Below are 115,343 nucleotides of genomic sequence, written 5' to 3'. Positions count from 1 at the left end.
TTATCTAGCACTAAGGCATTTCTAAATAATTTTTTCTCTTGTTCAAAGCGAATAAACGGGTTGGTTCGACTTGATACTTTCACTTCTTCTAATTGAATTTTGTCAATTTGCTTAGCGCGTGAAGTGGCTTGTTTTGCCTTTGATGCATTAGCAGAGAATCGAGCAACGAAAGCTTGTAATTCACCAATTTGTGCTTTTTTCTTGGCGTTATCTGCCAATAAACGCGCACGAGCTTGTGTAGCCGCTAGCATATATTCGTCGTAATTACCCGGGTATACACGTAATTCACCGTAGTCTAAATCTGCCATGTGAGTACAAACACTGTTTAAAAAGTGTCTATCATGAGAAATAATAATCATGGTTGAATCACGTTCATTCAATGTCTCTTCAAGCCATTGAATCGTATGAATATCCAAGTTGTTGGTCGGCTCATCGAGTAATAATATATCGGGATCAGAAAATAAGGCTTGAGCTAAAAGAATACGCAGCTTAAAACCAGGTGCGATTTCACTCATTAAACCGTAGTGTTGTTCTACTGGAATACCAACACCAATCAATAATTCACCCGCGCGACTTTCGGCAGAGTATCCATCCATTTCGGCATACTCTGATTCTAAATCACCCACTTTCATGCCGTCTGCTTCACTCATTTCAGGTAAAGCATAAATGCGATCACGTTCTTCTTTTACGGCCCATAATTCGGTATGACCCATAATGACGGTATCAATAACACTGTATTCTTCAAAAGCAAATTGGTCTTGGCGTAATTTACCTAAACGTTCTCCAGTATCTAAATTAACGTTTCCTGATGTTTGCTCTAAGTCACCACCAAGAATTTTCATAAAGGTTGATTTACCACAACCATTAGCACCGATTAAACCGTAACGGTTACCGCCACCAAATTTTTGTGAGATGTTTTCAAACAGCGGTTTTGCACCGAATTGTTGCGTTATATTGTTACAAGCAAGGATAGTTAATTCCTTAATGATATTTTAATGCCAAATTTAATGGCGCAAATTATACATGCTTCACGGGTAATTCGCCTTAAAAATTACGGTATAAATAGTGATTTAATTGTTATTTGCATTTACTGCATTGCTGCGTTTGCTTAAGTATCATGATGTGCTACTTTAAATTTACGCAAAATAAACAACAGCTTGATAGGTAAGTAATGAAAAAAATAAATCTATGGTTATACGCACCTTTAATCTTATTACCATTAAGTGCACCCAGTGGTGCGAGCTCATTAAAGGTGTCTGTTACTCAGTCAATGCCACAATTAGAGCAATTATATTTACAGCTTCATCAAGCGCCAGAGCTGTCGCTAAAAGAAGAAAAAACAGGGCAAGTGTTAGCCAAAGAGTTAATGCAACTAGGTTTTGAAGTTACCTCTGACGTGGGTGGTTATGGTGTTGTTGGTCTCTTTAAAAATGGTAAAGGCCCAACGGTGATGATTCGCACTGATACCGATGGCCTACCTATTACTGAACAAACAGGTAAATCATATGCATCAAAAGTTACTACCCTTGATCAACACAATAATACCGTTGGGGTAATGCATGGCTGTGGTCATGATATTCATATGGCTAGCTTTATAGGCACAGCGAAACAGTTAGTTGAGGCAAAAGATTCATGGCAGGGAACACTGATGATGGTAGCCCAACCTGCTGAAGAGGTGGGGGCTGGCGCTAAAGCAATGCTAAAAGAAGGGCTATATTCTCAATTTGCAAAACCTGATCATGTTTTGGGGTTACACGTTAGTGCATCGGTTGAGGCAGGAAAAGTGGCTATTGCACCTGGCTATGCTTTGGCTAATGTTGATTCTGTTGATATTTTAGTGAAAGGCAAAGGAGGGCATGGTGCTTATCCTCATAAAACCATTGATCCGATAGTGTTAGCATCACGTTTGGTTTTGGCGCTTCAAACCATTAACAGTAGAGAAATATCGCCGTTAAAACCTTCGGTTATTACGGTAGGTTCAATGCATGGCGGTTCTAAACATAATATTATTTCGAATGAAGTGAAACTACAGTTAACGCTACGCTCTTATGATCGCGCAGTAAGAAATCAACAAATTGCTGCCATTAAACGCCTTAGTCAAGGTATCGCTGTCAGTGCAGGGTTACCTGAAAGTTTATATCCTGTTGTGCATGTACACGAACAAGAGTCGATACCGTCAACTTATAATAACCCTGCTTTGGCAGTTAATGTGCAAAAATTTATCGAGCAAGAGTTAGGAAAAGCACAAGTTGAGAAGAGTGACCCCGTAATGGCGGGTGAAGATTTTGGCCTGTATGGTAGAACAGATGAAGCTGTACCTATTACCATTTTTTGGTTAGGCGGCGTAAACCCAGCACAACTCAAACACAGCAAAGAAACGGGTCAAAGTTTACCTTCATTACACTCTAGTCAGTTTGCGCCAGATTATCCATTGGCACTAGCAACGGGTGTTAGAACCATGACAGCAAGTGCGCTAGGGTTATTTAATAAAGAAAACACGCTCTAACTTAAAGTGGTCATAACTAAAAAACGCTTAATTTGAGTATGTTATCCCTCAAGTTCAGCGTTTTTTATGAACTAACCTCGATTCAGACTACCTTTTATTAAATAGCCACTTATTGCTGACGTGAAGGTTTACGCTTTTTATTTGCGTTATTACGCTTACTTTGTGGCTGGTTTTGACCATCGTCTTTTGAAAACTGATTATCGCTAAAACGTGTTAAACCTTGTTTGCCTTGTCCTTGCTTTTTATTGAAGCTATTTCTACTTTGATTACCTTTCGTTTGGCGCTGCTGACCCGGCGATGTTTTAAAGCCTTGCGAATTGTTTTTGCCTTTATTATGTTGCATGTTTTTTTCTGCACGCGTTTCATGAGGTACTAAACACGTAGGTTTTGAACCGATGAGTTTATTTGCAAGCCCCATTTTTTTAAAGGTAGCACGTAATAATGGCCAGTTTGCAGGATCGTGATAGCGCAAAATAGCTTTATGTAAACGGCGCTGAATAGTGCCTTTGGGTACAGGTACGTTTGCGTCATCTTTAGCTAAGTTCTTACTGGTTATATTTCGTAAAGAGTTTAACTCGGTATGATATAGCGTAGTTGCATTAGCAAGTGGCGACGGGTAAAAGTTTTGCACTTGATCTAACTTAAAGTCATTCTCTTTTAACCATAAAGCTAAATTGATCATATCTCTGTCTGTTGTACCTGGGTGAGCAGAAATAAAATAAGGAATTAAATACTGTTTTTTGCCTGCAAGTTTAGAGTAATGATCAAACAATTCTTTAAATTTATGATAACTGCCCATTCCCGGCTTCATCATGTTGTTTAACGGACCTTCCTCTGTATGCTCTGGGGCAATTTTTAAGTAACCGCCTACATGGTGACTGGCTAACTCTTTAACATAATCAGGATCTTGAATAGCTAAATCGTAACGAACACCTGAAGCAATCAATACCTTTTTAATACCTTTTACTTTTCTCGCTTTTCGATACAGTTCAATGGTCGGCGTATGATCCGTATCTAAATGACCACAAATAGTGGGCCAAACACATGATGGCTTACGACAAGTGGCTTCGGCTTTTTCGCTTTTACAGTTTAATTGATACATGTTGGCCGTGGGACCTCCAAGATCGCTTATCACACCGGTAAAGCCGGGTACTTTATCTCTAATATCTTCAATTTCGTTGATAATGGATTCATGTGAGCGACTTTGAATAATGCGACCTTCATGCTCAGTAATGGAGCAAAAAGTACAGCCACCAAAACATCCACGCATAATGTTGATTGAGGTTTTTATCATGTCATACGCTGGAATCTTGGCATTACCGTAGCTTGGGTGAGGTCTGCGTTGATAAGGTAAACCAAACACACCATCCATTTCTTGTTCTGTTAATGGCTCTGCCGGCGGGTTTAACCAAATTAATCGTTCACCATGTCGTTGAACCAAAGGTTTCGCTGAAGTAGGGTTGACCTCTTGATGAAAAATACGTGAAGCATGTGCATAGAGAGTTTTGTTCTCTTTTACTTGCTCAAAGGTAGGTAAATTAATGTAAGTGGTTTGCCATGGCTTATCTTTTTCTCGCCAAGATTTATTTTTATAAACCGAAATATCAATGACTTGAGGAGTTTTAGTAATATCTTTTTCGACCAAGGCTTCTTGTATCGATACTGCATTTGCGTCATTGTCATCACTAGACTGTTTGCTATCACATGTGTTTGGCGTTATTTCTTCATACGGGCTTGGAATAGGATCTATTTTACCGGGGCGATCAATACTGCGCGAGTCTATACCTTTCCAGCCTGGTAAAGCTTGTTTAGTTAAAAAAGCACTACCGCGTACATCAGTGATGGTATTAACATCTTCCCCACGAGCAATTCGGTGAGCAATATCAATCAACGGACGTTCGGCATTGCCGTATACTAAAAGATCAGCTTTTGAATCAAACAGTACAGAACGGCGTACCTTGTCTGACCAATAATCATAATGAGCGATGCGTCGTAAACTGGCTTCAATGCCGCCAATAATGACAGGTACGCCTTTGTAGGCTTCTTTACAACGTTGTGTATAAACGGTAACGGCTCGGTCTGGGCGTTTACCACCTTCGTCATTGGGGGTATAAGCATCATCATGACGAATGCGTCTTTCAGCGGTATAGCGATTAATCATCGAATCCATGTTGCCCGCCGTTACGCCAAAAAAGAGGTTCGGTTGGCCTAGTTGCATGAAAGCATCTTTTGAGTGCCAATCAGGTTGAGCGATAATACCGACTCTAAACCCCTGCGACTCTAACATTCTACCAATAATGGCCATACCAAAACTTGGGTGATCAACATAAGCATCACCGGTAACTAAGATGATATCGCAACTGTCCCAGCCTAATTCGTCCATCTCTTGTCTAGACATAGGTAAAAATGGGGCGGTGCCGTAGCATTCTGCCCAGTATTTAGGGTAATCGAATAAGGCATGTTGCGTTGATGCTGTCATATATATTGCTCTGAATCTGTTTCATTAATCCACCAACGCACAGTGTTTAACAGGCGGTTAAGTAGAAAATTGATGAACTAGAAATAAATTTTAGCGCGCGATTATAGCAGAAATATCATCATCTGTGTATTTAGGTTTACTTTATCGTGGGGCTTTGCTCTAATTTAAAACCATTGCTGGCGCCCATTCAAAATGGAAGACGCTCTTTTTATAAAAATAATCAGGTAGTTACTAATTTAAATAGGTTAACTACCTCATAATGGAACATTGAGATGAAATATACTGTGATTGCGAGTGGCGTTCTAGCAGCTTTATTGTTAAGTGGCTGTAATGAACAACAAACAAAAAATACACCGAGTCAAAGTGAAAAACAAACGGCTTCAATAGCGGCACCGGTTGATGATAAAGCGGATGTGGCAGTAAATAACGTTGCTACGTTAGACGCGTTATATCAAGAAGCCAGTAAAGCTATTTTTAAAGAAAGAGCTTTGTCTGCCACCATGTATGGCCTTGGTGAAGCTGAAATTGGTTATTATCCCAATGATAAAATAGAAACATTTAGTCCTGAAATTGAAGCGAAATTGCGAGAAAATTTGTACGCTATTGCTCAAAAAATTGAGCAGACAACATTAGCTGACACAACATCTACTGCCGCGATTAACCAACAAGTTATGTTAAGTATTACTAAATATTTTGCTGGTGATCCTAACTTTTCCATTGGTTTTATTGACACTTGGATGGGCTTATCACCATTTATTATTAATCAAATTAATGGCCCTTTAATCGATATTCCTAGAACAATGCAAAATGATCACGCTATCACTAACGAGCAACAGGCGCTTGATTATATAGCACGCTTAAAACAATTTGATGTGTTGGTTGACAGTGTGGTGAGTAAGCAAGCTTTTGATGCCAAACAAAATTGGTTACCACCTAAAGTAACCCTTGAAGGTGCTCTTAATTATTTGACTAACTATATCAACGTACCAGCGCAAGAACATGTGTTTGTTAAAGTATTCTCAGAAAAACTACAAAAGCTTTCTGAGTTATCTGAAACAAAAAAAACTGAGTTAATAACTAAAGCGACTACCGCTGTTGCTGATGTGGTCTATCCAGCATTTGAGCGAGCGAGCAAAGCAACACAAGCGTTATTAGCAAAAGGGCGAATAGAGTCAGGCATATGGGCTCAACCTAACGGCGCAGCATACTATAAAGATGCGATTAAAAAATTAGGTGATAGTGAATTGACAGCGAGTGATATTCATCAAATTGGTGTCGATGAAGTTAATCGTATCTCAAAAGAAATGGATGCTATTTTAATCGCTCAAGGTTATAGCAAAGGTACTGTTGGCGAGCGTATGGTGGCTCTTAATGAAGAAGCTCGCTTTCTTTATGAAGACTCTGATGCTGGACGAGCAGAGCTACTCAATGATTTAAATGGGTATATTGCAGAAATAACGCAAAAAATGTCGCCATTGTTCACTACGGTTCCTAAGTACGATGTTGAAGTTAAGGCGTTTCCTGTTGAAGTGCAAGATGGCGCATCAGGAGGACAATATACCACACCAGCTATTGACGGAAGTAAACCCGGCGTTTATTGGATTAACCTACGTGACATGAAAGCAAACCCTAAGTTTGCATTAAAAACCTTAACTTATCATGAAGCTAATCCAGGTCATCATTGGCAAATTGCGTTAAACATGGAACAAGCAGACATGCCATTTTTACGCAGAATTGCTCCATACAATACTTATATTGAAGGATGGGCGCTTTACTCTGAGCAAGTAGCATATGAGCTAGGAATGTATGAGAACGACCCTTTTGGTAACTTAGGTCGTCTGCAAGCAGAATTATTTAGAGCAGTACGTTTAGTCGTTGATACGGGTTTGCACGACAAACGCTGGACGCGCGAACAAGCAATAAGTTATATGAGTGAAAAAACAGGCTCTGCTGAATCAGATGTAACGTCAGAAATTGAACGTTATATGGTTTGGCCAGGACAAGCGCTTGGCTACAAGTTAGGTATGCTTAAAATATTAAGCTTACGTGATAAAGCGCAAAAGGCTCTAGGTGAAGCGTTTAAATTAAATGAATTTCACGATGTTGTTTTGTTGGGTGGAGCAGTACCTATGGATGTGCTTGATAGAAATGTTAACGCTTGGATTAATGCGTCCATTAAAAAATAGCGGTTCGCTCTAGATGAGCGTAATGCACTAGTGTTTTATAAGAAAGCCAGTTGTCTAAAGACAGCTGTGCTTTTTTTTGTTTTTGTTGTATATTGCATGCGATTTTAAAAATAAGTAAAAGGTATTTACGTGAGTCAAAATAATAAATATGCAGATAATGACTTAAAAGATGTTAAACAGCTCGGATTGTGGGCTTCTATTTTAAGCTTAGGCTATATCTTCTGGCTAGTTGGTGGTATGGAGATTGTAGAGCGTATTGCTTATTACGGTGTCAAAGCCAGTGCCAGTCTATATGCAACCGACGCTGTTTCAAAAGGTGGCTTAGGTTTAACCATGAGCGATTATGGTACCATCATGTTTATCTTTGCATTAACACAAACCTTCATTCCTATCTTACTTGGCGGTACAGCAGACCGCATTGGGTATAAAGAAACTATTGCTATTTCTACGGTGATTAAAATAGCCGCATATTTAACAATGGCAATGTTTCCTAGCTTTTTAGGCTTTACTTTGGGGGCTATGCTACTGGCCTTTGGTACAGGTATTTTTAAGCCGGGTATTCAAGGCACCATGGTTAAATCGGTAAAACGTGAAACCAGTACCATGGCGTGGGGTATTTTTTATCAGTTAGTAAACATTGGTGGTTGGTTAGGTCCGTTAATTGCGGTGCAACTGCGCCAATTAAGTTGGAACTATTTGTTTTATACCTGTGCGGTGATTATCTCGTTAAATTTCATTTTATTATTAATGTACAAAGAGCCGGGCAGAGAAGAGCGTTTAGCGCAAAAAGCAAAAATTAAGTCAGGTGAAATTAAACAAAATGCGTTATGGAAAGAAGCGTTTAGAGAAGTAAGAAAACCATTAGTACTCGGTTATATGTTTGCGTTCTCAGGCTTTTGGTTCATGTTTAATGCCATGTTTGATGTTTTGCCAAAACACATTGAAGATTGGGTAAATACCAGCACTATTGTTACTGATTTGTTTGGTGCTGGCGGTACGCAAAACCCTATTTGGATAGGTCTACTGGGTTTAAACCACGCAGGTACAAAAATGATGCCTGAATATATGATGAGTGTTAACTTCATCATGATTGCCACAACGTGCTTTATTGTGGCAGGGATGACGGCAAAATTTAGAATTTTAAGTAGTATGTTAGTGGGTTGTGTACTTTGTTGTATTGCTATGTTTTTAGTTGGCTTTACGCCAATGGCTTGGGCAATGCTTGTCGCTATTGCCGTCTTTAGTTTAGGTGAAATGCTATTAAGCCCGAAAAAGGGTGAGTTTATGGGCAACATTGCCCCTGCTGATAAAAAAGCGATGTACCTAGGTTTTGTAATGCTTCCCCAAGGTATTGGCTGGACATTAGAAGGTAAGTTAGGCCCGTGGTTATATGATGTGTATGCCTCGAAAGATTTAATTTCTAGAGACTATCTTTTAGAGCTAGGTATGGCTGCAGATAAAGTGGCTGCAATAAAAAATGGTGAAGCATTTGATACCTTAGTTGAATTTACAGGTAAGTCAGCTCAAGTGATGACAGATACGCTGTACCAAGCAAACAATATAGGAATGGCTTGGTATATAATCGCAACAGTTGGTGCTATCTCTGGAGTGGGTATCTATTTATATTCTAAGTGGGTTTATCGACTGCAAAAAGAAGTATCAGGTGATGCAAATGCCGCTTAAGTAACAAATTAATGATGTAATAAACTAAACAAAGGCCTGATTTATATCAGGCCTTTGTTTAAAAAATTATTTTAAACTATTGGTATTATTTCAATACGTTTCAGATATATTTCAAATAACTTTTATTCTTGGATCTTTTCTCATGAACCAATTTGATTTCACTCATGACTATCACTCTTATGCAAATACAGATGAAGTTAAAGTCACCCATTTCGATTTAGCCCTTGCAATAAGCTTTGATAAGCAAGAATTATCAGGCTATGTAAACTTAGCAATAGCGCACCAAACGGATCAATTAGCGACACAACTCATACTTGATACGCGTGATTTAATTATTGATCGCATTGAAAACAGTAAAGGTGAAGCACTTAATTTTATCTTAGATCAAGCAGACGATATTTTAGGTAGTCGTTTAGTTATTGATTTAATTGCTGATGACATATGGGTAAAAATTTATTATAAAACAACGCCTCAAGCAGAAGGGTTACAATGGTTAACCCCTGCGCAAACATCAGGTAAAAAATCACCCTATTTATTCAGTCAATCTCAGCCAATAAACGCGCGCAGCTGGATCCCATTGCAAGATAGCCCAAAAGCACGAGTCACATTTAACGCTAAGGTGATGGCACCACAAAATATGACTGTGGTTATGTGTGCAGAAAGTAATGATGAAATTGAATATCCTGGTGTCTTTATGTTTAGAATGCCAGAGCCCATTCCAACGCATTTAATGGCGATTGCTTGTGGTGATTTAGCTTTTAAAGCTATTGGTGAGCGCAGTGGTGTTTATACTGAACCAAGCATGTTAGCAGCTTGTGCTAAAGAGTTTGAAGATACAGAGCAGATGATCAACATTGCTGAAAGCTTGCTTGGCCCATATCGTTGGGGTCGTTATGACATGATAGTTTTACCACCGAGTTTCCCTTTTGGTGGCATGGAAAACCCTCGTTTAGCCTTTATGACCCCAACATTAATTGCCGGTGATAAAAGCTTAGTCTCAACAGTGGCTCATGAGTTAGCGCATTCATGGACAGGTAACTTAGTCAGCAATGCCACATGGCGTGATTTATGGCTTAATGAAGGTTTCACAACCTACTTTACTAACCGTATTGTTGAAGCGGTTTATGGTAAAGAAATGGCGGAGCTTGAAGTGGTGCTTGAATATGGCCGTTTGTTAGAAGAGTTCAAAACCATGCCTGTAGAGAAACAAACCGTTACGGCGAATGTGCAAACAGAAGATCCAAATAATGCCTTTGATCGTTTTACTTATGATAAAGCATCAATGTTTGTCCATGATTTAGAAAGAAGGTTAGGACGTGTAGCGTTTGACAAGTTCTTGTTAACTTATGTAGAACACTTTGCCTTTACTGCTATCACCACAGAAGATTTTATTGCTTATGCTCAGCAAACATTGTTAGTTGAGCATAGTGATAAAATATCAGAAACTGAATTATTAGAGTGGATCCATGGAACAGGCATGCCAGAATGGTTTGTTGCACCGACCTCAAATAGTTTAGATAAAGTGATCGCTCAGCAAAATGCTTGGTTAGCTGGAACACATGCCGATGCATTAACGGTAGATGGTTGGTCAGTACATCATTGGCAATATTTCTTAACAACCTTACCTGAGCAACTTTCAGTACCTCAATTGCTTGAATTAGATAACTGTTTCTCATTAACTGCTTCAACCAATGCTGAGATAGCTTTTGCTTGGTTTACGGTCGCCATTAGAAATAATGCTGAGCATGTACTACAAGCTGTTGCCACCTATTTGAAAGCGATTGGTAGAGGAAAGTTTGTAAAACCGTTATATAAAAGTTTACTTGATGCAGGTTATATCACACTGGCTAATGAGATTTATCAAGAAGCGCGAGCGGGTTATCATCCTTCTATTGTTGGTATGATCGACGATATTGTAAAAAGCTAAGATTACATGAATAAATAATGAAGGCCTGAATTGACTGATTGATTTAGGCTTTTTTGTCTCAAACATTTAATTTGTATGCCTTGTGTTTTTTACTTTTTAATCCATTACTGCTTGTGCAATAAGTCAGTTGTTTTTTCTGTGTTGTGAAAAGATACTCGCTTCTAGTAAATATAACTTTTTAAAAAGATGCATGTAGTATACATTACTGTTGGTTTATCAACACGCCCTAGAGGGCGTTATACCGATATTAAAACAAAGGAGAATATCTTGAAGGACATTATCGAAACAGAAAGGTTAATCATCAGGGAGTTTAATTTATTCGACGCAAAGTTTATTGTTACTCTACTTAATGAGCCATCTTTCATTGAAAATATTGGCGATAAAAAAGTTAGGACTGTGTTAGATGCAGAGCAGTATTTGCAGCAAGGCCCTATTGCCAGTTATAAGGAAAATGGCTTCGGTTTATATCACGTTGCACTTAAAGAAAATCTTGAGCCCATCGGTATGTGTGGCATACTTAAAAGAGATGAACTTGAATTTCCAGACATAGGTTATAGTCTTCTGCCAAAATACTGGCGACAAGGTTATGCAAAAGAGGCTTGTATATCAGTACTTGCTCATGGACAACATAACTTTGCTATTAAAAAAGTTTTAGCAATTACCTCTCCACATAATATCGCATCCCATAATTTATTAATGCAATTAGCATTTCAGCAATTGTGTAATATAGATTTTAATGGCGATTCAACGAATTACTATGAAAAAGAACTTGCTTAGTTTGTGAGTTTAATGTGAATTATCAGCATTAAATATTTAGGTAAAATTGTGCTTTTAATAAAGTAAATTTTTGTTACACTGAAAATATATAATTCATTTGTACCTACATTTGAATTAAAAAAAACAACAAATAATAATAATAAAATTGGCGAAATAAACCCCTAAACTTGCTTTCATATCAAACTGTTAGTGCAGGTGTTTAGTTTGCCTCAACCTAATAGGCTTAACCAGTCAATGTTAAGAAGTGCTCTTCCATTTTATAAAACAGGGTGGTTTTATTTACTGTTCTGCTTTTGGCTGGTTAGTTTATGGATGATAACAACAGGCTATTTCTCTGATATTAATCATGCAAACCTTGCATGGTTGCTAAAACAACATAGTGTTGATTTGACAGCCAATCCCTCAATTAATAATGTTGATATATTTCAAGCGACACAGCCTACTATTGCTATTTTTATTGTTTCTCTAGGGCTTTTTTTTATTGGTATTTACGCGTTATGGCGCAGTAGAGCGAGTAAAATTACTCAGCAAGCACTAGTAATACTTTGTTTTATTGCTACGTTGTTTATCATGCAATACAGCTTAGCTATATATCAGCAGTATTTTATCGTTATTCCAATAACCGTAGTTGTTTTGCTTTCTTGGCCGTTCTTAATAGCGTTTCGTCATGAAGAATTAATATTTACTCAATTGCAGCAAGATTACGAGCAATTATTATTAGAAAATATTGAAGAATGTGCGTTATCTAATCAAATAGATAAACTGGAAAAAGTATTATCTAAATTAAAAGTAAATCAATCGCTTCAAGAAAAATTGCATCAAATTGGATTGCAAGCCGAAGTAAAAGAGCTACCAGATATAGCACTTTGTTTATTTCGCTGGAATGAACAGAGCGCCCTTAAATACTCTCCAAGCCATGAAAAGATTGTAGCGCATCAAAAAGCCTTATTGCATGCCAAAACCGCGAAAAATATTAATGAACGTGAAAACCGAACCATTATAAAAAATGTTAACTATGATGATAACGTTAACGAGTACGTTAAAGGTGCTACGATAATTGAAGACAGTAATGTTATTGCTCAAAATTATACGGCACCCAAACGCACTGAAGATAATCCTCATAAACTAAACTGGCAAAGCTCACCAATTTCTAGTGAAGTGGCAGCTAAACTTGATAATACTTTTGAACTTGTCGACTCTAATGACGCTCAGTTAAATGGTGAACAAGTGAATGCTGATAACGAAGAGGATTTGGCTGCAACCTTGGTTATTAATAAGCAACAACAGCTGAATAATGATGACAGTTTAGAGAGTACAATTGTTATCTCAGCTGAAGATGATTTATCACAAACTCAAGCCAAACTCTCTGTAACGCAAGCATTTAAAGGGCAAAATTTTGGCCGTTATCAAGTTGAAGGGCTGTTAGGTAAAGGTGCAATGGGCATTGTATATCGCGGTGTTGACCCAAAAATTAATCGTCATGTAGCGATTAAATCATTACAGTTAAGTGATAGCGTTGACAAGGAAGAAATCAGCCAAGCCAAGCAACGCTTTTTTAGAGAAGCAGAAACCGCAGGTGGCTTAAGCCACGCGAATATAGTGACTATTTATGATGTTGGGGATGAAGGAAGTCTTGGTTATATCGCAATGGATTTATTGACGGGAGCGCCACTTTCTCACTTCATTCATGCAGACAAGCTTTTGCCTACGCCTTTAGTTTATCAACTGATGATTCAAATAACAGATGCGTTAGATTATGCGCATCGCCAACACGTGGTTCATCGTGATATTAAACCCGGTAATATTATTTACGATGATGATTTACAAAAAGCGACCATTACTGATTTTGGTATTGCTTATGTAACAGACAACAGTCGAACAAGTACTGGAGTTGTCATGGGAAGTCCATATTATATGTCGCCTGAACAAATAACAGGCAGCGCTGTTGATGGACGAAGTGATATTTTTAGCTTAGGGGCAACTTTTTATCAGCTTTTGAGTGGTAAATTACCCTTTGAAGGTGACTCTGTGGTTAGTGTTGCTTATCAAATTAGCAATGCTAAGCACACTAAAATTACTGAACATAGAGACTCTTTGCCGCCTAGCGCTGCACGTATAACCAATAAGGCATTACAGAAAGATACTACAAAACGTTATCAAACCATGCAAGAGTTTAAGCAAGCGCTTATCAATGCATTAAAACGAGACTTTAAGCAGGCGCCAATTGTATGATGAAGTGTATAAATACATTAACTGAGCAAGGGCCTCACCGAAAGAAAAATGAAGATGCTATTCGTCATGGGGTTAATGACAAATTACCTATTCATTGGATGATTGTTGCAGATGGAATGGGCGGGCATAAAGCAGGGGAGGTAGCTAGTTCACTTTTAACAGATTTTGTTGCTGAACAATTAAACACCTTATCTGAGGTGCCTAAACAAGGCTGGAAAAGTTATGCCTGTGAGATTCTTAAGCAAGCAAATAGTAATATTTATGAAAAATCTCAGAAATTTAGTCACTATAAAGGCATGGGGACAACAGGTGTATTACTCATACTTGAGCAAAATTGCTGCTATATCGCATGGGTTGGTGACTCTCGCGCTTACATATACCATAAAGGTCAGTTAATTCAATTAACTGAAGATCATACCATGATTCAGTTTTTGTTAAATAAAGGGGCAATTAGCGCTGCAACAGCAGCAAACTCTAATACCAAAAATTTACTCTCTCGTGCTTTAGGCAGTAAAGTTGATGTTGAGGTTGATATTGTCTCGAGAAAATTATATCCAGGTGATAGATTAATGTTGTCAACCGATGGCTTACATGATTTTTTATCAGAAGATGAAATAAAACATTATTTGGGTAAATACATTAAGTTAGATGAAAAAAATGCACTGTGTAAAAAAATGGTGGAACACGCTGTGTTACAATCAAGCAAAGATAATTTAACCCTTGGGTTAATTTGCTTATAATTGATAAAAATTATATGTACAACGACTTTATAAGCGTTAATACATGAAAGGGGAAGGGGTGAACTATGGCTTATTTAGCCTTAATTGTCGAAGATGTAGTAATTAATAAATGGGAGCTTAATCAAGATGAGCTTTTAATTGGCCGCGTAAAATTTTGTGATATTCATATTGAAGATCGAGCGGTAAGTTCAAAACATGCCCGCTTGACGGTTAAACAAGTTCCTTATGAGCAAGGCGGAAGTGTTGTTGTGCTAGAAGATTTAAATAGTACCAATGGCACAGAACTCAATGGACGATTAGTTTCAAGGCAACTGCTAAAGAATGGTGACATGATAAAAATTGGCTTTAATCAATTTAAATTTGTTGATGGCTCAGCCTTAAACCTTGATGAAACAGCTGTTATCGTTGATTAATTCCTCGTTTACTATGATATTTTAAAGACATTAGCCTCTTGTTATTGTCTTTAAAAACCTTAATATCCTATATTTAAATATTGAAAAAGAGAATAGTATAAACTTAATATATTAACGTTGATTATTTTTAACACATTTCGCAGTTAAAATAAGGGACATTGTGGTAGAAGAAAAAGTAAAATCGATAATAGATTACCTTTCTCATTCAGTTGCCGATAATTTCACTGACAGCATTTGTCTTTCTTTAGCTAAAGCTATTCAAGCCGATATTGTTTTTATTGCTTCTTTAGATGAAGGCGCGAATATAGCCTCTACTATCTCTGTTGCATCAGAAGGTAACATTGAAAATAATTTTAGTTATGAATTGAAACATACACCCTGTGAGAATGTCTCTTTAGGTGATGTATGCACTCATAAAACTAGCTGTCAACAAACTTACCCTAAAGATCAATTATTAACCGATATGAATATCGAAGGTTATGTAGGGGTGCCATTAAAAACGGATAATGGTAATACGGATGCAATATTAGTCGCGCTTTACCATGAAGATATTGAAAATGTAAAAGAAACGACTTCTTTATTTTTACTATTTAGTGGCATGATTAAAAAGGAGATGGAAAAACAAGCTATTTTTAATGAACTGACAATCCGTAATAAGATCATTGAGGTCAGCAAAGAAGCTATCGTTATCTGTGATCAAAATGAAAAAATCATCAGTGTAAACAAAGCATTTACTGATATTTTAGGTTACAGCTTTCGAGAAGTAGAAGGGAAGAATCCAAAAATATTTGCTTCAGGTGAGCATTCAAAAGTATTTTATCAAACCATGTGGAAAGAGATTAATGAAACAGGTGCTTGGTCTGGAGAAATACTGAATAAGAAAAAATCAGGGGAAGTGTTTCCTGAATGGTTGTCCATTAATACTATATGTGATGCTGATAATAAGGTCACTAACTACGTCGCTTATTTTTTTGATATTAGTCAAAGTAAAGCGGCAGAAAGTAAAATCTATCAACAAGCAAACTATGACTTGTTAACGGGTATTGCAAATCGCTTTCTATTTCTAGAAACATTATCTAAATCGTTACATTTAATTAAGTCGCGCCAGACAAGTTTAGCTGTATTGCACATGGATTTAGATTTATTTAAAGAAATAAATGATATCTATGGTCATGACTTAGGCGATAAATTGTTAATTGAGAGTGCGAATCGATTAAAGAATCACATCAAGGAAACCGATTGTATTGCACGTATATCAGGCGATAGTTTCGCCATTTTACTGAATGATTTAACAGATACCGATAATGTTAAACTCATTGTTGAGCGTATTTTATTAACTTTCAGTGATCCTTTTGTATTTGATGATGTGAGTCTTACTTGTACATTAAGTATTGGAATAACGGTATGTTCTGGTGAAAGTGAAAGTGAAAATGAAAGTAGTATTTTAAAGAATGCTGAATCTGCTATGTATCATGCTAAAGATAGTGGGAGAAATTCATATAGTTTTTTCTCACAAGAGTTGCAAAGTATTGCTCAGCGAAAGTTATTGCTTAAAAGCCAGTTGGGTAATGCAATAGAACAAAATGAACTCAGTGTTGTTTATCAACCTATAGTTTCGATAGGAGAACAAAAAGTGCGTAAATTTGAAGCGCTGGTTCGTTGGAATAACTCTGGAGAATGGGTTTCTCCTGATGAGTTTGTTGCTATTGCAGAAGAGTTTTCACTTATTAAACCATTAGGCAACTTTGTATTAATTCAAGCTTGCATTGAATTGAAAAAATTAAGAGCACAAGGTTTTAATGACATCATTATCAATGTTAATCGCTCAGTTTTTGAGATCCCGCTAAATAAAACAGAGAATGATCAATGGTTAAAAACCATAGTCGAATATGGATTACAGCCAAATGATATTTGTTTTGAATTAACTGAGAGTGCATTAGCCCCTGATAAACGTAATAATGAAGTGTTATTTAATCAGTTAAGAAATGCAGGTTGCACTATTGCGCTTGATGATTTTGGTACCGGTTATTCTTCGTTAAGCTATATACGCAGGATCCCAATTGATTTTATTAAAATTGATAGGGCGTTCATTTCAGATATGAGTAAAAATAAAAGTGACAATATTTTAGTTTCAACAATTATTGTTATGTCTAAAGCTCTTGGTAAAAAAGTGGTCGCTGAAGGTGTTGAAACACAGGAGCAGTTACAGTTATTAACTGACTTACAATGTGATTTTATACAAGGATATTTCTTTTCTAAGCCACTTCCTCCAACACAGTTAGTTGATTACTTAAATAATTTCACTTATTGCAAATAGCGTTTCAAGTTTCAACGTTATGTCTTTACTTGAGTTATGCTTATCACTGTTAAAAATGCACTAACTTGTTTTTTGCTTGATGAACACTTATCCAGAACGTTCATTATTTTTTGTATAACACGGCTTTATAAATCAAATACATTGCTCTTTAATGGGTAATGTTACTATTTGAAAGAATATAACCATTAGCTTCGCTGTGAATAAATTCAACTGATAATTCCTTTTCGTCGAATTTTGCACACAATGAGTCAGGCAGTACTACCGCCGAACAATTATTGGCTGAAAGTGTTGTCTTAAATAGTGATAATACTTGTGTATTACTCAATTTATCTGCTGCTATATTTACACATAAAACATTTTTGTGAGTAATTCCATCAAAACTCGCTAACTGAGATATTGCTGATTCTTCTGGGTTAATAAACATAACCCATTTGTCTTTTTCCATATTGTTAATACAGATTTCTGCATACTTATTGGCAAGCTCTAGCGTATTTTCTACTTTTTTAACCGTTAGCCTACTTTCGGTATTAATGATGTTTTCTAGTCTAATGCATTGATTATGTTTATTATTTGTATTTAATTCAAACATTGCTAAGCCTCATGGGTTTTAGTTTACTATATTACGCAGAACTGTTTTTATGTACAGTTACTGTATAAATTAACAGTACAGTGGTTTTGTTTGAATTTCAAGAAAACTTTTAAATTTTTTTCTTGTTGTTTGTTCTTGATTATTGGTTTTAATATTAGCTTGTGCTAATGTAGTGATTGTTAATTTAAGGAGAGTAAGATGAGAATTGAAGTTAACCTATTATCAGGGCAGCAGCTTAAAGCGACTTTTGCAGGCCATGAAATAATTAGTGATCAAAGTATTGATGCTGGTGGTGGTGCTGAACACCCAGAACCTTTTGATTATTTTTTATCGAGTATGCCATTGTGCGCGGCTTTTTATATGAGAAAGTTCTGTCAGCAACGTGATATTGACACAACAGGTTTAACTCTTTCTCAAGAGGTTATAACACCAGATGAGCAGAATCCTTATAAGAAGAAGATTTTAATGAATGTGTCTCTGCCAAATAATTTTCCCAAGAAATATGAAAAAGCTATTTTAGCATCAGCTAATACGTGTACCGTTAAGAAAGTTATTCAAGCGATGCCTGAGTTTGAGATCCAAGTAGTAAAATAAGTTATTTAATTTCTTCTACTAGTATTTTTACTGTGACCAGTATGGTAAGTTTTTAGTATTGGTTACAGAATGTTTACAAAGGCTTTAGTTTACATGTCAAATGCGCTAAAAATAATAATTGCAGATGATCATCCGCTATTTAGACAAGCGTTGACTCTTACGTTGAGTTCTCACTTTAAAGATGTTGTGTTATTTGAAGCGCAAACTATCAGCGAATTAGATAATGCTTTACATCAACAAGCGCAAAATAACAGTCAAGCGTTCGATTTACTACTTCTTGATCTTGATATACCCGGAGCTCAGGGGTTTAATAGCTTAATTAATGTAAGAAATACTTACCCTGAATTAGGCGTTATTGTCATTTCTGGTTTTGAAGATTCTGATACTATCTCTAAAGCAATGAGCTATGGCGCTGCCGGTTTTATTCCTAAGTCAACTGCCGTACCTGAAATGGTTGTAGCTATAGAAGCCGTGCTTTCAGGTGAGTTGTGGACACCTTCTGGCTATTATAATTCCCAAGTAGGGAATGAACCTCAAGAAAGTAAAATTGCCTCATTAACACCGAAACAGCATAAAATACTGATGATGTTCGCTGATGGTTTGTTAAATAAACAAATAGCTTACGAGTTAGGGTTATCTGAATCGACAATTAAAAGTCATGCGAGTACTATTTTTCTTAAACTTGGCGTAAAAAATAGAACACAAGCGGTTATCTTGCTTAATGAGTTGCAAATCAATCAATCCAGTTTTAGCTATTAAAAGTTTTGGTTATTAAAGCATTTCATAAAATAATTGAATTGTTAAAAATTAGATGAATAATTTTTAGTTAACCTTTTGGTTAGCAAGGCACTCATTAATGAGCGTAGTGCTAGCGGTTTTACTATCTTTCTTAAATAACCTATATCATTTTCTTTAGTTTCTATCACAACTTCCTCATCGGTTGTTGCACTAATCAGTATCGCAGGCAAAGGGTATCGACTTAGTTTTCGTATCTCTTTAATTAATTCAATACCATTTTTTTGTTGAGGTTGCTCAAGCTCATTGATAATACTTTCACTTAATTGGTAATCTACTAATAGAATGTCTATTTGATCTTCGTAGCGTTGGTACATCGAAATAGCTTCTTCGGCTGATTCTGCAGTAAACACTTCACAATGCCACGCAGATAAGACTTTCGACATGCCCGTTAAAATATCATATTCATTGTCAATACAAAGTACGCCAACACCTTGTAAAGAGTCTCTGCTTGAGTGATTGATTTGCTTAGCTTGAATGGGGGCTTTGCATATAGGGACATTCACACTGAATAAACAGCCGTGCTTGGGTTTAGATACTAAGTTTATTTTATGATTGAGCAAGCTAGCTAAGCTCTGCGCAATATTTAAACCCAAGCCTAAACCTTTATGACCAATAGAGTTGTTGGTTTGTAATTGTGTAAATTGTTCAAAAACTTGTTTCTGTTTATCTTCTGGAATACCTGGGCCATTATCAAGTACTTGAATAGATAAATAATGACCTTGACGTCGACAACCGAGTAGTACTTTTCCTTGATGGGCATAACGAAAAGCATTCGATAAAAAATTTTGAATGATCCTAAGCAGTAAGTTGGTATCGCTTTGGATAAACAATTGGCTCGATTTTAAATGAAAATCAATATGATACTCTTCTGTTAAGGCACTGAATTCGGTATTTAACATTGAGAATAATTGTTCTACTGAAACGGCTTCTATTGTCGGAGTAATATTACCGCTCTCAATGCGAGCGACTTCATTAAGGTCTAATAATAAACTATTTGCTATATCTAAAGAGGTTTCTATTTGCTTAACATGTTGCTTTTCTTCAATAGATATTTTCGGGTTTAATGTTAACGCTGATGAAAAAAGTCTTGCAGCAGAAAGCGGTTGTAATAAATCATGACTACAGGCTTTTAGGTATTGGCTTTTCTTGAGATGAGCTTGTTCTGCTTTTAATTGCGCTAAAGCCAGCTCTTGGTTGGCTTTTTCAAGCTCTTTATTGGCTTGCTCTAATTGACTGGTTCTTGCTTCAACTCGCGATTCTAAGTCAATGTTCTCATCTTTTAAATGTTGCTCTGTTTGCTTGTATGATGTGATATCTGAAAAAATCATGACAAAGCCACCGCCAGGAATAGGATTACCTTCTATATTAATCGTTCTCCCGTTTTTCAATCGTCTCTCAGAGCTATGTCGTGAGCCATCTTTAATGTATTGAATTCGCTTAGCAACTTGCTGATCAATATCGGTATTGAGAGACTCTTGCTGTGATAAATTAAAGCGAATTAATTGACTAATGGGACAGCCAATGTAGATAAAGTTATCAGGGTAATTAAAAATAGTTAAGTATTGTTTATTCCACGCTACCAAGTTAAGTTCGCTATCGATAACCGAAATGCCTTCACTGGCATTTTCGATAGCACTTTGTAAGACACTACGGCTAAACTCAAGCTGTTGGTTTGAATTGTCTTCAACTATTTTTGCCACTTGATCAAAGGCAATTTCTCGACCACTCATGGCAAATGAGATAACCAGTTTAGCTGAAGCTGAGCCAATGACACTGGCAAGAGTATCTTCGGCATGCAGAATAAGTGCTTCGTTAAAATCTTTGTTCTTTGAGTAACGGTTTGATTGATTATGATGTTGTTTATAAAACTGCTTTAAGCAATCATTAGTTTTATCTGCACCAATGAAGCGATTTAATAAAAACTCTAACTCGTGTAAATCAACTTTAGGCTGTATCGGTAAACTCCATTGCATTTTCTTTCTTGCTTTATAAAAATGCTTACTTTGCATTTGTTCACGAATACTTTGTTGGGTAAATAGTGAAACTAACCAAAGCATTAATATATTCACTCCTAGTCCGATTAAGGTAACTACAGTGGTTGCAGGTACGTCAGACTCAACAAAAGGATGCGGATAAAGCCCAAGTTGAGGAAATAAATTTAAATACGTCCAAATAATAAAACCAGCACTGATACCCGATATCACACCGTATAATGTGGCTTGTCGCCAAAAAAAGCTCGCTAACAATGCAGGACCTATTTGAGCTATTGCACCAAAGGCAACTTCACCTAACGATGATAACGTATCAGGAGGTGACAGAAGTAACATGCCATAACTGAGAAAAACGACTAATAACACTAAGCCTTTTCTAATAAACAGCAGCTGGGCTTGAAAATGATTAAAATCATGATCTTGCTGTCTCGAGTACTTAAACATTAACGGAAAAACAATTTCGTTACTTAACATGGTGCTCAAGGCTATTGTTGAAACGATAACCATAGAGCTTGCTGCAGATACCGCACCTAAAAAGGCAAACAAAGAAAGCCACATTTCACCATTTAAAGCTGGTAAAAATAGTACATAGGCATCGGCAGATAATGAGTTTCCGTAATTTAAATTACCTGCTAGTCCCAGAGGAGCAGCAAAAAAAGCAAAAATAAGGACATACAATGGAAATAACCAGCGCGCAACTTGAGAGGTTCTTTGTTCTTTAATTTCAACAAACATTACTTGGAATTGTCTGGGTAAACAAAGAAAAGCTGACATAACAATAATAAGCATACCCAAAAGGCCTACAATATTGGGCAACTCAAACTGTTGTTTTATATTGATTTGATCTTTAGCTTGATGCCAGATCTCCATCGGCGAGTCATAAATAATAAAGCAAACAAACAAGCCTACTAGCATAAAAGCAATAAGCTTAACTAATGATTCAAAGGCTATGGCTATCATAACACCGGGATGTCTTTCTGTGACATCTATGGTTCTAATGCCAAATATTATGGTAAAAACTGCCAAGAGAATACTGACAATTAAGCCAAGCTGCCATACGGGCATAACTTGAGTTTCTTGTAATATTTTAAAAGAATAGACAATCGCTTTTAATTGTAAAGCGATATAGGGCATGGTGCCAATTAAAGCCACAAGGGTAATTAGTATCGCTAAATGTTGTGACTTGCCAAAACGAGAAGAAAGTAGATCTGCGATAGAGGTTATTTTTAGCGTTAAACTGGTTTTAATGACTCGCTGTATAAACGGCCAAGCAAAAACAAAGAGCAGTATCGGTGCTATGTACACAGGTATATAACTAAAAGAGTTATTAGCTGCCTGAGCTGTTGTGCCTAAAAACCCCCATGAAGTACAGTAAACTCCTAGAGAAAGCGCATAAATAATACGGTGTTGATAAGCACTTAATTTATGACGATATTTACCACCTAAATAGGCAATAATAAAAAGTAAGCTGATATAACCAAAACTGACGCTTATTAATAACCAATTCGAAAACATACTTTATTTTAGCCAGTTGCACTTCATTTCTAATTATTAATTTATCACAACTACTTAGCGGATAGTTTTTCATTTTCTAATACTTAAGTACTAGTCCTTTGGTGCTCGTTCTTTTGGGCTAGGTGTTAGGGACTAAGTCTTATTGCCGATTGTGGCTTTTTCATACTTATTTAAGATGTTTCTCAGCATCGTAGTAACACTGAATAAAGCACATTGGCTTTTTAGCTTAATAGTCCTTGATGTTTTTTAAAGTAAGCATGTCATCGCAGTAAACAAAAAAGTTAAAGCAGAAAAATATAAATAGAAATTATTAACTATGGGAATAAAGCAATGATCACATCTAAGTATAAAAAACTATTACTAGCCTCTTCGCTATTTATTGCAGCAGGCTCAGCGAATGCAGGTTATGAAATTAAACTTTCTGATGAAGATAAGATTTCTTTTGGTGGCTATATCAAAGTTGATGCGCGCTATGTTGATGGTGATGTAGGGTATCGTGATTTTTGGATTGGCTCAGGCACACCGTTAGAAAAGAGTGCATCTCAATTTAGGTTGTTTGCTAATGAAACGCGCTTTAATACTAAATATGTACATGGCGATGTAACTGGCTTTATTGAAATGGACTTTTGGGGCGGTGGTGGTAATGAAATCATTTCTAACTCTGTACACCCTAGACTTCGCCATGCCTTCATTAAGTATAAAGATGTCTTAGCAGGTCAAACATGGTCAACGTTTATGAATACCAGTGCTATTCCTGAGTCAGCAGATTTTGCCGGGGCAACGGTTGGCTTAGTGTTTATTCGTCAAGGGCAAGTCCGTTATACCATGGGTAACTTTCAAGTATCACTAGAAAACCCTGAATCTTGGGGTGGCGATACCGCGAATGACAGCATGCCTGATGTAGTTGCGCGTTATAACTTAAAAGGTGACTGGGGTAGCGTATCGTTTTCTGCTTTAGGCCGCCAATTAAACACCAATTTAGGTAATTCAGAAACGGCTATTGGTGCTTCAATTGCGGGACGAATCACAACATTCGGCAAAGATGATTTTAGATTTCAACTACACCAAGGTGAGTTAGGTCGTTACGTTGGTGTTGCCTTTACTAAAGATCTTGTCGGTGAAAAAGTTGAAGACTTAACGGCTTACCTTGCGGCTTATCGTCATTACTGGACAGATACACTGCGCTCTACCGTATTGTATGGTCGCGCAGAGGCGGATGAATCTGGTGCTGATAGAAGTCAGTGGAGTGTTAACTTATTTCAAAACTTAACTAAGCAGCTCGCTGTAGGTGTTGAAGTCGGTAATTTTGAAATGGCAGATCAAAATGTTGATTCAAATTACGCACAGCTTTCACTTAAATACGTCCTTTAAGCTTGTCGTTGCAACCTTTCCCATTTGGGTTGCGCTTTTAGGAGGGGAGTTTCTCCCCTCCATTTTTCAAATTTCATTATCAATTTTCATCACGTTAGGAGTATGAATATGGCTGAATCAATACTCAAAGTTGAGAACATTTCACTAGCATTTGGCGGCGTTAAGGCCTTGACCGATGTTAGCTTTTGTGTGGAGCGCGGCTCAGTTTTTTCAATTATAGGCCCCAATGGCGCGGGTAAAACCTCCATGCTTAACTGTATTTCAGGTCGTTATCGCCCTAACTCAGGCAACATTATCTTTAACAAACAAGATGTGACTAAGCTCAGACCAAATGATAGAGCAGATTTAGGCATGGGGAGAACTTTTCAAAACTTGGCCTTGTTTGGTCATATGACTGTACTCGATAACATTATGGTGGGTAGACACCATCTATTAAAAAACAACTGGATTACAGGTCCTTTATATTGGGCTTCAAAGGCACAAAAAGAAGAGCTTGCTCATCGACGTTATGTTGAGGAAGTCATCGACTTTCTAGAAATTTCACATATTCGTAAATCAGTTGCCGGTACGCTTTCTTATGGCTTAAGAAAGCGCGTTGAGCTAGCTAGAGCCATGGCATTAAAGCCTGACTTAATTTTACTTGATGAACCCATGGCAGGTATGAATTTAGAAGAAAAAGAAGACATGGCACGTTACATCCTCGATTTAAATGAAGAGTTTGGTATTACCGTGGTCATGATTGAACATGATATGGGCGTGGTGATGGATATTTCTCATCAAGTCATGGTATTGGATTTTGGTAAAAAGCTGATTTCAGGCTTACCTGATGAAGTCATGACAGACCCACATGTTAAGCGTGCTTATTTGGGTATTGAAGATGAAGACACTGATGCATTACAGGAGGCTGGATAATGTCTGGTGCTAATCAAACATTGCCAATGAGCAATGAGCTGGTGAAAGATTTTGAAATGGGTGAGTTAGATACCTTTCCAAAAATATTACGTCATAACGCAACCCATTGGCCCAATGATATTGCCATGCGTGAGAAAGAGTTTGGTATATGGAATGAGTTTACTTTCCAAGATTACCAAAATCGCGTTAAGTGGTTGTCATTAGCGTTAGTAAAGCAAGGTATAACGGCTGGTGATGCAATTGCCTTACTTGGTGACAACCGGCCAGAATGGGTTTGGGGTGAACTTGCTGCTCATGCTATGCGTTGCTATTCAATTGGCATTTTTCAAGATTCTTTGCATGAAGAAGTGGTTTATTTATTAAATAAAAGCAATGCCACCGTTGTTATTGCTGAAGATGAAGAACAGTGTGACAAACTTTTAGAATTAGGTGATGAAATACCTGATGTTAAAATTATTGTGTATTGTGATCCTCGCGGTATGCGTAAATATAATGATAAACGCCTTGTTAGTATTGAAGAACTGTATGAACAAGGTCGGGCTATCGATGAGTCATCACCTGAACTTTATAATCATTATGTTGACTCAACCTCTCCAGAAGAAACTGCAATTTACTGTACTACCTCTGGCACAACATCAAAGCCTAAAATTGCGTTTTTATCGGGTGGAAACTTTGTTAAACATTGCAGTTCTTATCTTAGAGCCGATCCGCGTCAACCCGGTGATAACTATGTTTCTGTACTGCCTTTACCTTGGATTATGGAGCAAGTTTACGCCGTAGGCCAAGCGTTAATTGCACGTCAAATTGTTAATTTTGTTGAAGAGCAAGAAACCTTAATGGCTGATTTACGTGAAATTGGCCCAAGCTTTGTTTTACTGGCACCACGGGTGTGGGAAGGTATTTTGGCTGATGTGAAAGCACGGATGATGGATTCAACGCCATTAAAACAAAAGCTGTTTAATTTTGCATATGATTTAGCTGAGAAAAAACAAGCTCAAGGACAACGTTCTTGGTTAGCTGACTTGTTATTAATGAACGCATTAAAAGATAGATTAGGCTTTAGCTTCTTAAAATCTGCGGCAACGGGTGGTGCAGCCATGGGCCCTGATACCTTTAGGTTTTTTCAAACGATTGGCGTGCCTCTTCGACAGCTATATGGCCAAACAGAATTATGTGGTGCTTATACCGTTCATCAAGCTGATGATGTTGATTATGACAGTGTTGGTGTCGCTTTTGATACGGCACAAGTGAAAGTAATCAACACTGATAAAGAAGGTGTTGGTGAAGTGATTGCTAAAACGGTTGGTATGTTTACCGGCTATTTAGATAACCAAAAAGCCTATGACGAAGATGTGATTGACGGTTGGATGCATACTGGTGATGCCGGTTACTTTAAGCCTTCTGGCCATTTAGTCATTATTGATCGTATTAAAGATTTAGCTAAAACCAGTTTTGGCGTTCAGTACTCGCCACAATATATTGAGAACAAGCTGAAGTTTTCATCTTTCATTGGTGAAGCCGTAATTTTAGGTAAAGACAAACCCTATCTTAGTGCAATTGTTTGTATTCGTTTTTCTATTGTAGCTAAGTGGGCAGAGCAACAGGGTTATTCATTTACGAATTACACTAATCTATCAACATTACCTGAAGTTTACCAAAAGCTTACTGAAGAAATTCAAAAGGTTAATGATACGCTGCCTGATGCACAAAAAATTAATAAATTCACCTTATTGTATAAAGAACTTGATGCTGATGACGGTGAATTAACGCGTACTCGTAAAGTAAGAAGAACCGTTATTGCTGATAAATACGGTGACATTATTGAAGCCATTTATGATGGGCAAGAAGCGGTAGATATAGATACCGTTATTACTTTCCAAGATGGCAGTAACTCACGCATTCAAACACAGCTTAATATTGCTACCTTGATTGACAGTCACGCAATAAACAAGGCTACCTCAAGCGATTCAGAACAAAGGAGAGCATCATGAACTTTGAATTATTAATCCAGCTCATTGTAAACGGTCTAATTGTTGGCTTGCTTTATGGTGTGATTGGTATGTGCTTTGTGTTGGTTTATAAATCAACGCAAATTGTTAATTTTGCTCAAGGTGAGTTTTTATTGATTGGTGCTTGGGTTTGTTGGGCTTCGCTAATTTATTTAGAGCTACCATTTTTCTTAGGCTTTATTTTATCACTGTGTTTTATGGCTGCCTTTGGTGTTCTTCTGCAAATGATAGTCCTTAGACCTATGATTGGTGAGCCGATTATTTCAGTGATTATGGTCACCATTGGTTTGTCTATTTTCTTTCAAGCGTTAATGAAATGGATTTTTGGTGTATCACCACAAAGTTATCCGCAAGTATTTGATACTCAATCTATAAATATTTTTGGATTAAATATCGAAATGGCCTATTTGATGAGTACGGTTATCGCCTTAATCATAATGGTGGCGTTCTATTTATTCTTTAAACATTCAAAACATGGTTTGGCCATGCGAGCGACAGCGTTTGATCAACAAGTGGCGCAAAGTTTGGGGATATCTGTTAAACAAGTTTTTGCCATGAGCTGGGGTATTGCCGCGACAGTTTCTGCTACCGCTGGCGTGGTTATCGGCATGGTTAATGGTGTTTCCGATTCTTTGTCAATTATGGGTATTAAAGTATTCCCTGCGGTTATTTTAGGTGGTCTTGATTCAATTGTTGGCGCCATTGTTGGAGGTATTACCATCGGGGTATTAGAAAATTTAGCCGAGTTCATCGATAGCCAATATCTACACATTGGCAATATGTACGATATAGCACCATTTTATGTGCTGTTGATTATTCTATGGTTCAAGCCTTATGGCTTGTTTGGCACAAAAGATATTGAGCGCATTTAGCTTAACAATACACATTTTTAGGAGTTTATTATGTCGAGTTTAACCATGCGCCCGTGCGGAGATTTTCGTACCAGCTATAAACAAGATAATACTATTTTTGAGACCAAAACCATTCGTTACGCTGCCATATTAAGCATCATCGCTTTATGTTTCGCACCGCTTTTGGTTGATAGCTACTTCATTACCTTGCTCATTCAAATTTCATATTTAGGCATTGCAGCACTTGGTTTAAATATTTTAGTGGGCTATACCGGACAAATATCCTTAGGACATGGTGCTTTCTTTGGTTTTGGTGCGTTTGCATCGGCTTGGTTAAATACCAGTTTTAGTATACCTGTCTTTCTTTGTATTCCATTAGCAGGCTTTTTGACTATGGGGGTAGGGATGATGTTTGGTGCCCCTGCAGCCAGAATAAAAGGCTTATATCTAGCGATAGCGACACTCGCATCACAATTTATTATTGAAGACTTTTTTGCTCGCGCTGATTGGTTTTCAGGTGGTTCTGCTGGGTCAATGGCTGAACCGATAAACTTGTTTGGTTTTGTCTTTGATACCGACCAAAGCTTTTATTACATCGCATTGTTCGCTTTAGTCTTCATGTACATATGGGGCTGTAATTTAATGAGAAGTAGAGACGGGCGTGCTTTTGTTGCCGTTCGCGATCATTATTTATCAGCAGAAATAATGGGCGTTAAATTGAATAAGTATCGCCTACTTTCATTTGGTGTTTCATCTTTCTATGCAGGTATTGGCGGCGCACTTTATGCCCATTACTTAGGTTATGTGTCTGCAGAAGGCTTTACAATTTTTATGTCAGTTCAATTTCTCGCGATGATTATTATTGGTGGTTTAGGTTCTATTAAAGGCACTTTAATGGGCGTTATTTTTATGGTGTTTCTACCAGAAGCGCTGGAAGGGGGCGTTGGCTTAATGAAAATGACAGAGTGGGGCAATATTCCTATGGTGGTTGATGGCCTAGCGTATATCAAAGAAATGGCGATTGGTCTTGTCATTATTGGCTTCTTAATTTTCGAACCTGAAGGGCTGGCTCATCGATGGACGCAAATTAAGAACTATTGGAAATTCTATCCATTTGCCTACTAATTGCTCTTGAGGAGTTGATTCGCAAATGAGGAATATGGCGTTGGCTATGGGGAAGTTGCAAGCCGACAAATATAAAATGAAATAATAAATAACAAAAGCAATAACTTGAAGGAAGATTCAAATGAGTAAAAGCACAAATAAAAAATTATTATTAAGCAGCTTATCGGCTTGTGTTGCCTTATCAGTTTCAGCGAATGCGACAGCACAAGACAGTGTTTTTGTCGGGCACCTAGCAGATATGTCAGGTCCTACCGCCTTTGTTGGTAAAGTTTACGCTGATGGTGTTAGAGATTCCCTAGCCTATATTAACGCCAATGGTGGTATTAGTGGCACAAAGCTAGAGTATGAAACAATTGATTATGCTTACAAAGTACCTCAAGCCATTGCCGCCTATAAAAAATGGAAGTCACGTAAAAATATGGTGGTAATGCAAGGTTGGGGGACGGCTGATACTGAAGCGTTAATTTCATTTGTTGCACGTGATAAAACCCCTGTGTTTTCTGCCTCTTATTCAGGTCATTTAACAGACCCTACAGGTAAAAATCCACACACTAAAAAACCTGCACCTTATAACTTTTTCTACGGTGCGTCATATTCAGATGCTTGTCGTGGCTTAGTGCAATGGGCTGCGAAAGACTGGCAGAGTAAAGGCAATAAAGGAAAACCAAAGTTTACCCATATAGGGGCGAACCATCCATTCCCGAATGCACCTAAGGCAGCGTGTGCTGAATATGCACAAGAGCTTGGTTTTGAAGTAATGCCGCCTGTTGTTATTTCAATGAAACCGGGTGACTTTAAAGCTCAATGTTTAAGTATTAAAAGCTCTGGCTCAAATTATGGTTACATTGGAAACCTTGGCGGCTCAGTACTATCACTTGTTAAGTCGTGTAATACCGTAGGTACCGATATTCAATTTATGTCAAATATTTGGGGGGGCGATAAGAAGGTCTTTGAGGCGGCAGGTGAAGGCATTAAAAATTACATTTTCCCAACCATGACGCCATTTTGGACAGATAATGTTCCGGGTATGAAACTTGTGAAAGAAATTTCAAAAATGTCTGATAAGTCAGGTGAAGAGTCAAGGCTTCACCATTATATGCGAGGCGTTTGCTCTACTTACTTTATGAAAGAAGCAATGGAGTGGGCTAAAGAAAATGGTGGTATTACGGGTGAGAATGTTAAAAAGGGCATGTATGTTCATAAAAACTGGGTACCTAAAGGTCTTGAAGGCGTTTGTTTAGCAGCGAACTGGACGGTTGAAGATCATCGAGGTGTGAATCAAGTCAATATTTATCAAGGCAACTTTAATGGCGGTAATGTACAAATAGAGCAAGTATCGCAAGTAACATTGGATCGTCGTGACGACTGGTTAGGTTACTAATCATGATAGAGCCTAGTTATAACTAGGCTCTACTTCTTGAACGTTTGAAATGAAAAAGTTTTACGGAGTTAATATGTCTCAAGCCGCAGTTAAAATTCAACAAGCATCACCTTTGCTATCAGTAAATAATATCGAAGTCGTTTATGACGAAGTTATACAAGTATTACGAGGGGTTTCACTTGACGTGCCTGAGGGTGAAGTCGTGACATTATTGGGGCCTAATGGGGCTGGTAAATCAACAACGCTAAAAGCCATTTCTGGCTTATTAAAAACAGAAGATGGTGAAGTCACCCGAGGTGATATTACCTTTATGGGTGAGCGAATAGATAAGAAGAATGCAGAAGATGTAGTGCGAAGTGGTATTTTCCAAGTGATGGAAGGTCGCAGGATTATTGAAGACATGACCTCGATTGAAAACTTAAAGTTAGGTGCCTATACACGTAATGATACGCAAATAAGCCAAGATATTGAAATGGTTTTTCATTATTTTCCTCGCTTAAAAGAGCGTACGGGTTTAGCAGGATACTTATCTGGAGGAGAGCAGCAAATGCTTGCCATTGGTAGAGCGTTGATGGCTAGACCGAAAATGATTTGCCTAGATGAGCCGTCAATGGGGTTGTCACCGTTATTAGTGAAAGAAGTTTTTGGAATTATTGAAAAGATAAATAAAGATCAAGGTATCACTATGTTGTTGGTTGAGCAAAATGCCAATTATGCGCTTAAAGCAGCTGACTATGGTTATATTATGGAGTCAGGGAAAATTGTGCTTGATGGTACTCGAGAACAACTACTAAGTAATGAAGATGTTAAAGAGTTTTACTTGGGTGGCGGCAATGAAGAGCGCAAAAGTTTTAAAAATTTAAAATCATATAAACGCCGTAAGCGTTGGTTATAAACATTAACATAAGTATGTTAACCACAAGTTTTTATATGTCTTAGGGCGTGTTTATTATTGCTAAAATTATCAATAAAGGTCAACACACCCCAGTGCGTAAATAATCCTAAACAATGTTCAAATAAACTGAAATAATCGTAAAGTGAAGAATGTCTATGAATTCGTATTTCCACGAAAATGAACAAATGAACCCTGTTGAAAGAGAGCATAGGTTATTAAGCCGTTTACCTGCATTTATTCAATATGTTAAACAAGAAAGCCCATATTATGCCAAGTTATTAGCAGATGTTATCGCATCAGACATTAGTACTCGGGCATTGTTGGCACAGTTACCAATAACGCGAAAATCTGATTTAAAAGCGTTACAAAAGTGTGATGCTATCTTTGCAGGTATTGTTTCTGAAAAGGCCACCATTGCACGAGTATTCCAATCTCCTGGGCCAATTAATGAGCCGGAAAATTGTATGGATGATTGGTGGCGTATGGGACAAGCCTTCTATGCTGCAGGCTTTAGGAAAAATGATCTTGTCCAAAATTGTTTGTCTTATCATTTAACACCGGGTGGTTTTATATTAGATTCGGGAGCAAGGGCTTGTGGATGCACAGTGATACCTGCAGGGCCAGGGCAAACAGAACAGCAGCTTGAGGTGATTGAGAGCCTTAAACCTTCAGGGTATTGCGGTACTCCTTCTTTTTTAAATATTTTATTGGAAAAAGCAACAGTTAACGAAAAAGATGTATCAAGTATTACTAAAGCATTAGTAACTGGGGAAGCATTACCCGAGTCGTTAAGAGCTTCATTTAAGTCAAAGGGAATTGATGTACTGCAAGCGTATGCTAGTGCAGATATTGGGTTAATTGGTTATGAAAGTATTGCAGGTGAAGGTTTCATTATCGCAGAAGAGCTCATTATAGAAATAGTCAGACCGGGAACTTTAGAGCCTGTTGAACATGGCGAAGTAGGTGAAGTCGTGGTGACCAGTTTTAATGCAGATTACCCGCTAATACGTTTTGCAACGGGAGACTTATCATCAATTGCTGAAGGTAAAAGTCGTTGTGGTAGAACAAATAAGCGATTAAAAGGCTGGTTAGGAAGAGCAGATCAAACAACAAAAGTGAAGGGCATGTTTGTTCATCCTGAGCAAATTGAAAAAATACGAAAAGCGTTTCCTCAAATTAATAAAATGCGATTAACTGTCGATCATATGGAGCATAATGACATGATGACGTTAGCATGTGAGCTGGATTCATTTGCTAAATTAGCAATAGAAACTAAAGCATTTAGTGAGCAAGTTGCATTAGCGCTACAAAAAGCCACGAACTTATCAGGGCAAGTCTCATTAGTGCCGCTGGGCTCGCTGCCTAATGATGGTAAAGTGATTGATGATGTTAGGGTACTCAGATAAGGAGAAGGAGAATGTCGATTAAATCTTTTCAAGATTATTACCCTGATGAATTAAGTCATTGTTATGGTTGCGGGACAAGTAATGATCAAGGTCATCAGCTTAAAAGCTTCTGGTTAAATGAATTTTTAGAGACATCAGAGCATGAAACTAAAGACGCTATTTACGCATTGCTAAATAATAAACAAACTCATAATAATAGTCTTGAACAAACTATTTCGGTATTTGAACCATCAGCAAAGCACACTGCTATTCCTGGATTTGTTTATGGTGGTTTATTAGCGTCGTTAATTGATTGTCATGGCACGGGCAGTGCCTCGGCAATGTCCTATCGGTATGCTAATAGGGAGATAGGATCAAAACCGGTGATGCGATTTGTGACTGCAGGATTAAATATCCGCTATTTAGCACCAACACCTCAAGGTGTGCCACTGATATTAATGGGTAATTATGTTGAAGTAAAAGAGCGTAAAATAGTTGTCGATATATTAGTTTATGCTAACAATACATTGTGCGTTAGTGGGCAAGTTGTTGCTGTTTTAATGCCAGATACCATGATGAATACCACAAAAGCAGAGTAATATTTTTACACGCTATTAAAACGAACAGTTTGGTTATTTATCAATAGATGATAATTGAGCTTCAAATTGTTCAGCACCCGCTTTTACTTGGTATAACTTAACTAAAAGGTAGTTCAACTCAGGCGCAAACCAAGCATAAGTAACGCGTTTTTTGGCTGTTACCTCACGCTTTAATCGTATGGTTTTAACTAAGCCATACGGAAGCATGAGTTCTTCTTCGCCGTCATATTGATAGACATAATCTTTAATTGAACCTGACGTACTAATAACAGGGTAACTAAAACGTTTTTGTTTAGGGTTTTCAATTAGGCTTAATCGATGTTGTAAATGGTAGCTTAGTTTATCTTGTAAACCTTCAGCGATATTAAGCGTTATCTGGCGATCTTTTTTAATGTCTTGGGCTTTTTTATTTGCAATGTCATAACGCCACTCATAATTTTTATCTCTACCAGTGCCTTCTCTAGAGTAGACATAGTGCTGAGGAATCACTTGATTATTTTGTACAATAATTTTAGAGGTTTCAGAGCGTTTATCAGAAAAAATTAGCCATTTAAGATCTGTATGATAATGGTAAGTTGCTTTTCCTTGTTCTTGATAACTAAGCTCTCGAACAGCCTTACCAACAGGATCACCTTTATGAAGTAAGGTGTAATGTGCTTTGAATGCAGGAACTATTTTACGTGACTCTTCATTCACTTCTTGCGTAGCAAGGGCATTTGTAGATAAAAACAGAGGTGAGCAAAGTAATAAAAAGGTTGAACGAGAAAAATAAGCTAGCATCAAGTTTCCTGTTTAATAAAAAAAGCAATTAGTCACTTTTCAATGAATCATAAGTTGATATTTACTATGAATATCATATATCACCGATACTAATGCTTTTTCTTATTAAAAGCTATATTTAGTCGTTGGCATAGCCAGAAGGGGCGAGAACATTACCATCGAGTATAGCGGTTTCTTTTTGCTGACCGTCTTCAATGTGTTGTTGCATTGATAAACGATTTTGCGCAAACCATTTTACAACTAAGGGGTAAATCCTATGTTCTTGCTCATGAACGCGTGCGGCTAGATCATCACTGCTATCACCGTCAAATACTGGCACTTTAGCTTGTAATATAACTGGGCCACCATCTAGTTCTTCTGTTACAAAGTGCACACTAACACCATGTTCTTTATCACCAGCATCAATTGCGCGTTGATGTGTATTTAAACCTTGATACTTAGGTAATAAAGAAGGGTGTATATTAAGTAACTTCCCTTGATAATGTTGAACAAAATCTGCGGTTAGAATGCGCATAAAGCCAGCGAGTACAATTACATCAGGTTTGAAGTTGTCGATTTTCGCCATTAAAGCAACATCGTACTCTTCACGAGAATCGAAGTCTTTATGAGAAAGAGCCAGTGTTTCAATACCTGCATTCTCTGCACGCGTTAAACCATAAGCATCGGCTTTATTTGAGATAACGCCCACAACTTTACCTGGGTAATCATTGTCTTGAGAGGCATCGATAATAGCTTGTAAATTTGAACCACTACCAGAGATTAATACTACAATTCTACTAGACATTTTTTTTCCTAACGTAACTTATGAAAAAGGGCTACAAAATAGCCCTTTATAAAAACAAGTTTTTCATTAACTTAAGTAATACTTAAGCAAAAACAACTTGCTCTGCACCTTCAGCTTTATTAGCGATAGCACCTATGTGCCATGCTTTTTCACCGTGTGCTGTTAAAACTTCAATACTTTGTTCTACTTTATCAGCAGGTACTGCGATGATCATACCAACACCACAGTTAAAGGTACGGTACATTTCATGACTAGTAATATTACCTTTCTCTTGTAACCAATTGAAGATTACCGGCCACTCCCAGCTATCACCATTAATTACTGCTTGTGCTGATTCAGGTAATACACGTGGGATGTTTTCCCAGAAACCACCACCAGTAATGTGTGATAGTGCGTGTACATCGATATCTTTTAGCAGTGCTAGTACCGATTTAACATAAATTTTAGTCGGCTCTAATAAATGTTCGCTAATGGCTTTGCCGTCAAGAAGTTCGCTAGTATCAGTATTATTTACTTCTAATACTTTACGGATTAATGAAAAACCATTTGAGTGAGGACCAGAAGCTCCTAATGCGATAAGTTGGTCACCTTCAGCAACTGAAGTACCATCTAATAGACGTGATTTTTCAGCAACACCAACACAAAAACCAGCGATGTCATAATCACCTTGGTGATACATACCTGGCATTTCAGCTGTTTCGCCACCCACTAAAGCACAGCCCGATTGTACACAACCTTCAGCAATGCCTTCAACGACTGAAGATGCGATATCAACGTCAAGTTTAGCCGTTGCGTAGTAATCTAAAAAGAATAATGGCTCAGCACCTTGTACGATAAGATCGTTCACACACATAGCAACTAAATCAATACCTACAGTGTCGTGTTTTGCTAAATCAATAGCTAAACGAAGTTTAGTACCAACACCATCTGTACCCGCTACAAGTACAGGTTCTTTATAGCCTGTTGGCAATTGGCATACAGAGCCAAAACCACCTAAACCGCCCATAACTTCAGGGCGTGTTGTGCGCTTTACAGCACCTTTAATGTTCTCAACAAGGGCATTACCAGCATCAATATCAACACCAGCATCTTTATAGCTTAACGACTGTTTTTGTTCGCTCACGGGAAACCTCAGAAATTACCGACAGTATGTAAAGGGGCGTATTCTATCAGCGCGCCCACTCATACTCAAGGAAGAGAGTACGCAATATTACGATTGTTTTTATGTGAAGGATTCATTGGGATAATGTTTGATTATTATGATAATATCTTTTTTATTATGATTGCTCGGTAATTTATTTTATTTTATGCTCAAATACTTGTTTTCTATTTCTATTCTTGTCACGCTGCTATTGCCTTTCAACGCTTTTTCACTGGAAGTAAATGATTTATATCAGGCTCGAGTGAGTGTAGATTCACAAGCATCTCATCATCGTAAAAACGCGATTAAAAATGCTTTACGTGCAGTAATGGTAAAAGTTGGTGGGGAAAATACTGTTTTAGAGGATAAAATACTAAAAACAGCGATTAAGAACTCAAATAACTATATTACAAAATACCGTTACACACGTAAAAACGATCAGCTTTATTTAGTTGCTAGTTTTAATGAAGATAAAATCAATCAATTATTTCAACAAGCAAATTTAGCCATATGGGGTAGCCTTAGACCCCAAGTGTTACTTTGGTTCATTGATGAACGAGGCTTGACACGCACTATTATGTCAAATTCCACCTCATCAAATTTACCCAGTTTAGTCAATGCCTTTTCAGCTCAGCGCGGTTTGCCAATGCTATTGCCATTGATGGACTTAACTGATGCAACCCAAGTGAATATTAGTGACTTATGGGGGCGATTTGAACAACCAATCTATCAAGCATCAGAAAGATATTTCGCAGAAGCTATTGTGGTGATGAGACTTTCTGACTCTAGTTTACTAACGGTTGATGAGTTAGCTGAGCCGAATGTTCAGCAAGATAACAAAGAAGCTATGCAAGATGCATTACAAGCTACCAAACAAGAGACAATCGATAACTGTGGTTTGCTATGTGTTGATGAAGCAAAAAAATCGCATTTTGCACTTGATTGGGTCTTATTTAGTCAAAACCAACGCTTTACACAAGTGTACGAAGGAACCAACAAAGAAGCGTTAACAAAGCAAGCGCTATCAGACATTACCGAGCTTATTTACCAAAATTATGCATTATCGACCACCGGTGATAACGATTATCTTATCGAAGTGGCTAATGTTGATTCTTTAAAAGCTTATACTGAGTTATTTGAATTCTTATCTAATTTATCTGCGGTAAAGTCTGTAACGTTGATAAATGCTAAAGGTGCGACGCGACAGTTTAAGTTGAAACTGCTTGGCTCTGAATCTGCTTTATTAGCTTCATTAAAATTGAATAAACAACTTAAACAATATATTGATCCGTTAGCCGTTGTTGATCCTTTGGCCATTCCTGTGTTTCATTGGGAGCCATAATGACGCAACTTTCACAACTTGCGCTATCTGTACAGCTACCTGACGATGAAACATTTGACAGTTTTATTGGGCAGCCAAATCATAGTGTTTTAGTACAACTTACTAGCTTCATTCGCCAAAATAAAGTTGAAACTGAGCAGCATGAGAATCACTCTTTAGCACTTTTTAATCAACTACCTCATAGTTTTTATTTATTCGGCTTGCCGGGGGTTGGTAAATCACACTTGCTGCATGCATGTAATAATTTAGCGGCTCAATTGAAAAAAACATCGGTATGTCTTTCTTGCTCTGAACTAAAACAGTTACCTGTTGAAGTACTGGATGGTTTGGAGCAAATAGATTTTATTTGTTTAGATGATATTGAATTAATTGCTGGCGATGTTAAATGGCAACAAGCCATTTTTGATTTGTATAATCGAGCCATTGAAAATGAAAGTTGCCTAATTATTACGGGTAGTGAAGCAATTAATAAGTTAGGTATTACCTTACCTGATTTAGTTTCACGCATAGGTTGGGGTTATATTGAACAAGTTAAACCATTAGAAGATGATGATAAAACCTTAGCGATACAACATAGAGCACGGCAACGAGGTTTAATGATTTCTGACGAAGCAACACGCTTTTTATTGAATAGATCAAGTCGCGATATGACAAGCTTAATTCAAACGTTAGATATACTCGATAAAGCTTCAATTAGGGAGCAACGCAAAGTGACAATTCCTTTTATCAAAGAAATATTAGATATTAGTTAACCTCATATCGGGGTAATAAATAGCTCCCTAGCTGCTATTTTTCCTTATTGTTGTGTTAAATTGATAAACAATCGCATAACTATGTCGGCATAAATTAAAGCATAACTATGTCGGCACAAATTAAAGCATAAAGCTAAAAGGCAATCTTGAAAGATTGCCTTTTAAGTATTTACTTAGAGATCAGTGTTTAGGTAAATCTTTGTGATAATAGCGCCGTGTATCCTCAATAGGGTTAATACTGTCAATAGGTAGGTTTAATTGCTTATTCTGAGCACTGCTTGTTTGAATAAGCATATTTACGAAGTTAGTATTTTGTGAACTAATGGTTAGGTTTTCTAACCAATTATCCCCAACGATCATTGGTATTGGCGCTGAAGCATTCTCTAACGCGGTATTACTATCAAATTCTGGTAATACACGAGAAGCACTAAAGTATACTCGTTGCTTAAGTTTTGGCTCTGCAAACCTGCCTCGTTGACCCCATTCAACGATGTAGTCAGCGCCACTAATGTCTGAGCCTGTTGGCTGGTTAGTAATAGCAACATCCCTTTTTACCTCATAACGAGAATACATCATCAATTCTTCAAACAACATTGCGTAATCTTCACGAAGACTTGAATAGGCATAAAAATCTGTTGCTGAATCGGGTTCAAAGAAAGACTCTATGTCAGTAGGTAAATAAGCTTTTTGATTTGCACTTGCCGTTTCACCTTTAAATCTTACCTGCGCGAGATTTCGCATTTCTTGGCTATTTAATGGATGGGTTATTGATAGCTTATCGGATTCAAAATTACTGTTTGTTGCTGCATCAAGTACACGGCTGCCATTACTATGAATGAACCATTCATTACTGGGGAAAAAGTCATTTGCGTGTGCTAACTCATGATACATTAATGAGGTTAATCGGTATAAGCCATCTTGCTCTGTACGAGTAACTCTATTATTTTTACTGAAATAGCGACTAGCATAATCATTATCTTTTACGTAGCGCCATGGCATTTCAAATTGCAAGTCTTTACCAAAACCAGCACGATAATCAGGCGCTTCGTTAATTGTGTCTCTTTCTTGTGGTGATAACCAAAAATTCTCAGGGTCAAGGTAAATTGCGCCAGTTGCTGCCCAATAGAATGAAGGTCTGACATCATACGAGATAACAATTGCCGTTGTGGCTCTTAATAAATGTTTAAAATCATTGTGGTTATCATAGTGGGTGATGAAATTTTTAAAACGATCGCCCATCCATTGGTGTGAAACTACCACTCTGTTCATGATATCTTCAATGCTTGGCGTTTGCGAACCACCGAGTGTTTCTTGAGCGATTAAAGGCAATGTTGCTAAAGTGCATGAACTAGTAAGTTTATTTGAATAGACACAATCGACTATATCATTGGCATAAGGGCTGTTTTCTCTGTAAGGGAATACGTGCGCTACACGTGTATCAAAATATGAACTCTCTGTTATTGCATATGCAGGCTCAACTAAAACGGCAACTTTATCAATAAAATCACCCTCAGCATTTGACGCGCTTGCTTCAAAGGTTATTAATGTGTCTTGGTTTACAACAGGGGCATCAAAAAAAATCGCATAATTACCAGTATTATCATCGTAATTAACACTTACCGTTGGTCCCGATGTTTGTTGCCAAGAAATTGTATTCTGATTGATGTTATCGTTTGTCGTTACCCGAAATGAAACTTTATTTTCCATTGCTACAGAATGTGCAAGGCGAGCGGTAATATTTGAACTGTCTTCAAGTACCGTTATAGATTTCTCAATAGTTTGGCTTATACCATTAACTAAAAAGCTAACACTAAACTGATAATCACCTGCTTCTTTGGGAGTGAAACTAATGACTTTACTCGTTTTGGCTAGCAGATTGATTGGGCTTCCTGCTGTTTGTTGCCAATTAATATTGGTTATTTCATGATTTGGATAAAACAGGAATAATTCAGCACTTTGATTGACTCTAAAAGTCTCTTCAATCTGTAAAACTGTGTTTTTGTCTACCGATTGAACAGGAGGGGTAGTATTGTCGGGGTCAGAGCTGTCACCACAACCGATAAGTGATAATGCCATAATCGTCGATAAAAGCGGATATTTATAGCGCATAAGAAATCCTTGGTTATAGTTTCTCGATTACTTTGTATTGACATATAATCCTTAATATCAATACAAAGTTTTCTCTATTCAGTGATTCGATTTATTCTTTCGCATCTGTCTTCTTGGTTCTAATACTCAAACCAAGCTCTTGTCCTCTATATTTAGCATAATATGTTGCTCCCAAAAACATAGTGGTAGCAAAAACTAGTTCTATACTTGCCCATATACGGTCTTCAGGGATCACCCAGAACGTGGTCAAACCATGTAGAAAGTAGATTAATACAATAAAATTAGACCAAGCATAGGTGTAAGGTTTGCCTTGTAGTAAGCCTTTAAGGGGGAATAATAAAGGTAGTGTAAACATGACTAACGTTGTTGCTGTTGATAAGCTTTCACTCGGGCTGAGTACTAATAACCATAAAGGCATATAGAAAAGTAAAGAAAAATAGCCAACGAGCGCTATTTTTTTTAAATTATCTGTTGAAATACGTTGATTGCTCATAAGTAATTATTACAACTAAGCGAAAAACGACAATACGTTTTCTGGTGGGCGGCCAATAATTGCTTTAGAGCCATTGGAGACAATAGGGCGCTCAATGAGTTTTGGTGTGTTAGCCATCGCTTTAATTAAGGTAGCATCGTCTGCACCTTTTAAATTTTGTGCTTTAAATTCATCTTCTTTTGTTCTCATCATCTCAATTGGAGTACATCCTAGTTGTGATAATAAACCCGTAATATCTTTTTCTGACAATGGCGTTTTTAAATACTCGACAATGGTAATTTCTTGTTTGCTTTCCTGAGCCTTAGGCTCGAGTAAAGCAAAGGTTTGACGACTTTTAGAGCATCTAGGGTTGTGGTAAATTGTATACATTGAGATTCCTTTATAAAGTGTTAAGAGTAAAGCTTTTGCTTTAACATGAGTTTGTTTAGAGTTTATAGCATGTGTTATTACCGTTTATTACAAACGTTTTAAACGATTCTCTTGTTCTTGAAATTGTAATATTCTGGCTTTAATTCGCTTTTGAAGTAGCGGCTTAGACTCTAAGAAGCTATAACTGGTTTGTAATTCATCAACAGCCTTTGAATACCCTCCTAAAAGAGCCAACACTTCAGCTTTATGCATGTGCATTAACCCCATTTTACCTTGTTTACGATAAATAGAGGTTAATAAATCGTAGGCGATAAAGTTATTGGGTTGTACTAACAAAAAGTCTTGTAATACCTGTACGGCTTCATCGTATTTATCAGCGGTAAATAAAGCATTACCATAGTTTAAACTTACGACCTGGTTGTTAGGCATTAATAAATTCAACTCAGCTAACATGGTTAATGCAGCATCAAACTCTTTAGCAGACAAATACACATCGGTTAACGCATCAACATAAAATAGGTTATGTTTATCATTTTGTAATAATTGTATCAGTACCTTTTTAGCTGGCTGATACTTTTTTTCTTCAAAATATGAGAGCGCTAAGCCATATAAAGCGGCTTCTTTGAGAATATAAGTTTTCTTGTCTAATTGACGTTGATAAAAATTAATATTTGCTTCGCCATCACCTTGATATCTAGATTTAATTCGTGCTTTAGCTAGTTCAAATTCTAATTTGGGGGCTAAAGGTCGAACAGGGTAGTTATGTGCTCTTTGGCGTGCATCAGCTATACGTGATTCAGGTAAGGGGTGAGTCAGTAACATGGCTGGTGGTTTACTGGCATAGCGATACTTTTCAGACATTTTAGCAAAAAAGCTGGGTGCACCTTGTGGGTCAAAGTTACTACTGGCCAATAAGGCTATGCCAACACGATCCGCTTCTTTCTCATTACCTCGGGTGTAATTAATACTGGCTTGTTGTGAAGCTGCCATACTTGCACTTAACGCTGCCATACCCATTGTAGGGTTAACTAAACTAAGCAAAACACCTGATATCATACCTGCCATCGTTAATGCTTGTGTTTGGCTTTGTGATTCAAGGCGGCGAGCTAAATGGCGTTGAGTAACGTGTGATATTTCATGGGCAATAACTGAGGCAAGTTCACTTTCTGTATCTGCCGTTGTGATTAAACCACTATGAATACCAACATGACCACCAAAAAAAGCGAATGCATTTAATTCATCATTATTGATAATAAAAAACTCGAACGCGTAGTGAACATCTTGTGCATTTTTAACTAATTGATTGCCGAGGTCATTAATATATTCAATCAAGACTGGGTCTTGAATGAGGGGTGAACTAGCGCGCAATTGACGCATCATCGCCTGGCCAATTTGTCGCTCTTTATCTAACGATAAAACACTGAAAGCTGACGTGCCAATTTCGGGTAATTTATTTTTATCATTTTGACCAATGAAGGCATTAGCATCAAAACTTGTTGCAATAGCAATGGATAAAGTAAAAGAACTCGCTTGTAAAAAGGTTTTTAAATTAAACAATAGTGGATCCTGTTGAAACTCAATAAAGATGAAATGATTTATTGGCTGTTCAGTTAATTATTTATGTTTTTCAATTTGTTTCTGGGTTAAGGATATTACCATCTCTTTTAGCAATTTCCTGATAAAATTGTGCAATAGTGTAACCTTTGACTTCTGTTATATTAAAAAATTCGCTTAAATTGTTAATTAATTTCTCAACGGTTAAGTGTGCAAACCTAATGAGAGCGAGATCTGCTTCATCGCCACTTTGATAACTAAAGACAGAAAAAGCAACTAAGCTATTAATACGAAAAAGCATTTGAGTAGTTTCTGGTGTCCAGCTCAAAAAGGGGCAATCAGGATGTTTAATCATTGGCTCATGGATTATTCGTCCATTGACTATCAAGAAGAAATGTAATTCATAGCCCATGTCATTAAATTCATGTCGTAAATACACTTCAGGCTTATGACGAACTGTTAAGTGGCCGCTTTCATCTTTGTATGAATCAAAAACTGAGTGATTCCATGTGCTTGGATTTAATATTCTTTTATAAGCGCTATCAAAACCATGAGATAAAATATTATCGAGATCACCAACAGATGAAGACACTAGGTGATAAATAGCAGGAATATCGCCCCAATTTATTTTTTTCTTGAGTGCGTTTATCTCTTTTAAACTTGATTGAGCAGATAGAGAAGTCATTGAGTTATATTTCCTTACAACATTAATGCTTTAACTCAGGATTCGGTCATGGGTATAATTGTCGCAAAATACCCCTGTAAACTAAAGACCAGTTCGCATTTTATTATGATACATAAATATGATGGTACTCAAGAAAAATGTCCTGTTCCGTTAGTGAATATGCGATTGATTTTAAAAAAAATGGCTGTTGATGATCAGTGTGTTATTCGCATTAATGATCTAGCTTCTGTCAGTGATATCCCAAAGTTTTTGATAAAACAGGGATATTGCTATAGCCAACAGACAATCGCTAATGGCATTATAGAAATTACTATTGAAAATAAGAAGATAGATTCAAGAGATTAACCAATTATGATTAAATTATTTACTGCTTGGTATATGCGTAAGTTTTCAGATCCAAACGCTGTTACCTTAGTTGTAATATTGTTATGTTTATTTTTATTCATTGCAATGTTTAGCAGTTTACTGATGCCTGTATTCGTTGCAGTTGCCATTGCCTTTTTATTAGACTTACCTGTCAACAAGCTTACACGCCTGAACGCTATCGCGAGAACGCCAGCAACAATAGCGGTTGTTACGGCATTTATTGGCTTTGCATTGGTTGGCTTATTTGGACTTATGCCAATAATTTGGAAGCAAAGTAGTAACTTGTTGCAAGAAGTACCGAATATGATTACACAAGGGAAAGGTTTTTTATTAACCTTACCTGAAAAGTATCCAGAGGTCATCCAAGCATCACAAATTGAAACCTTTATTAATTTAGTCAATGACAAATTACTTGAGTGGGGAGAGGTTGCTTTAAAAGCTTCTTTAAATTCTATTTCAGATATCGTTGCGTTAATGGTTTACTTGATTTTAGTACCGTTAATGGTGTTTTTCTTTTTAAAAGACAAACAGGAACTTGTCGAATACTTTACTAGTTTTTTACCAAAAGAACGCAGAATGGCAACACAGGTTGGTCGAGAAATGTATCAACAAATTCTTAATTATATTCGCGGTAAAGTTATTGAGATATTTATTGTTGGTGTTGCATCAACGGTTGCTTTTATTTTCTTAGGATTAAATTATGCGGTACTGCTTGGGGTGTTAGTTGGTTTGTCGGTGTTGGTACCTTATGTAGGAGCCACCGTTGTTACAATACCCGTATGTTTAGTCGCACTTTTCCAATTTGGTTTTACCAGTGAATTTGGCTACGTCATGCTTGCTTATGGCATTATTCAAACAATAGATGGTAATGTGATAGTGCCATTGTTATTTTCTGAGGCGGTAAATTTGCATCCTGTCACTATTATTATCGCCGTGATATTTTTTGGTGGATTATGGGGCTTTTGGGGAGTATTTTTTGCGATACCTTTAGCAACGTTAGTTAAAGCGGTTGTTAGTGCCTGGCCTTCTTCAAATGAAGATGAACATAAGCCCATCGAAGAGGCATAAATATCTCAATGCTTGAGCTTTGATAAACAAAATTAGAGGTGTTACTAGATGAATACAATGGGGTATATCAAGCGCACGCTGCCTAAACAAAAACGTATGGCGTTAGTCGCTCATGATAACATGAAAGCAGATTTATTAGCGTGGGCAACACAGAAATCAGAGCAACTTGCACAGCATCAGCTTTATGCAACAGGTACTACGGGAACGTTATTATCAAAGCATATTAATCAACCAGTGAATTGTTTGTATTCAGGCCCAATGGGGGGAGACCAACAATTAGGGGCATTAATTACGGAAGGTAAAATTGATGTGATGATATTTTTTTGGGATCCACTTGATGCGGTACCTCATGATCCTGATGTTAAGGCGCTTTTAAGACTAGCTGCTGTATGGAATATTCCATGTGCAACCAATAAGTCTAGCGCTAACTTTTTAATGGAGTCGGCGAGTATGAGCCAGGCATGTGAAATTGAAATACCTGATTATCAAAGTTATATGAAAAAACGCACTCAATAAAAAAACGGTCGTATTTTACAATGCGACCGTTATTTATTTTTGATGAGCTGGTATTTTAGACTTTAAGTTCTGCAAGCACATCTAAAACCACTTGGTGGTGGTCTTTGGTTTTGAATTTATTAAAAACATGGGCAATTTTACCATCAGTTCCCACTAAGAAGCTTAAACGATGGATACCATCGTACTCTCTCCCCATAAATTTTTTCAAACCCCAAACACCAAAATCATCGGCGACTTTATGATCTATATCTGATAATAAAGTGAAGTTTAATTCATCGCGTAGGCAAAATTTATCTAAACGTTTTACTTCATCTGGACTAATACCAAATACAGAAACATTTAACGCGTCTAGTTCACTTTTAGCATCACGTAAATTTTGCGCTTGTACGGTGCATCCAGGTGTCATTGCTTTAGGATAAAAGTAAACGAGGGCTTGTTTATTCTCTTTGAGGGTATCGGCAAGCTTAACTAGGTTGCCGTGTTGGTCTGCTAATTCAAAAAGTGGCGCGTTATCGCCAACCGTTAAAGTATTCATTAATATATTATCCTAATGTGATTAATTATCTAAATGAGTCACTATAAAAGATTTGTGGTTGCTTTTTTGATGCAACCTTGAACGTCAGTTTGCTGGCATAATTCGAGAAAATCTACTTCAAGATCTTCAAAACTGATTTTTTCAGTCAAAGCAAACAGCATACTTGCGCTCATATGATTAGTTTCTGGGTCAATTTCAGATTTCAAAGACGATATATCAATTTTACGGGTAGCAAAAAAAGCGGTCATCGCTTTTAAAATACCCGGTTGATCGATACCTGCATAATCTGCTTGATAATGATGAACCAAATCAAAAGTACGGTGCCCTGAGGTACGTTTCATCATGGTAATTAAATCTAAACTATGAGCAATGGCTGGTATTCTGGCTTCTATCTTGTTAATGGCACGTGATTCGCCATTAAGTAGCATAATAAAAGTAAACTCAGAACCAAAAATAGCCATTCTACTATCTAATATATTACATTCGCATTCACTTGCTAATTTAGTTAATTCGCTAACACAACCTGTACGGTCTGCTCCCATTGCTGTTAGCACTAAATACTGTGACATTCATTACGCCTAAATTGCTTTTTAAAGGGGCATTGTAACTTATTGCAGAATAAGTTGGAATCATCTTAAAGTTTATTGGTCATATGCCTTGTGTTTGCAAAAACAGGCAAGTACCATGGGCGCAATATTTATTTAGTGATAATTTTGCAAATTATTTTTTATTTGGTATGGGTTTAAATCGCATGCCGCAGGAGTTTTAATGAATCGTCAAGTATTCTTTTTATCATTGCTAACCTTATCAATAACAGCTTGTAGTTCTATGAATAGTAAACAGGCAATGGGTGACTTTGACTATGCTGAGAAGCCAGAAGCTAAACCGCTAGTTATACCTGAAGGTTTAGATAAACCAGCTGAGCAAAAAGAATTTTATGTCACGAATAAAGTAAACCATGACGGGCCTGTAGGTAAGAACATGGATATTAGGGCACCATCTTTGGTGCTACCTATAGCTGCTTCTTCACGAGTTGTTGAAGAATCAAGTATTTCTACTATTTGGTTTGATAAAGTGCTCGAAGACAGAGAATTATTAGCATTTATTGAAAAAGTAGTACTGGAAAAACTTGATCAAGACGCTATAGGGTACACTAAGGTCGAAGAAGATATTGAAATCACCTTAAGTAAAGTGCTTGAAGGTGCAACAAGCTTAAAAGAAACCAGTATAGCGAGAGAAGGTGTAAAAACCTCTATTATAGAATCTGACTGGTATCATGATGAGGTTGAGTCAGGATGGTTATTCACAGAAATTGAATCTGCGACCAGCTTACGATTTAGGTATCAGCTTGTTGCTAAACCCCATGGTAGAAGCGTATCGTTAACTGTGTCAATGGTTGACTATATGCGTACCGATAAGCGTGGTGGCAATAAAACGATGGATCCTATTGATAAGCAACGTGCTGAAAAAGCAATGCTGAACTCAATAATCTCTTTAGTTGATTACAACTATCGTGTTCAACAACGTGAAAACCGTTTAATGCGTTCAAATCAAAAGTTAGTTTCTTTTGGCAAAAATCCTGAAGATGAACATGCATACGTGGTTGAGATGGAATCTGATAAATTGTGGGAAAACATGCCGGTTTTCTTTGAAAAGCACGGTTTTACTATCTCAGACTTAAACGAAGAAAAGCGCATTTATTTTGTTGACTTTGTGAAACCTGAATCTAGTGTTTGGGATGCTATATGGGGCGATGACGTTCCTGTAATTGATGTGAATGATGCCCATTATCAATTTGTATTAGCCCCATTAGATGAAAAAGGTGAGCAAACATCAGTGACTATTTATAATGCTGATGGAGAGCCTTTAACATTAGAAACGTTAGAGAGAATTTTCCCAGTGATGGAAGCAGGGTTATCTTTTAGAAATGTTTTCTAGCTAAATTTTGTTAAAGCAAGGCTTTTAAAATACCCAACATAAAAAAACGCCTTAAAGGCGTTTTTTTATGTTTACTTGTAGTAGCTCATATCTGATCCGACACTTTTAGATTTTGGATTTGACTTAATTGTACAGTTGATTAGGTCAGTAAAGTACGAAAGCGAACATAAATATCAAAAGCTCTTAAAGCTATATTTAGTGTTCATAAGGCGTTGAGCTATCCCCATATTGATAGCCACCAAAACGGCCATAGATATTCTAAATCAAATCACTAATCCTTCCGGAAAATCAGCCATACTTTCCATGAAGTCACATCTTAAATTTATCTATTATCTTTCATAATAAACAAAAACCGATTGCCAATCGGTTTTTGTTGTGCCACCATATTGCTATCCATATTTAGAGTGAAATTTATGCAGCTAGGTGAATTAGAAAAGATAGTTCTTCAGTATTTGTGGAACAAAAAAGAAGCTGATGCAAAACAAGTCCATAGTGTACTTGCCGTGACTCGTGGAAATTCGCTAAATACCATTCAAAGCACGTTAGATAGGCTATTCAAGAAAGAGCTTCTTAGTCGCAGTAAGCAAGGTCATGCTTATTGTTATCGCGCTAAAGTAGATCGTGAAAGTTTAATCGCGCAATTAATTGCAAATGTTACTAGTGATTTTGTTGAAGATGGTGAGAATAGTTTAATCGCTGCCTTTAGTTCAGCGTCCTCACAATTAGATGATGCTCAACTCGATACGCTTGAAAGCCTCATCGAAGAGCAGCGTAAACTCAGAAAAGGGCAACAATAACAATGATCGTTGGGAACTTAGCAATTGCTTTAAACTTAATGAGTGTCGCTGTGTTGGCATTTATTATTTGTATTGTATTTATAAGTGCTATTGCTAAATTATTTATTCCAAAACTAAACAACACCACCTTTACGGTGCGTAAATTTTCTTTATGGCTTTTAATTACTGCCCCGTGGTGGGTTGCTACGTTATGCATAGCCCTATTCTGGCCTCGCCAAAGTAATGGCGTTTATTTATCATGGTTCGAAGAGCTTGCCCATTGGCATCATATCGATATTTTTAATTTTTTCAGTTGGCATGCAATCACGTTAATGCTTGCATCTTTATTTGTCGTAGGGGTATGTATTTCGGTTATTTATCGAAAAAGAAAACAGTCTGCCTCTTTGTCTAATCTTCTCGACTTTGCACAAGATAAAAAAATTCAAGGGCTAGATAATAGCGACTATTTAACATTGTCAGTACCAACGCCTATCGCATTTACTACAGGTCTTTTATCCCCAAAAATCTACATCTCAACGGGCTTGCAAGAACAAGTTAGCGAACAAGAGTTAGCAATTATCTTAAAGCATGAGGCTGCTCATGTAGAAGCTAGAGACCCTCTTTTCAAGGTGCTTTTTTCTGTGTTTGCTGGTTTCTTTCCTTCAAGCATAAAGTTACAACTACTAGATAAATATACCTTATTAACGGAACAGCTAGCCGATAGTAAAGTCGCTAGTAAATATGATAATTTGGATGTTGCGCAAACCTTAATAAACGTTGCTCGAATGCAGCGAAATATATCAAACCATCACGTAGGAACGAGCATAAGCCATTTTGGATACGATCAGACTAACACTCGTATACAAAGCCTTATTAAACCAATAACTTCGACTCCACGCACTCTTCTACTGACAGCAGCAGTGCTTACTATAGTTATGCCATTGCTTACCGCTTCAACCGTCGATAGCTTCCATCATTTTATTGAAACTATTTTCACTCACTAATTAAGGATTAGGAATGAAATTTATACCTAAATATGGCACGAACAAAAAACCGATACCCAATCGGTTTTTTATGGCGTTTTTAGTATTTAACTCAGTGTTTCCAGTTTTTGCACAAGAGTCACACGAGCCAACTGTCAGCATGGAAGATGCCGTATCAATGACACTTGAAAATCACCCTGAATTGAAATCGCTGGTTCTGCAAAAGCGAGTTTGGGAAGGACGCATTCAGCAATCTTCAATAGGCCAGCGCCCACAAATATCTTTTATGGTTGAAGATGCACTAGGCACTGGTGATCATAGTAGTTTTGACAGCATGCAGTCTACCCTAACTTTTTCATGGTTATTGCAACAAGAGCAAGTTGAAAGTCGAACAACGAATACAAAAAATGAAGCAAGTCACGTTGAAATAGAACGTCAAGTTAAAGCACTGGATCTATCCGCATATACTGCCAAGCAATTCATAGAAATATTGGTAAAGAAGGAACGACTTAGATTAAATAAAAGAGCAATTTTACAAGCACAAGAGGTTGTGCAACTTACGGCTGATAGAGCAGATATCGGAAAAGGCTCAATTGTTGAATTAAAATTAGCGCAAACAGAATTAGTGCGAAGAGAGTTAGTTGAAGAAGACCTAAAACATGAGTTAATGGCTGATTATTATAAATTATCTTCTCTTTGGGGCAATCCATCAAAAAGCCTCAGTTTAAGTGGTAATTTATTGTCTGTACCAGCTATTCCGTCAGTAGCCTCTCAACTTGATTTATTAAAGCAAAACCCTCTATTACAAAAGTATGCGAGCGAACAGCGGATCGCCCAATCGCAAATGGAATTAGCACGTATTGAAGCCAAACCTCAGTGGCAATTTACCGCAGGCGTTCGCCGATATGAGTCAACAGATGACTTTGGCTTAGTTGCAGGTATTTCGATTCCTTGGGGAGACGGTAGTCGCAACGCTGGAACAATAACGGCATTACAAGCTAAACAAGATGTATTAGCCAGCGATCAAAATGCCATGATGTTAAAGCTTGATGCTCAACTATTTGTGTTACTGCAAGAAATGGATCATTCACACCATGTTATTGAAACGATACAAACAAAGATCATCCCTAATTTAGAAATCGCATTATCTGAAGCAAGCAATGCTTACGATAAAGGACAACTTAGCTACAGCCAGTGGAGCGAAGTTAGACGTGAGTTACTTAACGCCCAATCTCGATTAATTGATGGCTATCAGAGCTTACACTTACAACATATCGAAATACAGCGCCTAACAGGTCAATCCATATCTCAGTGAGAACATTTATGAAAAACAATAAAATTCTGTCGTCATTGAGTTTGGCGATTTTATTATCCTTTGGCAACATTAGTTCCAACATAGCTATTGCAGCAAGTACACCTGCTGTTGAAGAAGCCGAACCAGAAAAAGGCCCTAATCGTGGCAGAATGCTTAGAGATGGAAAGTTCGCACTAGAACTCGCTATTTTTGAAACAGGGGTGCCGCCTGAATTTAGAGTATGGGTTACTAATGATGGTAAAGCGGTTGCGCCTACTTCTGTCGATTTAAACATTAAATTAACCCGTCTTGGTGATGGTATTGATGACATTAACTTTGTTGCTCAAGGAGACATTCTTAAAGGTGATATGGTTATTTATGAGCCTCATTCGTTTGTGGTAAACATCAATGCAACATATCAAGGGAAAACACATCAATGGCAATACGATAATCTAGAAGGTCGCACAACCATTGAACAGGCTGTCGCTGATGCAATGGAAATTCAAACAGAGATAGCTGGAGCGGCAACGTTACATCAAACTATTCCAGCGTTTGGTTCATTATCGTTGCCTGTAGGTTCCCAGCGTAATATTGCTGCTAGGTTTGAAGGGGAAATCACTAAATTACACGTTGGCTTTGGCGATAAAGTCAAAAAAGGTCAAACACTGCTTACCGTTGAAAGTAATGAAAGTCTTAAACCTTATGCCGTTAAATCACCAACCAGTGGAGTTATCACTCAGCAGTTAGCAAATAGCGGTGAGCAAACCAATGGTCGCAACTTACTAACGATAACCAATAACAACCTTTATATTGCAAAGCTTGCGATTTACCCAACTGATTATCAAAAAGTAAAAATAGGTAGTCCCGTAACGCTTGAAATAGACGGTGTTGATGCACAAGTTTCAGGCGTTATTTCTTTTACAGAGCCAAAGGTGAGAGATGACCAAGCCAGAATCGTTTGGGTGGAAGTGCCAAATGAAGAGAAAACTATGTTTGAAGGCAGTTTTGTAAAAGCGCAAATAGAGGTCGCAACGTTTGATGTGCCGTTAGCGGTTAAACGCGTTGGTCTTCAAGCTTTTAGAGACTTTACAGTCGTTTACGCTAAAGTTGGCGAGCAATATGAAGTTCGCATGCTGGAATTAGGTAGAAAAGATGGTCAGTGGATTGAAGTGCTCGGCGGCTTAAAGGCTGGTACAGAGTACGTAACCGATAATAGTTATATTTTAAAAGCCGACATTGAAAAGTCTGGCGCATCACACGACCACTAGGAGCGTATCAATGTTAGAGTCCATTTTACGCTTTTCAATAAAGCGGAAGTTCCTCGTTATGGTGATGGTACTTGCTGTTTCTGGTTTAGGCATCTGGAATTTTACTAAACTACCAATAGATGCAGTACCTGATATTACTAATGTACAGGTGATGATCAATACTGAAGCCGCAGGATATACCCCACTTGAGGTTGAACAAAGAGTAACATTTCCCCTTGAAACTGCGTTATCAGGTCTACCAGGCTTAACCTATACGCGCTCTGTTTCACGTTATGGTTTATCTCAAGTTGTGGCGATTTTTAATGATGATACTGACATTTATTTTGCGCGTCAGTTAGTCAATGAGCGTTTATCGGCAGCACGCTCTGAATTACCTCTTGGTTTAGAACCTGAGTTAGGGCCAATCGCGACAGGTCTAGGTGAAATATTTATGTTCACCGTTGATGCAAAAGAAGGCGCTACTCACCCCGATGGCTACGCAATCACTCCTATGGACTTACGTACTGTTCATGACTGGACTATTAGGCCGCAATTAATGCGTGTACCTGGTGTTGTGGAAGTAAACCCTATCGGTGGCTTTGAGCGTGAGATCTTAGTTGCATTTAATCCAGAAAAACTAATGGCATTTGGCTTAACGCAAGCAGATGTTGTTAATGCAATAGCCAGCAATAACCAAAATCAAGGTGCGGGTTTCATTGAGCAAAAAGGTGCCCAATGGTTGCTAAGAGTTCCAGGACAAGTTACCAGCATGCAAGCCGTTGGCGATATTGTGCTACAAACACACAAAGGCTCTGCGATTTATGTCAAAGACGTAGCTGACATTGAAAATGGCAAAGGGTTGAGAACAGGAGCTGCAACTCAAAATGGCCGTGAAGTGGTCATGAGTACGGTATTTATGCTTATCGGCGAAAATAGTCGTACCGTTGCGCACGGTGTAGGTGAAAAGCTAAAAGAAATTAATGCGACTCTACCAGAAGGCATCGTTGCTACTGCTGTTTACGATAGAACAAAATTAGTGGATAAAACCTTAACAACCGTGCAAACCAACTTAGCGGAAGGTGCAATTCTAGTAATCGTGGTGCTGTTTGTTTTATTGGGTAATTTCCGCGCCGCATTCTTAACGGCGTTAGTGATCCCATTTGCCATGTTAATGACCGTAACAGGGATGGTGCAAACGCGAGTTAGTGCCAATTTAATGAGCCTAGGCGCTTTAGATTTTGGCTTACTCGTTGATGGAGCCATTATTATTGTTGAGAATTGTTTACGCCGTTTAAGCCAAGCAGGGCCAAATCCGTTGCCTTTAAAAGAGCGAATGGAATTAGTGTTTGAAGCCACGCGTGAAGTTATTCGCCCTGCGTTGTTTGGTGTATTTATTATTACTGCTGTTTATTTGCCGATATTTGCTTTAGAAGGCGTTGAAGGCAAGATGTTTCACCCAATGGCAATTACAGTAGTTATCGCATTGCTGAGTGCGATGTTACTTTCAGTAACCTTTGTACCCGCAATGATCGCGTTATTGTTTAAAAAACCAGTTAAAGAAAAACATAGCCCATTAATGCGAGGGGCAGAAGTCTTATATCGTCCAGCTTTAAACTGGGTGATTAAAGCTCGATGGTTTGTCGTGTTTTCAGCCTCGGCGTTAGTGATTTGGTTTGGTATTCAAGCGACTAATTTAGGCAGTGAATTTGCGCCTAATTTAGATGAAGGAGATATTGCCATGCACGCTTTGCGTATTCCAGGTACGTCTTTGAGTCAAGCTATTGCACTGCAATCGACGTTAGAAGAAAAAATTAAACAAATGCCTGAGGTTGAGCGAGTCTTCGCAAAAATTGGCACCGCTGATGTAGCAACTGATGCAGTACCTCCAAGTGTTGCCGATAACTTTATTATTCTTAAGCCTAGAAACGAGTGGCCTGATCCAAATAAAAGCAAAGCACAAGTTGTCGAAGAGTTAGCAGCACTGGTTGAGCCAATTCCGGGAAACCGTTATGAATTCCTACAGCCTATTCAAATGCGATTTAACGAGCTACTTGCTGGTGTTAGGGCAGAACTGGCAATAAAAGTATTCGGTGATGATTTTGATTCATTAGCAGCACTTGGCGCTGAAATTGAGTCTGCAATTGCTCAAGTCGATGGTATTGCCGATATTCAGGTAGAGCAGATAACAGGTTTACCTATGTTGAGCTTAGTGCCTAAACGTCAGAAACTTATGCAACATGGAATTAGCATTGCCCAAGTGCAATCTCAAGTAGCAACTGCAATGGGTGGCACCATTGCAGGGAAGTTTTATCAAGGTGACATACGCTCGGATATTGTTGTTCGCTTAAGTGAGACAAGACGTAATAATATTGATGAACTATCGTACTTACCGATTCATTTACCTGATGGTCATGCTATCCCTCTACAAGAATTAGTAACGCTAGAGCTTATTTCAGCTGCAAATCAAATCAACCGTGAAAACGGAAAGCGCCGTGTGGTAGTCACCGCTAATATAAGGGGTCGAGATTTAGGCAGTTTTGTTGCAGATATTCAAGCCGCTATTGGTGACAGTGTTGAAGTGCCTGCTGGATATTGGGTTGAATATGGCGGTACATATCAAAAGCTACAATCAGCATCAAAACGCTTGAGTGTTGTTGTACCTGTCACTTTGTTAATGATCATTGGCTTATTAATTTTGGCATTAAATTCAGTTAAAGATGCGATGATTATCTTTACTGGAGTGCCTTTAGCGTTGACTGGTGGTATTGCAGCACTGCTTCTTAGAGATATTCCATTTTCAATATCCGCTGCTGTTGGTTTTATTGCGCTATCAGGTATTGCGATTTTGAATGGCTTAGTCATGGTGTCGTTTATTCGAGAGCTTCGAAAAGACGGCGTTTCGCTTAATCAGGCAATATTTGACGGGGCTTTAACACGATTACGACCAGTGCTAACAACCGCACTCGTTGCATCCTTAGGTTTTATTCCTATGGCATTAAATACGGGGATAGGCTCAGAAGTGCAGCGTCCACTCGCAACGGTAGTTATTGGCGGGATCATTTCATCCACCTTACTGACCTTGTTTGTTATCCCTGCGTTATATCGAATTTTACATAGAGAAAAGGAGTCACTTTTGACTGAAGTTGAAGTATTGGAGTCATCTGATGCCAAATAATCTAACAATTAATACTATTGGCGTTAAGAATGTTATCAAGTATAGCCTGTACTTACTTATCGTTGCTTTTGCATTAATCAGTGTTGATGTTTTAGCACATGGTGTTGATGATAAGACGCGAGCTTTTTTAGAACAAAATACTGGAGTTCAATTCATTCCGTTTTTATACATCGGCGCTAAGCATATGATCACTGGTTATGATCACATTCTGTTTTTAGTCGGTGTAATTTTTTTCCTATATCACAGCAGAGATGTATTACTTTATGTAACCATGTTTACCATTGGGCATAGCGTCACTTTACTGTTTGGTGTTTTAAGCGATATTCAAGTCAACGCATACTTAATTGATGCCATTATAGGATTTTCAGTGGTGTATAAGGGTTTTGATAATTTAGGTGGCTTTAAACGTTGCTTTAACTGGCAACCAAATACGCAATGGGCAGTGCTAATATTTGGCCTATTTCATGGTTTTGGTCTGGCGACTAAATTACAAGAATTCCAATTACCAGAAGATGGGCTAATCACTAACTTAATAGCCTTTAATTTAGGTGTTGAGCTTGGTCAGTTTGCTGCTCTTGCAATCATTCTGATAGTGATAAATGCATGGCGTAAACTCCCATCATTTCAACGATTTTCAACATTAACTAACACTGCATTGATGAGTGCAGGTGTTATGTTGATGGGTCTGCAATTAACGGGTTATTTCACCATTTAATAAATCAAAAAAGATAAGAGAAAGTTATGCAACATACAGTAAGTAGTAAAACATTAATCAAAGCGAGCGTGTCAGCAATCGTTATTGCGGCCATCGCGATAGTCACACTGATATTACCAGCAGAATATAATATTGATCCTACGGGAATTGGCAAAAAACTAGGCTTAACTGTCTTAGCAACAGCAGGAGAAGAACAGCAACCAGCAACTAGTTTAGCTACCAGCAAAGGTACTGATGAATTTCAAACGATTGAAGTTACTGTACCAGCAGGGCGAGGTATAGAGTATAAGTTTTATATGAAGCAGTATGAGAAAATGACATATGAATGGTTAACAGATGGTGAATCACTCTACTTTGATTTACATGGTGAACCGGAGGGGGACACTACGGGATACTTTGAAAGTTTTGCAATTGCTACCACTAACGAAATGAAAGGTAGCTTTACTACTCCATTTGCTGGTTCTCATGGCTGGTATTGGAAAAATAAGACCGATAAAGCTATCGCTATACAGCTTATGGTCAAAGGCCAGTATGAAGTGATTGGTCTGAAACAATAATTATTACGATATAAACTCTGGAGAATACAATGAACAAAATACTATCAATTATTGCATTATGCACCGCTTTACTAAGCATTAATGTATATGCTCACGGTGATCATGATGTTATCAGCGGTCAAAAAGCACTTAGCATTGCTGCAAAAGCGATAAAAAAAATGACTTTCAAAGACGTTGGTTTTGCCGTAGGTAAGCTTGATGATACTTGGAAGAGCCTAGACAAATCTCAGTTTGCAATTTCGAGTGTTGAAGATAGCTATTATGTGGTTAGTGCTAGTAATCCAAAAAGTGATAAAAAAGTCTATTTTAAAATTGCCAAGAATGGTGAAGTCTTGGCGGCAAAAGATAAAAAGACATTTTAATTATAGTAATGAAGCACTGATAATAGTTATCAGTGCTTCAGGCTATATATCTTCAGCAAAAAAGCCTTAACGAATGCTTATATATTCTAAATAATAGTTTAATTTTAACGACTGATTTGAGCTTAAACCAACCTCACAAACAAGTATAAGCTTTTGATAATATTACCCTAGATATCTTTGGTTTTTTACAAAGGCTAATGTCCGTAATTGGCTAGCTGAAGAAATCACAAGGTCAATGTTAACAAAGATACGAAAGCTGAAGATAAATAGAAACTGTGATTTTTGCATGCCCTAAGTTAAAAGCATATCCACCCTCGAATATCTGAACCTTTTATTAATCCCATACGTATCCTAAAGTTAATAAGTATATTTCTGCACTAATTCAGGGTAACTCTATGAAAAATATAATAAGCCGACTTTTAATTCCTTCGATACTACTATTCTCAATCAATACTGTTATTGCACAAGACAACAAAACTGTTTTAGTGCCATTACCATCAGTTGATGATTTTACAAAAGGTGAAAATGGATGGGCGTTTGGGCTTGGGTTAGGTGTTGAATATGAGTCAGCATACGAAGGTTCAGATGAATTTGGTTTTGAACCTCAACCTGCTGGTGCAGTGCAATGGCGAGATGGAAACAATATCTATTATTTTGCAGGAGAAGCTTTTGGGTGGCGAAGTCTTGTTTCTGATGAGTGGCTTTTGGATGCTCTTGTAGGGTTTGATGAAGGCAGAGAAGAAGGTGATTCAGATGATGGGAGACTTGATGGGTTAGGTGATCAAGAGGAGGGTTTTGAACTAGTGCTTCAAGCACGCCGTTCTTTTACTCCTGATTGGCGCTACTGGCTAGTGGGGCGTTTAGTCGCTGGAGATGAGGGTAATTTAGGTTTGTTTGGTATTGGACGACGCTTTGGAGACCAATCCGATGGCACTGGTTCAGAAGTTAACTTGGTTGCAGTTTTTCATGATAGCGAATATGCCAATAAAGGGTTTGGAGTAAATGACGAACAATCTGCCGCATCAGGTTTAGATAAGATAAAAATTAGCGGAGGAATTCGCTCGATTGGTGTTGATTATAATTATCGACATAATATTAATGAAAGCTGGCAACTCTATGGCGAAGCACTTTTTGAATACTATAGCAGTGAAGTGCGAGACAGCCCTATTGCTCGAAGTGATTATGAAGCTGAAGTGGGTATTAGTGCTATATATGTATTTTAGACAGATCTAAAAATTAGTCATGACATTAGCAACAGTGAATATTTGTTTTGTTGCCAATGTCAGCTTTTGGCTAAGATACCGACTTTGTTGATTGTACGATGAGGTCAAAACCTATATTCAAAATTTTCAGATCAGATATGAGCTACTACAGTTTACTCAACGTTGTTTATCTCTGATTTAGAGCAAATACCGTTGTTTTAACGTAAAAGCTACTCTTTATCTTTATTGATAGTATCCATCTTGTGTGATGTTTTCTGCGTTCTAGGTAAAGTCTCTTTTAAATCATTTAACCCTTTTTTTCTTAGCTTTTGTTTAGCGCTTTTTTGAAACGAACTAAAATTGCCAATGAGTATTACTACGGCAATGCCAATTACGATAAATGTTAACCAATCTTCCAATGCATTATCCTCTTTTTTATTGATGAGAAAAGGAAAGTACGTGACTGTTTAAAGGCAAGTGAATTCTCCTTCGTTGACGTTGCTAATATACGTTTTAACGATAAAATCAAGATTGTTTATTATCATCTGCCCCCCCTCTATATTTGAGTGATTAATGCAATCTATTAAGATGTCGAGTTGAAAAGCTTGCTCATAAGCATGTGAAAGGGGGGCAAAGGATAAATGCCAAGGCTCTGCTGCAATGCCACCGCGATATTTATCGTAGGGAAAATAAAAATCAAATGCACGAGCGTGTTCCTTGAGCCATGCTGTTAATGGTGCGAAAGGGCCAGTACTTTCATATTCCCAAGGCTCTAACTGAAGTGTTTGCTGTTCAGGCAATAGTTTTTGCGAATAAATATCTATATCACAACCCCAATGATGTCGACTAGCACCAGGTAGCGCTGAAAATAATAGTATGGCATTGGCTTTATCTATGTCAGAAAGTGAGGATAAATTAACACTTTTTCCTACTTCATTTTTAACAGGGCTTCTACCTGAAAACTTATTATTCCATATCATTTTTTGGCGTTCAAACGAGCGAAAACCACTGGCAATATCTATTTTTATATCATCCGCTAAAGCAGCTTTTTGTAGGCTAGTAAAAGCACTGTGCATGTCTTGGTGAATAGCAACTCGCTCATCAATAAGTCTAATATGTTGCTCAGTTGTACCGAGTAACTGTGCTGCAGTAATAGGTGTAGTTAAAAACATAGTTAATAATGCGTTTAGTCAGTTAACATGCGTTTTAAGCACTCGTAATAAATATCAACTAATTGTTCCAAGTCTTTACAAACAACAGCTTCATTTACTTGATGAATGGTCGAATTACAAGGGCCAAGTTCTATTACTTGAGCGCCTGTTGGAGCGATAAAACGCCCATCAGATGTTCCGCCAGATGTCGATAGTTCAGGTGCTAAGCCTGTTACAACTTCTACAGATTTACTTACGCTTGCCAAGAAGCAGTGCTTACTGTCGGTCATTTCTGTGACAAAAGGTTTGCCATTAAAAGTCCATTTTATATCGTAATTTAATTCATGCTTTGTTAAGACAGACTCTATCGTATCGACGATCAATTGATCATTAAGTTCGGTGCTGTAACGTAAATTAAATAACGCTGTTAAGTGCCCAGGCACAACGTTAGTTGCGCCAGTACCTGAATTAATATTAGAAAGTTGAAAGCTAGTCGCTGGAAAGTAATCATTGCCATGATCCCAATGATATTGACTAAGCTCTGTTAGGGCTGGCATCGCACTATGAATTGGATTTTTAACATGTTCAGGGTAAGCAACATGGCCTTGTTTACCATGAATATCTACCTCGGCTGAGATTGAGCCTCTACGGCCATTTTTTATAACATCACCAATACGGTGAGTACTTGATGGTTCACCGACAATACAGTAATTTATTTTTTCATTGCGCGCTTCTAAAGTATCAATAACACGTGTTGTACCATTGATAAAAGGACCTTCTTCATCACTGGTTATGAGAAAGGCTATAGCGCCATTATGATCAGGATAATCAGCAACAAACTTTTCTGTTGCAATAATCATAGCAGCTAAACTGCCTTTCATATCGGCACTACCTCTACCATAAAGTACACCGTCGATAATGGTTGGCTCAAAGGGTGGGGTTTTCCATAATTCTAAGTTACCAGGAGGCACAACATCAGTATGCCCAGCAAAACAAAAAACTTTATCATTGAGAGTAGACTGCTGCCCATTTCGTCGAGACCATAAGTTGGTTGTATCTTCAAAAACCATGGTTTCATTGATAAAACCAATGTTTTTTAATCTTTCACTCATCAGTTGCTGGCAACCCGCATCTTCTGGCGTTACTGAAGGCCTAGAAATTAGCGCTTTAGCTAATTCAATTACGTTACTTTCATTAGGGATCACATTCTGTCCTTTATGTCACAGTTATGTAGAGTCTTAATTGCTATTAAAGCTTAAGATTTGGTATGAAATATTTCTTGGTACAACTCTGGTTTAAACCCAAGAGTTAATTGTCCATCATGAAGTAATAATGGTCTTTTTAATAATGTAGGTTGTTCAAGAACACAGGTAAAGAGTGCTTCATTTGTCAGGTTGTTTTTAATGTCTTCAGGTAAGTTTCTAAACGTAGTACTTCGTTTATTTAATAAGGCTGACCAATCACTTTTTTCGACGAAGCCAGTTAATAACTCAGGGGTGAGTTCTTGCTTTTTGAAATCAAAAAATTCATGGTTAATATTTTCTTGCTTAAGCCATTTTATCGCTTTTTTAACGGTATCGCAGTTATTTATGCCATATAAGGTGATCATTTTTTACTCGTAATATAATTTCTGGTGATTAACGTACCACCTTGATAGAAGATGGCGTCATTAGTGCGTTGTTATTGCTGTGTACTGGGAATTAGTACTTGGTATTGATTCGCTCTCAATGCTTCAATGGCGGCTTTGATTTTAGCTTCTTTAACAAGAATATAATCAGTATCAAAAGTCGACATAGCGAATATACTAATTTTCTCATTAGCTAACACAGTGGAAATATTTGACAGAATACCCGTGAGCGTAAAGTCTAATGGACCAACCACTTCAAGTGCTTGCCAATCTCTTTCGACATCATCGCTATTTAATTGAATATTTTGCGGTAGAACTATTGATATTTCATCAAACGTTTTTGCAATGAAATATATGTCAGATTTGAAAACTTGTGCTGGTATGTCAGAGTTTTTAGCTAAACTATGAATGGCGAAAGCTTCGTTGATGAGCCTAAGAGTTAACTGAGACATCTAAGTCCTTATTTTACGTGTGTATCTAAGATAATAATATAACATTTCTGTCAATTTACACTAGCGCCCTTTCACTTTTCTAGGCAGTTTTACTGTAATCGATTAGATATTTAGGCAGGGCAGAAGCTATAAAATGAGGTTATTTAACCTACACAGTTGAAAAGAATGATTAACGGTTAACAATTTAATGATGATTAACCTAGTGTTAATTCTGATGGTTCTGCATGAAAATATAATCAAAAGGAAGTGAAAAATATACTTTTCTTTGGTAATGAAAGATTTATATGAGTGAAATAAATATTGCTTTATATCTATAATGTGTTGTTTTTAGGGTCTTTCAATTAATTGTAAAGGTAATAGCTATAAACCTTTGCTTATATTTTGATCTATAGACTCTAAGCAAGCTTTACTTTTGTTAAGTCTATCCACAAAACCTGTGGATATCTTTGTTAGTAATGATTGGGTTATTTGGTATCTTTATGTTTTTATTGGTTTATTTTTGCAGGTTGTTTTTTGGCTAGTTAAAATTCATACACACTATATAGTTAAGTGTTAAATATTAAGCTTTATGATGTAAATACTTCTAAGTCTTATGTTTGTAGCGGTTAATCCATTAAATTAACCGCTCAATTTGTACTTTAAGTTATTGTTTTGCTTGGATGGCCGTTAGGGCAATGGTATAAACTATATCATCAACAAGAGCGCCTCGAGATAAATCATTTACCGGCTTGTTCATGCCTTGAAGCATAGGACCAATACTGACCAAATCAGCAGATCGTTGTACCGCTTTATAGGTTGTATTGCCGGTATTCAAATCTGGAAATATAAAGACCGTTGCTTTACCTGCAACAGGGCTGTTTGGTGCTTTTTTCTTTGCTACATTTTCCATAATCGCAGCATCGTATTGTAGTGGACCATCAATAATTAGATCTGGACGTTTTTGTTTGGCTAACTCGGTTGCCTTCGCAACTTTTTCTACATCAGCACCATGACCAGAGCTACCAGTACTATAACTGATCATCGCAACACGTGGCTCAATACCAAATGAAGCGGCAGAATCTGCAGATTGAATGGCAATGTCTGCAAGTTGTTCAGCATTTGGCTCAGGATTGATTGCACAGTCACCATACACAAGTACTTGATCTGGCAATAGCATAAAGAATACTGAAGATACCAGTGAACTATCAGGAGCTGTTTTAATTAACTGTAAGGCAGGCCTAATAGTATTCGCTGTAGTATTAACAGCACCCGAGACTAAACCATCAACTTGGCCTAGTTGTAGCATCATTGTTGCTAAGACAACATTGTCATTTAGGTTTTCTTTGGCTATTACTTCAGTTAGCCCTTTGTCTTTTCTCAGTTCAACCATCGGGCCAACATAGTTATCACGAATCGTATCAGGATCAGTAATAAGTAAACTGTCAGGTAGGTGAATACCTTGCTGCTCGGCAATTTGTAATATTTCTTCTTTATTACCAATTAACTGACAACGAGCAATGTTTCTCTCACAGCATATTGCTGCCGCCTTTATTGTTCTTATATCCGTACCTTCAGGTAAAACTATTAGTTTATTACCCTGTCTAGCTAATTCAGTCAATTTATGTCTAAAAGCTGGCGGTGACAATAAGCTCTTGTTGTCATTTTTGTTAGTTAACTTATCAAGCCAAGCAGGATTTAAACTATCAGCAACATGTTGTTTTACTTTTTCATGGCGCTGTATATCATCTTGAGGTATTTCGGGGTTAAAACTCATAATATGTCTTGATGTCTGCCATGTATCCCATGGTACAGATAATACCGGTAACCCTGCTTCTAACGCTTGTTTACATAATTCCCACACTTGCTCAGATGGCTCAAAACCATTTGTTAAGATTAACGCGCCTAATTTTGTACCGTTAAGTGCTGACAAGCAAGTTGCAATGATAATGTCAGTGCGATCACCTGGGGTGACTATTAAGCGACCAGGTACCAAATAACTGACCAAGTTACTTACTGTTCTTGCGCAAAAAGCAACACTTCTAAAACGTCTGTGCTGCATATCACCTACATTGATAACTTTTGCTTCAAGATAGTTTGCAATATCCACAACTCTTGGGGCGATAAGATCGAGCTCCCATTGAATAGAGCCGAGTAAATCAAAATGTTTGTCTTTGAAGAGGGTTAGGTTTTGCCATGGCGCTAGATTAAACTCACTACTAATCTCTTCTTCGCGAGGTAATAAGCCAAACTCATCTTGATCAGGACTATTTAGTTTATTAATAATACAGCCAATTAGGTGCTTGTTTTTGATGCCACCAAAGGTTTCTGCACTGACTTCAATTCTATCTTCAAACTCTTCTGTACTGTCATTACCAGGCGCGGCAACTAAAACAATGTCAGCACATAATGCTTGTGCAACATCACGATTAATTCTTCCTGCATAAGGTTGTCTAGTTGTGGGTACAAGCCCTTCAATAATGACAACATCTTGGTTTTGCTCAAAGGCATCGAAATTGGCTACAATCTCTTCAAGTACCACATCGTGAAGACCATCACCCATTTTTTCTTCGACATAACTTAATGAAATACTGGTGTTGTTTTGCGATAGGCTTATCGCTTCTATAGTTTTATTTTTCTTCGCTAAACTATTTCTAGATGGTTGGCTAATGGGTTTGAAATGACCAACTTGTATACCTTTTTGTTCACAGGCATGTAATAACCCAAGCGATACACTGGTAAGCCCGACACCTGAACCAACAGGGATAAGCATAATTCGATGTGACATAGTGTTAAGCCTTAATATTTTTTTGTTGATTGTTTTGTAAGCTACTTTCTAATAGGTTATTTGTCTGTTCAGCAATAACCCACTCTTCATTGGTTGCAATAACCCAACAGTTTCTTGCGTTATCAGCCGCTATATTACCTGATTTGCCAAAGCGGGCTTTTTGGTTTTTTTCATCTGATACGTTAAAGTTTAATAAGCTCAGTTGTTCAATAACTTTTTCTCTAACCCAAGAAGAGTTTTCACCAATGCCGCCGGTGAAAATAAGCCCGTCTAACTCTGTAAGGCTTGCACTAAACGATGCAATATATTTAGCTATACGGTAGCAAAATATAGTTAAAGCAAGCTCTGCTTGTTTGTTGCCACTAAGCATTGCTTCTTCTAAAGTACGACAGTCATTACTTAATTGAGAAACACCTAACAAGCCGCTTTTTTTATTAAGTAATCGAACAACATCATTTACACAGTAGCCTAGTTGTTCAACTAAATGAAAAATAATACCCGCATCAACATCACCACTACGGGTGCCCATCATTAAACCTTCAACAGGTGTCATACCTAAGCTTGTATCAACGCTGCGACCATTTTTTATTACGGTAATACTGCAACCATTTCCTAAATGCGCACTGATCAGGTTACATTCTGTTAGTGGTTTATTAAGTAGTTCAGCAGCTTGTTTTGCCACAAAATAATGGCTAGTACCGTGAAAACCATAGCGCCTTACCCCATGCTGTTTATATAGGTCGTAGGGTAATCCATAAATAAATGCTTTTTCAGGCATACTTTGATGAAATGCGGTATCAAAAATGGCAACTTGCTTTAAGTGTGCGAAGGCTTTTTGGCAGGCTTTAATACCAATTAAATTCGCAGGGTTATGTAATGGTGCTAATTTAGCGAGGCTTTCGATAGCCGACTCTACCTCTTCTGTAATTAGAGTTGGCTCTGAATATTTTTCTCCACCATGTACTACTCGATGACCAACGGCTGAGATAGAAGTCACTAAATTAAATTGATGCAAATATTTAACTAAGACGTTCAAAGCCGATTGATGATCGAATGGAGCGTCTAGGGCTTGGTTATATTGTTCATTATCAAACTTTATTTTAATGACGGCGTCATTTGCTAATAAACATTCAGCCAGGCCTGACAGTATAGTTTGACCTGTTTTAGGGTGTATTAATGAAAATTTCACAGAAGAGCTACCACAATTGATAACTAAAATGGCATTTTCATATAGGGTAGGTGAGGAGAGTGTATTCATAGAGTCATTCTTTTTTTAAATAAAATAAGTATTAATGCTTTTCAGCTTTTTGAATGATTCTTATTATAGCGACTTAAGTTAATAAAAGTTTGATGCAATACATAAAAGCAACATAATAGGTGAAGAGATAGCGTTTTATTGATTTACTTCTAAGTTTTCTCTAACACAATATGACAATTGGCAAATAAGTTTTAAAATGTTCAGCGACTAAATGTTTTCGACATAACAAATACTTTTGGACTGATGTCTTTACCACTATTGAAAAGTGAGAAAAACTGCTATAGTTGCTGTATGAATATGACGGTAATTGAAATTATAAAACTTGGCCGACAGTACTTAAATACTTGGCCAGAGTTGCCTGAATTAGGGCGGTATTTTGCAGATTATAATGCAGTGCAAAGCTGTCGCTTTGTTTGTAAATATTTTCCAGCGCTCGCATTATTTACTTTTGTTATGCAGTTGTTTTTTTCTTCGGGATTACCTTCAGGGCAAGGCTCCATCAATCTTGCATTAGCGGCTTTACCGCAAGCATTGGTTTACGGGCTTTTTTTATTGAGTATGCCAGTACAAGCATTAGTTATCTCTGGTGTTAAGGCTGATAAACGATTACCTCCTTCTCTAGACTCTTGGTATAAAGAAGGTATTGAGAAAGCGAAAAAAAACCAACAAAACCACTATGAAAAATATAATAGTGGTCAAACGGTATCTGGTGCAGAAGCTATTCAAAAATTGGTGGTGATTAAACCAAGGTATATTGATTTAGCTAAGCTTTTAAAACTTACTTTTGATACAAGCGTAAAATAAAATCAGCCTGACAGCTAAATGTTGTTAACTTCGTTAATTGTTCAACGACTTCTTTACTTGCTTTAAAAGCAAAAGGGGTCATAGCTAGTAAATTTAATACGTCCTCGCTGTTATTAAACGTCATTTCGTAGGTTAACTGTTCTTCTTTAACAAGCGTCATTTCTTGTATAACTTGTTTTGATTCATCATGATGTTTCGCTTGTTGATAAATGAGTGATTTCAGTGCTAATAAATGCTCTGCACCAGGTGTAACAGTTAATAAATAGCCTTCTTTAGCGAGTACTCTATTAAATTCTTGCTCTAAAATAGGGGCGTAAACGCTGAACACCCATGAAAATTGTTCATCTTGAAAGGGGAGCTCTGATAACGTGCCAACACTAAAAAAACATGTTTTATATTTTTGTGCGGCAATTTTTACCGTCTCTTTAGATATATCGACACCGTAGACCTGATTATCATCATTCTTGTGTTGATGTGTATAAAAACCTTCGCCACAACCTGCATCAAATACAACCGCTGAAGCGGGTGCATATTGTTGATATAATTTAAGCATGGCATTGACTAGTGGCTGGTAAAAACCTTTTTCTAAAAATGCGCGCCTAGCGGTTACCATCGCTTTGTTATCACCGGGTTCTTTTGAATGCTTAAACTGCACAGGTAATAAATTTACATAGCCTTGTTTAGCTTGATCAAAGCAATGGTTATTATCACAGCGATATACCTTATCATTTAACGATAAAGGCTGTTTGCACAAAGGGCAGCGGTAATATGGCTGCCCTGTTTTTAAAGTAGTATTAGTCATGATTTTTATTTAAATGTTGACCAAATAGGGGCGTGATCTGAAGGTTTCTCGATGCCTCTTAATTCGTAATCAACGTCTGATTCAATACATTGTTTTGCTAGTGAGTCTGTAGCAAGTACTACATCAATTCTTAAACCGCGGTTATCGACAAAGCCTTTAGAGCGGTAATCAAACCATGAATAACGCTCTTCTCTTTCAGGATGAAGGGATCTAAATGTATCAGTAAAGCCCCAATCTAACAGTGTGGCTAACCACTCTCTTTCTTCTGGCTGGAATGAGCATTTTCCTGATTTTAACCAACGCTTACGGTTAACTTCACCTATACCGATATCTAAATCTGTTGGTGAAATATTAATGTCACCCATAATAACGATGTTTTCATCTTTATTGTGGTGATCATTTAAATAAGTCATTAAATCGTTATAAAACTGTCTCTTATAAGGGTATTTTGTTTCGTGAGCGATGTTGTCACCTTGTGGAAAATAACCGTTTAATACGGTGACTTTTTCACCCAAATTATTGGTTGTTGTTACCATTATCATGCGCTTTTGTGCTTCTTCGTCATCAGTAGGAAAGCCTTTCTGTACAAAATCAGCAGGTTTTTTACAAAGCATGGCCACGCCATAATGCGCTTTTTGACCATGAAAATAGACGTGGTAACCCATTGCTTCAACATCAGCTAGGGGAAAAGCTTCATCATGTACTTTAATTTCTTGTAAACCGATAATATCAGGTTGATGTTTATCGATAATTGCTTGAAGTTGATGTAAACGAGCGCGAAGGCCGTTGATATTAAACGAGATGATTTTCATGGTATGTTTTGCCTTGATAATGCTGAAAAACTCATTTGAGTTTATATGAACTATTAAACAGATCTTGCTGGCTTATGTGTTTTCAAGCAAGTATTTTTTATAAAACATTTCATTTATTTAATTATTATGGATAACTAGATAAATATTTAAGCAAAGCAATTGTTAAATAATGTAATTTTAACGTAACAGCTAGTAGAAGTTATTGTTTAACCGATGCAAGTTGTTTAAGCTAGTTGTCAAAAGTAAATGATATGCTTCAGCATGATGGTTTATTAAGTTATCGGGTCTTTTAATAAGGAAAGTAACATGTCAGAAAATAATGCATCAGTTAAAAAAATATTACTGGTTGAGGACGACCGTCAATTATCAGATTTAGTCACTGATTTTCTAACGAGTGAAGGTTTCCATGTAAAACAAGAATTTCGTGGAGATACTGTCGCTAAAAGAGTTAAATTATTTAATCCAGATCTTATCGTGTTAGATATTATGTTACCGGGAAAAGATGGCTTTGCTGTATGTAAGGAATTAAGACCTGAGTTTAATGGACCTGTGTTAATGCTTACCGCTAAAAGCACTGACTTTGATCAAGTATTAGGGTTAGAGATTGGCGCCGATGATTATGTTATTAAGCCTGTTGAACCTAGAGTGTTATTAGCAAGAATTAATGCGTTATTGCGTCGAGGTCAATTGCCTAATCAAAGCGACGAAAAAGGTGAGATTACTTGCGGTAGTTTATATATAAACAAAGCATCTCGTAAGGTTACTTTAAAAGAAGAAATTATTGATTTAACGAGTCAAGAATTTGATTTGTTATGGTTATTGGCAAGTAAAGCAGGTGAAGTTCAAAATCGTGATTATATTTATAAAGCGGTTATTGGGCGAGAATATGACGGGTTAGATAGAAGCGTCGATGTACGTATCTCTAGACTTCGTAAAAAATTATTAGATAGTACAGAAACACCCTTTAGAATTAAAACAATATGGGGACAAGGGTATTTATTTGTTCCAGATGCGTGGGAATAGGAAATAAATAATGCTGGGGCGTTCGTTTTTTAATCTGTATTTTTTTATTATTTCAACTTTTATTGTGTTTTCATGGACATTAGATGAAGTGTGGAATTCATATTTAGAGCAAGATGTTGAATCTTATACTGGTTATAAAACAATGCTTATTGCGTTGGGAGATTACGTAAAAAAACACCCCGTCGATGAATGGGAAGAAATAATTCATAATGCTGGTCAGCGTTATGAATTACCACTTAGATTAATGACTTTAGCACAAGTCAAAGCAATCGATCATACCAATCATCATCAATTAATTAATAAAAACGCCCATATTTATTACGATGATTCTATGGTGGTATTAGATTACCTTATAGAAGGTACTGACTTTGTTATTACTTTAGGCCCAGCAGATATGCCAACAAGGCCTAGAGTTAAAGCAACATATCGAGTGCTTATTCTTGCCACTTTTGGCGTCATTATTTTTATTTGGTTATGGCCAATGTCTCGAGATTTAGAGCTTCTTAAAAAAGCAACTAAAGATTTCGGACAAGGTAATTTTAATACCACGGCTCCTGCCGCTAAATCTACAATGATTGCTCCAATGATTTCATCATTTAACATGATGGCGATGCGCATCAAACGATTAATTGGTGCTCATAAAGAGTTAACCAGTGCTGTTTCTCATGAATTACGAACTCCCCTTGCAAGAACTAAATTTGCCTTGCAAATGCTTGAAAATGTAAAAGATGATGAAAAACGTACTAAATATCAACAACAAATAACTAACGATGTTAGAGAGCTTGAAGAGCTTATTAATGAAATGTTGCTGTATGCTTCATTTGATAATGACAAGCCGCAATTAAATATTGTAGGTACTGATATAGCTGAACTTATTGAAGCGCAAGTCGCTAGTCATGATCAATTTGCCAATACTATAACTTTTGTCAATGAATCCCCAAGCTTACATGCATTATGTGATAGTCACTTTATTGATAGAGCATTAAATAACTACATTAGTAATGCCATTAAATATGGCAATGGTGAAGTTAAAATTACTTTATCAACACAGGGCGGCATGTGTACCATTTGTGTGGAAGATGGTGGTGAAGGGGTTTCTGATGAATTTAAAAGTGTTATCTTTGATGCATTCTCTCGCGGTGATCAATCAAGAAACCGTGAAACAGGTGGTTTTGGGTTAGGTTTAGCGATTGTTGCTCGCATCATGGAGTGGCATAAAGGCTTTGCAAGTGTCAGTGATAGCGAACTTGGTGGTGCTGCATTTAAAATAACTTGGCCAATCAAGTAATTTTTCGTTAAAACATTATTTTAATAAATAAATCTCTAAAACAAGCTAATGCTTTTGCGCGCTAAGTCGATAACTTATTTATAACCATCTAGTTGTAAATAAGAGCACCTTTTGTCTGAGTATAGTTTTTCACCCGAATCACAAGTAAATCAAAAGCAGACTGAGCTTAAACATCAGTTTTTGCTGCATGAGTTACAGTTAGGTGAACAGCTTGGTAACAGTATTCACCAAGCAAGACGTGCTGATTTTTCATTAATGCTTTCAATGTTAGCTGAAGATGTTAGAGAGCATAGTCAATTCAGCTTACCTCAATCATCAAATAACTACGGCTCCAACGTTACTAATGAATCATTACGTAAGTATTTTTCGTTACCTGATGAAAAGCCTTTAGCATTAAAAAACCTCGAACAAATCAAAGACTTCAACCAAGGTCAATCAATAGTTGATGATGATATTGTGACTATTCGATTATTAAATGCTTTAAAGCCTAACGCCCTTGCTTTTAGAGATAATGTTAAACATGTGCCAACTCAGGTTATGAGTAATACTAGTATCGCTTGTCAATTAAAGCATGAAGAAAATAATGCCGATAAACCAAGGGACACAGAAAGAAATGATTCATTAACCAAGCCATTAGCAGAGCCTTTATCAATGCAAGTGAACGAGTGGTTAAAAAATATCGAAGCATCAATAATCAAAGCACCACTGGTTGCTTAATACTACTTGAATTAATGAATTGTCACTTAATGAAAGTTAAGGCTTTATGGCTTAACTAGATATCAGTTGGTTTATCTCGCGCAACAATGCTTATACTTTTTTGCCTTTCTACTTTGTTTATTAAAGTAGTTTTGACAAGGACATGTTTCATTTCGAGAGATGTGTTTAACTGCTTCATTTTTTAAGATATTACCATCGAGATACCGCCATACCATTTCATTATGACTATTTTTCTCTCTTTTGAAGCGAGAATGCTCTCTCATTTCGCAGATTGAATTGTCGTGAATAAAAATGGCTGAAAATTCGACAAATTGATATTCACTTTCATCACTCTCTCTACTTGATGTGTTATGAATGATGAGTTCTAACCATTTACATTGTGAAGACCATTCTTGTATGTCATCGATACTTTGCTGAGATTGTGATGCTTTTGCATAAGTCGCAAAGATATAGTGCGCATTATTTAGTGCATACGCGGTAAAACGTGAACGCATCAGCTGCTCTGGTAATTCAGGTAAGCGGTTATTGTTTTCAATAAATTTTTCAATATATTGGGCACAACAATTAACATAAGATTGCTTAGACCCACAAGGACACAACATAGAGAATGCCTGTTTATTTATCAACTTGTTAGTTAGGCTATAGTTTACCTTATATAAAAAGCCATTGGTCGCTTTCTTTTATACATTTATTGTCTTTTCTTTTAGGCTAAGATAACTAATATACATCCCATTAATTGATAAGTATTCTAATTATGAAATTAAAACTTCTTTCTCTTGCTTTATGCGTTAGCTTATCTGCTTGTACTACTTCGCAGTTAAATAATGATGAAGCAATTAGCACCCAAAGCATGGTAGCTACCGGTGCTGAAATAGCCCAAGTAGAAGCATCATTACTTACTGAACAAAAATTAAATAAACAATATGAAATTACCTTAGAGCGTATAATGGCCGATCCTGATTGGATGGGACGATCACCTGAGTCTTGGTATTGGGGCGATGATAATCACACTGTTTTTTATAAGCAAAAGCAACTAGGTAACCCACTAAGGGATTTATACCAAGTAGACGTATCGTCAAATGATGCAAAGATGAAAACGGATACCGATAACGCGTTAGTTGCATTATCTGATTTACATCAGGTTGAAGATAAATATGCGCAAACTAATCAAGATGGAACTCATGAGATTTATATCTTTAAAGGGAATGTTTTTGTAAAAACCATTACAACTAAACAAGTCAAGCAGTTAACGAATACTTCATCGACCGCAAGTGCTGCTATGTTTTTACTTAATGGTGATGTTGCATACCGTATAGGAGACCGATTCTTTAGCCATAACTTAACCAATGGTTTAGTGACTGAGTTAGCTAATCTTGTATTAAAAGATGAAAAACCGTCAATTAAAGAGCCGACTAGCTATATTGGCAAAGAGCAGCACAAACTGATTGAATATATTGCATTAGAACACAGAAATAGCAAACTAAGAGAACAGCAAAAGCAACGTTTGATAGAACAGAATGATACGGTATCAGATACAAGCTTTTACTTAGGTAAGAAGAAGCGCATAAGACATGCGAGCTTATCACCCCGTGGCGATAAATTATTTGTGAGTATCACTGATAGTAAGCCAAGCCGTGCTGCAACAGATATTATGCCAAACTACATCACACCAACAGGGGATATTGCCGCTGAAAAAGTGAGAGCAAGAGTTGCTAACAATAGAAAATATGAAGAGCAATTGTTTATTATCGATCTGAAAACTAGACAAAAAAGTCTACTTTCATACAACACCTTACCTGATTATGATACCGATGTTTTAGCCAGTGTTAAGCGTGAAAATCATCAGAAAAAAGGCCTCACATATTCTAGTAAACCAGAAGCAAGAAACATTCACTTATTGCAAATGCGTGATGCAGTAAAATGGTCTGCTGATGGTAGCGAAGTCGCATTAATGCTGGAAGCGTGGGATAACAAAACACGTTGGTTAACCACAGTGGATTTCGCCGATAATCGTCTAATTACTCAACATAAGCTTCATGATGATGCGTGGATAAACTGGAATTTCAATGAATTTGGCTGGATGACAAATAACGATAAGTTCGACTTATATTTTCTTTCTGAACAGTCTGGTTATTCTCAGTTATATGTAAAAAGTTTATCAGGAAAAACAGAACAATTGACTTCAGGTCGCTTTGAAGTCAGTAATGTTCATTATTCTAAGTTAAAACAACGCTTTACTTTTAAAGCGAATAAAAAACACCCCGGCATTTATGAAATATACCAAGTTGATTTAACTAAACGTCTAACAACGTTAACAAATTTAGGAGGCATGAATGACTATCAGTTAAGTCCTGATGAATCTAAATTACTCATTGAGCACTCAACAGTCACTATGCCGCCAGAGCTTTACGTTATTGATATGAACTCAAGTAATAAAGCGCAACGTATTACTTATACCGTTTCAGATGAATTTTTAGCTATGCCTTGGGTTGCACCCAATGTAGTTGCTATTCCTTCAAGTAAACAAGATATGCCTATTTATTCGAGAGTTTATTTACCTGAAAACTATGACTTAAAGAAAAATAAAAACAAAGCGGTTATGTTTAGTCATGGAGCAGGTTATTTACAAAACTCTCATTTAGGTTGGTCAGGTTATTTCAGAGAGTTTATGTTTCATTCAATGTTAGTACAACAAGGTTATGTTGTGATTGATATGGATTATCGTGCATCTAAAGGCTATGGCCGTGATTGGCGAACAGCGATATATCGTCACATGGGTAGTGTTGAAGTGGAAGATATGAGTGATGGCGTTAATTGGTTAATTGAAAACGCAAATGTTGCACCAGAAAGAATAGGCACCTATGGGGGATCGTACGGTGGCTTTTTAACTCTAATGTCAATGTTTACTCAACCAGAGTTGTTCGCGTCAGGGGCCGCGTTACGCTTAGTTTCTGACTGGGCTTACTACAACCATGGCTATACATCTAACATTTTAAATACCCCTGAAGATGATGCTATTGCCTATGAGCGCAGCTCACCTATTTATTTTGCCCAAGGGTTAGCTAAACCACTCTTAATTAATGCACCGATGGTCGATGATAATGTGTTTTTTGAAGACAGTGTTCGATTAGTTCAAAGACTCATTGAATTAGAGAAACAAGACTTTGAAACAGCAATATACCCTGTTGAACCGCATGGTTTTGTACAACCGAGTTCTTGGTTAGATGAATACAGAAGAATCTACAAATTGTTTGAAACAACACTATAAAGTTATTGAGATAGCGTTTTTAATATAGATTGTTAAAAGCGAGTGGTTTATTTATTATCACTCGCTTTTATGTTGTCTTTTTACTATTAAAGAAATAAAGTGAGAAAAACGCGAACAACATACCAAATAATGCCCCCCATAAATGTGCATCAATAGCAACATTTGCATTAATTAATGAAGTGACATCTTCACTGGCACCATAAATTTGCTCATGGGCTATTTTAAGCCATACACCGATAAAGAGCAGGTAGCCTGTCTTTTCTTTATTATGTATATCCATCATTGCTCCCCAGACAAAGACACCATGTAATACCCCAGATAAACCAACATATTGAGAAATATCTATAGAGAACAGCAGTAACGCAATACTAGTACCTAATGCGGTAAATAATAGTAGAGCAGGATAATTTCTTAAATTATAAAAATGTCCATGTATCAACCATAGCAGGAAAAGCGCTGATAAATTGAGTAATAAATGAAAACCGTTAGTATGGAATAAGTGGCCTGTAATTAAGCGCCAATACTCACCAGAAAAAATGGCTTGTCGATGGTATATTAGGTTTTCACTTATCAAGTTATCAAATACAAAAGCGAGAATAGAAAGCACAGCAATAAACAGTACTACGGCATATTGTTTAAATAAGAAAGGGAGGTTTTTAAACGTTAACATTATTAAAGAGTAATTTTATTTTTTGAATTAAGGCAACACAGTATACAATGACTTTTTTAATCTTTTATTGTTTTCTATGTCTCGAAATCTTTGTAAAAGCTGTTCTCGTCCAGAAAAAGCCTGCATATGTCAGTTTATAACGCCGCTAGACAATTCAGTTCACGTAGTGATACTACAACACCCAAGTGAAGTAAAACAAACTAAAGGCACAGTATCTTTATTATCAAAGTCGTTAAAAAACTGTCAAACGATTGTTGGTGAAGAATTTTGTCATAATGAATCGTTGTTAACAGTATTGGCCAATTACCATTGTTTTTTACTTTACCCTCAAGAACAGGCACAAACACTAACTAAGCAAAGCTTTACTAGTCAGAACATAAGCGAAAAACCTTTATGTATGATTATACTCGACGGTACTTGGAAAAAAGCTTACCGTATGTTTCAACTCAATACTTTTTTACAGAATTTACCACGTTTTCAACTTCCGCAAGAGTTGGCATCTTCTGGAAAATATTTAATTAGAAGTGTCGCCAAAGAGAATGCATTGTCTAGTCTAGAAGCTTGTTGCTTTGCTCTAGCGTTAATTGAGCAAAATAACTGTACAATCAATGTCCCCAGTAAAGTAATAGACTTAGGTCAATATCAAACGTTACTTAATAAATTTGATCAATTTAACCAATTTCAGTTATCTTTTGTGCCCAAGTCACACCAACCATAATACCTTAATTAGGATTGATTCATGTTAAAAACCACCAGCATTTTTGCGGCAATTTCTTTGATATTTGTTAATCAAAGTGCTCTAGCTCAACAGAATGTTAATAATACGCAGGAGCCTAGTTTAAGTGCCCATGTAAAGCCTAAACAAGAAGTAAGAGAGCCTGAAGCCGCCACCGGTTATGCGAGTAAAAAAACCGTTGTTGGTAATGATTATATGATTGCTACCGCTAATCCTTATGCTTCTCAAGCTGGTTTTAATATGCTTAAAAAAGGTGGTAGTGCAATTGATGCCGTGATTGCAGCGCAATTAGTACTAACGTTGACCGAGCCGCAGTCGTCTGGCATTGGCGGTGGAGCTTTTTTGTTGCATTGGCATGATAAAAGTCAAAAACTAACCACATTCGATGGAAGAGAAACAGCACCACAACGAGCTACCAGTGATTTGTTTGTTGCTGAAAACGGTAAGCCACTACGTTGGATTGAAGCAGTCGTTGGCGGTAAGTCTGTTGGTGTTCCTGGGGTCTTGGCTGCAATGAAACTTGCACATGAAAAGTATGGCAAATTACCTTGGAAAACGTTATTTATTGATGCAATTGAACTTGCTGAACAAGGCTTTGTGGTATCTGCTCGTTTAGAAAAATTATTAGCGATAGGATATAACCCTGGTATTCATTCTTTACCTGAATTAAACCAGTACTTTTTTCCTCATGGTGAGTCGGTAAAGGCAGGCGATATTTTAAAAAACCCTAAGTTAGCAAAGTCGTTAAAAAGTATTGCTAACGAAGGAATAGAGGTGTTTTATCGAGGTTGGCTAGCGAAAAAAATTGTTGCTAAAGTGCAGAATTCAATCATTTCACCGGGGACGCTTTCTTTAGAAGATATGATGAAATATCAAGCAAAACAACGAGAGGCGGTTTGCGGAAAATATCGTCAATATAAAATTTGTGGAATGGCACCGCCAAGTTCTGGTGGAATAAGTGTTATTCAAATTTTGGCGCAATTACAAAGCTATGATATGTCACAATATGATGCCAACTCATTAGAAGCCGTTCATCTACTGACGCAAAGTTTTCGCTTAGCTTTTGCTGATAGGGACAAATATGTAGCAGATACTGACTTTGTTTCTGTGCCAGTAAAAGGCTTGCTTGATAATAACTATTTATTGAGTAGAGCAAAGCTTATTGATCCTAATAAAGATATGGGTAAAGCGATGGCAGGTACCCCCTTTAATAGTCAATTACAAGCAAGTGACAATGCGATTGAAAGGCCATCTACTAGTCATTTAAGTGTTGTTGATCGTGATGGAAACGCCGTCTCAATGACATCGAGTATTGAAAATGGCTTTGGCTCTGCCTTAATGGTGGAAGGGTTTATTTTAAATAATCAATTAACTGATTTTTCATTAGCTCCTAAACGCAATGGTAAACTCGTAGCAAACCGAGTAGAGCCGGGTAAAAGACCCCGTAGTTCGATGGCCCCTATGATGGTTTTTAATCAAGATAATAGCTTGAAACTTGTTATCGGTTCGCCTGGCGGTAGTCGTATTATTAATTATGTAGCTCAAACACTTATTGGTATTTTAGATTGGAATTTATCTGTTCAAGAAGCCATTAATTTGCCTAAGGTTACCAATAGAAACCGTGTAACCACGTTAGAGCAGGGAACTCAGATAGTAGACTTAAAAGAAAAGCTTGAAGCAAAAGGTCATAAAATTAGTGTACGTTCATTAAATAGCGGCTTACAAGCCATAGAAGTTAAGAAAGAACAATTAATAGGTGGAGCAGATCCCAGACGTGAAGGTTTAGTCTTAGCTCATTGAACCAATGATTGTGAAAATAGATCTAAAACAGTTAATAATTAGACAAATAGTCATTTTAAGTTAATAGTTTAATTGCAGGTTTATTTTTTTATTTGAGGATGCAATGGATAGCTTAGAAAAAACGACAGTGACAATTATTTATTACAATGAAAACTGTATAGAATTACAACATGAAGTTAAGACTTACCCTAAAAGTGATTCTGGTAGAGTGATCATCCCGCACGAGTTTAAAGAGGGAAAATCTATTGTTGCCGTTTGTTTAGGAGAAATTGTCATCCTAAATAAAGTGGGTGATAGAGTGATCTCTATTGAGATAGATTCTTAACATTATCACTCGCTATTAATAAATTGATAAAGATGATATTTCATTTGTTTATTTTTCATGTGACTGAAATTATAAATAATGCGAGCATTTAATTGGTAAAGTTACACATTTGAATCTGCGCGTTGGTTACTCTCGTTTTTGTTATTGACTCCCTTTTAATAACTCTATGATAGCGGTGAAAGTCTGCTCATAATTAAGTGAGTTAAACTATAACTTTTAGAAAGCTATTTAAAACTAGTTCACTAAGTTTATTAAATTTAAACATTTTACGTTAAATCAAAATACAATTTCATTATTTGGTGCGATTATTGCTTTAAAAAGAAAATGTGGTGACAAAAATCTGGCAGAGGTAAAGCTAATGAAAAACAAAATAATAAACAAATCTATTTTAGTAAGTTTACTTACTTTAAATACATTCATATTCCCTTTTACAAGTCGTGCAGTAGAAACCTCTGCAGAATTACATAAAGTCGATCAAAGTGGTAGTTATGGTTTTAGTGTCGCAATAGGTGATAATTTTTTTAATGAGCAAGCTTTTAATTGGCAAGTAAGTTATAACCGAATAGAAGAGGTAAATATTACCTGGAATAATGATGATATAGATTTTTCTCTAGATACAATTGATGTTGGACTGAGTTATCGATATTACCCAAAATCTTATAATAAATTTGTTAATAGCTTAATGGTTGAGTTTCAGGTTGGCACCGGTATTGTTGTTACCGAAAATAAGTTTACTTGGCCTGATTTACAAGAAGAAAAATACTTTTCCGAACAAGGCGATATTAATCCTTTCCTTAAATTTTCAATTCATAAAAGCCTTTCAAGAAGTACAACAATGTTTTTAGGGTTTAAGCATTATCCTAGTTACTCAGAGTTTGATGATATAAGTTCAGTCTTTATTGGTTTTAACTATAATTTTGGTAAACAAGATGGTTATTAACAGTAATGTATGTAAATTGCTTCAAACTACTGTTACCAAGTAGTTACAGATTAAAAAAGTTTACTTTGTTAAAATAAAAAAAGTTAAAGCTCAAATTCAAGGTTTATTCAACGATAACCTTGAGGAGAACTATAAAATGCGTGGCTATAAGTATTTAGTATTATTAGCGTTAATAATCAGTGTTACGGCATTACCTGCCTATGCCAGTTGTGATGCCAATGGTGACCCTTTAGTCGATACAGATGGTGATGGTTATAATGACGACATCGATCAATTCCCAGCAGATCCTGCTGAATGGATTGATACTGATTGTGATGGCATAGGTAATAACACTGACCCAGATATTGATGATGATGGTTTAATTAATTCTTTAGATAATAATGATGATGGTGACATTGTTATTGACTTTCACGATCCTTTTCCTCAAAACCATCATGAATGGTTAGATACTGATGGTGATGGGTTAGGTAACAATGAAGATACCAATGATGATAATGATTCAGCCCCTGATTTAATTGATGTATTTCCCTTAGACCCCAATGAAACCATTGATACAGATAACGACAGTATTGGTAATAATGCTGATACCGATGATGATAATGATGGTGTACTTGATGTATTTGATGACTTTCCTCTTGATGCTACCGAGACAGTAGATACAGATTTTGATGGTATTGGCAACAACACTGATACCGATGATGATGGCGATGGTGTAGATGATATTGACGATGCTTATCCACTAAACCCAACGGAATCGGTTGACAGTGATGGCGACGGAGTTGGTGATAATAGTGATTCTGACCGAGATGGTGATGGCATTATTAATGCTAATGATATTTGGCCAGATGATAGCTCTGAATGGTACGACACTGATTTAGACGGTATTGGAAACAATGCCGATACAGATGATGATGGAGATGGTATTGATGATCTAAATGATGATCTCCCCCTTGACCCTACAGAGTCAATTGATACTGATGGAGATGGTATCGGTAATAATACCGATATAGATGATGATGGTGACGGTGTTGAAGACAATATAGATAGATGTCCACTTGACCCATTAGAGCGATTAGATACCGATAATGATGGAATTTGTGATGGACCAGATTTAGATGCTGATGGCGATGGTACCCCAGATCTTTCTGATATATTTCCTTTGAACGCTGCTGAACAGTTAGACACAGACGGTGATGGTATTGGCAATAATAGTGATGCAGATATTGATGGTGATGGCATTATTAATGCCAATGATTTTGCTCCACTTGATAACACTGAGTATGTAGATACTGACGGTGATGGTATCGGCAATAATACAGATTTAGATGATGATGGCGATGGCGTTACAGATGATATCGATGCATTTCCACTTGATGGGAGTGAAACGATTGATTCTGATGGTGACGGTATAGGTGATAATTCTGATTCAGATAGAGATGGTGACGGTATTATTAATGATGATGATGCTAAACCAGATGAAATGTCAGAAACAACAGATACCGATGGCGATGGTATTGGAAATAATACGGATACCGATGATGATAATGATGGTGTACTAGATAATATTGATGCTTTCCCATTAAATCCTAATGAAACTATAGACACCGATGGCGACGGTATAGGTAATAATAGCGATAGTGATGATGACAATGACGGCATTATCGATATAGATGATGCTTTTCCATTAGATCCAGCTGATTATCTCGATTCAGATAACGATACCATTGCTAACAGTTTAGATGATGATGATGACAATGATGGCGTTTTAGATATTTATGATGCTTTCCCATTAAATAGTGCTGAACAATTAGATTCAGATGGTGATTCATTAGGTAACAATACTGATAGTGATGACGATAATGACGGTTTTATTGATATTGAAGATGCTTTTCCAACGAACGTGCTTGAATGGTTTGATACGGATTTAGACGGTATTGGAAATAACTCAGATTCAGATGATGATGGCGATGGTACACCAGATAGCCAAGATGCTTTTAGATTAAATGCCAATGAGCAACTAGACAGTGATGGTGACGGTATCGGTAATAATGAAGACAGTGACGATGATAATGATGGTTTTATTGACAGTGAAGATGCACTTCCAAATGATCCTTTAGAGTATTTGGATACCGATAATGACGGTATTGGCAATGTTGCTGACCAAGATGATGATAATGATGGTGTTATTGATGCACTTGATTTATTTCCATTAAATAGAAATGAAGTCAGTGATAATGATGGTGATGGCTTAGGCGATAATGAAGACAGTGATGATGATAACGATCAGCGTATAGATTCATTAGATGCTTTTCCTTTTGATCCAAATGAAGTAGATGACACCGATAATGATGGTATTGGCAATGTTCTTGATACTGATGATGATGGTGATGGTGTACTAGATTTTTATGACGACTTACCGTTAGATGCAAACGAACAAGTTGATACCGATGGTGATGGCGCAGGTAATAATAGTGATTTAGATGACGATGGTGATGGCATGAGTGATGCCTTTGAATTGCAGTACAACTTTGATCCATTAGAAGAAGCTGATGCCACCTATGACAGTGACTTTGACGGTATTACCAATGGAGAAGAAGCTAGAGCGAATACTAACCCGTTATTAGATGACTATCCACCAGTGATTGCGCCACCACAAGCAGTTCATTTATACGCTAATCATACTTTCACTATGCTTGAGTTATCAGAATTGATAAATAAAACGCATATTTCAGTCGCTGATGGTAAAGATGGCGAAAACTGTTGTAATTTAACTGCCTTAGGTTTTGAAACCGGCGCTAAAAATATTTATTCGGGACTTTATCCAATAACTTGGAGGGCTGTTGATGAAGCTGGAAATATAGCGACATCAGAGCAAGTGCTAAATGTACATCCGTTAGTGAATTTTGCGGGACAACAAACAGTGGCTGAAGGTGGTACGGCGATTGTAAAAGTAGTCCTTTCTGGAGAGTCACCCAATTATCCTTTAGATATTCCCGTTATTATTAGCGGAAATGCAGATGATGCGGATTATCAAATTACTGAAAGTAAAATAACAATAGAGCGGGGCACACAAGGCTATCTTGAAGTAACATTAGCTGATGACTTTCAAGCAGAAGATGATGAACAATTAATACTAACACTTGGAAACGGTGTAAATTCAGGCGTTCATGCTCAACATGTTATTGTTATTACAGAAGGAAATGTTGCACCTAATATGACATTATCAGCAATGCAACAGGGGCTAACAGTTAACACTATCGCTAAAGATGCGGGTGAAGTTGCCATTAATTTGTCAATAGAAGACTCTAATGTAAACGATACTCACGTTATTGATTGGCAATTACCTGATTTTTTAAATGGACAAATTAGTGCGAATCAACAACAAATTTTCTTTGACCCAGCAACGATAACGGTTCCTGAAGAAACGAATAATCTCATTGAGTTTAACGTTACCGTGACTGACAGTGGTGAAAGCAGTAACAGTGGTAATGAATCGTTATCACAAACAAAAGCATTTGCGATAAGCTTGCTCGAAACACTGCCAAGATTGACGACAACTGATATCGACAGAGATGGTGTCAATGATATTACTGAAGGTTTTGCGGACGATGATCTAGATGGATTACCGGCTTTTATGGACACATCAAAAAGTCCATATTTACAACCACTACATGTTAACTCTGCGGTAGTAAAGTTAGCAGAAACAGAGCCAGGTTTATCACTGAGGTTAGGCAAATATGCTCAACAACAACGGTCAGATGGTTTAGCCTTGTCTCAGCTAGAACTGGATAATACAGGGTTGATTAGTCAAGATAATCTAACCCATCAGGGGTATTATTTCGACTTTGAGATACACGACATTCAACCATTCGGCTCGTCAGCACATATTGTTTTGCCTTTAGCGCAAGCAATTCCTGAGTATGGCGTTTACCGTAAATTTAACCAAACAAATGGTTGGGCTGACTTTAAAGAAGACAGTAAAAATACCATCGCTTCCAGTGAAACCATTAATGGTGTATGTCCTCCTCCTCACCATGAACTGTATCAATCAGGACTGAATGCTGGACACTTATGCCTTAGGTTATTCATTGAAGATGGTGGTGTTAACGATAATGATGGCGTAGCAAATGGTGTTGTTGTTGATCCTGGCGGTATAGGGATAGTTGCAAACTCAACCATTGCTAAAGAAACCACGCCAGAAAAATCTAGTAGTGGAAGTTTATCGTGGGTATTTATTCTGTGGTTAGCAGGTCATGTATTATTGAGAAAAAAATACCGTAAATAGAGCTTGTTTAATAGTCTGATACTAAAAACTAAAAACTAAAAAGGTAAAAGTGCTAACTTTTACCTTTTTAGTTATAAAATTAATTATAGCGCTTGTTTTATTCTACTTGGCAAACAAGCCCTTTCAAATAATATCCTTCAGGATAATTAGATGAAATAGGGTGATCAGCAGCTTGTTGCAACCGTTCAACAAAATAAACATTTCTTTTTGCATCTAATGCAGCATCAGCAACAACTTTTTGAAATAAACTTGCATCCATTAAACCAGAACATGAAAAAGTTAATAGTAAACCGTTAGGTTTTAACAACTGCATAGCGAGCATATTGATATCTTTATACCCACGACATGCTCCAGTAAGTTGAGCCATAGATTCAACAAACTTTGGAGGATCTAAGATAATCATATCAAATTGTTGTTTTTCATCTCTATAACGACGTAACAGTTTAAAAACATCTTCTTTAACAAAGCTAACGTCTTTATCTTGGAGGTTATTTAAGGCTAAATTACGTTTACCCATGTCTAAAGCGGGTTGCGAAACATCAACATTAGTAACGGATTTAGCGCCATTTGCTGCACAATGGAGTGAAAAGGTTGAGGTATATGAAAAGCAATTTAAAATACTTTTACCTTCTGCAAATTTACCTGAAGCTAATCGAGAGTCTCTTTGATCAAGATAAAAACCTGTTTTATGACCTGTAGCAATATCAACATGTATCTTAATGCCGTGCTCTTCAATGATACATTCGGTTGATTCTTGCGGAGTTGTTAACCAGCCCGTAACGGGTTCTAACCCTTCTTTTTTGCGTACATCAACATCAGAGCGTTCGTAGATATGACAGTCAGGGTAAAGCTCTTTTAAACAATCCACCAATGTATAACGATGAAAATCTGCACCAGCACTTAATAATTGACAAACGATAAAATTATCATATTTATCAATTGTTATACCGGGCAAACCGTCTGATTCTCCAGCAATAAGCCTATAACCAGTTAGCTTACCTTGCTCGATGAACCAGTCTCTTCGATTTTGAGCATTTTGTAACTTTTTATGAAAAAATTGACGATCAATTTCTTGGTTTTCATCAAAACTCCATACTCTAATTCGTATTTGAGATTCAGGAGAGTATGCACCTTTTGCTAGCCACTTCCCTTTACTATCATAGATGTCGACGGTTTCTCCTAGCATGGGTTTGCCTTTAATTTTGCTCACCGCTTTTGAGAAAACCCAAGGGTGTTTTCTAACTAATGATTTTTCTCGACCAACATTTAAATAAATTCTTGATGACATAGGTCTATACTTATGGTTGATGACAGTTTTTATTACTGTCTAATAGGAAGTTTGTGCCGATTTTAGTCAATGCAGCGACAGGGTGCAATCGATAATAATAACTTAACAGAGCAAGATTAGAGATTATTTATGAACGTAAGCTACATTGCGCATATTTCTGGAAGAGTTCAGGGTGTCTATTTTAGAGCTGCTAGCCAGCAAAAAGCGATAGATTATGGTCTTAGCGGATACGCTAGAAACTTAGCTGATGGCGATGTCGAAGTGTTGATTTGTGGTGAGCAAGCTAAAATAGATGAAATGCTTGATTGGCTATCTCATGGGCCAGAGCAAGCAGAGGTATCTTCTGTTCAACATAAAAAAATACCTTGGCAAGAACATTCTTTTTTCTCTATAGGTTAGTACACGTGCTAACTTTTTGAAAAGCTATTATTTTACAAAAGTAAAACGCTTGAAGGTTTGGCCATCTCTAGAAATTACTTCATCGAACATACTCAATGGTCTAACCCATATATCTTCAGGGCTTTCCTTTGGATGGTACACGACTAAATACTCTTCTGTTTCACTATGCCTAGCAAGATGTAAGACTTGATATAAATTACCTTTGAAGTGTTGGTATGTGCCAGTTTTTAACATAATTACTCTATAGTTAGTGTTAATGTCTTTGAAGACGACTATTTAAAATGGGTCTTTTAATATCTTATCAACGTACCATTCACCGCCAATTTGAACAAATGATAATCTTTTGACGTTTTTTATTCTATCGTCTTGATAATACCCATCAAAATAGAATGTTATAACAGCCGAGCCTTTAAACTGTTCACGCAACTTAACTCCACTATCGTCAGGCTTTATATCAACCTTATCGTAAGATAAATTAAATAGATGACGCGCGACTGCTTGCGGGGTTTGATAATGTAAGACAAGTTTTGCTAATTTTGGAGAGCACACTTTAGCGGCTTTTTTTACATTTCTTTCGTTATAAAGGGCTTCAAAAAAAGCGACGCCAACATTTTCAGGGTTATCAACTTCGGTTATTTCATCTTTTTCTTCAAAACAACCTGTTAATGCTAAAACTAAAAGGAGAATTAAGTATCTACGCTTCATCATGTTTCTATTCTTTCGTATATTAAACGCAATGAAAACATATTAGCGTAGAAAGTATTGAAACGGAAAGTGTTTTACCCTTATTTTATTAACTAAAATTTTATATTAATAAATAAAGATAAAAAAGGCACAATTAAGTGCCTTTTTAAATGTTGTTATGAAAACTATTGTACTAATTCTTTCTCAGAAAAGCTTTCTGCAAAAAGAGGGCTAGATAAATAACGCTCTGCAGAACTAGGTAAGATAACTACAATATTTTTACCTTGGTTTTCAGGTTTTTCAGCTAATCGTTTAGCGGCTACTACCGCTGCCCCAGATGAGATTCCCGCGAGAATACCTTCTTCTTTCATTAATCTGTGCGCCATATTCATAGCTTCATCATTAGAAACAGCTTCAACAGCATTGACCATTTCAAGATCAAGGTTACCCGGGATGAATCCAGCACCAATACCTTGAATTTTGTGTGGGCCTGGTTTTAATTCTTCGCCCGCTAACGCTTGGCTTATCACTTGTGAATCTGTTGGTTCAACCGCAACAGTTGTAATAGCTTTACCTTGAGTAAGTTTAATATAACGACTTGTACCCGTTAACGTACCACCTGTACCAACACCCGCTACAAAAATATCAACATTACCTTCGGTATCACGCCAGATTTCTGGCCCTGTTGTTTCTTCATGAATTTTTGGGTTTGCAGGGTTATCAAACTGGCCTAACAAGACATATTTGTCTGGGTTCGATGCTTCAATTTCTTTAGCACGAGCAATCGCACCATTCATGCCTTTTGCGCCGTCAGTTAATTCAACTTTAGCACCTAAAGCGGTTAATAATTTACGACGCTCTAAACTCATTGTATTAGGCATTGTTAATGTAATAGCGTAACCTCTAGCAGCAGCAACAAATGCTAAAGCAATACCTGTGTTACCACTGGTTGGTTCAATGATTTCTTTTCCTTGACCTAGTAAACCTTTTTCTTCAGCATCCCAAACCATGCTTGCGCCAATACGACACTTCACACTAAAGCTAGGGTTTCTTGCTTCAACTTTGGCGTAAACAGTAGCACTTGGTTGACCATCGCTGTTTTCACTATTAATGACACGGTTTAACTTAACTAATGGTGTATTACCAATAGAAGTAGAATTATCTTGAAATATTGTAGACATATATAAATCCTATGGATTACTTTTATTAATAGGGTAAGGTTAGCTAGTTATGACAAAAAAAGAAGTGATATTTTGTTATAACTTATATAGCAAAATGGAATATTCAGCTCTTTATCTAATATATCTGTTGTCTATTGTTAAAACGATCAATTTTTACTTGTTGATTTGATGAGAAATATAGCAGGCTTCATCAGCTTTCGATAATGAAGCAAGGGCAGGTGATATCTTTCAAGTTGAATTTATAGCGATTGCTTGTACATTCATTACAATAACATTTGGGCGAACATTGGCATGTTAGGAAAGAGCCTAAAATTACATTCTTAAAGATAAGCTCTACTCATACTTAACATTTAATTAGAAATGATAAGCCGTAAACGATGACAATGAATACTTTGGGTTTATTTAACCACAACTCGATTTATTTAATGTAGACTTTTTGTGCAGTAAATATAGTCGATCCCGTGTTGTTTAATAAAAGCAATTGCTGATCTTTTATTTGGTAGCTATTAACTGCGCCTAAGTTCTGCAAAAAGAGACTTTCCTGCTTCATCAGTTTTTCATGACACATTTTTCTTGTAGTCGCCAGCATCGAAAATGATAACGCTTCTTTATTGGTGGTGTAATTTGTATGAAAGTTATTACATCCTGTTGTGCCAGTTAACTTGTTTTTATCAGTGAATATCAACGAAGCTGAGTGTTGCGCTAAAACGCCGATATCGTTTAACTGTATTACTTGCCATTGGCCTAACAATACTTGCTCATTTGATACAGAAGGTAAGGATTGATGCTGATTAGAAACGCAAGCCACCAACAATGATGAAGTAACTATTATTGTTATTAACGATAAGTGTTGTTTCATTTTAGTCTCCAATTAACGATGTTAAGCTTATAAGCTAACTAAATTTTAGCTTTTATGGCATCCATGAATAACTTAGTTTAGTAAAAAATGTTCTTTCTTCGCGCTCTAAATCATTTAAATAATCATCTTGGTAGCTATTATCAGAATAACCTAAGAAAAATACCGTTTGTGGATTCAGTTTATAAGCATAGATTAATTGGCTTGATAAGTTTTTACTCTTTTGAGAAACGTTTATTTCTGGGTTATTGAATTTGTTTCTAGCTATATCGGTATAAACTAAGCTAAGTTTTAAATAACTTCTTACATCGAATTGATATGAAATTCGAAGGTCTGTTAAGTTTGCGGTATAAACATTGTCACCGAGTTCAGGTACTAGGTTGTTAGCATCTAAATTACTGATAGTGTGGGTGATATCAACTTCCAAGTGATTCGTCGCATTCCATGTTAGGTTAGTTGAAAACTCTTGTAGCTCACCTAAACGATCATTGTAGTAATCAATTTTATCACCGACTGTCATATCAACACTCAGGTAAAATCGAGGATGTGGTCTTGCTTTTACATAGATATTTACTTGGTTTTCAGTAAATTGGTTGGTATTCCCATCAATTGCTAAGCTTGTTTTATCGTGCCTTAAACCTACTTTTTCAGCATGGCTTAAGCGAATATCAGTATAAAGCTGTTTAGGCCCATCAATCTCAAAGTTGGTACTAAGGTATCGTTCAATAAATTCATTGTTTTCATTTTCAATATTGTACCAACGACCAGATAACTTGGCTTCTTGCCATAAGCTACCTTGTTCTGAATAGAATCGGCGACCGATACTTGCTTGGTTTTTATGCATATCCACTTTGGTCATGTATCCTAAGTCGGCGCGAAAGTCTTCACCGATATTTTCATGACCTATATGGGCTAACCAATATTCAGAATCGTGATTAAAATCGAGTTTAATCGCTTGGTCAGAAAATTCATCGTCATGTTTACTTCTAAGTGCTTGTTCTGCATAGGTACATGTGGATAAATCATCATCACAAAAGCTACTTGCAAGATCATCAGGGTATTGTGTTTGTGAGCTAAGTACTTGTGCCCTAAACCAGTTTGAATTATTGATGCGGTATTTACCATCAACACCCGTTAAGTAATTATGGTAATTATCAGATTTTCTTAAAGTCGAAATAACGCCAACAGATAAATTGTCATCATGATCATAGCGATAACGTAGAGCACTTGAGTGGCTTTTTTGTGAAAGTGAAGCAATATTAGCACTGAGATTGCCAGGCATTACAAAGTTTGTTTCAGTATCATTCGTTAAAAAAACACCATAGCTATGCTCATTTGAACGCCCAGTTAACTTTGCACCGTAATCAGGATCGGCAATGTTTCTTGTATAAACCAGATCGTAATTTGATTTAAAATAATCACTGTTATCTAAGAAAAACGCTCGTTTCTCATCATAAAATAATGAAAAGGTAGTATTTACACTTAATTGACCTGCATCTGCTTCAACAGTTGAGAAATCAGGGTTTAGTGTTGCGTTTAGGGAGGTATTAGCATCAATGCCCCAACGTAAATCTATACCCGCTTCAATATCGTTATCTTTTTCCCAGTGACTTTGAGGATCATAGATGTTTTTACTTTGTTCACTATTTGCTGTTACAGCAGGGGTGATTCGTAAATTTTTGCCTGTTTTTGCTTGTTTAAAACCAACAGCTTCAGGGTATTGACATAACCAGCAAGGGTTATTTCTGTCTAATGGGACATGAGAGATTCTTAATCGTGTTTCTCTAGGGTAACTTCTCACGAGCTCTATCGCCCATTTTTTTTCTTGTTCGGTTTCTTCAAAATTTAAAATGCTGTAAGGAATAGCCATTTCAACTTGGTAACCTTGATCGGTTATTTTTCCATATGAATACCAGATACCGTCCCATAAATCGTTAGCTTCGCCTGTAATTTCATTAAAAATAGCGTCATTTTGAACACCAAAAGGGTTGACAAAAAACTCATAATTTAACCGTCTGTTATTATGAGGATCTAACTTTATACCCACAATATCATCAAACCATTTTGTATCTCGATCACCTAAAAAACCTTGAATTTTTTTGGGGTCTGGATCATCAGCGATAAAGGCTACGTATATATATTTGCCATTTTCTATGATTTTTGCGGTAGTTTTTATTGGAGAAGGTAAGTTATCCCATGGACTATTAACAATATCTAATGGAACTGAAAGGGCTTTTTGCCACATTTCATCTGATAAATCACCATCAATAGTAATGGATTTATCCTGATACGGAATAGATAAGTTTTTGTTTTCAACCGAAGCTGGGTTAGGAAGTTTAACGGTTAGCTCTGCGGTTTTGTTATTGGCAAACGCAACAGAACTAATTAATAGGCCAGTGATTAGTGTAAAGCTGGAACGACTAAGCTTTTGCATAAATTATCCATAAATTTATTATTGTTTTTAACAGCTTATAAAAGCTAATGAATAAATAGATTGTACAAGTTTATGCTATTAACACAATATTTACTTTATATTTTACTGGCTATCTTGTGCATTATTTAATCCAAGCGTAGCTGAATTTAAGAAAGCCTCTGTGAGTGTCTCTTTCTAATTGGTTAAAATCTTCTTCAGTACCATGATGAGATGAATACCCTAAATAGAATACGGTTTGAGGGTTAATTTTATAGGCATATAATACTTCACTTGATAAGCTTTTGCTGCGTGCGGTGATATCATCAGGGTCTGTATACAAATAATTATCTGGGTTTCTATGAGTATTATTATAAATAAAACTGAACCTAAGAAAACTCATCACATTAAACTGATAAGTGGCTCTAAAGTCAGTTAAGCGAGCAATAAACACATTATCATTAATGTTTTGTCTGTTTTTAGCATCTAAGCTTCGATAAGTTTGTTTTAATTTCATTTCTAAATGTTTGTTTATATTCCAACTGATTTTAGAGCTTAATTGTTGTTTTTCTCCTAAACGATTATTGCGATAATCTATAGCGTCTCCACCAGAAACATGAAAATTTACGTATAAGCCTAGTATCGGTTTAATTTCGCTGAAAAGTGCCCATTGCTTTTCATTAAATAAGTCAGTATTCCCTGTAATAGCTAAGCTACTCTTATCTTTACGACTACCCACTTGTTCTCTGTCAGTGTATGACAGCTTAATATAAGATTCATACTTAGCTCTTAACTGAGTGTTTATATCGAATTCTTTTTCAATTAATTCGCCATTATCGTTATGACTTATATCCCAGTCAGAGTATATTGAAATATCATTCCACCAAGTGTTGTTGGGAGCATACCAACGTCGTTGTCCACCCGTGACAAACTTATTGAAATCAACCCTTGATATAAAGCCTAAATCCCCACGAAATCCTGAGCTTTGTTCGTTATATTTGGCAAAGTAATGCCAAGCACTGTCGGTATGTTCATAGCTTAATTTATAAGCGTGCCCTTTGAAATTATCATTTTCAAGTGTTCTCAAGGCGCTTTCATTGTAATCACAACCATAGAGGTCACAATTATTATTTTCGCTTGGGGGTTGGCACTCTTCTTGATTATCTACATCACAAAACTGTTGATAAAAGTCATCTGGATATTCTGTATTAGATTGCACGAATTGAAATTTAGCGACATCTTCATCATTAAATCTCACTCTACCATCAACACCATTTACAATATTTTTATAATCTTGGGCTGTTCTTAAGGTGCTTATCCAGCCTAAGGTGATTTTATCGTTATAATTGTTCTGGTATCGAAAAGCAGTGGCTTGAGATTCGTCTTCAATTGTTGCAATAGATGATGAGCGGTTACCTGGGATAAGAATGTTTGTTGAACTGTCATCAGTAACAAATACACCAAAAGAGTGTTTGTTGTGTCTTCCGGTCAGTTTTCCACCATAATTAGGCGCATTAATATTTCGTGTGTAAACCAAATTATAATTTGAATCAAAGTAATCAGCATTATCTAAGAAAAAAGGACGCTTTTCTTCATTGAACAAGGCGAAGTTATTATTGATATTCAAGCGAGCATTATCGCTTTCTACTGTAGAAAAGTCAGGATTGAGAGTTGCATTAAGTAAAATATCAGGTGTAATCCCCCAACGTAAGTCTAAACTGGCTTCAACATTATTGTCTTTATCCCATAATGTGTCGTCATCTTCATTAATAGTTTCATCACTACTTGCCACGAGTGATGGTGTGATCATTAAATTATTACCCTGTTTAGCTTCTTGAAAGCCAGTTGCCTTTGCTAATTGGCATATTTCACATTTATTGCCACGTAGTAATTTAATATTAGATATTCTAAGATTTTGTTCTCGAGGGTAAAAACGTACAAGCTCAATCCCCCAGGTTTGTCGTTCAAGTTTTTCATTGAAATTTAACATACGTAAAGGCAAAGCCATTTCAACAATATAGCCTTGTTCGTTTATTTCACCTGCGCTATGCCAAATACCATCCCAAGCGTCGCTTTCACTATTGGTAACCTCATTTTCAATACCATCAATTTGTACGCCCAGCGGGTTAACCATAAATCGATAAGCACTGCGTTGTTCGTTGTAGGTATCAATTTTGATTCCAACAAGATCGTTACCCCAAGCACGGTCTCGGTCTTTTAAAAAGGCTCTGATTTTTTTGGGGTCAGGATCTTTAGCAACAAAGGCAATATAAAAGGTTCCACCATCTTCCATGAGTAAAGCTTCAGTACCGATAGGGCTTGGTGTGTTATCAAAAGGTCTAGTGACTATATTAATATCTACTCGTTGTGCCATTTGCCATTGTGGCTCATCAAGTTTGGCGTCGATAGTTATCTCACCTTTGACGGTAGGAATATTAAAGTTTTTATTAGAAATAGTGGCTTGGTAAGCGTAGCTAGAATGATGAAATAAAATTAAAAAAGCAAATAAAACAGCATGTTTACTCATATAAAACGCCAAAGCTCCAATTTAATTATATAGATTAAACTAAATGTATTTTGTACAAAAATGATTGAAGCTATGTTGTTCAATAATGAGAGTTATGTCAAAGCAAACACGATAATGCGCATGAATAATAAGATAAGTGTTTTATGCTTGTGTAAAATTACTAACAATATATTATTGCTAACCAACTAAATGTTAATTTTATATGGTACTTACCATGCCTTTTACCTTACTAGATTTTATTGGGATATTGGTTTTTCTAATATCGTGGTTTGGCTATACTGCCTTTGCAAAAAAGAAAGCAAAAACAACGGACTGTATAGCAAGATCTTTACACCAGCATCGTATTCATTGGATGTATGAGGTTATTAAAAAAGATATTCGCGTTGGTGAGGCTGCCTTGTTAGCAAACCTTGAGCGAAATATTGCTTTTTTTGCATCGAGTACTTTATTGATTTTAGCTGGTTTATTTACGTTGTTTGCTAAAATTGATACGTTAGCGAATGTAATTGCTTCTTTTCCATTTACTAACTCAGTTTCGCAAATAGTTATTCAAATTAAACTCGCCTTACTCGTATTCATTTTTGCTTTGTCATTTTTCCAGTTTACTTGGTCAATGAGGCAGTATGGTTTTTTAAATGTCATGGTGGGAGCGTTACCGATTGATTTGTCTGGCGGTAATGACAATCTTAAGGCTTATGCTTTGCAAATGGCTGTAGTACAAGATCAAGCCGCGCATTCGTATAATTATGGCTTGCGTTCCTATTACTTTGCACTGGCAGCTATGTGTTGGTTTTTTCATCCGCTATTATTAGCAGGTATGAGTCTCTGGGTAGTTTATACTCTTTATAGTCGAGAGTTTAACTCTAAAGCCGTTCGTTCAATCACTATCGGACAAAAAATACTTCATGAAGAAAGAACAAAGCTAGATGAGAGTAAGGTGAATTAATTGTCCCAAGAATATAAACATTATTCTGTACACGATTTTGACAAGTTTGACTGTTTAAAGGTATCTATTAGAGTCTATGTGGTATTAATTTATATCTTACGTGGTTATCTTGTTTGGCTGATGTCGGTAACAAACATGCGTGATAGGGTGGGCATTATACAATGGTTATATCCTGAGCAGAGTTTATTCTTTTTAAGCCTTTTTTCAGGTTTAATAGGCTTATTTGTGGTACTAATACTCAGTTTACGTCGACCTAATGCACCACAATGGATAAAAACTATTTGGCCACATTGTCGTAGTATTTTAATAATTGCGCTGTTGTTTGATTATTTAATTAACCTTGTTGGTTATTTTCAATGGCAATTATTTTCACCCTTATGGCTTACAGTGCAGGGGGCAATAGTAATATTCCTTATTTTACTGTGTTACAACAGTGATAGAATGAACATAAACTTGAGAGAGTTCCCTGAACCACTCCCAGAAAAATAACAGCTGATAGATAAAAAGGTAAATTAGTGCACAATTCTGACAACGCAATGCCATTACAAGAAGAACGCTTAATCATATTAGATACGGAAACTACGGGTATAAACCCAAGGGAAGGGCATCGTATTATAGAGATTGGTTGCGTAGAAATGGTTAACAGGCAATTAACAGGTCGAAATTATCATGCCTATATAAAACCCCTTGATGCGAAGGGGCAAACACTTGTTATGGAACAAGAAGTAATTGATGTTCACGGTTTAACAAATGATTTTTTAGAGGATAAGCCTAACTTTTCTCAAGTAGTGCATGAATTTATCGATTTTATTCGAGGTGCAGTATTAGTTATTCATAATGCTAAGTTCGATGTTGGTTTTATGGATCATGAATTTGCATTGTTTAACTCGATTAATCGAGCTCAAGATAAGGTGCCAATGACCCATGATATATGCACTATTATCGATACCTTACATGTTTCTAAAGACGAATTTGGCTCACCGAAAACACTCGATTATTTAGCAAGATTTTATCGAGTAGATAAATTAGTTGACCGTACTTATCACGGGGCGTTAATCGATGCGCAATTGCTTGCTTTTGTTTACATTGAGATGACACGAAAGCAGTCAACATTTAATTTATCTGCTGGTAGTGATGAAAATACGAATGCTGATGATATAAGAAGATTGACTGATAATAGGAATAAATTAAAGATTATTAAAGCGTCTGCCGATGAAAAGGAAGCACATAAAGATAGATTGAACATAATAAAAGAAAAGGGCGGGCAACCACTTTGGAAATATTGATAAAGCGACTTACCTCACTTTCAAGTCATGTTAAATCATTGACTATTCTTTTTATAATGATTTTTAGTCATCATTTATCGGCTGCATCAAGTAGTAACAAGAAAGATATTATTAATAAAGCAGCGGTTGAGTATTTACAGACGGATAATAAAACTAATCAAATACCTTATTTTGACAATCGCTTTAGAATTGATAGTGAATTAGAAGAGATAACATTAATCTTTTATCGTAAACAGGGTAGTGTCCCCATTATTTTAGTTCGCCCTGATGGTAGTAAACTCAGAGTTAACAGCTTCGATAGTGAAAAAGTTCAGTGGTTTGATGATCGTACGTTCGATATGATCAAAATAAAAAAACCTATGCCAGGTCCATGGCAAGCAATTGGCGATATTTTACCTAATAGTCAAATACTTGTTGTTTCTGATGTCACTATTAGAGTAGAGCCATTACCTAACATTGTTTTTTCTGGTGAAACACTTAAAGTGGAAGGTCGCTTATTTAACGGTGAAAAGGCTATTGATAGCCCAAGCTTTAAAGCGGTTGTTAACTTAGATGTGAATTTTTACAGCACAAACAATTCAAGTTACGATAATTTTGGCGCTGATGCGATAAAAGTGACTTCATTTAGAGACGATGGTCGAGGATTAGATGAATATGCTAATGATAGTACCTTTACAGGTGAGTTTGTTTTAGATTTTGCAGCAGGAGAATGGCAGCCGGTATATTTGGTTAAATTACCTATGGCAACACGTGAGCTTCGTCAATCAGCAATTATGTTATTGCATACTCCTGTAGATATAAAAGTTGAGGAATCAACGAGTGAAAAAAAACCGCATGTATTGCACTTAACCATAGATGATACTCATGTAGACCCAGACAGTTTAATTTTCCAAGGTAAAGTGACTTTTCCAGATAGGCAAGTAGAGCCATTTTCGATAATGGAGTCTTCGGGTGTATCGAGACAAAAAGAGATTGAATATACTGAATCTGGTTTATATCGAGTTAATATTAGTGCGTTTGGTAAAACAAAGGATGGCCGTGAATTTCGACTTGTGATGAAAGAACATACTTTCAACATTAAACCTGAAGAGATAAATGTCTTAGTACCAGATTTAAATGAACCTGATACCGCAGTTAATACTTTTGAAGAACAGCAAAAAGCAAAGCAAGCAGCCTTAAAAGAAAAAGAAATCGCGTTAGAACAACAAAAAGCACAAGCAGATCACAATATCCTTATCATTGTTATAGGTAATGCAGTTATTATTATAATAGCGATATTAACTTTCTTTGGCTTACGATTTATAAAGAAAAAGCGTAGTAAGTAAATATAAACAATCTGGATAGGGTAATTAACCCCGTCATATTTTGCCTAAAATATGTTTGTAAAACCATCATTTTGCACATCAAATGCTCAGACGAACATTTTTATTAAAAAAGGGGTTGACTGCGACGTCTCATAACCGTATTATCTCGCCGCATTCAACGACATGTTGTTGAATGCAGAGCAAGATCGCGGAGTGGTAGTTCAGTTGGTTAGAATACCGGCCTGTCACGCCGGGGGTCGCGGGTTCGAGTCCCGTCCACTCCGCCAATTTTGTTTATTCATCATTATGATGCGATAGGAATATCGTTAACTATTCAAAAGCAAGATCGCGGAGTGGTAGTTCAGTTGGTTAGAATACCGGCCTGTCACGCCGGGGGTCGCGGGTTCGAGTCCCGTCCACTCCGCCAATTTTGTTTATTCATCATCGTGATGCGATAGGAATATCGTTAACTATTCAAAAGCAAGATCGCGGAGTGGTAGTTCAGTTGGTTAGAATACCGGCCTGTCACGCCGGGGGTCGCGGGTTCGAGTCCCGTCCACTCCGCCAATTTTGTTTATTCATCATCGTGATGCGATAGGAATATCGTTAACTATTCAAAAGCAAGATCGCGGAGTGGTAGTTCAGTTGGTTAGAATACCGGCCTGTCACGCCGGGGGTCGCGGGTTCGAGTCCCGTCCACTCCGCCAATTTGCTAAATAAAAAATGTCATTTCTGTTATATACTCCTTCAAACACATTAATTTATTTATACTATTTGCTGATATCAACTTCTGATCGTTACATCCTATATTTATTTCACAAAATTTGCTGAACTAAGACTCTTTAGAGGCTACTCAGTCTATTAGCTTTCATTTCTTTCATGGTTGAGCTTTATCGGAACCCTTATAAGAAAGTGATCTCTTAGCTACAATTTAAAGGCTTAAAAGCAAAAGTTACACGTTCAAAACATAATCTAAGTACCTACTCCATTCTCTGCAATGCATTGATTGCAGAGAATGAATATTCCCTTGTCAAAATCAATAACGATGTATATAAGCCTTTAAAACTAACCCTTTGGGATCGCATGTACACCAAGGTAACTTCATAAAACTTGTTTGATGCAGAAAAGCTAAACCACACAAATTTATATTTGTTTTAATGTCTGTCGCCCATGCCCGTTATAAGTGGTCACTTCTTTACGCAAAATAATATTATTAATAGTGATGTAGTACTGTTTGGACTTCCCAGATTTCACTAGACAGTTCAAGTGTTTTAAATTTGCAAATTTAAATAATATTTTAATAAGTTGCTCTATTTAAATGTAACGATTATTGTTAATTTTTTAAAAAAATGAAAAAATAACTTGAAATAGTGGTACGACCAGTGCTTTAATCATTGTTATAAATTATATAATTCTCACAATAAGTGATTGGAGTTTTTTCATGCTAACTTACAAAGCACCTGTAGCAGATATCAATTTTTTACTAAAAGATGTATTTGGCTATTATTCTCATTACGAGAAATTTCCAGAGTTTGAAGAGGCCACTCCTGATTTAGTTGACGCCATTTTTCAAGAATGTGCGAAATTCTGTGAAAATGAATTACTGCCTCTATACCAAAGTGGTGATAAAGAAGGTTGTCAGTTTGATAATGGCAACGTTACAACACCTAAAGGTTTTAAAGATGCTTATCAAAAGTACGTTGAAGGTGGATGGCAATCATTATCTCACCCATTAGAGCATGGTGGTCAAGGTTTACCACCATCTTTAGGTATGGTTAAGTCTGAAATGATGGGGACGGCGAATTGGTCTTGGGCAATGTATCCAGGTTTAAGTCATGGTGCAATGAATACGGTAGAAACTCATGGCACTAAAGAGCAGAAAGAACTATACCTGACACGTTTAACAGAAGGAACGTGGACAGGCACAATGTGTTTAACTGAACCGCAATGTGGTACAGATTTAGGTCAAGTGAAAACCAAAGCAGTTCCTAATGGTGATGGCACTTATAATATTACGGGTACTAAAATTTTTATCTCTGCTGGTGAGCATGATTTAACAGAGAACATAATTCATATTGTGCTAGCTCGTTTACCAGATGCGCCTGCAGGAACCCGTGGTATTTCTTTGTTTATTGTGCCAAAAATACAAACTGATCAACAAGGTAACTTAGGCGAAGGAAACAACGTCACATGTGGTTCTATTGAAGATAAAATGGGTATTAAAGCATCTGCCACCGCAGTGCTTAATTTTGATAATGCACAAGGTGTCTTAATTGGGCCTGAAAATAAAGGCTTAGAGTGCATGTTTACCTTTATGAATACGGCTCGTATAGGTACGGCTCTTCAAGGTGTTTGTAGTGCTGAATTGGCCTATCAAAACTCTTTAATTTACGCAAAAGAACGCCTCTCTATGCGTTCATTAACGGGTAAGAAAAACCCAGAGCAAGTAGCTGACCCTATTATTGTTCATCCTGATGTTCGCAAAATGCTAATGACTCAAAAAGCCATATCTGAAGGTGGTCGTGCAATGATTTACTATGCAGCGAAGTTAGTTGATGAAATTGAAATGGCAAAAACGGAAGAAGATCGTCAAAAAGCAGATGACAAACTTGGTTTCATTACACCAATCCTAAAAGCTTTTTTAACTGAATTAGGTTTAGAAAGTGCCAATAACGGTTTACAAATTTTTGGTGGTCACGGTTATATTAAAGAATGGGGAATGGAGCAAATTGTTCGAGATGCAAGGATTTCTACATTGTATGAAGGAACAACAGGCATACAAGCTCTTGATTTATTAGGTAGAAAAATACTGCTCACCCGTGGTAAGTCATTAAATACTTTTACTAAAGAAGTGTTATTATTCTGTAAAGATAAAAGTGTATTGTCGAAGAACCCGCATAAACGTCAAATGAATAAATTTATCTGGCCTTTAAGTAAAGCCGTTGCAAATTGGCAACAATACTCACTTCGCCTTGCACTTAAGGCTAAAAAGAACCGTGATATTGTAGGCTCTGCTTCGGTAGATTATTTGATGTATTCAGGTTATATCGTAATGGGATATTTTTGGGCTCAAATGGCGCAATCAGCTTATGAAAAACTAGCCACTGATGTGGAAAACAGAGATTTTTATCGTGCTAAAATAAAAACGGCAGAGTTCTATTTTAATCGAATGCTTCCGCGAACTAAATCTCATGCTAAAACTATGATGGAAGATCCTAAAACCTTAATGCAATTAGATCCAGAGTTGCTTTCATTTTTGTAATGAGTGATTAACCTAAAATCAAAAAACGCACAATGATATTGTGCGTTTTTTATTGCCAAAAATTCGTACAAATTTATTTAACTCCGATAACCCAACTAATTATTTTATTGGTGGTTAATTTGACCTCTTCTACATTTTTTTCATGACTTTGTTGTTTTGCAAGTAAACTATATTTAAGCTGCGTAAAAATAGTTCTCATTAATTTTGCATCAAGTTCAGGATCTACTTTATTGAAAAACTTACATATATGCTCAAAAGGAAGTAACTGCGCTTGCTCATGCAATTGCGCTAACTCTCTTAGAACAGGACTTACCTGTATTTCTGTAAATAATAGCTGTTCTACAGCAAGTGATTTAGCTTGGTTTTCAATATGATCAAGTAAATAAGCCGTAGTCATTTCGGTGAGCTGCTGGCAAATAGTGGCTTTAACTGTGCTTTTTCTTAAACTCGTTTTATCTGTAGCATTCAACAAACTGAATGCTTGTTCAAGTACATTATCACTACGTGATAAAATTTTCTCTGAATTATGTTTAAAAGCTTGCTGTATTAATTCTTGAATATCTTTGAAGTAATAGGTCGTTAAAGATAGCTGTAAATCTGCTTCAAGGGCAATAGCTCGATGAGTAGTTCCTTTTATGCCCTTTTGTGCAAGAACTTCGATAGTAGCATCTAAAATTCTTTCTCTTGTTCTCTCGCCTTTAGTGCGCCTTGTTGGTGACGACTTTATAGGCTCAGGAATAATACTTTCAGTGTTTAACAGCGTCATAAATTTGTTACTTAATCATAATAAAAATAAATTAACGCCATATTAACATTTGTTTTTGTTTTTTCTAAAAAAATGTTGTTATGGCTTATTACGTTTATGCGCAATACCTTAAGTTTTGTATTTAGCAGCTATTAACTCATCAGAGGCGAAATCATCAACAGCAATTGTCCATCGACGGCTTTTCTCTGCTTTAATTAAGTATTCTGATTCAGTTTCAGATATTGCTTTAATTTCTAAACCTTTTTCAGCTAGTTTATCTAGTTGTGTGAAAGCAAGGTTTTTTCCTAGCGCTATACAAACTTTTTTAAAAGCCTCTTCAGCTTGAATAACGTCATCTAATGCTTGCTCTAATTTACCAAATAAATTGCTTTCGTTACGTGTTAGGTATTGCCCTTTACCTAATCGAGTTCTTGCTGAGTTACGGTTTTGTAATAATTGAGCAACTTGGTGGTCAATGTCATCAGAAGGTTTAGTTAACCAACTTCCCATGGGAAATATTACAAAGCGAAGGAAGCGAGCAACCCAGCGGTTAGGGAAGTTATCAAGCAATTCAATCATGGCTTGTTGTATAGAATATAAAGAGTCTTCAACAGCCCAACTCACTAAGGGGATATCATCACTTGGTCGCCCATCATCATTGAAACGTTTTAAAGAAGCGCTGGCTAAATATAAATGGCTTAATATATCGCCAAGACGTGCAGATATACGCTCTTTTCTTTTTAAGTCAGAGCCCATAACAAGCATGGCAATATCAGATAACATAGCTAAGTTTGAACTAAAACGAGTAAGCAATTGATAATAACGTTTTGTTTGATCATTAAATGGACTTGAAAGAAAGTGTGAACCAGTAAATGAGCACCATAAACTTCGGCTAATGTTACTAATACTAAACCCTACATGACCAAACAATGCATGGTCAAATTCATTGAGTGCTTGGACTTTATCTTCGTTATTTGCGGCTTGTAACTCGGCAAGAATATAAGGATGACAGCGAATAGCTCCTTGACCATAAATTATCATACTGCGTGTTAAAATGTTTGCTCCTTCCACTGTTACCGCGATAGGAGCACCTTGATATCCGCGTGCTAAATAATTATTAGGGCCCATGCAAATACCTTTACCACCGTGGATATCCATTGCATCGATGATAGATGAACGCATTTTTTCTGTTAAGTGGTATTTAGATATTGCAGAAATAACCGATGGTTTTTCACCTAAATCAATAGCGCCAGTCGACATCGTCGTAACAGCATCCATAACGTAAGCGTTGCCACCAATACGTGCTAATGCTTCTTCTATGCCTTCCATTTTGCCAATAGGCATCTTGAATTGGTGTCTTATTCTACAGTATGCGCCTGTGGCTAATGCCATTGTTTTAACGCCGCCAGCACTGTTTGAAGGAAGTGTTATCGCTCTACCTACTGAAAGGCATTCAACAAGCATTCGCCAACCTTGGCCGGCCATCTCTTTACCGCCGATAATATAATCCAAAGGAACAAATACATCCTTTCCTTGTGTAGGGCCATTTTGAAAGGGCACATTTAATGGGAAATGACGACGTCCAATGTCAATACCTTTAATATTTGTTGGGATCAGTGCACAGGTAATACCTAAGTCTGTTGTTTCGCCAATTAAGTGCTCAGGATCTTGTAGTTTAAACGCTAAACCTAATACGGTGGCTATGGGAGCTAAAGTAATATATCGCTTGTCCCAATTTAAACGCATTCCTAGTACTTTCTCTCCATCAAAGTCGTCATAGCAAATGATACCTGTATCTGGAATAGCTCCTGCATCAGAACCCGCTTCTGGGCTAGTTAAGGCAAAGCATGGGATTTCATCCCCTTTTGCTAAACGAGGAAGATAGTAATCTTGCTGTTCTTTAGTGCCGTATTCTTGCAATAATTCACCTGGACCTAACGAATTAGGAACGCCTACAGTACTTGCTAATACAGAGCTTACGCCGGTTAACTTTTGTAAAACCCTTGATTGAGCGTATGCAGAAAACTCTAAGCCTCCATATTTCTTTTTAATGATCATGGCGAAGAATTTATTATCTTTTAAGTACTGCCATACTTCAGGTGATAAGTCGGCAATTTCATGAGTTGTATGCCAATCAGATACCATAGAGCAAACTTCATCAACAGGTCCATCCAAAAAGCTTTGTTCTTCGCTGCTTAATCTTGGTTTTGGAAAATTATGAAGTTTCTTCCAATCAGGGTTACCTCTAAATAAATCAGCATCAAACCATGTGGTACCTGCATCGAGAGCTTCTTGTTCTGTAGAAGACATTTGAGGCATTATTTTTTGAAAAAGAGATAATAAAGGCATGCTGATAAACTGATGTCGAATACTATCAATATTTAAAGGGAGTGCGATTACCGCAAATAAGAGCCATGATACGATACCAATGACATCGAAGAAGCTTCCTATAGCCAATAACGCGATGAAGCTGAATGTATAGCTTGATAATGAAGCTCTTACATAAGTCATAAACCACGTTAATGAAATTGCAATAATTAACCAAATAGTAATATCCACATTTATTCCTTTATATAAACTGACTTAATCATATTGATTAATGTATTAAACTAAAATTAAAGTAATTGAATTTTAATCATATTTTCTGAATGTTATACTCTATTTATAGAACATTTAGTTTAAGATAGTAAATTATATTTTTACTAAGTTAATAACGTGAGTTATTTGGTTTGTCTTTTTTGATTGATTTTATTCTATTGATGAGTAACTGAGTCATTTTTTGATATAATTAACCCTCTGAAAAATATAGGTATTTAATTTTATGTGTGAGCTTCTTGCCATGTCAGCAAATGTACCAACGGATATTTGCTTTAGTTTTAGTGGTTTAATGCAAAGGGGAGGGAATACAGGGCCTCATAGCGATGGTTGGGGCGTTACCTTTTATGAAGGTAAAGGGTGTCGTAGTTTTAAAGATCCAATGCCTAGTGCTCAGTCACCGATAGCAGAGTTAGTAACAAAGTATCCAATGAAAAGCGAAGCGGTAGTTTGTCATATAAGGCAAGCAAATTCAGGTGCCGTTTGTTTAGAAAACACTCACCCTTTTATTCGTCAAATGTGGGGTAAAAATTGGACTTATGCCCATAATGGGCAATTAAAAGATTTTAAAAATGAGTTACCTGTTAAGTTGCACCTGCCAATTGGTACAACTGATAGTGAACATGCATTTTGCTGGATATTAGATCAGCTTCATATTGAGTTTGGTGCACAAGAGCCAGATAAAATAGTGTTGTTTAGCTTTATTGCCAAATTAAGCCGTAAAATCGATGCTCTCGGTGTAGCGAATATTATTATTACTGATGGGGAATCGCTTTTTGCCTATTGTTCTAATAATTTACATTACTTAACCCGTCGTGCACCCTTTGGTCAAGCTAGCTTAATTGATGCAGAAATGGCTGTTGATTTTCAAAAAGAAACAACACCAAATGACGTGGTAACTGTTATTGCGACAAAACCGCTTACAGATGATGAAACATGGAACAAAATGGCACCTCAACAATGGCAACTTTTTTGTTTAGGTGAGTCTATTGCAGGAGAAAGTAAGTAGTCATTGTGACAGACACTATCGCTATACTTGCTACAGTGTTCAATGAAAGTAACTCCATGCAATAAAGCGGCTTGTCTTGTTGCCTTGTGCCATTTTAATCACTTTTACTTGATTGGCATTTGCTTTTTTAATTGCTTGTTTAATTAAGAATAAATTATCTTTTTGAGAGATTAAGCAAGTAAACCAATACACTTGGTTTTTGAATTGTTTACTTTCTTTTATCATATTACGAATAAAAGCTAACTCTCCGCCCTCACACCAAAGCTCTGCTTTTTGTCCGGAAAAATTTAGTTTAGTTGAACCTTTGCTTTGTTTGCTAGCAGTAGTGTTTGATTTTGCTAAATTCTGCCATTTGTTCTGGCTGCCTTGATTGGCTTCTTTAAGTGATTTATGAAAGGGCGGATTACATAAAGTCATATGAATTATTTCATCTTGTTTTATGATCCCATTAAAAAAATTTTTATGATCTGATTGCAATCGACAATCAATAGAATCAACTAGAGGTACATTGCATTGAAGAATACTCTTTGCATTATTAATTGAATTTGAGTCTATATCAGACGCAATAAAATGCCATCCATATACTTGGTGACCAAGCAGAGGATATATACAACTTGCACCAGTTCCAACATCAAGAACGACAATACTTTTATCTTTAAAGGCAGAAGGTAAATTAGTACTCGATAACAAATCCTGTAAATAGTGTATGTAATCAACTCGTCCAGGAATTGCAGGGCACAAGTTTTGCTCAGGAATATTCCAACTTTTTATGTGATAATGGAATTTGAGTAACGCATGATTTAATGCTTTTACCGAATTGCTATCACTAAAATCTATGGTTAGTTGATTATTATATTTGTTAGTAATTAATAAGGGCTTTAATTCAGGTAATGTGTTGCACAGTAAAGTAAAGTCATAACCATTATTATGAAGGTTTCTAGGGTGGAGATTCGTTTTATTAATTACTGTTTGCTTAGTCATAACTATAAGTTAATGTGAGGTTTGTTGCCTATTTTAAAATAGCCCGTGTTATTAAATTGCACTGCTTCGTTGCGCTTTTTACCGAAAAGGATGGTGCCATCATCCATGAAAAGAAAGTTCTTCCAGTATTGTTTAAATATTTGCCAAGTTGTTTCTATAACAAGGTTTCTGTCACTACAGAAATAAACCACCGTGTTATTATCCCAAGCTAAATGGTCAGTAATTAAGGTAGGTAAATCTGGCTCGTCACCATCCCAAATGCCTTCCCATTTCCCTTGCTCTATCCAGTTGCTCTTATCGAAAGCCCAGTCACCTTTTTGAAAAAAATCAGGGTGATCAGCCTTTTTACTGATAAAGGTATCCCATAGCACAGTTGAACGTTGTATTGTCATAGGCTTAATTTTTATTAAATCAGCTTCAGCAATAGGTAGGCTTTTATGCTTGAAAACCCAAGCATTCTTTAATTGTTCAATAGGAAGATAGTTCATTTATAAAACCTTAAGAAAAGACCCTTTGAATTATATCAGCTATCAATAAATAACAAAGTATTGTTTTAATCGTTATTGCTTAGTTCAACTTAACAACACTGTAAAAATAATGTATGTAGAAGTTTGAGGGACATGGAGTTTGAAATAAAGAGAGTGGTACGTCCGAGTGAATTTGAATCACCGACCTCATCCATGTCAAGGATGCGCTCTAACCAACTGAGCTACGGACGTATAATATATCTGATTGACTTAATCAACGGGCGCTATGTTAGCTTCTGCCAATGTTGCTTGCAAGTAGTTTTCAGTAGAATAAGCAAAAAATCGTTTTAGTTGTTCATATAAGCGTCGAAATGTCTGCTTTTTATGCGAAGTTTACCATAGGTTTATAAATACATTTTCTTATGGCTTAAGTTGACAGCTCAAATCTTTTTTGAATGACTCTTAACCGCCATGAAAGTAAGATAGCTGCAGTTGTTAAACCGACGATAAAACCTATCCAAAAACCATAAGGTCCCATTTTGGGGACTATCCAATCTGTTATACCTAATACAACACCAACAGTTAAACCAACAAACCAATAAGAGACTAAAGTAATATATAAAATGGATTTGGTGTCTTTATAACCGCGAAGGGCGCCTGCCGACACAACCTGAATGGTGTCAGAAAATTGATAGAGAGTACTGAGCAATATTAAACTTGCCGCTAATTCTACTACGGCATTTTCTGTACTATAAACTCCCGCAATATGATGTCTAAACACCACCGTTATAAAGGCAGTAAATAAAGCGAGTATAAGCCCTAATATTATCGCGTATGAACAATAACTTTTTGCCTCTTTAAGGTTATTCTCGCCAACAGCAAACCCCACTTTAATGGTTGCCGCCATTGCTATGCTTAGTGGCACCATAAATATTAGCGAGGTAAAGTTTAAGGCAATTTGATGGCTCGCTACAATTTCAGCGCCAAACGGAACGAGAATAATGGCGACGACTGAGAATAAACTTACTTCAAATAGTAAAGATAAAGCGATAGGGATACCTAAAGCTAAAATGATTTTAATTTCTGAAAAGTTTGGCCAATAAAATGTTGAAAACAAGTTGGCTTTTTTTAATATATTGGATAAAGCACAATAAGTTAACATGCTAATAAACATCGCCCAATATACTAATGCAGTTGCTACACCGCAACCTGCACCGCCTAAAGCTGGCACACCTAACTTTCCATAAATAAAAATGTAGTTAGCGGGTATGTTAACTAATAAGCCAATTAAACTAATTAACATGGTGGGTTTAGTGTAAGACATGCCTTCTGAATAATTTCGCAATACTAAATATAGGCAATATCCAGGCGCTCCCCAGACAATAAAACCCAAATAATCAAACATTAATGCTGTTAAGTCACTTTCTAAAGTGACTAATGGCAAGATGATGGGGGCGAGTAAATAATATAATCCAATAAGGACTAGGCCAAAAGAAAGCGCTATCCAAGCAGTTTGATAGGTTTGTTCAACAACATCGTTATACTTTTTTCCTCCAGCAAGTTGAGACACAATCGCAGCTAGAGCCATAATTACACCGTAAACAGTCAGTATAAGTGGTAACCAGATGCTATTAGCAACGGCAACCGCGGCTAAATCAGTGGCACTAACTCGACCAGCCATAACAATATCAACAAAGCCCATTAAATTTTGAATGAGTTGGGCAACTAAAATGGGGTAGGTGAGCTTTAATAAGCTTTTAGTATGGGTTTTAAATGCAGAAATGTTCATTAAGTAAGCTTATTTAGGGAGGAATGAAAACGAGAAAACACCTTGATAATTATACCGTCAAGTATTTATAAGGCTGCATCATAGTCAAGAAACAAACATCAAACAAGCCCAGTACAATAATTAACATAACTTATTAAAAAACTTGCTCGTCATCACTATCAACCGCGAGTTGAATTTTTTGGTGATACTCATCTATATGAAGATTATAATGAATTTCTTTACAACAAGCTGGGCATTCATCGTAGTAGTTTTGATCACCAGCAGATGAGTCAATCGTCGTATGTATATGATGACCACAATGCGGGCAAGATATGCGCTGTTCACTTAATTTAGGTTGCATAATTTCCTCCTTACAAACGTCAACTTTTATCTTAAACTTCACAACAAGTATGATTCTTTTCTAATATTCTGCCACGTGTTTAATCGATAATTACTGTGCTAATGCCTTAATGTAACTGTAGTGCCATAATTCGGTTTAGCATTGCTTTTGCTTGTTCAACATAAAAACCACCAAATATGTTGGCATGATTTAAAATGTGATAAAAATTATAAATCAGTTTTCTTTGCTCATAACCTGCATCTAAGGGATATTCTGCTTGATAGCCACGATAAAAATCTCGGGGGAAATGACCAAATAATTCAGTCATGGCAATATCTACCTCTCTGTCACCATAATAACTTGCAGGATCGAATATCATTGCTGTATTTGCTGTGAAACCAGTATTACCCTGCCATAAATCACCATGTACTAGACAGGGTTCGACGTTATGATGAAGAAGCGCGTCATGACAAGTTTGTGCAATATGATCAATGTCACCAATAAGCACTGACTTTTCAGAGAGTAACTGTAATTGCCATGCAATTCTTTGATTAGCAAAAAATGTTCGCCAATTACTACTCCAATTATTGGGTTGGATTGTTTGTCCAATAAAATTATCATGAGGCCAGCCAAATTGGCCATGTTTTGTTTCATAGTGAACTTGAGCTAATTGTTGACCTAACTGATACCAAAATCTTGGCTTAGCTTTATTAAACTCAACATAATCTAATATAAGAAAGCTTTTATCTAAACTGGTACCAATACCTGTCACATTAGGGCAAGAGATGATATTGAGGGCTTGTAATTTTTTCAGCGAATACGCTTCAGCTTGGAAGTTTGCTAAGCATTCTTTCTTATTAAGTTTAATAAAAAAGCTTCTTTGATTATCGGAAACTTTATATGAAAGGTTAAGGGGAGGGTCGTAATCACCTATAGCATAGCTTGCTGCGCCATGAGATATTGCTTCCTTGCGAATAATTTTAAAGGGGCGAGCTGTTTCAATACTGATCGCTTGTTCAACGCATTGCCACATAGCGATTACCAAAAGGTTATTGATAGTATGTAGAGTATAGCTGTATTATTAAAAACAAGAAGGAGCTTTATTCACTCTCTACTTTTAAATACTTTAATTTATTTTCAACACCATCCCATTTTTTAGCATCTTTTAATGCGGGCTTTAGTTCGGTTATTCTTGGCCAAACTTGGGATAACTCTTTATTTAATTCAATAAAGTCCTTTTGGTGCTCGGGGACTTCATCTTCTTGAAATATTGCCCCAGCAGGGCATTCAACAGGGCACAAGTCACAATCTATACAATCGTCAGGATTAATGGCTAAAAAATTGGGCCCTTCATAAAAAGCGTCCGCAGGACACACAGCAACGCAATCAGTATACTTACATAAAATACAATTATCAGTGACAACAAATGCCATGTTCACCCACTTTTTAAATGATATTTGGTTTACAAAATGGCTGCATCATACCTTCGTTGACAGTAAATTCAATCTCTTGTTTTCACATTGACATACAATCAGGTAAAATGCTGCCAGTTTTTACCTCTTGCCAATTTTGGATCTTAAACGATGATACGCCTTACCGATATAAAACTTCCCTTAGATCACCCAGAAGAAGCTATAGAACAAGCCATTTTAGCTAAACTTTCAATAAATCAAGAGCAACTTATTTCGTTTACTGTGTTTAAGCGTGGTTATGATGCAAGGCGCAAAAAGAGTATTATTTTAATTTATACCGTAGATGTTGAAACTTCAAATGAAGAACAGTTATTAATTGATTTTGCCAATGACAATAAAGTGAAGTTAACTCCTGATATGGAATATAAGTACGTCGCACAGGCTAAAAATGTGAATAAACGCCCCGTTGTTATAGGGTTAGGGCCATGTGGTTTGTTTACTGGTTTACTTTTAGCGCAAATGGGGTTTAAACCAATCATATTAGAGCGCGGAAAAGAGGTAAGAGAAAGAACGAAAGACACGTTTGGTTTTTGGCGAAAAAAAATTCTTAACACCGAATCAAATGTACAATTTGGTGAAGGTGGCGCTGGTACTTTTTCAGATGGAAAGCTTTATAGCCAGGTTAAAGATCCAAAACATTACAGTAGAAAAGTATTAAATGAATTTGTTGAGGCCGGCGCACCTGAAGAAATTTTGTATGTGAGTAAACCTCACATAGGCACATTTAAATTAGTCACTATGGTAGAACAAATGCGCGCTAAGATTATTGCATTAGGGGGCGAAGTAAGATTTGGACAAAGAGTAGAGGAAATTCATTTTGCCGATACTAAACCAAGTGACGAACCCATCGAAAGTATTCAGCAAAACCGTGAGGTTACTGGATTAACGCTTGCTTCAGGTGAACACATTGAAACCAATCATATTGCATTAGCCATTGGGCATAGTGCAAGAGATACCTTTGCGATGTTACACGACCAAGGCGTCTTTATAAAAGCGAAACCTTTTTCAGTAGGATTTCGTATCGAGCATGAACAATCAGTTATTGACGATGCTAGGTTTGGAGAAAACGCCGGTAACCCTATATTAGGTGCTGCAGACTACAAGCTGGTACATCATTGTAAAAATGGTCGTTCTGTATATAGCTTCTGTATGTGCCCAGGTGGAACTGTCGTTGCTGCAGCTTCTGAAGAAAAGCGTCTTGTCACTAACGGGATGAGTCAATATTCACGTCATGAGCGTAATGCAAACAGTGCCATTGTCGTTGGAATCGAACCAAAAGATTACACTGAAGACGGTGATACATCGAATGTACTGGCAGGCATTGATTTTCAAAGACGTTTAGAAGAAAAGGCATTTATACTCGGTGGGGAAACCTATGATGCACCTGTTCAACTTGTTGGTGATTTTATTGCGGGTAGAAAAACAGGAGAACATGGCAGCGTAATTCCTTCTTATAAGCCCGGTGTTACCTATTGTGATTTGAGTGAAGCATTACCTGATTACGCTGTTGCAGCTATCCGTGAAGCACTGCCTGCTTTTGAAAGAAAGATAAAAGGCTTCTCAATGGATGAAGCAACATTAACAGCCGTAGAAACAAGAACATCATCGCCTATTCAAATTACGCGTGATAAAGAAAGCTTTGAAAGTATCAATACAAAAGGGCTTTATCCCGCGGGTGAAGGGGCTGGTTATGCCGGTGGTATTTTATCTGCAGGTATCGATGGTATAAAAGTTGCCGAGGCCATCGCTTTATCAATGGTAGCAAGTGATTAAATAAAACATGTTTATTTAATCTTATTAGATAACTCGATAATATGAGGGATATGATGCTGCTGCCACGATGATTGTGGCAGTTGTCGGTTTATATTTCTCATACTTTTCCATATTGATTTTAATGAAAAATGTCTGACTAGCCATTGTGGGATATTACCTCCTACATCAGCGATAAATTGATATTCAATCTGTAACTGATTAACTGTTTTCATTGACGTGTTGATTCGAAGTTTAGGTGTTAATTTCCAATGAGCCTGATGGATGTTTACCTTGATTATATCGTTGCTCTCTTTAGGGAAATATTGATAAATTACATTGTCTCGAGCATCCTCAATAGCAATATTTACTGACAAGTCTTTATTTTGCCAATAACGAGATTTAATAAATAGTAACCTTTCTTTTATCGGCCAAAACCCTTTAAATTCAACATAAAACTGATTTTCCTGAACAGAAGTTTGATGAGTAATTTCACTTTTCTTTGCATTAACTAACCAATTTGGGGTGTTTTCTACATCTTGAAGGAAAAGTAAAAAAGCTGACAAACTTGAGTCAACGTTTAGTGTCGCTTTAATTTCAAGGAGTGGTATGTTTTCATCATTTTTAATCAGGCTCGAACGGTAACTTACTTCAATTTGATGATTTTTTTTCCAAACTTTCCATGTAACTACTGGTGAGGTGTTATCAGCAATATTTGCGGCTTGAACATTTGAGTAATGGAACAAAATAGTTATTGCTAGCAATAAACCTAATTTTCTTTTGTTAAGCCAAGTCATTATCATAAAAATTATTTGTTAAGTATTAGGGGGATAGGGGATGTTGAATATTACTGCGCACATCAATCGCTTATTATTACTTATTTCGTTGAATACTACTATCAAGTAATACTGTTAATTTTTAGAATTTACTCGCTGTTTTACTGACAGAAATCACGGCAAAGTTCATCTTAAAAGTTCAACATGTTCCTTTTTAGTATACCTTTAATAAAGATAACCAAAAGAGCCTCCTAAACATTAATCTCAGTACCTGTTAGCTCATTTTGCTATTAGCGATCATGTACGTAATAAATTTCTCATGAAAAGCCTTGTGTAAAGGGGGGAAGGCTTTTACAATCACCGCCCAGTAAAATACTTTTAAAAAGAACTTTCTGCTCTTTTTATAAAAAAATTAAATTCAAATAAAATCAAGCGACGCTACGTGTGCGCCGCCACTGATAAAAGGAAAATACATGCCTGTAATAACTCTCCCTGATGGTTCTCAACGCGCATTTGATAATGCTGTTTCAGTAATGGACGTTGCACTAGATATCGGTCCTGGTTTAGCGAAAGCGACTATCGCTGGTCGTATCAATGGTAATTTAGTCGATGCTTGTGAGTTGATCGCTGAAGATTCAACCCTGCAATTGATTACCAGTAAAGATGACGAAGGACTTGAGATCATCCGACACTCTTGTGCACATTTATTAGGGCATGCAATTAAGCAATTATGGCCAAATACAAAAATGGCGATTGGCCCAACCATTGATAATGGTTTCTATTATGATGTCGATCTTGAAGAGACTATTACAGAAGATGACTTAGTCAAGCTTGAAAAGCGTATGACTGAATTAGCACGTACCGGTTATGAAGTAATTAAGAAAACTGGCTCATGGCAAGATGCATATGACGCATTTTCTGAGCGTGGTGAAACATACAAATTAGAAATTCTTAATGAAAATATTGATAAGTCAGACACACCTGCACTTTATCATCACCAAGAATACATTGATATGTGCCGTGGTCCTCATGTTCCAAGCATGCGTCATTGTCACCACTTTAAATTAATGAAAATTGCGGGTGCATACTGGCGAGGTGATTCTGATAACAAAATGCTTCAACGTATTTACGGCACTGCATGGGCTGATAAAAAACAATTAAAAGCATATATTCAACGCCTTGCTGAAGCAGAAAAGCGTGATCATCGTAAAATTGGTAAAACGTTAGATTTATTCCATTGGCAAGAAGAAGCACCAGGTATGGTGTTTTGGCACAATGACGGTTGGACTATTTACACGGAATTAGAAAAGTTTGTTCGTGAAAAGTTACATGAGTATGATTATGACGAAGTAAAAGGCCCATTAATGATGGATCGTGTACTTTGGGAGAAATCAGGTCACTGGGAAAAATATGGCGATGCTATGTTTACTACTGAATCTGAAAAACGTGAATATGCCATTAAACCAATGAACTGTCCTGGTCATGTTCAAATTTTTAATCAAGGTTTAAAATCTTACCGTGATTTACCCTTGAGAATGGGGGAGTTTGGCTGTTGCCATCGTAATGAACCTTCAGGCTCTTTACATGGTTTAATGCGTGTACGCGGCTTTACTCAAGATGATGCGCATATCTTTTGTACTGAAGAGCAAGTGCAAGATGAAGTAAGTCTTTGTATTAAAATGGTTTACGATGTTTACAAAACCTTTGGTTTTGAAGATATCATCGTTAAGCTTTCTACACGCCCTGAAAAACGTATAGGTAGTGATGAAATTTGGGATAAAGCAGAACAAGGCCTTGCGAGTGCACTTGATAACTTAGGTATCGCTTTTGAATACCTACCTGGCGAAGGTGCATTTTATGGTCCAAAAATAGAATTCACCTTACAAGATTGCTTAGGTCGTAATTGGCAGTGTGGTACTGTACAATTAGACTTTGCATTACCAGGTCGTTTAGATGCTTCTTATATTGGTGAAGATGGCGAAAAACATGTTCCTGTGATGATCCATCGTGCAATTTTAGGTTCGTTAGAGCGTTTTATCGGTATTTTGATTGAAGAATACACAGGGAAATTCCCAACGTGGTTATCACCAATTCAAGCAACTGTGATGAATATTACCGACAAACAGAGCGAATATTGTGAAAAAGTTGTAAAAAAACTAAAAGAAAATGGATTTAGAGCAAAACTAGACTTGAGAAATGAGAAGATAGGCTTTAAAATCCGCGAGCACACTTTAAAGCGTGTTCCATATTTGTTAGTTGTAGGTGACAAAGAAATGGAAGCTGGCGAAATTGCCATCAGAACGCGAAGTGGTGAAGATTTAGGAAAAATGTCGATTGAAGACTTTATTGCCAAAATGACTGACGAAGTAAATAATCGCCAGTAATATAATTAAAGCACTTAAATCTGATATTATAAAAAAGTTATCTTTTTGGTAATAATGCTAGAAAGATAACATCAATTTTACTTTGTTCGATTAGGCACAACAACATTAATAACAATTAATGTCTAGTAGCTAATATAGAAACAAAGTAAAAGAACAATACATAAATAGATATAAAAGTTCTTTTGGAGGAACATGGCTATTAAAGGTGGACAACGAGGCGGACGTAAAGAGCCAGCACATCGTTTAAATGAGTTAATCACAGATATCCCAGGTAACGAAATTCGTTTAATTAAGTTTGACGGCGAAGCAGGTGGCATTGTTACATTAAATGAAGCAATGGACCAAGCTGAAGATGCTGGTGTAGATCTTGTGGAAATAAGCCCAACCGCTAAACCTCCTGTTTGTCGAGTGATGGACTACGGTAAATTTCTTTATGAGAAATCTAAAGAACAAAAAGAACAACGCAAGAAGCAGAAACAAATTCAGGTTAAGGAAATTAAATTCCGTCCTGGTACAGATGAAGGCGATTATCAGGTCAAACTACGCAACCTGAAGCGCTTTTTAGAAGGCGGCGATAAGGTCAAGGTAACATTACGTTTCCGTGGCCGAGAAATGGCCCACCAAGAACTAGGTATTGAGCTTTTAACTCGTGTTAAAAACGATTTAGAAGAACTTACTGTAGTTGAGTTTTTCCCTCGTAGAGCGGAAGGACGACAAATGGTGATGGTCTTAGCCCCTAAAAATAGATAATACTTGGTTTGACAAGTAATAGCTGGTTTCAGTTATTCACCAACTTTATCTTTACGCGGTAGTAAAGGCTTGCAAGTAAAATAATGGTAACGTTATTTTCGCCTTGGCTACTTAAATTTGGCATAACAATGCGGAGTTATTCACATGCCTAAAATGAAAACCAATAAAGGTGCTGCAAAGCGCTTTAAAGCAACAGCAACTGGCTATAAGTTCAAACAAGCTGGTTTACGTCATATCTTGACTAAACGTCGTACAAAAGTTAAGCGTCATTTACGTGCTAAATGCATGATTGCTGCTTCTGACATCAAGTCAGTTAAAAAACTTTTACGTCACGGTTAATAGGAGAGATAGAAAATGGCAAGAGTAAAACGTGGTGTACAAGCGCGTGCACGTCATAAGAAGGTTTTAAAGCAAGCTAAAGGTTACTACGGTGCTCGTAGTCGCGTTTATCGCGTTGCTTTTCAAGCTGTAACTAAAGCTGGCCAATACGCATACCGTGACCGTCGTCAACGTAAGCGTCAATTCCGTCAACTTTGGATTGCTCGTATTAACGCGGCAGCTCGTCAAAATGGTTTATCTTACAGCCGTTTCATTAATGGTCTTAAAAAGGCTTCTATTGAAATCGATCGTAAGATCCTAGCTGACATCGCAGTATACGACAAAGCAGCATTCACATTCTTAGTTGAAAAAGCGCAAGCTTCTTTAGCTGCATAGAATTGAAAAAGCTTTAAATAGATAAGGACGCTTTCGAGCGTCCTTTTCTTTTTGTTGTGATATTTTATTGCTAATAATCACGAAAGTGTCGTTAAATATGCTCACTTATACTTATAAGCTCCGCGTGTTTTCCTTGCTTTCATATCTATTAGCTGCAAAATATAGACAACAATTTGCAGAATTTAAAAGTTGAGTTTATGTAATCAATGCTATTTTACTGCTGAGATAATATTCATTACATTAACAAATAAATTTAAGATAAAGGGTTAGTACCATGAGTCTTGCTGAGCAAATTTTAGCAGTAAATAATGATTTACCTATTCGTACTGATGCGCCAGTTCACAGTGGTAAAGTGCGTAGTGTTTATTGGTTAACCGCCGCTGATAGCAAACGCCTTATTCAAGAGAAAGGTTACGATGTTGCACAAGACACACCATTAGCTATTATGGTGATTAGTGATCGTATTTCTGCCTTTGACTGTATCTGGCAAGGTGAAGGTGGCATGAAAGGTGTTCCGGGTAAAGGAGCTGCATTAAATGCAATATCGAACCATTGGTTTAGATTATTTAAAGAGCAGGGCCTAGCGGATAGTCATATTTTAGATATACCGCATCCATTTGTTTGGATCGTACAAAAAGCAAAGCCAGTGATGATTGAAGCGATTTGTCGTCAATATATTACGGGTTCTATGTGGCGTGCTTATACTAAAG

The 115,343-nt window shown here is 36.8% G+C and carries 99 protein-coding genes and 5 tRNA genes (2 of these 104 running past the window's edge); 62 read left to right on the top strand and 42 right to left on the bottom strand.

Annotated features, from left to right (window positions below):
• Positions 1-971, bottom strand: partial view of an ABC-F family ATPase gene (locus D1094_RS05585; protein WP_118959090.1) — the 5' portion only. It extends 622 nt beyond the left edge of the window; 971 of the gene's 1,593 nt are visible here — the first part of the coding sequence; the start codon lies at positions 969-971; the stop codon falls past the left edge of the window.
• A 200-nt stretch (positions 972-1,171) separates the two neighbouring features.
• On the opposite strand from D1094_RS05585, the gene D1094_RS05580 reads away from it, so the two are divergent.
• Positions 1,172-2,506, top strand: coding sequence for a M20 family metallopeptidase (locus D1094_RS05580; RefSeq protein ID WP_118959089.1), 1,335 nt, complete (start codon positions 1,172-1,174; stop codon positions 2,504-2,506).
• 109 nt (positions 2,507-2,615) lie between these two features.
• Here D1094_RS05580 and D1094_RS05575 read toward each other — a convergent pair whose 3' ends face one another.
• Positions 2,616-4,985 carry a YgiQ family radical SAM protein gene (locus D1094_RS05575; protein WP_118959088.1) on the bottom strand — a complete coding sequence of 790 codons (2,370 nt, stop codon included), beginning with the start codon at positions 4,983-4,985 and terminating at the stop codon, positions 2,616-2,618.
• Positions 4,986-5,257: 272 nt separating this feature from the next.
• Between D1094_RS05575 and D1094_RS05570 the strand changes: the two genes are divergently transcribed.
• The 8 genes from D1094_RS05570 to D1094_RS05535 all read left to right on the top strand — a co-directional run bounded on the left by D1094_RS05570 (position 5,258) and on the right by D1094_RS05535 (position 17,260).
• Positions 5,258-7,171: a DUF885 family protein gene (locus D1094_RS05570; protein WP_118959087.1), complete on the top strand. Its 1,914-nt coding sequence runs from the start codon at positions 5,258-5,260 to the stop codon at positions 7,169-7,171.
• 129 nt (positions 7,172-7,300) lie between these two features.
• On the top strand, positions 7,301-8,854 hold the full coding sequence (locus tag D1094_RS05565; RefSeq protein ID WP_118959086.1) for an MFS transporter: 1,554 nt from the start codon (positions 7,301-7,303) through the stop codon (positions 8,852-8,854).
• A 142-nt stretch (positions 8,855-8,996) separates the two neighbouring features.
• Entirely contained in the window at positions 8,997-10,781 is a 1,785-nt protein-coding gene (locus tag D1094_RS05560; RefSeq protein WP_118959085.1) for a M1 family metallopeptidase, read from the top strand.
• A 267-nt stretch (positions 10,782-11,048) separates the two neighbouring features.
• Positions 11,049-11,558 (top strand): GNAT family N-acetyltransferase, encoded by a 510-nt coding sequence (locus D1094_RS05555; RefSeq protein ID WP_118959129.1) that lies wholly within the window; start codon positions 11,049-11,051, stop codon positions 11,556-11,558.
• A gap of 204 nt (positions 11,559-11,762) precedes the next feature.
• Positions 11,763-13,790 carry a serine/threonine-protein kinase gene (locus D1094_RS05550; RefSeq protein WP_147361054.1) on the top strand — a complete coding sequence of 676 codons (2,028 nt, stop codon included), beginning with the start codon at positions 11,763-11,765 and terminating at the stop codon, positions 13,788-13,790.
• On the top strand, positions 13,787-14,530 hold the full coding sequence (locus D1094_RS05545) for a protein phosphatase 2C domain-containing protein (RefSeq protein WP_118959083.1): 744 nt from the start codon (positions 13,787-13,789) through the stop codon (positions 14,528-14,530). The genes D1094_RS05550 and D1094_RS05545 overlap by 4 nt, the downstream gene beginning before the upstream one ends.
• 65 nt (positions 14,531-14,595) lie before the next feature.
• On the top strand, positions 14,596-14,943 hold the full coding sequence (locus D1094_RS05540; protein WP_118959082.1) for an FHA domain-containing protein: 348 nt from the start codon (positions 14,596-14,598) through the stop codon (positions 14,941-14,943).
• Positions 14,944-15,103: 160 nt separating this feature from the next.
• A complete protein-coding gene (locus D1094_RS05535) occupies positions 15,104-17,260 on the top strand; it encodes an EAL domain-containing protein (RefSeq protein WP_118959081.1) in 2,157 nt (718 codons plus the stop codon).
• Between the two features lie 148 nt (positions 17,261-17,408).
• Here D1094_RS05535 and D1094_RS05530 read toward each other — a convergent pair whose 3' ends face one another.
• Positions 17,409-17,849 (bottom strand): hypothetical protein, encoded by a 441-nt coding sequence (locus D1094_RS05530; RefSeq protein ID WP_118959080.1) that lies wholly within the window; start codon positions 17,847-17,849, stop codon positions 17,409-17,411.
• Between the two features lie 198 nt (positions 17,850-18,047).
• On the opposite strand from D1094_RS05530, the gene D1094_RS05525 reads away from it, so the two are divergent.
• Both D1094_RS05525 and D1094_RS05520 read left to right on the top strand, forming a co-directional pair.
• Positions 18,048-18,443, top strand: coding sequence for an OsmC family protein (locus D1094_RS05525; protein WP_118959079.1), 396 nt, complete (start codon positions 18,048-18,050; stop codon positions 18,441-18,443).
• A gap of 93 nt (positions 18,444-18,536) precedes the next feature.
• Positions 18,537-19,202, top strand: coding sequence for a response regulator transcription factor (locus D1094_RS05520; RefSeq protein ID WP_118959078.1), 666 nt, complete (start codon positions 18,537-18,539; stop codon positions 19,200-19,202).
• A 41-nt stretch (positions 19,203-19,243) separates the two neighbouring features.
• Here the strand turns inward: D1094_RS05520 and D1094_RS05515 are convergent, their stop codons facing one another.
• The gene (locus D1094_RS05515) at positions 19,244-22,747 is read right to left on the bottom strand and encodes a PAS domain-containing hybrid sensor histidine kinase/response regulator (protein ID WP_118959077.1); all 3,504 of its coding nucleotides are present in this window, start codon (positions 22,745-22,747) and stop codon (positions 19,244-19,246) included.
• A gap of 330 nt (positions 22,748-23,077) precedes the next feature.
• Between D1094_RS05515 and D1094_RS05510 the strand changes: the two genes are divergently transcribed.
• From D1094_RS05510 to D1094_RS05470, 9 genes are all read left to right on the top strand, one after another.
• Positions 23,078-24,118 (top strand): DcaP family trimeric outer membrane transporter, encoded by a 1,041-nt coding sequence (locus D1094_RS05510; protein WP_118959076.1) that lies wholly within the window; start codon positions 23,078-23,080, stop codon positions 24,116-24,118.
• A 108-nt stretch (positions 24,119-24,226) separates the two neighbouring features.
• Positions 24,227-25,030, top strand: coding sequence for an ABC transporter ATP-binding protein (locus tag D1094_RS05505; RefSeq protein ID WP_118959075.1), 804 nt, complete (start codon positions 24,227-24,229; stop codon positions 25,028-25,030).
• Complete coding sequence (locus D1094_RS05500; protein ID WP_259337827.1) at positions 25,030-27,021, top strand: long-chain fatty acid--CoA ligase; 1,992 nt, start codon at positions 25,030-25,032, stop codon at positions 27,019-27,021. The genes D1094_RS05505 and D1094_RS05500 overlap by 1 nt, the downstream gene beginning before the upstream one ends.
• Positions 27,018-27,911: a branched-chain amino acid ABC transporter permease gene (locus D1094_RS05495; RefSeq protein ID WP_118959074.1), complete on the top strand. Its 894-nt coding sequence runs from the start codon at positions 27,018-27,020 to the stop codon at positions 27,909-27,911. The genes D1094_RS05500 and D1094_RS05495 overlap by 4 nt, the downstream gene beginning before the upstream one ends.
• Before the next feature lie 30 nt (positions 27,912-27,941).
• Positions 27,942-29,015: a branched-chain amino acid ABC transporter permease gene (locus tag D1094_RS05490; RefSeq protein ID WP_118959073.1), complete on the top strand. Its 1,074-nt coding sequence runs from the start codon at positions 27,942-27,944 to the stop codon at positions 29,013-29,015.
• 121 nt (positions 29,016-29,136) lie between these two features.
• Complete coding sequence (locus D1094_RS05485) at positions 29,137-30,396, top strand: ABC transporter substrate-binding protein (protein WP_118959072.1); 1,260 nt, start codon at positions 29,137-29,139, stop codon at positions 30,394-30,396.
• 73 nt (positions 30,397-30,469) lie between these two features.
• Positions 30,470-31,291, top strand: coding sequence for an ABC transporter ATP-binding protein (locus D1094_RS05480; RefSeq protein WP_118959071.1), 822 nt, complete (start codon positions 30,470-30,472; stop codon positions 31,289-31,291).
• A 155-nt stretch (positions 31,292-31,446) separates the two neighbouring features.
• Positions 31,447-32,697 carry a phenylacetate--CoA ligase family protein gene (locus D1094_RS05475; RefSeq protein ID WP_118959070.1) on the top strand — a complete coding sequence of 417 codons (1,251 nt, stop codon included), beginning with the start codon at positions 31,447-31,449 and terminating at the stop codon, positions 32,695-32,697.
• 11 nt (positions 32,698-32,708) lie between these two features.
• A complete protein-coding gene (locus tag D1094_RS05470; protein WP_118959069.1) occupies positions 32,709-33,275 on the top strand; it encodes a PaaI family thioesterase in 567 nt (188 codons plus the stop codon).
• 33 nt (positions 33,276-33,308) lie between these two features.
• On the opposite strand, the gene D1094_RS05465 is transcribed toward D1094_RS05470, so the two are convergent.
• From D1094_RS05465 to purM, 3 genes are all read right to left on the bottom strand, one after another.
• Positions 33,309-34,055, bottom strand: a complete 747-nt coding sequence (locus D1094_RS05465; protein ID WP_118959068.1) for a DUF3108 domain-containing protein — start codon at positions 34,053-34,055, stop codon at positions 33,309-33,311.
• Between the two features lie 118 nt (positions 34,056-34,173).
• On the bottom strand, positions 34,174-34,839 hold the full coding sequence (purN, locus tag D1094_RS05460) for a phosphoribosylglycinamide formyltransferase (RefSeq protein WP_118959067.1): 666 nt from the start codon (positions 34,837-34,839) through the stop codon (positions 34,174-34,176).
• A gap of 82 nt (positions 34,840-34,921) precedes the next feature.
• A complete protein-coding gene (purM, locus tag D1094_RS05455) occupies positions 34,922-35,962 on the bottom strand; it encodes a phosphoribosylformylglycinamidine cyclo-ligase (protein WP_118959066.1) in 1,041 nt (346 codons plus the stop codon).
• Between the two features lie 184 nt (positions 35,963-36,146).
• Here purM and D1094_RS05450 point away from each other — a divergent pair, with 184 nt between their 5' ends.
• A complete protein-coding gene (locus tag D1094_RS05450; RefSeq protein WP_118959065.1) occupies positions 36,147-37,322 on the top strand; it encodes a DUF2066 domain-containing protein in 1,176 nt (391 codons plus the stop codon).
• A complete protein-coding gene (gene hda / locus D1094_RS05445; RefSeq protein WP_118959064.1) occupies positions 37,322-38,074 on the top strand; it encodes a DnaA regulatory inactivator Hda in 753 nt (250 codons plus the stop codon). The genes D1094_RS05450 and hda overlap by 1 nt, the downstream gene beginning before the upstream one ends.
• 180 nt (positions 38,075-38,254) lie before the next feature.
• Here hda and D1094_RS05440 read toward each other — a convergent pair whose 3' ends face one another.
• The 5 genes from D1094_RS05440 to D1094_RS05420 all read right to left on the bottom strand — a co-directional run bounded on the left by D1094_RS05440 (position 38,255) and on the right by D1094_RS05420 (position 43,284).
• Complete coding sequence (locus tag D1094_RS05440; protein WP_118959063.1) at positions 38,255-40,183, bottom strand: hypothetical protein; 1,929 nt, start codon at positions 40,181-40,183, stop codon at positions 38,255-38,257.
• A 91-nt stretch (positions 40,184-40,274) separates the two neighbouring features.
• Positions 40,275-40,676, bottom strand: a complete 402-nt coding sequence (locus D1094_RS05435; protein ID WP_118959062.1) for a DUF2069 domain-containing protein — start codon at positions 40,674-40,676, stop codon at positions 40,275-40,277.
• Between the two features lie 15 nt (positions 40,677-40,691).
• Entirely contained in the window at positions 40,692-41,045 is a 354-nt protein-coding gene (arsC, locus tag D1094_RS05430) for an arsenate reductase (glutaredoxin) (RefSeq protein WP_118959061.1), read from the bottom strand.
• 87 nt (positions 41,046-41,132) lie between these two features.
• Positions 41,133-42,602, bottom strand: a complete 1,470-nt coding sequence (locus D1094_RS05425) for a M48 family metalloprotease (protein ID WP_118959060.1) — start codon at positions 42,600-42,602, stop codon at positions 41,133-41,135.
• A 70-nt stretch (positions 42,603-42,672) separates the two neighbouring features.
• Positions 42,673-43,284, bottom strand: coding sequence for a hypothetical protein (locus D1094_RS05420; protein WP_118959059.1), 612 nt, complete (start codon positions 43,282-43,284; stop codon positions 42,673-42,675).
• A gap of 48 nt (positions 43,285-43,332) precedes the next feature.
• On the opposite strand from D1094_RS05420, the gene D1094_RS05415 reads away from it, so the two are divergent.
• From D1094_RS05415 to D1094_RS05405, 3 genes are read left to right on the top strand one after another with little or no spacing between them, the layout of a single operon-like run.
• Complete coding sequence (locus D1094_RS05415; protein ID WP_259337826.1) at positions 43,333-43,629, top strand: sulfurtransferase TusA family protein; 297 nt, start codon at positions 43,333-43,335, stop codon at positions 43,627-43,629.
• Between the two features lie 6 nt (positions 43,630-43,635).
• Positions 43,636-44,718 (top strand): AI-2E family transporter, encoded by a 1,083-nt coding sequence (locus D1094_RS05410; protein ID WP_118959058.1) that lies wholly within the window; start codon positions 43,636-43,638, stop codon positions 44,716-44,718.
• Positions 44,719-44,775: 57 nt separating this feature from the next.
• A complete protein-coding gene (locus D1094_RS05405; RefSeq protein WP_118959126.1) occupies positions 44,776-45,234 on the top strand; it encodes a methylglyoxal synthase in 459 nt (152 codons plus the stop codon).
• 55 nt (positions 45,235-45,289) lie between these two features.
• Here D1094_RS05405 and bcp read toward each other — a convergent pair whose 3' ends face one another.
• Positions 45,290-45,769, bottom strand: coding sequence for a thioredoxin-dependent thiol peroxidase (gene bcp, locus D1094_RS05400; protein ID WP_118959057.1), 480 nt, complete (start codon positions 45,767-45,769; stop codon positions 45,290-45,292).
• 41 nt (positions 45,770-45,810) lie between these two features.
• Positions 45,811-46,338 carry a glycine cleavage system protein R gene (locus tag D1094_RS05395; protein WP_118959056.1) on the bottom strand — a complete coding sequence of 176 codons (528 nt, stop codon included), beginning with the start codon at positions 46,336-46,338 and terminating at the stop codon, positions 45,811-45,813.
• Positions 46,339-46,537: 199 nt separating this feature from the next.
• Between D1094_RS05395 and bamC the strand changes: the two genes are divergently transcribed.
• From bamC to D1094_RS05345, 10 genes are all read left to right on the top strand, one after another.
• Positions 46,538-47,707, top strand: a complete 1,170-nt coding sequence (gene bamC, locus D1094_RS05390) for an outer membrane protein assembly factor BamC (protein WP_118959055.1) — start codon at positions 46,538-46,540, stop codon at positions 47,705-47,707.
• A 413-nt stretch (positions 47,708-48,120) separates the two neighbouring features.
• Positions 48,121-48,504: a BlaI/MecI/CopY family transcriptional regulator gene (locus D1094_RS05385; protein WP_118959054.1), complete on the top strand. Its 384-nt coding sequence runs from the start codon at positions 48,121-48,123 to the stop codon at positions 48,502-48,504.
• A 2-nt stretch (positions 48,505-48,506) separates the two neighbouring features.
• Positions 48,507-49,487, top strand: a complete 981-nt coding sequence (locus tag D1094_RS05380) for a M56 family metallopeptidase (protein WP_118959053.1) — start codon at positions 48,507-48,509, stop codon at positions 49,485-49,487.
• A gap of 13 nt (positions 49,488-49,500) precedes the next feature.
• Positions 49,501-50,781 carry a TolC family protein gene (locus D1094_RS05375; RefSeq protein WP_118959052.1) on the top strand — a complete coding sequence of 427 codons (1,281 nt, stop codon included), beginning with the start codon at positions 49,501-49,503 and terminating at the stop codon, positions 50,779-50,781.
• A gap of 8 nt (positions 50,782-50,789) precedes the next feature.
• On the top strand, positions 50,790-52,028 hold the full coding sequence (locus tag D1094_RS05370; RefSeq protein ID WP_118959051.1) for an efflux RND transporter periplasmic adaptor subunit: 1,239 nt from the start codon (positions 50,790-50,792) through the stop codon (positions 52,026-52,028).
• A gap of 10 nt (positions 52,029-52,038) precedes the next feature.
• The gene (locus tag D1094_RS05365; protein WP_118959050.1) at positions 52,039-55,182 is read left to right on the top strand and encodes an efflux RND transporter permease subunit; all 3,144 of its coding nucleotides are present in this window, start codon (positions 52,039-52,041) and stop codon (positions 55,180-55,182) included.
• Positions 55,172-55,897: a HupE/UreJ family protein gene (locus D1094_RS05360; RefSeq protein ID WP_118959049.1), complete on the top strand. Its 726-nt coding sequence runs from the start codon at positions 55,172-55,174 to the stop codon at positions 55,895-55,897. Before D1094_RS05365 ends, D1094_RS05360 begins: the two co-directional genes overlap by 11 nt.
• 26 nt (positions 55,898-55,923) lie before the next feature.
• Entirely contained in the window at positions 55,924-56,454 is a 531-nt protein-coding gene (locus D1094_RS05355) for a hypothetical protein (RefSeq protein ID WP_118959048.1), read from the top strand.
• 29 nt (positions 56,455-56,483) lie between these two features.
• Positions 56,484-56,816, top strand: a complete 333-nt coding sequence (locus tag D1094_RS05350; RefSeq protein ID WP_118959047.1) for a DUF6488 family protein — start codon at positions 56,484-56,486, stop codon at positions 56,814-56,816.
• Between the two features lie 395 nt (positions 56,817-57,211).
• The gene (locus D1094_RS05345; RefSeq protein ID WP_118959046.1) at positions 57,212-58,039 is read left to right on the top strand and encodes a MipA/OmpV family protein; all 828 of its coding nucleotides are present in this window, start codon (positions 57,212-57,214) and stop codon (positions 58,037-58,039) included.
• A 209-nt stretch (positions 58,040-58,248) separates the two neighbouring features.
• Here the strand turns inward: D1094_RS05345 and D1094_RS05340 are convergent, their stop codons facing one another.
• The 7 genes from D1094_RS05340 to D1094_RS05310 all read right to left on the bottom strand — a co-directional run bounded on the left by D1094_RS05340 (position 58,249) and on the right by D1094_RS05310 (position 65,270).
• A complete protein-coding gene (locus D1094_RS05340) occupies positions 58,249-58,437 on the bottom strand; it encodes a hypothetical protein (RefSeq protein ID WP_118959045.1) in 189 nt (62 codons plus the stop codon).
• A gap of 48 nt (positions 58,438-58,485) precedes the next feature.
• Positions 58,486-59,190, bottom strand: coding sequence for a M15 family metallopeptidase (locus D1094_RS05335; protein ID WP_118959044.1), 705 nt, complete (start codon positions 59,188-59,190; stop codon positions 58,486-58,488).
• Between the two features lie 14 nt (positions 59,191-59,204).
• On the bottom strand, positions 59,205-60,371 hold the full coding sequence (gene dapE / locus D1094_RS05330; protein ID WP_118959125.1) for a succinyl-diaminopimelate desuccinylase: 1,167 nt from the start codon (positions 60,369-60,371) through the stop codon (positions 59,205-59,207).
• A gap of 53 nt (positions 60,372-60,424) precedes the next feature.
• The gene (locus tag D1094_RS05325; protein WP_118959043.1) at positions 60,425-60,778 is read right to left on the bottom strand and encodes an arsenate reductase; all 354 of its coding nucleotides are present in this window, start codon (positions 60,776-60,778) and stop codon (positions 60,425-60,427) included.
• A 71-nt stretch (positions 60,779-60,849) separates the two neighbouring features.
• A complete protein-coding gene (locus D1094_RS05320) occupies positions 60,850-61,248 on the bottom strand; it encodes an ACT domain-containing protein (RefSeq protein ID WP_118959042.1) in 399 nt (132 codons plus the stop codon).
• A gap of 643 nt (positions 61,249-61,891) precedes the next feature.
• Positions 61,892-64,012, bottom strand: coding sequence for a phosphate acetyltransferase (gene pta, locus D1094_RS05315; RefSeq protein ID WP_118959041.1), 2,121 nt, complete (start codon positions 64,010-64,012; stop codon positions 61,892-61,894).
• 4 nt (positions 64,013-64,016) lie between these two features.
• Positions 64,017-65,270: an acetate kinase gene (locus D1094_RS05310; protein ID WP_118959040.1), complete on the bottom strand. Its 1,254-nt coding sequence runs from the start codon at positions 65,268-65,270 to the stop codon at positions 64,017-64,019.
• A 297-nt stretch (positions 65,271-65,567) separates the two neighbouring features.
• Here D1094_RS05310 and D1094_RS05305 point away from each other — a divergent pair, with 297 nt between their 5' ends.
• Entirely contained in the window at positions 65,568-66,074 is a 507-nt protein-coding gene (locus D1094_RS05305) for a DUF412 domain-containing protein (protein WP_259337825.1), read from the top strand.
• On the opposite strand, the gene rlmA is transcribed toward D1094_RS05305, so the two are convergent.
• On the bottom strand, positions 66,049-66,876 hold the full coding sequence (gene rlmA / locus D1094_RS05300; protein WP_118959038.1) for a 23S rRNA (guanine(745)-N(1))-methyltransferase: 828 nt from the start codon (positions 66,874-66,876) through the stop codon (positions 66,049-66,051). The genes D1094_RS05305 and rlmA overlap by 26 nt on opposite strands.
• 5 nt (positions 66,877-66,881) lie before the next feature.
• Positions 66,882-67,688, bottom strand: coding sequence for an exodeoxyribonuclease III (gene xthA / locus D1094_RS05295; RefSeq protein ID WP_118959037.1), 807 nt, complete (start codon positions 67,686-67,688; stop codon positions 66,882-66,884).
• Positions 67,689-67,994: 306 nt separating this feature from the next.
• Between xthA and D1094_RS05290 the strand changes: the two genes are divergently transcribed.
• From D1094_RS05290 to D1094_RS05280, 3 genes are all read left to right on the top strand, one after another.
• Entirely contained in the window at positions 67,995-68,711 is a 717-nt protein-coding gene (locus D1094_RS05290; RefSeq protein ID WP_118959036.1) for a response regulator, read from the top strand.
• Positions 68,712-68,721: 10 nt separating this feature from the next.
• Positions 68,722-69,999 carry an ATP-binding protein gene (locus tag D1094_RS05285; RefSeq protein WP_259337824.1) on the top strand — a complete coding sequence of 426 codons (1,278 nt, stop codon included), beginning with the start codon at positions 68,722-68,724 and terminating at the stop codon, positions 69,997-69,999.
• A 111-nt stretch (positions 70,000-70,110) separates the two neighbouring features.
• The gene (locus D1094_RS05280) at positions 70,111-70,716 is read left to right on the top strand and encodes a VC2046/SO_2500 family protein (RefSeq protein WP_118959034.1); all 606 of its coding nucleotides are present in this window, start codon (positions 70,111-70,113) and stop codon (positions 70,714-70,716) included.
• Between the two features lie 71 nt (positions 70,717-70,787).
• On the opposite strand, the gene D1094_RS05275 is transcribed toward D1094_RS05280, so the two are convergent.
• Positions 70,788-71,318, bottom strand: coding sequence for a YchJ family protein (locus tag D1094_RS05275; RefSeq protein WP_118959033.1), 531 nt, complete (start codon positions 71,316-71,318; stop codon positions 70,788-70,790).
• A gap of 152 nt (positions 71,319-71,470) precedes the next feature.
• On the opposite strand from D1094_RS05275, the gene D1094_RS05270 reads away from it, so the two are divergent.
• On the top strand, positions 71,471-73,984 hold the full coding sequence (locus tag D1094_RS05270; protein WP_118959032.1) for a prolyl oligopeptidase family serine peptidase: 2,514 nt from the start codon (positions 71,471-71,473) through the stop codon (positions 73,982-73,984).
• Between the two features lie 67 nt (positions 73,985-74,051).
• Here D1094_RS05270 and rrtA read toward each other — a convergent pair whose 3' ends face one another.
• Positions 74,052-74,654, bottom strand: coding sequence for a rhombosortase (gene rrtA / locus D1094_RS05265; protein WP_182440097.1), 603 nt, complete (start codon positions 74,652-74,654; stop codon positions 74,052-74,054).
• Between the two features lie 76 nt (positions 74,655-74,730).
• On the opposite strand from rrtA, the gene D1094_RS05260 reads away from it, so the two are divergent.
• The 5 genes from D1094_RS05260 to D1094_RS05240 all read left to right on the top strand — a co-directional run bounded on the left by D1094_RS05260 (position 74,731) and on the right by D1094_RS05240 (position 82,740).
• On the top strand, positions 74,731-75,372 hold the full coding sequence (locus D1094_RS05260) for a tRNA-uridine aminocarboxypropyltransferase (protein ID WP_118959124.1): 642 nt from the start codon (positions 74,731-74,733) through the stop codon (positions 75,370-75,372).
• Positions 75,373-75,393: 21 nt separating this feature from the next.
• The gene (gene ggt, locus D1094_RS05255) at positions 75,394-77,190 is read left to right on the top strand and encodes a gamma-glutamyltransferase (RefSeq protein ID WP_118959030.1); all 1,797 of its coding nucleotides are present in this window, start codon (positions 75,394-75,396) and stop codon (positions 77,188-77,190) included.
• A 103-nt stretch (positions 77,191-77,293) separates the two neighbouring features.
• On the top strand, positions 77,294-77,515 hold the full coding sequence (locus tag D1094_RS05250) for a TIGR02922 family protein (RefSeq protein WP_118959029.1): 222 nt from the start codon (positions 77,294-77,296) through the stop codon (positions 77,513-77,515).
• Positions 77,516-77,873: 358 nt separating this feature from the next.
• Entirely contained in the window at positions 77,874-78,455 is a 582-nt protein-coding gene (locus D1094_RS05245; RefSeq protein WP_118959028.1) for a hypothetical protein, read from the top strand.
• Positions 78,456-78,591: 136 nt separating this feature from the next.
• Positions 78,592-82,740, top strand: coding sequence for a thrombospondin type 3 repeat-containing protein (locus D1094_RS05240; RefSeq protein WP_118959027.1), 4,149 nt, complete (start codon positions 78,592-78,594; stop codon positions 82,738-82,740).
• Positions 82,741-82,837: 97 nt separating this feature from the next.
• On the opposite strand, the gene D1094_RS05235 is transcribed toward D1094_RS05240, so the two are convergent.
• Positions 82,838-84,028, bottom strand: coding sequence for a class I SAM-dependent methyltransferase (locus D1094_RS05235; RefSeq protein WP_118959026.1), 1,191 nt, complete (start codon positions 84,026-84,028; stop codon positions 82,838-82,840).
• Positions 84,029-84,157: 129 nt separating this feature from the next.
• Here D1094_RS05235 and D1094_RS05230 point away from each other — a divergent pair, with 129 nt between their 5' ends.
• A complete protein-coding gene (locus tag D1094_RS05230) occupies positions 84,158-84,427 on the top strand; it encodes an acylphosphatase (RefSeq protein WP_118959025.1) in 270 nt (89 codons plus the stop codon).
• Positions 84,428-84,454: 27 nt separating this feature from the next.
• Here D1094_RS05230 and D1094_RS05225 read toward each other — a convergent pair whose 3' ends face one another.
• From D1094_RS05225 to D1094_RS05200, 6 genes are all read right to left on the bottom strand, one after another.
• Positions 84,455-84,661 (bottom strand): DUF1653 domain-containing protein, encoded by a 207-nt coding sequence (locus D1094_RS05225; protein WP_118959024.1) that lies wholly within the window; start codon positions 84,659-84,661, stop codon positions 84,455-84,457.
• 42 nt (positions 84,662-84,703) lie between these two features.
• The gene (locus D1094_RS05220) at positions 84,704-85,135 is read right to left on the bottom strand and encodes a hypothetical protein (protein ID WP_118959023.1); all 432 of its coding nucleotides are present in this window, start codon (positions 85,133-85,135) and stop codon (positions 84,704-84,706) included.
• Positions 85,136-85,296: 161 nt separating this feature from the next.
• Positions 85,297-86,292 carry a cysteine synthase A gene (gene cysK, locus D1094_RS05215; protein ID WP_118959022.1) on the bottom strand — a complete coding sequence of 332 codons (996 nt, stop codon included), beginning with the start codon at positions 86,290-86,292 and terminating at the stop codon, positions 85,297-85,299.
• Positions 86,293-86,710: 418 nt separating this feature from the next.
• A complete protein-coding gene (locus D1094_RS05210; RefSeq protein ID WP_118959021.1) occupies positions 86,711-87,151 on the bottom strand; it encodes an META domain-containing protein in 441 nt (146 codons plus the stop codon).
• Positions 87,152-87,203: 52 nt separating this feature from the next.
• A complete protein-coding gene (locus tag D1094_RS05205; protein WP_118959020.1) occupies positions 87,204-89,582 on the bottom strand; it encodes a carbohydrate binding family 9 domain-containing protein in 2,379 nt (792 codons plus the stop codon).
• A 121-nt stretch (positions 89,583-89,703) separates the two neighbouring features.
• Complete coding sequence (locus tag D1094_RS05200; RefSeq protein ID WP_118959019.1) at positions 89,704-92,085, bottom strand: carbohydrate binding family 9 domain-containing protein; 2,382 nt, start codon at positions 92,083-92,085, stop codon at positions 89,704-89,706.
• 214 nt (positions 92,086-92,299) lie between these two features.
• Here D1094_RS05200 and D1094_RS05195 point away from each other — a divergent pair, with 214 nt between their 5' ends.
• From D1094_RS05195 to D1094_RS05155, 9 genes are all read left to right on the top strand, one after another.
• Entirely contained in the window at positions 92,300-93,031 is a 732-nt protein-coding gene (locus tag D1094_RS05195) for a DUF599 domain-containing protein (protein ID WP_118959018.1), read from the top strand.
• Complete coding sequence (locus D1094_RS05190) at positions 93,032-93,520, top strand: DUF2919 family protein (protein ID WP_118959017.1); 489 nt, start codon at positions 93,032-93,034, stop codon at positions 93,518-93,520.
• Between the two features lie 47 nt (positions 93,521-93,567).
• The gene (dnaQ, locus tag D1094_RS05185) at positions 93,568-94,317 is read left to right on the top strand and encodes a DNA polymerase III subunit epsilon (RefSeq protein ID WP_118959123.1); all 750 of its coding nucleotides are present in this window, start codon (positions 93,568-93,570) and stop codon (positions 94,315-94,317) included.
• Positions 94,305-95,642, top strand: coding sequence for a TIGR03503 family protein (locus D1094_RS05180; protein WP_259337823.1), 1,338 nt, complete (start codon positions 94,305-94,307; stop codon positions 95,640-95,642). The genes dnaQ and D1094_RS05180 overlap by 13 nt, the downstream gene beginning before the upstream one ends.
• A gap of 189 nt (positions 95,643-95,831) precedes the next feature.
• A tRNA-Asp gene (locus D1094_RS05175) sits at positions 95,832-95,908 on the top strand.
• Between the two features lie 63 nt (positions 95,909-95,971).
• A tRNA-Asp gene (locus tag D1094_RS05170) sits at positions 95,972-96,048 on the top strand.
• Positions 96,049-96,111: 63 nt separating this feature from the next.
• Positions 96,112-96,188, top strand: a tRNA-Asp gene (locus D1094_RS05165).
• A 63-nt stretch (positions 96,189-96,251) separates the two neighbouring features.
• Positions 96,252-96,328, top strand: a tRNA-Asp gene (locus D1094_RS05160).
• A 734-nt stretch (positions 96,329-97,062) separates the two neighbouring features.
• Positions 97,063-98,883: an acyl-CoA dehydrogenase C-terminal domain-containing protein gene (locus D1094_RS05155; protein WP_118959016.1), complete on the top strand. Its 1,821-nt coding sequence runs from the start codon at positions 97,063-97,065 to the stop codon at positions 98,881-98,883.
• Positions 98,884-98,956: 73 nt separating this feature from the next.
• Here the strand turns inward: D1094_RS05155 and D1094_RS05150 are convergent, their stop codons facing one another.
• Positions 98,957-99,649 carry a TetR/AcrR family transcriptional regulator gene (locus D1094_RS05150; protein WP_118959015.1) on the bottom strand — a complete coding sequence of 231 codons (693 nt, stop codon included), beginning with the start codon at positions 99,647-99,649 and terminating at the stop codon, positions 98,957-98,959.
• A gap of 108 nt (positions 99,650-99,757) precedes the next feature.
• Positions 99,758-102,187: an acyl-CoA dehydrogenase FadE gene (fadE, locus tag D1094_RS05145; protein ID WP_118959014.1), complete on the bottom strand. Its 2,430-nt coding sequence runs from the start codon at positions 102,185-102,187 to the stop codon at positions 99,758-99,760.
• Positions 102,188-102,449: 262 nt separating this feature from the next.
• Here fadE and D1094_RS05140 point away from each other — a divergent pair, with 262 nt between their 5' ends.
• On the top strand, positions 102,450-103,232 hold the full coding sequence (locus D1094_RS05140) for a class II glutamine amidotransferase (RefSeq protein ID WP_118959013.1): 783 nt from the start codon (positions 102,450-102,452) through the stop codon (positions 103,230-103,232).
• Between the two features lie 39 nt (positions 103,233-103,271).
• On the opposite strand, the gene rlmF is transcribed toward D1094_RS05140, so the two are convergent.
• From rlmF to fdxA, 7 genes are all read right to left on the bottom strand, one after another.
• Entirely contained in the window at positions 103,272-104,213 is a 942-nt protein-coding gene (gene rlmF, locus D1094_RS05135) for a 23S rRNA (adenine(1618)-N(6))-methyltransferase RlmF (protein ID WP_118959012.1), read from the bottom strand.
• 2 nt (positions 104,214-104,215) lie between these two features.
• The gene (locus tag D1094_RS05130) at positions 104,216-104,701 is read right to left on the bottom strand and encodes a DUF2947 family protein (RefSeq protein ID WP_118959011.1); all 486 of its coding nucleotides are present in this window, start codon (positions 104,699-104,701) and stop codon (positions 104,216-104,218) included.
• 154 nt (positions 104,702-104,855) lie between these two features.
• Positions 104,856-104,932: transfer RNA gene (locus D1094_RS05125), tRNA-Val, on the bottom strand.
• A gap of 175 nt (positions 104,933-105,107) precedes the next feature.
• Positions 105,108-106,469 carry an MATE family efflux transporter gene (locus D1094_RS05120; RefSeq protein ID WP_118959010.1) on the bottom strand — a complete coding sequence of 454 codons (1,362 nt, stop codon included), beginning with the start codon at positions 106,467-106,469 and terminating at the stop codon, positions 105,108-105,110.
• Positions 106,470-106,602: 133 nt separating this feature from the next.
• A complete protein-coding gene (locus tag D1094_RS05115; RefSeq protein ID WP_118959009.1) occupies positions 106,603-106,809 on the bottom strand; it encodes a CPXCG motif-containing cysteine-rich protein in 207 nt (68 codons plus the stop codon).
• A 106-nt stretch (positions 106,810-106,915) separates the two neighbouring features.
• The gene (locus D1094_RS05110) at positions 106,916-107,821 is read right to left on the bottom strand and encodes a fructosamine kinase family protein (RefSeq protein ID WP_118959008.1); all 906 of its coding nucleotides are present in this window, start codon (positions 107,819-107,821) and stop codon (positions 106,916-106,918) included.
• 67 nt (positions 107,822-107,888) lie between these two features.
• A complete protein-coding gene (gene fdxA / locus D1094_RS05105; RefSeq protein WP_118959007.1) occupies positions 107,889-108,221 on the bottom strand; it encodes a ferredoxin FdxA in 333 nt (110 codons plus the stop codon).
• A gap of 150 nt (positions 108,222-108,371) precedes the next feature.
• On the opposite strand from fdxA, the gene D1094_RS05100 reads away from it, so the two are divergent.
• A complete protein-coding gene (locus D1094_RS05100; protein ID WP_118959006.1) occupies positions 108,372-110,033 on the top strand; it encodes an NAD(P)/FAD-dependent oxidoreductase in 1,662 nt (553 codons plus the stop codon).
• An 11-nt stretch (positions 110,034-110,044) separates the two neighbouring features.
• On the opposite strand, the gene D1094_RS05095 is transcribed toward D1094_RS05100, so the two are convergent.
• Positions 110,045-110,806 carry a hypothetical protein gene (locus tag D1094_RS05095; protein ID WP_147361053.1) on the bottom strand — a complete coding sequence of 254 codons (762 nt, stop codon included), beginning with the start codon at positions 110,804-110,806 and terminating at the stop codon, positions 110,045-110,047.
• Positions 110,807-111,258: 452 nt separating this feature from the next.
• Between D1094_RS05095 and thrS the strand changes: the two genes are divergently transcribed.
• From thrS to D1094_RS05070, 5 genes are all read left to right on the top strand, one after another.
• A complete protein-coding gene (gene thrS, locus D1094_RS05090) occupies positions 111,259-113,169 on the top strand; it encodes a threonine--tRNA ligase (protein ID WP_118959004.1) in 1,911 nt (636 codons plus the stop codon).
• 192 nt (positions 113,170-113,361) lie between these two features.
• Positions 113,362-113,919, top strand: a complete 558-nt coding sequence (gene infC / locus D1094_RS05085; RefSeq protein WP_118959003.1) for a translation initiation factor IF-3 — start codon at positions 113,362-113,364, stop codon at positions 113,917-113,919.
• Positions 113,920-114,063: 144 nt separating this feature from the next.
• Positions 114,064-114,258 (top strand): 50S ribosomal protein L35, encoded by a 195-nt coding sequence (rpmI, locus tag D1094_RS05080; RefSeq protein ID WP_077284678.1) that lies wholly within the window; start codon positions 114,064-114,066, stop codon positions 114,256-114,258.
• A gap of 15 nt (positions 114,259-114,273) precedes the next feature.
• Entirely contained in the window at positions 114,274-114,633 is a 360-nt protein-coding gene (rplT, locus tag D1094_RS05075; protein ID WP_118959002.1) for a 50S ribosomal protein L20, read from the top strand.
• 274 nt (positions 114,634-114,907) lie between these two features.
• Positions 114,908-115,343, top strand: the beginning of a protein-coding gene (locus D1094_RS05070) for a phosphoribosylaminoimidazolesuccinocarboxamide synthase (protein ID WP_118959001.1). 668 nt of this gene lie beyond the right edge of the window; only the first 436 of its 1,104 coding nucleotides appear in the window; the start codon lies at positions 114,908-114,910; its stop codon lies off the right edge, out of view.

Origin of the sequence: Colwellia sp. RSH04 (genome assembly GCF_003545765.1) — a bacterium.
Classification (GTDB): domain Bacteria; phylum Pseudomonadota; class Gammaproteobacteria; order Enterobacterales; family Alteromonadaceae; genus Colwellia.
This window is presented reverse-complemented; position numbering and strand designations above follow the sequence as displayed.

Excerpts from the sequence above, each read along its gene's own strand:
- D1094_RS05580 (WP_118959089.1), top strand. The coding sequence starts at position 1,172 with ATGAAAAAAATAAATCTATGGTTATACGCACCTTTAATCTTATTACCA.
- D1094_RS05575 (WP_118959088.1), bottom strand. The coding sequence starts at position 4,985 with ATGACAGCATCAACGCAACATGCCTTATTCGATTACCCTAAATACTGG.
- D1094_RS05570 (WP_118959087.1), top strand. The coding sequence starts at position 5,258 with ATGAAATATACTGTGATTGCGAGTGGCGTTCTAGCAGCTTTATTGTTA.
- D1094_RS05560 (WP_118959085.1), top strand. The coding sequence starts at position 8,997 with ATGAACCAATTTGATTTCACTCATGACTATCACTCTTATGCAAATACA.
- D1094_RS05545 (WP_118959083.1), top strand. The coding sequence starts at position 13,787 with ATGATGAAGTGTATAAATACATTAACTGAGCAAGGGCCTCACCGAAAG.
- D1094_RS05540 (WP_118959082.1), top strand. The coding sequence starts at position 14,596 with ATGGCTTATTTAGCCTTAATTGTCGAAGATGTAGTAATTAATAAATGG.
- D1094_RS05530 (WP_118959080.1), bottom strand. The coding sequence starts at position 17,849 with ATGTTTGAATTAAATACAAATAATAAACATAATCAATGCATTAGACTA.
- D1094_RS05525 (WP_118959079.1), top strand. The coding sequence starts at position 18,048 with ATGAGAATTGAAGTTAACCTATTATCAGGGCAGCAGCTTAAAGCGACT.
- D1094_RS05520 (WP_118959078.1), top strand. The coding sequence starts at position 18,537 with ATGTCAAATGCGCTAAAAATAATAATTGCAGATGATCATCCGCTATTT.
- D1094_RS05515 (WP_118959077.1), bottom strand. The coding sequence starts at position 22,747 with ATGTTTTCGAATTGGTTATTAATAAGCGTCAGTTTTGGTTATATCAGC.
- D1094_RS05510 (WP_118959076.1), top strand. The coding sequence starts at position 23,078 with ATGATCACATCTAAGTATAAAAAACTATTACTAGCCTCTTCGCTATTT.
- D1094_RS05505 (WP_118959075.1), top strand. The coding sequence starts at position 24,227 with ATGGCTGAATCAATACTCAAAGTTGAGAACATTTCACTAGCATTTGGC.
- D1094_RS05500 (WP_259337827.1), top strand. The coding sequence starts at position 25,030 with ATGTCTGGTGCTAATCAAACATTGCCAATGAGCAATGAGCTGGTGAAA.
- D1094_RS05495 (WP_118959074.1), top strand. The coding sequence starts at position 27,018 with ATGAACTTTGAATTATTAATCCAGCTCATTGTAAACGGTCTAATTGTT.
- D1094_RS05490 (WP_118959073.1), top strand. The coding sequence starts at position 27,942 with ATGTCGAGTTTAACCATGCGCCCGTGCGGAGATTTTCGTACCAGCTAT.
- D1094_RS05485 (WP_118959072.1), top strand. The coding sequence starts at position 29,137 with ATGAGTAAAAGCACAAATAAAAAATTATTATTAAGCAGCTTATCGGCT.
- D1094_RS05480 (WP_118959071.1), top strand. The coding sequence starts at position 30,470 with ATGTCTCAAGCCGCAGTTAAAATTCAACAAGCATCACCTTTGCTATCA.
- D1094_RS05475 (WP_118959070.1), top strand. The coding sequence starts at position 31,447 with ATGAATTCGTATTTCCACGAAAATGAACAAATGAACCCTGTTGAAAGA.
- D1094_RS05470 (WP_118959069.1), top strand. The coding sequence starts at position 32,709 with ATGTCGATTAAATCTTTTCAAGATTATTACCCTGATGAATTAAGTCAT.
- D1094_RS05465 (WP_118959068.1), bottom strand. The coding sequence starts at position 34,055 with ATGCTAGCTTATTTTTCTCGTTCAACCTTTTTATTACTTTGCTCACCT.
- purN (WP_118959067.1), bottom strand. The coding sequence starts at position 34,839 with ATGTCTAGTAGAATTGTAGTATTAATCTCTGGTAGTGGTTCAAATTTA.
- D1094_RS05450 (WP_118959065.1), top strand. The coding sequence starts at position 36,147 with ATGCTCAAATACTTGTTTTCTATTTCTATTCTTGTCACGCTGCTATTG.
- hda (WP_118959064.1), top strand. The coding sequence starts at position 37,322 with ATGACGCAACTTTCACAACTTGCGCTATCTGTACAGCTACCTGACGAT.
- D1094_RS05440 (WP_118959063.1), bottom strand. The coding sequence starts at position 40,183 with ATGCGCTATAAATATCCGCTTTTATCGACGATTATGGCATTATCACTT.
- D1094_RS05435 (WP_118959062.1), bottom strand. The coding sequence starts at position 40,676 with ATGAGCAATCAACGTATTTCAACAGATAATTTAAAAAAAATAGCGCTC.
- arsC (WP_118959061.1), bottom strand. The coding sequence starts at position 41,045 with ATGTATACAATTTACCACAACCCTAGATGCTCTAAAAGTCGTCAAACC.
- D1094_RS05420 (WP_118959059.1), bottom strand. The coding sequence starts at position 43,284 with ATGACTTCTCTATCTGCTCAATCAAGTTTAAAAGAGATAAACGCACTC.
- D1094_RS05415 (WP_259337826.1), top strand. The coding sequence starts at position 43,333 with ATGGGTATAATTGTCGCAAAATACCCCTGTAAACTAAAGACCAGTTCG.
- D1094_RS05410 (WP_118959058.1), top strand. The coding sequence starts at position 43,636 with ATGATTAAATTATTTACTGCTTGGTATATGCGTAAGTTTTCAGATCCA.
- D1094_RS05405 (WP_118959126.1), top strand. The coding sequence starts at position 44,776 with ATGGGGTATATCAAGCGCACGCTGCCTAAACAAAAACGTATGGCGTTA.
- bcp (WP_118959057.1), bottom strand. The coding sequence starts at position 45,769 with ATGAATACTTTAACGGTTGGCGATAACGCGCCACTTTTTGAATTAGCA.
- D1094_RS05395 (WP_118959056.1), bottom strand. The coding sequence starts at position 46,338 with ATGTCACAGTATTTAGTGCTAACAGCAATGGGAGCAGACCGTACAGGT.
- bamC (WP_118959055.1), top strand. The coding sequence starts at position 46,538 with ATGAATCGTCAAGTATTCTTTTTATCATTGCTAACCTTATCAATAACA.
- D1094_RS05385 (WP_118959054.1), top strand. The coding sequence starts at position 48,121 with ATGCAGCTAGGTGAATTAGAAAAGATAGTTCTTCAGTATTTGTGGAAC.
- D1094_RS05380 (WP_118959053.1), top strand. The coding sequence starts at position 48,507 with ATGATCGTTGGGAACTTAGCAATTGCTTTAAACTTAATGAGTGTCGCT.
- D1094_RS05375 (WP_118959052.1), top strand. The coding sequence starts at position 49,501 with ATGAAATTTATACCTAAATATGGCACGAACAAAAAACCGATACCCAAT.
- D1094_RS05370 (WP_118959051.1), top strand. The coding sequence starts at position 50,790 with ATGAAAAACAATAAAATTCTGTCGTCATTGAGTTTGGCGATTTTATTA.
- D1094_RS05365 (WP_118959050.1), top strand. The coding sequence starts at position 52,039 with ATGTTAGAGTCCATTTTACGCTTTTCAATAAAGCGGAAGTTCCTCGTT.
- D1094_RS05360 (WP_118959049.1), top strand. The coding sequence starts at position 55,172 with ATGCCAAATAATCTAACAATTAATACTATTGGCGTTAAGAATGTTATC.
- D1094_RS05355 (WP_118959048.1), top strand. The coding sequence starts at position 55,924 with ATGCAACATACAGTAAGTAGTAAAACATTAATCAAAGCGAGCGTGTCA.
- D1094_RS05350 (WP_118959047.1), top strand. The coding sequence starts at position 56,484 with ATGAACAAAATACTATCAATTATTGCATTATGCACCGCTTTACTAAGC.
- D1094_RS05345 (WP_118959046.1), top strand. The coding sequence starts at position 57,212 with ATGAAAAATATAATAAGCCGACTTTTAATTCCTTCGATACTACTATTC.
- D1094_RS05335 (WP_118959044.1), bottom strand. The coding sequence starts at position 59,190 with ATGTTTTTAACTACACCTATTACTGCAGCACAGTTACTCGGTACAACT.
- D1094_RS05325 (WP_118959043.1), bottom strand. The coding sequence starts at position 60,778 with ATGATCACCTTATATGGCATAAATAACTGCGATACCGTTAAAAAAGCG.
- D1094_RS05320 (WP_118959042.1), bottom strand. The coding sequence starts at position 61,248 with ATGTCTCAGTTAACTCTTAGGCTCATCAACGAAGCTTTCGCCATTCAT.
- pta (WP_118959041.1), bottom strand. The coding sequence starts at position 64,012 with ATGTCACATCGAATTATGCTTATCCCTGTTGGTTCAGGTGTCGGGCTT.
- D1094_RS05310 (WP_118959040.1), bottom strand. The coding sequence starts at position 65,270 with ATGAATACACTCTCCTCACCTACCCTATATGAAAATGCCATTTTAGTT.
- D1094_RS05305 (WP_259337825.1), top strand. The coding sequence starts at position 65,568 with ATGACGGTAATTGAAATTATAAAACTTGGCCGACAGTACTTAAATACT.
- rlmA (WP_118959038.1), bottom strand. The coding sequence starts at position 66,876 with ATGACTAATACTACTTTAAAAACAGGGCAGCCATATTACCGCTGCCCT.
- xthA (WP_118959037.1), bottom strand. The coding sequence starts at position 67,688 with ATGAAAATCATCTCGTTTAATATCAACGGCCTTCGCGCTCGTTTACAT.
- D1094_RS05290 (WP_118959036.1), top strand. The coding sequence starts at position 67,995 with ATGTCAGAAAATAATGCATCAGTTAAAAAAATATTACTGGTTGAGGAC.
- D1094_RS05285 (WP_259337824.1), top strand. The coding sequence starts at position 68,722 with ATGCTGGGGCGTTCGTTTTTTAATCTGTATTTTTTTATTATTTCAACT.
- D1094_RS05275 (WP_118959033.1), bottom strand. The coding sequence starts at position 71,318 with ATGTTGTGTCCTTGTGGGTCTAAGCAATCTTATGTTAATTGTTGTGCC.
- D1094_RS05270 (WP_118959032.1), top strand. The coding sequence starts at position 71,471 with ATGAAATTAAAACTTCTTTCTCTTGCTTTATGCGTTAGCTTATCTGCT.
- rrtA (WP_182440097.1), bottom strand. The coding sequence starts at position 74,654 with ATGTTAACGTTTAAAAACCTCCCTTTCTTATTTAAACAATATGCCGTA.
- D1094_RS05260 (WP_118959124.1), top strand. The coding sequence starts at position 74,731 with ATGTCTCGAAATCTTTGTAAAAGCTGTTCTCGTCCAGAAAAAGCCTGC.
- ggt (WP_118959030.1), top strand. The coding sequence starts at position 75,394 with ATGTTAAAAACCACCAGCATTTTTGCGGCAATTTCTTTGATATTTGTT.
- D1094_RS05250 (WP_118959029.1), top strand. The coding sequence starts at position 77,294 with ATGGATAGCTTAGAAAAAACGACAGTGACAATTATTTATTACAATGAA.
- D1094_RS05245 (WP_118959028.1), top strand. The coding sequence starts at position 77,874 with ATGAAAAACAAAATAATAAACAAATCTATTTTAGTAAGTTTACTTACT.
- D1094_RS05240 (WP_118959027.1), top strand. The coding sequence starts at position 78,592 with ATGCGTGGCTATAAGTATTTAGTATTATTAGCGTTAATAATCAGTGTT.
- D1094_RS05235 (WP_118959026.1), bottom strand. The coding sequence starts at position 84,028 with ATGTCATCAAGAATTTATTTAAATGTTGGTCGAGAAAAATCATTAGTT.
- D1094_RS05230 (WP_118959025.1), top strand. The coding sequence starts at position 84,158 with ATGAACGTAAGCTACATTGCGCATATTTCTGGAAGAGTTCAGGGTGTC.
- D1094_RS05225 (WP_118959024.1), bottom strand. The coding sequence starts at position 84,661 with ATGTTAAAAACTGGCACATACCAACACTTCAAAGGTAATTTATATCAA.
- D1094_RS05220 (WP_118959023.1), bottom strand. The coding sequence starts at position 85,135 with ATGATGAAGCGTAGATACTTAATTCTCCTTTTAGTTTTAGCATTAACA.
- cysK (WP_118959022.1), bottom strand. The coding sequence starts at position 86,292 with ATGTCTACAATATTTCAAGATAATTCTACTTCTATTGGTAATACACCA.
- D1094_RS05210 (WP_118959021.1), bottom strand. The coding sequence starts at position 87,151 with ATGAAACAACACTTATCGTTAATAACAATAATAGTTACTTCATCATTG.
- D1094_RS05205 (WP_118959020.1), bottom strand. The coding sequence starts at position 89,582 with ATGCAAAAGCTTAGTCGTTCCAGCTTTACACTAATCACTGGCCTATTA.
- D1094_RS05200 (WP_118959019.1), bottom strand. The coding sequence starts at position 92,085 with ATGAGTAAACATGCTGTTTTATTTGCTTTTTTAATTTTATTTCATCAT.
- D1094_RS05195 (WP_118959018.1), top strand. The coding sequence starts at position 92,300 with ATGCCTTTTACCTTACTAGATTTTATTGGGATATTGGTTTTTCTAATA.
- dnaQ (WP_118959123.1), top strand. The coding sequence starts at position 93,568 with ATGCCATTACAAGAAGAACGCTTAATCATATTAGATACGGAAACTACG.
- D1094_RS05155 (WP_118959016.1), top strand. The coding sequence starts at position 97,063 with ATGCTAACTTACAAAGCACCTGTAGCAGATATCAATTTTTTACTAAAA.
- D1094_RS05150 (WP_118959015.1), bottom strand. The coding sequence starts at position 99,649 with ATGACGCTGTTAAACACTGAAAGTATTATTCCTGAGCCTATAAAGTCG.
- D1094_RS05140 (WP_118959013.1), top strand. The coding sequence starts at position 102,450 with ATGTGTGAGCTTCTTGCCATGTCAGCAAATGTACCAACGGATATTTGC.
- rlmF (WP_118959012.1), bottom strand. The coding sequence starts at position 104,213 with ATGACTAAGCAAACAGTAATTAATAAAACGAATCTCCACCCTAGAAAC.
- D1094_RS05130 (WP_118959011.1), bottom strand. The coding sequence starts at position 104,701 with ATGAACTATCTTCCTATTGAACAATTAAAGAATGCTTGGGTTTTCAAG.
- D1094_RS05120 (WP_118959010.1), bottom strand. The coding sequence starts at position 106,469 with ATGAACATTTCTGCATTTAAAACCCATACTAAAAGCTTATTAAAGCTC.
- D1094_RS05115 (WP_118959009.1), bottom strand. The coding sequence starts at position 106,809 with ATGCAACCTAAATTAAGTGAACAGCGCATATCTTGCCCGCATTGTGGT.
- D1094_RS05110 (WP_118959008.1), bottom strand. The coding sequence starts at position 107,821 with ATGTGGCAATGCGTTGAACAAGCGATCAGTATTGAAACAGCTCGCCCC.
- fdxA (WP_118959007.1), bottom strand. The coding sequence starts at position 108,221 with ATGGCATTTGTTGTCACTGATAATTGTATTTTATGTAAGTATACTGAT.
- D1094_RS05100 (WP_118959006.1), top strand. The coding sequence starts at position 108,372 with ATGATACGCCTTACCGATATAAAACTTCCCTTAGATCACCCAGAAGAA.
- D1094_RS05095 (WP_147361053.1), bottom strand. The coding sequence starts at position 110,806 with ATGACTTGGCTTAACAAAAGAAAATTAGGTTTATTGCTAGCAATAACT.
- thrS (WP_118959004.1), top strand. The coding sequence starts at position 111,259 with ATGCCTGTAATAACTCTCCCTGATGGTTCTCAACGCGCATTTGATAAT.
- infC (WP_118959003.1), top strand. The coding sequence starts at position 113,362 with ATGGCTATTAAAGGTGGACAACGAGGCGGACGTAAAGAGCCAGCACAT.
- rpmI (WP_077284678.1), top strand. The coding sequence starts at position 114,064 with ATGCCTAAAATGAAAACCAATAAAGGTGCTGCAAAGCGCTTTAAAGCA.
- rplT (WP_118959002.1), top strand. The coding sequence starts at position 114,274 with ATGGCAAGAGTAAAACGTGGTGTACAAGCGCGTGCACGTCATAAGAAG.